This is a genomic window from Levilactobacillus huananensis, from assembly GCF_003946145.1.
GTDB lineage: Bacteria > Bacillota > Bacilli > Lactobacillales > Lactobacillaceae > Levilactobacillus > Levilactobacillus huananensis.
Genome location: NZ_RHOC01000001.1, coordinates 288,104 through 403,446 on the forward strand (window position 1 = coordinate 288,104; position 115,343 = coordinate 403,446).

General features: G+C 47.6%; 110 protein-coding genes, 1 other RNA gene and 1 riboswitch (2 of these 112 running past the window's edge). Of the genes, 42 read left to right on the plus strand and 69 right to left on the minus strand.

Annotated features, from left to right (window positions below; genetic code table 11):
* The 3 genes in view from EKM71_RS01420 to EKM71_RS01430 are tightly spaced (at most 15 nt apart) and all read left to right on the plus strand, a layout consistent with a single transcriptional unit that may run on beyond the window.
* A protein-coding gene (locus tag EKM71_RS01420; RefSeq protein WP_125572897.1) for an ABC-F family ATP-binding cassette domain-containing protein crosses the window boundary here: on the plus strand, positions 1-610 show its 3' end. 1,283 nt of this gene lie to the left of the window's left edge; the window shows 610 of its 1,893 coding nt (coding positions 1,284-1,893); its start codon lies off the left edge, out of view; its stop codon occupies positions 608-610.
* A gap of 13 nt (positions 611-623) precedes the next feature.
* On the plus strand, positions 624-1,574 hold the full coding sequence (locus tag EKM71_RS01425) for a thymidylate synthase (RefSeq protein WP_125573023.1): 951 nt from the start codon (positions 624-626) through the stop codon (positions 1,572-1,574).
* Between the two features lie 15 nt (positions 1,575-1,589).
* On the plus strand, positions 1,590-2,090 hold the full coding sequence (locus EKM71_RS01430; RefSeq protein WP_125572898.1) for a dihydrofolate reductase: 501 nt from the start codon (positions 1,590-1,592) through the stop codon (positions 2,088-2,090).
* A 67-nt stretch (positions 2,091-2,157) separates the two neighbouring features.
* Here EKM71_RS01430 and trhA read toward each other — a convergent pair whose 3' ends face one another.
* Positions 2,158-2,799, minus strand: coding sequence for a PAQR family membrane homeostasis protein TrhA (gene trhA / locus EKM71_RS01435; RefSeq protein ID WP_125572899.1), 642 nt, complete (start codon positions 2,797-2,799; stop codon positions 2,158-2,160).
* A 167-nt stretch (positions 2,800-2,966) separates the two neighbouring features.
* Here trhA and EKM71_RS01440 point away from each other — a divergent pair, with 167 nt between their 5' ends.
* The 9 genes from EKM71_RS01440 to topA all read left to right on the plus strand — a co-directional run bounded on the left by EKM71_RS01440 (position 2,967) and on the right by topA (position 13,422).
* Complete coding sequence (locus EKM71_RS01440) at positions 2,967-3,818, plus strand: DegV family protein (RefSeq protein WP_125572900.1); 852 nt, start codon at positions 2,967-2,969, stop codon at positions 3,816-3,818.
* Positions 3,819-3,883: 65 nt separating this feature from the next.
* A complete protein-coding gene (locus EKM71_RS01445; RefSeq protein ID WP_125572901.1) occupies positions 3,884-4,810 on the plus strand; it encodes an SGNH/GDSL hydrolase family protein in 927 nt (308 codons plus the stop codon).
* Positions 4,811-4,826: 16 nt separating this feature from the next.
* Entirely contained in the window at positions 4,827-5,423 is a 597-nt protein-coding gene (locus EKM71_RS01450; protein WP_125572902.1) for a YpmS family protein, read from the plus strand.
* Between the two features lie 12 nt (positions 5,424-5,435).
* Complete coding sequence (locus tag EKM71_RS01455; protein WP_057878902.1) at positions 5,436-5,657, plus strand: YozE family protein; 222 nt, start codon at positions 5,436-5,438, stop codon at positions 5,655-5,657.
* Positions 5,658-6,370: 713 nt separating this feature from the next.
* Positions 6,371-7,786, plus strand: a complete 1,416-nt coding sequence (locus tag EKM71_RS01460) for a MucBP domain-containing protein (protein WP_125572903.1) — start codon at positions 6,371-6,373, stop codon at positions 7,784-7,786.
* Between the two features lie 827 nt (positions 7,787-8,613).
* A complete protein-coding gene (gene ylqF, locus EKM71_RS01465) occupies positions 8,614-9,477 on the plus strand; it encodes a ribosome biogenesis GTPase YlqF (protein ID WP_125572904.1) in 864 nt (287 codons plus the stop codon).
* Positions 9,467-10,255, plus strand: a complete 789-nt coding sequence (locus EKM71_RS01470) for a ribonuclease HII (RefSeq protein WP_125572905.1) — start codon at positions 9,467-9,469, stop codon at positions 10,253-10,255. Before ylqF ends, EKM71_RS01470 begins: the two co-directional genes overlap by 11 nt.
* A 28-nt stretch (positions 10,256-10,283) precedes the next feature.
* The gene (gene dprA / locus EKM71_RS01475; protein ID WP_125572906.1) at positions 10,284-11,177 is read left to right on the plus strand and encodes a DNA-processing protein DprA; all 894 of its coding nucleotides are present in this window, start codon (positions 10,284-10,286) and stop codon (positions 11,175-11,177) included.
* Positions 11,178-11,310: 133 nt separating this feature from the next.
* Positions 11,311-13,422 (plus strand): type I DNA topoisomerase, encoded by a 2,112-nt coding sequence (gene topA, locus EKM71_RS01480; RefSeq protein ID WP_125572907.1) that lies wholly within the window; start codon positions 11,311-11,313, stop codon positions 13,420-13,422.
* 234 nt (positions 13,423-13,656) lie between these two features.
* Here the strand turns inward: topA and EKM71_RS01485 are convergent, their stop codons facing one another.
* On the minus strand, positions 13,657-14,328 hold the full coding sequence (locus tag EKM71_RS01485) for a chloramphenicol acetyltransferase (protein WP_125572908.1): 672 nt from the start codon (positions 14,326-14,328) through the stop codon (positions 13,657-13,659).
* A 1-nt stretch (position 14,329) separates the two neighbouring features.
* Positions 14,330-15,424, minus strand: coding sequence for a DUF2087 domain-containing protein (locus EKM71_RS01495; protein ID WP_225417968.1), 1,095 nt, complete (start codon positions 15,422-15,424; stop codon positions 14,330-14,332).
* Between the two features lie 268 nt (positions 15,425-15,692).
* Between EKM71_RS01495 and xerC the strand changes: the two genes are divergently transcribed.
* From xerC to EKM71_RS01515, 4 genes are all read left to right on the plus strand, one after another.
* Positions 15,693-16,625, plus strand: coding sequence for a tyrosine recombinase XerC (gene xerC, locus EKM71_RS01500; protein ID WP_125572909.1), 933 nt, complete (start codon positions 15,693-15,695; stop codon positions 16,623-16,625).
* Between the two features lie 15 nt (positions 16,626-16,640).
* Positions 16,641-17,183 carry an HslVU peptidase proteolytic subunit gene (hslV, locus tag EKM71_RS01505; protein WP_057732546.1) on the plus strand — a complete coding sequence of 181 codons (543 nt, stop codon included), beginning with the start codon at positions 16,641-16,643 and terminating at the stop codon, positions 17,181-17,183.
* Positions 17,184-17,197: 14 nt separating this feature from the next.
* A complete protein-coding gene (gene hslU, locus EKM71_RS01510; RefSeq protein ID WP_125572910.1) occupies positions 17,198-18,610 on the plus strand; it encodes an ATP-dependent protease ATPase subunit HslU in 1,413 nt (470 codons plus the stop codon).
* Positions 18,611-18,704: 94 nt separating this feature from the next.
* Positions 18,705-19,580: an aldose 1-epimerase family protein gene (locus EKM71_RS01515; protein WP_125572911.1), complete on the plus strand. Its 876-nt coding sequence runs from the start codon at positions 18,705-18,707 to the stop codon at positions 19,578-19,580.
* Between the two features lie 54 nt (positions 19,581-19,634).
* Here EKM71_RS01515 and plsY read toward each other — a convergent pair whose 3' ends face one another.
* Positions 19,635-20,255: a glycerol-3-phosphate 1-O-acyltransferase PlsY gene (gene plsY / locus EKM71_RS01520; protein WP_125572912.1), complete on the minus strand. Its 621-nt coding sequence runs from the start codon at positions 20,253-20,255 to the stop codon at positions 19,635-19,637.
* A 289-nt stretch (positions 20,256-20,544) separates the two neighbouring features.
* Here plsY and parE point away from each other — a divergent pair, with 289 nt between their 5' ends.
* From parE to xerS, 9 genes are all read left to right on the plus strand, one after another.
* Positions 20,545-22,509 carry a DNA topoisomerase IV subunit B gene (gene parE / locus EKM71_RS01525; protein WP_125572913.1) on the plus strand — a complete coding sequence of 655 codons (1,965 nt, stop codon included), beginning with the start codon at positions 20,545-20,547 and terminating at the stop codon, positions 22,507-22,509.
* Positions 22,510-22,540: 31 nt separating this feature from the next.
* Positions 22,541-24,991, plus strand: coding sequence for a DNA topoisomerase IV subunit A (parC, locus tag EKM71_RS01530; protein WP_125572914.1), 2,451 nt, complete (start codon positions 22,541-22,543; stop codon positions 24,989-24,991).
* A gap of 134 nt (positions 24,992-25,125) precedes the next feature.
* Complete coding sequence (locus EKM71_RS01535; RefSeq protein WP_125572915.1) at positions 25,126-26,085, plus strand: LysR family transcriptional regulator; 960 nt, start codon at positions 25,126-25,128, stop codon at positions 26,083-26,085.
* A 34-nt stretch (positions 26,086-26,119) separates the two neighbouring features.
* Positions 26,120-27,049 (plus strand): manganese-dependent inorganic pyrophosphatase, encoded by a 930-nt coding sequence (locus EKM71_RS01540; RefSeq protein WP_125572916.1) that lies wholly within the window; start codon positions 26,120-26,122, stop codon positions 27,047-27,049.
* A gap of 146 nt (positions 27,050-27,195) precedes the next feature.
* On the plus strand, positions 27,196-27,774 hold the full coding sequence (locus EKM71_RS01545) for a matrixin family metalloprotease (protein ID WP_125572917.1): 579 nt from the start codon (positions 27,196-27,198) through the stop codon (positions 27,772-27,774).
* A gap of 157 nt (positions 27,775-27,931) precedes the next feature.
* Complete coding sequence (msrB, locus tag EKM71_RS01550) at positions 27,932-28,384, plus strand: peptide-methionine (R)-S-oxide reductase MsrB (protein ID WP_125572918.1); 453 nt, start codon at positions 27,932-27,934, stop codon at positions 28,382-28,384.
* A gap of 5 nt (positions 28,385-28,389) precedes the next feature.
* On the plus strand, positions 28,390-28,917 hold the full coding sequence (gene msrA / locus EKM71_RS01555) for a peptide-methionine (S)-S-oxide reductase MsrA (protein ID WP_125572919.1): 528 nt from the start codon (positions 28,390-28,392) through the stop codon (positions 28,915-28,917).
* 80 nt (positions 28,918-28,997) lie between these two features.
* Entirely contained in the window at positions 28,998-29,441 is a 444-nt protein-coding gene (locus EKM71_RS01560; RefSeq protein ID WP_125572920.1) for an NUDIX hydrolase, read from the plus strand.
* Between the two features lie 972 nt (positions 29,442-30,413).
* Complete coding sequence (xerS, locus tag EKM71_RS01565; protein WP_125572921.1) at positions 30,414-31,478, plus strand: tyrosine recombinase XerS; 1,065 nt, start codon at positions 30,414-30,416, stop codon at positions 31,476-31,478.
* Between the two features lie 159 nt (positions 31,479-31,637).
* On the opposite strand, the gene EKM71_RS01570 is transcribed toward xerS, so the two are convergent.
* The 12 genes from EKM71_RS01570 to EKM71_RS01620 form a co-directional block, all read right to left on the minus strand.
* Positions 31,638-31,985 (minus strand): MmcQ/YjbR family DNA-binding protein, encoded by a 348-nt coding sequence (locus EKM71_RS01570; protein ID WP_125572922.1) that lies wholly within the window; start codon positions 31,983-31,985, stop codon positions 31,638-31,640.
* A 39-nt stretch (positions 31,986-32,024) separates the two neighbouring features.
* On the minus strand, positions 32,025-32,198 hold the full coding sequence (locus EKM71_RS11020; protein WP_164504693.1) for a hypothetical protein: 174 nt from the start codon (positions 32,196-32,198) through the stop codon (positions 32,025-32,027).
* A gap of 17 nt (positions 32,199-32,215) precedes the next feature.
* Positions 32,216-32,449 (minus strand): hypothetical protein, encoded by a 234-nt coding sequence (locus EKM71_RS01575; protein ID WP_125572923.1) that lies wholly within the window; start codon positions 32,447-32,449, stop codon positions 32,216-32,218.
* Positions 32,446-32,655: a helix-turn-helix transcriptional regulator gene (locus EKM71_RS01580; RefSeq protein WP_125572924.1), complete on the minus strand. Its 210-nt coding sequence runs from the start codon at positions 32,653-32,655 to the stop codon at positions 32,446-32,448. Before EKM71_RS01580 ends, EKM71_RS01575 begins: the two co-directional genes overlap by 4 nt.
* A gap of 318 nt (positions 32,656-32,973) precedes the next feature.
* A complete protein-coding gene (locus EKM71_RS01585; protein WP_125572925.1) occupies positions 32,974-34,332 on the minus strand; it encodes an MFS transporter in 1,359 nt (452 codons plus the stop codon).
* Between the two features lie 137 nt (positions 34,333-34,469).
* Complete coding sequence (locus EKM71_RS01590; protein ID WP_125572926.1) at positions 34,470-34,757, minus strand: ArsR/SmtB family transcription factor; 288 nt, start codon at positions 34,755-34,757, stop codon at positions 34,470-34,472.
* 527 nt (positions 34,758-35,284) lie between these two features.
* A complete protein-coding gene (locus EKM71_RS01595; protein ID WP_125572927.1) occupies positions 35,285-38,707 on the minus strand; it encodes a MucBP domain-containing protein in 3,423 nt (1,140 codons plus the stop codon).
* A gap of 705 nt (positions 38,708-39,412) precedes the next feature.
* Entirely contained in the window at positions 39,413-40,255 is an 843-nt protein-coding gene (locus EKM71_RS01600) for an alpha/beta hydrolase (protein WP_125572928.1), read from the minus strand.
* 148 nt (positions 40,256-40,403) lie between these two features.
* The gene (locus EKM71_RS01605) at positions 40,404-40,901 is read right to left on the minus strand and encodes a cysteine hydrolase family protein (protein ID WP_125572929.1); all 498 of its coding nucleotides are present in this window, start codon (positions 40,899-40,901) and stop codon (positions 40,404-40,406) included.
* A 93-nt stretch (positions 40,902-40,994) separates the two neighbouring features.
* Positions 40,995-41,801 (minus strand): metallophosphoesterase, encoded by an 807-nt coding sequence (locus EKM71_RS01610; protein ID WP_125572930.1) that lies wholly within the window; start codon positions 41,799-41,801, stop codon positions 40,995-40,997.
* Positions 41,802-42,017: 216 nt separating this feature from the next.
* Entirely contained in the window at positions 42,018-42,668 is a 651-nt protein-coding gene (locus tag EKM71_RS01615; protein WP_125573025.1) for an endonuclease III domain-containing protein, read from the minus strand.
* Between the two features lie 92 nt (positions 42,669-42,760).
* The gene (locus EKM71_RS01620; RefSeq protein ID WP_125572931.1) at positions 42,761-43,321 is read right to left on the minus strand and encodes a hypothetical protein; all 561 of its coding nucleotides are present in this window, start codon (positions 43,319-43,321) and stop codon (positions 42,761-42,763) included.
* 480 nt (positions 43,322-43,801) lie between these two features.
* Here EKM71_RS01620 and EKM71_RS01625 point away from each other — a divergent pair, with 480 nt between their 5' ends.
* Positions 43,802-44,341: a hypothetical protein gene (locus tag EKM71_RS01625; RefSeq protein WP_125572932.1), complete on the plus strand. Its 540-nt coding sequence runs from the start codon at positions 43,802-43,804 to the stop codon at positions 44,339-44,341.
* Positions 44,342-44,980: 639 nt separating this feature from the next.
* Here the strand turns inward: EKM71_RS01625 and EKM71_RS01630 are convergent.
* Positions 44,981-46,522: an endonuclease MutS2 gene (locus EKM71_RS01630; protein WP_125572933.1), complete on the minus strand. Its 1,542-nt coding sequence runs from the start codon at positions 46,520-46,522 to the stop codon at positions 44,981-44,983.
* A 227-nt stretch (positions 46,523-46,749) separates the two neighbouring features.
* Positions 46,750-47,079, minus strand: coding sequence for a MazG nucleotide pyrophosphohydrolase domain-containing protein (locus tag EKM71_RS01635; protein ID WP_125572934.1), 330 nt, complete (start codon positions 47,077-47,079; stop codon positions 46,750-46,752).
* 252 nt (positions 47,080-47,331) lie between these two features.
* Here EKM71_RS01635 and EKM71_RS01640 point away from each other — a divergent pair, with 252 nt between their 5' ends.
* The gene (locus EKM71_RS01640) at positions 47,332-47,844 is read left to right on the plus strand and encodes a VanZ family protein (protein WP_125572935.1); all 513 of its coding nucleotides are present in this window, start codon (positions 47,332-47,334) and stop codon (positions 47,842-47,844) included.
* 268 nt (positions 47,845-48,112) lie between these two features.
* On the opposite strand, the gene EKM71_RS01645 is transcribed toward EKM71_RS01640, so the two are convergent.
* From EKM71_RS01645 to EKM71_RS01660, 4 genes are all read right to left on the minus strand, one after another.
* A complete protein-coding gene (locus EKM71_RS01645; RefSeq protein ID WP_125572936.1) occupies positions 48,113-48,553 on the minus strand; it encodes a GtrA family protein in 441 nt (146 codons plus the stop codon).
* A 280-nt stretch (positions 48,554-48,833) separates the two neighbouring features.
* Positions 48,834-49,376 (minus strand): folate family ECF transporter S component, encoded by a 543-nt coding sequence (locus EKM71_RS01650; RefSeq protein ID WP_125572937.1) that lies wholly within the window; start codon positions 49,374-49,376, stop codon positions 48,834-48,836.
* A gap of 24 nt (positions 49,377-49,400) precedes the next feature.
* Positions 49,401-49,498: riboswitch (THF riboswitch) on the minus strand.
* A 50-nt stretch (positions 49,499-49,548) separates the two neighbouring features.
* A complete protein-coding gene (locus EKM71_RS01655; protein ID WP_125572938.1) occupies positions 49,549-50,415 on the minus strand; it encodes a DegV family protein in 867 nt (288 codons plus the stop codon).
* 285 nt (positions 50,416-50,700) lie between these two features.
* Positions 50,701-51,138 (minus strand): MarR family winged helix-turn-helix transcriptional regulator, encoded by a 438-nt coding sequence (locus EKM71_RS01660; RefSeq protein WP_125572939.1) that lies wholly within the window; start codon positions 51,136-51,138, stop codon positions 50,701-50,703.
* Positions 51,139-51,337: 199 nt separating this feature from the next.
* Here EKM71_RS01660 and EKM71_RS01665 point away from each other — a divergent pair, with 199 nt between their 5' ends.
* On the plus strand, positions 51,338-53,050 hold the full coding sequence (locus tag EKM71_RS01665; RefSeq protein ID WP_125572940.1) for an NFACT RNA binding domain-containing protein: 1,713 nt from the start codon (positions 51,338-51,340) through the stop codon (positions 53,048-53,050).
* Between the two features lie 143 nt (positions 53,051-53,193).
* Here EKM71_RS01665 and EKM71_RS01670 read toward each other — a convergent pair whose 3' ends face one another.
* The 7 genes from EKM71_RS01670 to EKM71_RS01700 form a co-directional block, all read right to left on the minus strand.
* Complete coding sequence (locus tag EKM71_RS01670; protein ID WP_125572941.1) at positions 53,194-55,767, minus strand: carbamoyl phosphate synthase preATP-grasp domain-containing protein; 2,574 nt, start codon at positions 55,765-55,767, stop codon at positions 53,194-53,196.
* Positions 55,768-55,769: 2 nt separating this feature from the next.
* The gene (locus EKM71_RS01675) at positions 55,770-56,846 is read right to left on the minus strand and encodes a carbamoyl phosphate synthase small subunit (protein ID WP_057878500.1); all 1,077 of its coding nucleotides are present in this window, start codon (positions 56,844-56,846) and stop codon (positions 55,770-55,772) included.
* Positions 56,847-56,869: 23 nt separating this feature from the next.
* A complete protein-coding gene (gene pyrR, locus EKM71_RS01680) occupies positions 56,870-57,403 on the minus strand; it encodes a bifunctional pyr operon transcriptional regulator/uracil phosphoribosyltransferase PyrR (protein WP_125572942.1) in 534 nt (177 codons plus the stop codon).
* A 136-nt stretch (positions 57,404-57,539) separates the two neighbouring features.
* A complete protein-coding gene (locus tag EKM71_RS01685) occupies positions 57,540-58,463 on the minus strand; it encodes an RluA family pseudouridine synthase (RefSeq protein WP_125572943.1) in 924 nt (307 codons plus the stop codon).
* A complete protein-coding gene (gene lspA / locus EKM71_RS01690) occupies positions 58,463-58,927 on the minus strand; it encodes a signal peptidase II (protein WP_125573026.1) in 465 nt (154 codons plus the stop codon). The genes EKM71_RS01685 and lspA overlap by 1 nt, the downstream gene beginning before the upstream one ends.
* Positions 58,928-59,182: 255 nt before the next feature.
* Positions 59,183-60,838 carry a formate--tetrahydrofolate ligase gene (locus EKM71_RS01695; RefSeq protein ID WP_125573027.1) on the minus strand — a complete coding sequence of 552 codons (1,656 nt, stop codon included), beginning with the start codon at positions 60,836-60,838 and terminating at the stop codon, positions 59,183-59,185.
* 1 nt (position 60,839) lies between these two features.
* Entirely contained in the window at positions 60,840-61,256 is a 417-nt protein-coding gene (locus tag EKM71_RS01700; protein WP_125572944.1) for an EbsA family protein, read from the minus strand.
* 38 nt (positions 61,257-61,294) lie between these two features.
* Here EKM71_RS01700 and EKM71_RS01705 point away from each other — a divergent pair, with 38 nt between their 5' ends.
* Positions 61,295-61,702, plus strand: coding sequence for a ribonuclease HI family protein (locus EKM71_RS01705; protein ID WP_125572945.1), 408 nt, complete (start codon positions 61,295-61,297; stop codon positions 61,700-61,702).
* On the opposite strand, the gene EKM71_RS01710 is transcribed toward EKM71_RS01705, so the two are convergent.
* The 3 genes from EKM71_RS01710 to EKM71_RS01720 form a co-directional block, all read right to left on the minus strand.
* Entirely contained in the window at positions 61,678-62,802 is a 1,125-nt protein-coding gene (locus EKM71_RS01710; RefSeq protein ID WP_125572946.1) for an NAD(P)/FAD-dependent oxidoreductase, read from the minus strand. The two genes, EKM71_RS01705 and EKM71_RS01710, sit on opposite strands and share 25 nt — an antisense overlap.
* A gap of 155 nt (positions 62,803-62,957) precedes the next feature.
* Positions 62,958-63,560, minus strand: a complete 603-nt coding sequence (locus EKM71_RS01715) for a nitroreductase family protein (RefSeq protein ID WP_125572947.1) — start codon at positions 63,558-63,560, stop codon at positions 62,958-62,960.
* A gap of 109 nt (positions 63,561-63,669) precedes the next feature.
* Positions 63,670-64,191, minus strand: coding sequence for a TetR/AcrR family transcriptional regulator (locus EKM71_RS01720; RefSeq protein ID WP_125572948.1), 522 nt, complete (start codon positions 64,189-64,191; stop codon positions 63,670-63,672).
* Positions 64,192-64,377: 186 nt separating this feature from the next.
* On the opposite strand from EKM71_RS01720, the gene EKM71_RS01725 reads away from it, so the two are divergent.
* Complete coding sequence (locus EKM71_RS01725; RefSeq protein ID WP_125572949.1) at positions 64,378-65,043, plus strand: CPBP family intramembrane glutamic endopeptidase; 666 nt, start codon at positions 64,378-64,380, stop codon at positions 65,041-65,043.
* A gap of 150 nt (positions 65,044-65,193) precedes the next feature.
* Here EKM71_RS01725 and EKM71_RS01730 read toward each other — a convergent pair whose 3' ends face one another.
* From EKM71_RS01730 to EKM71_RS01775, 10 genes are all read right to left on the minus strand, one after another.
* Positions 65,194-65,529 carry a hypothetical protein gene (locus EKM71_RS01730; RefSeq protein ID WP_125572950.1) on the minus strand — a complete coding sequence of 112 codons (336 nt, stop codon included), beginning with the start codon at positions 65,527-65,529 and terminating at the stop codon, positions 65,194-65,196.
* A gap of 74 nt (positions 65,530-65,603) precedes the next feature.
* Positions 65,604-66,074 (minus strand): 8-oxo-dGTP diphosphatase, encoded by a 471-nt coding sequence (locus tag EKM71_RS01735; RefSeq protein WP_125572951.1) that lies wholly within the window; start codon positions 66,072-66,074, stop codon positions 65,604-65,606.
* Positions 66,053-67,153 carry an acyltransferase family protein gene (locus EKM71_RS01740; protein WP_125572952.1) on the minus strand — a complete coding sequence of 367 codons (1,101 nt, stop codon included), beginning with the start codon at positions 67,151-67,153 and terminating at the stop codon, positions 66,053-66,055. Before EKM71_RS01740 ends, EKM71_RS01735 begins: the two co-directional genes overlap by 22 nt.
* Positions 67,154-67,248: 95 nt before the next feature.
* Positions 67,249-67,443, minus strand: coding sequence for a hypothetical protein (locus EKM71_RS01745; protein ID WP_125572953.1), 195 nt, complete (start codon positions 67,441-67,443; stop codon positions 67,249-67,251).
* A 115-nt stretch (positions 67,444-67,558) separates the two neighbouring features.
* Entirely contained in the window at positions 67,559-68,902 is a 1,344-nt protein-coding gene (locus EKM71_RS01750) for an ammonium transporter (RefSeq protein WP_125572954.1), read from the minus strand.
* A 196-nt stretch (positions 68,903-69,098) separates the two neighbouring features.
* Complete coding sequence (locus EKM71_RS01755; RefSeq protein WP_125572955.1) at positions 69,099-69,479, minus strand: HIT family protein; 381 nt, start codon at positions 69,477-69,479, stop codon at positions 69,099-69,101.
* 5 nt (positions 69,480-69,484) lie between these two features.
* On the minus strand, positions 69,485-70,630 hold the full coding sequence (locus tag EKM71_RS01760) for a THUMP domain-containing class I SAM-dependent RNA methyltransferase (protein ID WP_125572956.1): 1,146 nt from the start codon (positions 70,628-70,630) through the stop codon (positions 69,485-69,487).
* Between the two features lie 175 nt (positions 70,631-70,805).
* Positions 70,806-71,185, minus strand: an RNA gene (gene rnpB / locus EKM71_RS01765) — RNase P RNA component class B.
* Positions 71,186-71,204: 19 nt separating this feature from the next.
* On the minus strand, positions 71,205-71,558 hold the full coding sequence (gene gpsB, locus EKM71_RS01770; protein ID WP_057878778.1) for a cell division regulator GpsB: 354 nt from the start codon (positions 71,556-71,558) through the stop codon (positions 71,205-71,207).
* Between the two features lie 55 nt (positions 71,559-71,613).
* Positions 71,614-72,183, minus strand: coding sequence for a DUF1273 domain-containing protein (locus tag EKM71_RS01775; protein WP_125572957.1), 570 nt, complete (start codon positions 72,181-72,183; stop codon positions 71,614-71,616).
* 191 nt (positions 72,184-72,374) lie between these two features.
* Here EKM71_RS01775 and recU point away from each other — a divergent pair, with 191 nt between their 5' ends.
* Together recU and EKM71_RS01785 are read left to right on the plus strand one after the other, a co-directional pair.
* Positions 72,375-72,992, plus strand: coding sequence for a Holliday junction resolvase RecU (recU, locus tag EKM71_RS01780; RefSeq protein ID WP_125572958.1), 618 nt, complete (start codon positions 72,375-72,377; stop codon positions 72,990-72,992).
* An 18-nt stretch (positions 72,993-73,010) separates the two neighbouring features.
* Positions 73,011-75,287 (plus strand): transglycosylase domain-containing protein, encoded by a 2,277-nt coding sequence (locus EKM71_RS01785; protein WP_125572959.1) that lies wholly within the window; start codon positions 73,011-73,013, stop codon positions 75,285-75,287.
* Between the two features lie 235 nt (positions 75,288-75,522).
* Here the strand turns inward: EKM71_RS01785 and EKM71_RS01790 are convergent, their stop codons facing one another.
* From EKM71_RS01790 to EKM71_RS01810, 5 genes are all read right to left on the minus strand, one after another.
* Positions 75,523-76,227 (minus strand): DnaD domain-containing protein, encoded by a 705-nt coding sequence (locus EKM71_RS01790; protein ID WP_125572960.1) that lies wholly within the window; start codon positions 76,225-76,227, stop codon positions 75,523-75,525.
* A 103-nt stretch (positions 76,228-76,330) separates the two neighbouring features.
* Positions 76,331-77,626 (minus strand): asparagine--tRNA ligase, encoded by a 1,296-nt coding sequence (asnS, locus tag EKM71_RS01795; protein ID WP_164504694.1) that lies wholly within the window; start codon positions 77,624-77,626, stop codon positions 76,331-76,333.
* A gap of 29 nt (positions 77,627-77,655) precedes the next feature.
* Entirely contained in the window at positions 77,656-78,834 is a 1,179-nt protein-coding gene (locus EKM71_RS01800) for a pyridoxal phosphate-dependent aminotransferase (protein WP_125572961.1), read from the minus strand.
* Between the two features lie 14 nt (positions 78,835-78,848).
* Positions 78,849-79,352, minus strand: a complete 504-nt coding sequence (locus EKM71_RS01805) for a cell wall elongation regulator TseB-like domain-containing protein (RefSeq protein ID WP_125572962.1) — start codon at positions 79,350-79,352, stop codon at positions 78,849-78,851.
* Between the two features lie 48 nt (positions 79,353-79,400).
* Entirely contained in the window at positions 79,401-82,244 is a 2,844-nt protein-coding gene (locus EKM71_RS01810; protein ID WP_125572963.1) for a helicase C-terminal domain-containing protein, read from the minus strand.
* 225 nt (positions 82,245-82,469) lie between these two features.
* Here EKM71_RS01810 and mvk point away from each other — a divergent pair, with 225 nt between their 5' ends.
* Genes mvk through fni form a run of 4 tightly spaced genes read left to right on the plus strand, consistent with a single transcriptional unit; the run spans position 82,470 to position 86,556 of the window.
* Positions 82,470-83,417: a mevalonate kinase gene (gene mvk, locus EKM71_RS01815; protein WP_125572964.1), complete on the plus strand. Its 948-nt coding sequence runs from the start codon at positions 82,470-82,472 to the stop codon at positions 83,415-83,417.
* On the plus strand, positions 83,414-84,391 hold the full coding sequence (mvaD, locus tag EKM71_RS01820; RefSeq protein WP_191986146.1) for a diphosphomevalonate decarboxylase: 978 nt from the start codon (positions 83,414-83,416) through the stop codon (positions 84,389-84,391). The genes mvk and mvaD overlap by 4 nt, the downstream gene beginning before the upstream one ends.
* Positions 84,392-84,433: 42 nt before the next feature.
* The gene (locus tag EKM71_RS01825; protein WP_125572966.1) at positions 84,434-85,507 is read left to right on the plus strand and encodes a phosphomevalonate kinase; all 1,074 of its coding nucleotides are present in this window, start codon (positions 84,434-84,436) and stop codon (positions 85,505-85,507) included.
* An 11-nt stretch (positions 85,508-85,518) separates the two neighbouring features.
* Complete coding sequence (gene fni / locus EKM71_RS01830; RefSeq protein WP_125572967.1) at positions 85,519-86,556, plus strand: type 2 isopentenyl-diphosphate Delta-isomerase; 1,038 nt, start codon at positions 85,519-85,521, stop codon at positions 86,554-86,556.
* 73 nt (positions 86,557-86,629) lie between these two features.
* Here the strand turns inward: fni and EKM71_RS01835 are convergent, their stop codons facing one another.
* On the minus strand, positions 86,630-87,985 hold the full coding sequence (locus EKM71_RS01835) for an RsmF rRNA methyltransferase first C-terminal domain-containing protein (RefSeq protein ID WP_125572968.1): 1,356 nt from the start codon (positions 87,983-87,985) through the stop codon (positions 86,630-86,632).
* Between the two features lie 225 nt (positions 87,986-88,210).
* On the opposite strand from EKM71_RS01835, the gene EKM71_RS01840 reads away from it, so the two are divergent.
* Positions 88,211-89,023, plus strand: coding sequence for a Cof-type HAD-IIB family hydrolase (locus tag EKM71_RS01840; protein ID WP_125572969.1), 813 nt, complete (start codon positions 88,211-88,213; stop codon positions 89,021-89,023).
* A 37-nt stretch (positions 89,024-89,060) separates the two neighbouring features.
* Here the strand turns inward: EKM71_RS01840 and EKM71_RS01845 are convergent, their stop codons facing one another.
* The 4 genes from EKM71_RS01845 to EKM71_RS01860 all read right to left on the minus strand — a co-directional run bounded on the left by EKM71_RS01845 (position 89,061) and on the right by EKM71_RS01860 (position 93,378).
* Positions 89,061-90,206 (minus strand): ArgE/DapE family deacylase, encoded by a 1,146-nt coding sequence (locus EKM71_RS01845; protein ID WP_125572970.1) that lies wholly within the window; start codon positions 90,204-90,206, stop codon positions 89,061-89,063.
* A gap of 315 nt (positions 90,207-90,521) precedes the next feature.
* Entirely contained in the window at positions 90,522-92,024 is a 1,503-nt protein-coding gene (gene glpK / locus EKM71_RS01850) for a glycerol kinase GlpK (RefSeq protein ID WP_125572971.1), read from the minus strand.
* Positions 92,025-92,200: 176 nt separating this feature from the next.
* Positions 92,201-92,389, minus strand: coding sequence for a 2-hydroxymuconate tautomerase (locus tag EKM71_RS01855; protein WP_125572972.1), 189 nt, complete (start codon positions 92,387-92,389; stop codon positions 92,201-92,203).
* 71 nt (positions 92,390-92,460) lie between these two features.
* Positions 92,461-93,378, minus strand: a complete 918-nt coding sequence (locus EKM71_RS01860; protein WP_125572973.1) for a YitT family protein — start codon at positions 93,376-93,378, stop codon at positions 92,461-92,463.
* 269 nt (positions 93,379-93,647) lie between these two features.
* Here EKM71_RS01860 and EKM71_RS01865 point away from each other — a divergent pair, with 269 nt between their 5' ends.
* Entirely contained in the window at positions 93,648-95,069 is a 1,422-nt protein-coding gene (locus tag EKM71_RS01865; RefSeq protein WP_125572974.1) for a C69 family dipeptidase, read from the plus strand.
* 53 nt (positions 95,070-95,122) lie between these two features.
* Positions 95,123-96,631 carry a glutamate/gamma-aminobutyrate family transporter YjeM gene (yjeM, locus tag EKM71_RS01870; RefSeq protein WP_125572975.1) on the plus strand — a complete coding sequence of 503 codons (1,509 nt, stop codon included), beginning with the start codon at positions 95,123-95,125 and terminating at the stop codon, positions 96,629-96,631.
* 157 nt (positions 96,632-96,788) lie between these two features.
* Here yjeM and EKM71_RS01875 read toward each other — a convergent pair whose 3' ends face one another.
* The 6 genes from EKM71_RS01875 to EKM71_RS01900 form a co-directional block, all read right to left on the minus strand.
* On the minus strand, positions 96,789-98,786 hold the full coding sequence (locus tag EKM71_RS01875) for a KUP/HAK/KT family potassium transporter (RefSeq protein ID WP_125572976.1): 1,998 nt from the start codon (positions 98,784-98,786) through the stop codon (positions 96,789-96,791).
* Between the two features lie 150 nt (positions 98,787-98,936).
* Positions 98,937-99,239 carry an LlsX family protein gene (locus EKM71_RS01880; protein WP_125572977.1) on the minus strand — a complete coding sequence of 101 codons (303 nt, stop codon included), beginning with the start codon at positions 99,237-99,239 and terminating at the stop codon, positions 98,937-98,939.
* 298 nt (positions 99,240-99,537) lie between these two features.
* Positions 99,538-99,924 carry a DUF3021 family protein gene (locus EKM71_RS01885; RefSeq protein WP_125572978.1) on the minus strand — a complete coding sequence of 129 codons (387 nt, stop codon included), beginning with the start codon at positions 99,922-99,924 and terminating at the stop codon, positions 99,538-99,540.
* A 10-nt stretch (positions 99,925-99,934) separates the two neighbouring features.
* The gene (locus tag EKM71_RS01890; RefSeq protein WP_125572979.1) at positions 99,935-100,390 is read right to left on the minus strand and encodes a LytTR family DNA-binding domain-containing protein; all 456 of its coding nucleotides are present in this window, start codon (positions 100,388-100,390) and stop codon (positions 99,935-99,937) included.
* Positions 100,391-100,411: 21 nt separating this feature from the next.
* Positions 100,412-101,287 (minus strand): ABC transporter permease, encoded by an 876-nt coding sequence (locus tag EKM71_RS01895; RefSeq protein WP_125572980.1) that lies wholly within the window; start codon positions 101,285-101,287, stop codon positions 100,412-100,414.
* A 1-nt stretch (position 101,288) separates the two neighbouring features.
* On the minus strand, positions 101,289-102,149 hold the full coding sequence (locus tag EKM71_RS01900) for an ABC transporter ATP-binding protein (RefSeq protein ID WP_125572981.1): 861 nt from the start codon (positions 102,147-102,149) through the stop codon (positions 101,289-101,291).
* 408 nt (positions 102,150-102,557) lie between these two features.
* Here EKM71_RS01900 and EKM71_RS01905 point away from each other — a divergent pair, with 408 nt between their 5' ends.
* Positions 102,558-103,625, plus strand: a complete 1,068-nt coding sequence (locus EKM71_RS01905; protein WP_125572982.1) for an acyltransferase family protein — start codon at positions 102,558-102,560, stop codon at positions 103,623-103,625.
* 357 nt (positions 103,626-103,982) lie between these two features.
* Here EKM71_RS01905 and EKM71_RS11145 read toward each other — a convergent pair whose 3' ends face one another.
* On the minus strand, positions 103,983-106,106 hold the full coding sequence (locus tag EKM71_RS11145) for an MFS transporter (RefSeq protein WP_225417969.1): 2,124 nt from the start codon (positions 106,104-106,106) through the stop codon (positions 103,983-103,985).
* A gap of 29 nt (positions 106,107-106,135) precedes the next feature.
* The gene (locus EKM71_RS01915; protein ID WP_164504695.1) at positions 106,136-107,845 is read right to left on the minus strand and encodes an MFS transporter; all 1,710 of its coding nucleotides are present in this window, start codon (positions 107,843-107,845) and stop codon (positions 106,136-106,138) included.
* 92 nt (positions 107,846-107,937) lie between these two features.
* On the opposite strand from EKM71_RS01915, the gene EKM71_RS01920 reads away from it, so the two are divergent.
* Together EKM71_RS01920 and EKM71_RS01925 are read left to right on the plus strand one after the other, a co-directional pair.
* A complete protein-coding gene (locus EKM71_RS01920) occupies positions 107,938-108,477 on the plus strand; it encodes a TetR/AcrR family transcriptional regulator (RefSeq protein ID WP_125572984.1) in 540 nt (179 codons plus the stop codon).
* A gap of 240 nt (positions 108,478-108,717) precedes the next feature.
* Entirely contained in the window at positions 108,718-109,464 is a 747-nt protein-coding gene (locus tag EKM71_RS01925; protein WP_125572985.1) for an HAD hydrolase family protein, read from the plus strand.
* A gap of 389 nt (positions 109,465-109,853) precedes the next feature.
* On the opposite strand, the gene EKM71_RS01930 is transcribed toward EKM71_RS01925, so the two are convergent.
* From EKM71_RS01930 to EKM71_RS01970, 9 genes are all read right to left on the minus strand, one after another.
* Positions 109,854-110,225 (minus strand): YrdB family protein, encoded by a 372-nt coding sequence (locus EKM71_RS01930; protein WP_125572986.1) that lies wholly within the window; start codon positions 110,223-110,225, stop codon positions 109,854-109,856.
* Positions 110,226-110,743: 518 nt separating this feature from the next.
* Positions 110,744-111,100, minus strand: a complete 357-nt coding sequence (gene rplS / locus EKM71_RS01935; RefSeq protein ID WP_057879180.1) for a 50S ribosomal protein L19 — start codon at positions 111,098-111,100, stop codon at positions 110,744-110,746.
* Positions 111,101-111,212: 112 nt separating this feature from the next.
* Complete coding sequence (trmD, locus tag EKM71_RS01940; protein ID WP_125572987.1) at positions 111,213-111,983, minus strand: tRNA (guanosine(37)-N1)-methyltransferase TrmD; 771 nt, start codon at positions 111,981-111,983, stop codon at positions 111,213-111,215.
* A complete protein-coding gene (gene rimM / locus EKM71_RS01945) occupies positions 111,983-112,501 on the minus strand; it encodes a ribosome maturation factor RimM (protein WP_125572988.1) in 519 nt (172 codons plus the stop codon). The genes trmD and rimM overlap by 1 nt, the downstream gene beginning before the upstream one ends.
* Positions 112,502-112,576: 75 nt before the next feature.
* Positions 112,577-112,837, minus strand: a complete 261-nt coding sequence (locus EKM71_RS01950) for a KH domain-containing protein (RefSeq protein ID WP_125572989.1) — start codon at positions 112,835-112,837, stop codon at positions 112,577-112,579.
* A gap of 9 nt (positions 112,838-112,846) precedes the next feature.
* Positions 112,847-113,122, minus strand: coding sequence for a 30S ribosomal protein S16 (gene rpsP / locus EKM71_RS01955; RefSeq protein ID WP_125546038.1), 276 nt, complete (start codon positions 113,120-113,122; stop codon positions 112,847-112,849).
* An 87-nt stretch (positions 113,123-113,209) separates the two neighbouring features.
* Positions 113,210-113,506 (minus strand): hypothetical protein, encoded by a 297-nt coding sequence (locus EKM71_RS01960; protein WP_125572990.1) that lies wholly within the window; start codon positions 113,504-113,506, stop codon positions 113,210-113,212.
* A 2-nt stretch (positions 113,507-113,508) separates the two neighbouring features.
* A complete protein-coding gene (locus tag EKM71_RS01965) occupies positions 113,509-114,843 on the minus strand; it encodes a vWA domain-containing protein (RefSeq protein WP_125572991.1) in 1,335 nt (444 codons plus the stop codon).
* Positions 114,844-114,846: 3 nt separating this feature from the next.
* A protein-coding gene (locus EKM71_RS01970) for an ATP-binding protein (protein ID WP_125572992.1) crosses the window boundary here: on the minus strand, positions 114,847-115,343 show its final stretch. Its footprint extends 685 nt past the window's final position; only the last 497 of its 1,182 coding nucleotides appear in the window; its start codon lies beyond the right edge, outside the window; its stop codon occupies positions 114,847-114,849.

The window sequence follows — 115,343 nt, forward strand, 5'->3', positions numbered from 1 at the left end:
CCTGTTCCCACGATTTATGCACGGCACACTCATTCGCAAATTATCCGGTGGAGAGAAACGCCGGCTTTACCTGTTGAAACTCCTCATGGAACAGCCAAACGTCTTACTATTAGACGAACCAACTAACGACCTCGATATTGGGACCTTAACTGTTCTGGAAGATTATATTTCACAATTTGCTGGAACGGTTATTACGGTTTCCCATGACCGATACTTCCTGGACAAGGTTGCCGATCGCCTCTTGATCTTCAACGGCAACGCACAGATTGATCGGTACTCCGGTCGCTTCAGTACGTACCTGAATGACCGTCTGAAAGCTGATAAGGCTCAGGTCACGGAAAAGAAGGCTCCTAAGACGGTCGCCAAAAAAACACCAGAAAAGCCTAAGAAGAAGGTCAAACTGACCTATGCCGAACAAAAGGAATGGGAAGGTATCGAAGGCGTCATTGATGGCTTGGAGGACCAGAAATCACAGGTTAAGGACGCCATGAATGCCAACGGCGCCAACTATGATAAGTTGGCCGATTTGCAACAACAGCTAGACCAATTGGATCAACAGCTCGATGAAAAGATGGCTCGTTGGGAATATCTCAGCGAATACGCCGACTAAGGAGACGACCAGCATGTTAGAAGAGGCTTACCTTAACCTTGCCAAAACTGTTTTGACAGAAGGACACCAGAAAACCGATAGAACGGGAACTGGCACTATCAGTCTATTTGGTTACCAAATGCGCTTCAATCTGCAGGAGGGCTTTCCACTCTTAACCACGAAAAAGGTTCCTTTCGGCCTCATCAAATCGGAACTGCTTTGGTTTTTAAGAGGGGATACCAATATTCGTTTTCTTCTCCAGCATCATAACCACATCTGGGACGAATGGGCCTTTCAACGGTTCATCGAGAGTCCGGACTACCACGGCCCCGACATGACTGACTTTGGAAGACGTTCACTCGTCGATGCTGACTTTAATGACCAGTACCAGGCCGAAAAAAGAGCCTTTGACGACCGGATTTTAAACGATCAAGCCTTCGGGGACCACTATGGTGATCTCGGCTTGGTCTATGGGAGTCAATGGCGCGCTTGGCAGGGGCATAACGGTGAAACCATTGACCAGTTGGCCAACGTGATTCAGACGTTGCGAACTCATCCGGATTCTCGACGGATGATTGTCTCAGCTTGGAATCCCGCTGATGTGCCTTCTATGGCTTTGCCACCTTGTCACACACTTTTTCAATTCTACGTGAATGATGGAAAATTAAGCTGTCAGCTCTATCAGCGGAGTGGCGACATCTTCCTTGGCGTACCATTCAATATCGCCAGCTATGCTCTGCTAACCTCTTTGATTGCCAAGGAAGTCGGCCTCGAAGTTGGTGACTTCGTGCATACCTTAGGAGACGCTCACATTTACAGTAATCATATTGAACAGGTTAAGACACAGCTGGCTCGAACACCGAAAGCGGCCCCTAAGCTGTGGCTGAATCCGGATAAAACCAGTATCTTCGATTACGATATGCACGATATCAAGGTCGAAGGCTATGACCCTGCACCCGCAATTAAGGCCCCTGTGGCCGTCTAAGACAGGAGGGCACCTATGTTAATCTTCCTATGGGCAGAAGGTAACCAGGGCGTTATCGGCCAAAAAGGCCAGCTTCCTTGGCACCTACCAGCCGACATGCATTTCTTCAAGACAGTAACGACCGGAAACACCATCCTGGCGGGCTCACGGACCTATGCTTCGTTTGGCCGGCCGTTACCCAATCGTCAAAACATTGTCATTACTCACCAGGAACGCACTAACTTCCCGCCAGAAGTCATCGTACTGAACAGCCTCGAGGCTGTTCGACAGTATGCTGCAACTCATCGCCAAGACAAACTCTTCGTCGTGGGTGGGGCCCAGATTTTTGAGGCACTACTATCCGACGTCGACCAACTCTATCGCACTGTGATTGCCGCTGACTTCGCTGGAGATACCTGGATGCCCGCCATCAATTACGATCAATTCGAGTTGATTGCCACACAACCTGGCGTTCGAAATGAGCAGAACCCTTACGATTACCGGTTTGAACAGTATCAGCGACTCACCGGAAAATAATGGCAAAAAAATAGAGGAGGTTGCGCCGTTAGGCACAACTTCCTCTTTCCATTATTCATATTATCGCTTAGGCATAAAATAAGATCGAGAAGTACATCAAGCCAGTCCCCAGCATTACGAAGAGGTGCCAGATGACGTGACCAAATGGAATTCCCTTAAAGCTGTAGATGACGGCCCCCAGGGTAAAGGCGACGCCGCCGGCTACCAATAGGCTAAACCCGATCGGCCCGAGTCCGTGATACAAAGGTGAAATACCCATTAGGCACATCCAACCCATGACGACGTAAATAATCGTGGAGAGTCTCTGGAACTTACCTAACCAGATAGCCTTGTAAACGACTCCAGCGACTGCCATGGCCCAGATAATCCCGAACATGACCCAGCCTAAGGTTCCGCCTACGACTAATAGGCTAAACGGCGTATAGGTTCCGGCAATCAATAGGTAGATTGCACAATGATCAAATATTTGAAAGACGTGACTGGCACGGGTAAAGTACAATCCGTGGAAGAGTGTCGAAGCCAAGTAAAATAGAACCAAAATGATACCATAGACCAAGAAAGTGGTCATCCGCAGCTGTCCGCCCTTACTATGAGCTTGTAGAATCAGGATCACCAGTCCTGCGATACTCAGCGCGACACCGATGCCATGCGTCACGGCGTTAAGCACTTCATTAACGATTTGGTAAGTATGACTACGTTCTTGTGTCAAGCAAACTCCTCCTTAAATAACCAGTCTGAAAACTTTTAGCAAACTGGTCCGGCGAGTTAGCAACTACTACTGAAAAAGTTCAGTAACTCTGCTATACTATTACCGTATGTTTCATTACGCATATTGTAGCATAAACCAAATCTCTGGTCAGAAAGAGTGGGATATCCATGGCTAAATTTAAAATCGTTACGGATTCATCTGCTGGCTTAACCGATCAGCAAATCCAAGACTATAACATTACCATTATCCCGTTGACGGTCATGATCGATGACACCATTTACGTTGAACGGGAATCCATTACAAATAAAGAATTTATTGAAAAAATGAAGACGTCAAAGACATTGCCTAAGACAAGCCAACCGCCGTTAGGTAAGTTCGTTGAAACTTTCGACAAGCTGGGTGAAGATGGGAGTTCGGTTATCTTCTTCAGTATGTTGGCCGCCATCAGTGGAACGGTTCATACCGCCGAACAGGCTGCGCAATTATCGAAAACCGACGTGACTGTTGTGGATAGTCAATATACTGATCAGGCCTTGGCTTTCCAAGTCGTCGAAGCCGCTAAACTAGCTGACGCGGGAGCTGAAAAACAAGCTATCTTAGACCGAGCCGTTGCCGTCCGTGACCACACCAAACTTTTCATGGGTGTCGTGACGCTTGAAAACATTCTCAAGGGTGGTCGTCTCAGTCGGGCTGCAGGTATGTTAACCTCATTGCTAAACATTAAGATTGTCCTCCAGGTAACCGGTGGTGAGCTTAAAATTCGAGCTAAGGGCCGAGGCATGAAGACCATCGACCGTTACTTTGATAAAGTTTACGATCAAATGAAACAACTTCCTGACATTCAAGCAATCGGTATCTCACACGTCGAGGCCTTCGAGTCCGTCGACAAGATTCAAAGTCGCTTACATGACATGTTTCCGGACAAAGATGTCCTGGTCAGAGAAACGGTGCCCATCATCGCCACCCATGGGGGACCTGGTGCCTTTGCTCTGATGTACTATACGGATCCAACTAAATAACACCATCGACAAAAAAGGGGTGGCATAGCCACCGCTTTTTATTTATCCCGAGGGGGACTTTTAAAATGAAAAAAATTGGAAGACTTAGTAAGGTGATTGGGGTCGCTTTACTCCTAGTACTCATCGTGTTAGCTGCCTTGACCTACTGGCATCCCGGTGTTCGAACCACGAAGAACAGCAATGCCAATCGCCACCGTAAAATCGTTCGGGTCGTAGCCTTAGGCGATTCACTGACCGAAGGGGTCGGTGATCCGCAAAAGGACGAACAGGGCGGTTATACGGGGCGGCTTAAGACCATGATTCGCCAGAAGGACCACGTCAAAGTGGTCATGCATAATTATGGGAAGTCCGGTGATCGAAGTGACCAGATTGAAGACCGTTTGGTTAAGAGCTCTCGCATGCAACATCAATTGGGAAAGGCTCAGGCAGTGGTGATGACTGTCGGGGGTAATGATCTCTTACAGACATTGACCAAGAATGTCACCATTAATCAGAAGTCACGCCTCAATACACAACTGGACACCGCAGAAACCACCTATCAGCAGAAGCTCCACCATCTGTTGAAGACGGTTCGTCACTATAATCCGGATGCTCCTATTTATCTCTATTCAATCTACAATCCCATCTACGTCTATTTTGCTGATGTGGAGCAGATCACCAATGCCGTTGATGAGTGGAATGACGCCACGAAACAGACTGCCGGCAAGTTTAAGCAGCTCTACATGGTTGATATTAACCGGGCCCTATCCGTCGGTCAGTTTAAGTCAGTGACCCAACAGGCCAAGTTGAAACGGACCGCCCAAAAGGCTAACGATGGTAAACTCTCAGCACAAAGCTTTCAGAAACAGATTATGGCCAGCGATACAGCTGACGAGCTAAATGATTATCTGTCACCCGTGGATCATTTTCACCCCAACGCCAAGGGGTATCGCTTGATGACGGACTATGTCTTTAAGCAAATGCAGGCCCATCAACAGTGGCTAATGAAATAAGGAGGCACCAATTTTTATGAAACGACATTCAACAGCCACTCCTACCAATTGGTGGAAGTGGGGGTTCATTGGACTGGTTAGTCTGTTCATCATCATCCTCGTTGTCATGGGGATTAAAGCCACGTCAGGCGTAAAGGTTGCCTCGACGGCCAAACCCGATACCGATACTACCAACATTAATGTCACCCTGAACAAACGCCAGGTGAATGCCTTGGCAGACTACTATGTCAACAAGTCTCTTGAAGGGCAAGATGTTAAGTATCAGTTCCAGGTGACGGATCACGCGATGATCACTGGGTCAACCAAGGTTCTCGGCACAAATGTGAACTTCGTGTTACTCTTAAAGCCAACAGTACTCCCTTCCGGTGATGTTAAATTGAAAGCGCAAAAGCTTTCAGTGGGATCATTGCCCGTGCCAATTAGCTTTGTCATGAGCTACATCGCCAAGAATTACCCGTTGCCTAAGTGGGTCGCGATGGATACAAAACAAAGTACCATGACCCTGCATCTGACGGCTATTGGCAATGGCAAGAAACTCTCATATGCTGCCAAGAAGATCGACATGTCCGGAGCCGGGAAGTTCGTTTTCCAAGCACGGATTCCGAAAAAGTAAGGGGGGACTTGTATGCCTAAGACATTTTATCAATTTCTCATGACCCAACGTAACCCTGAAAGTTACGACACCATCGCTAATTTTGCCAACAATGCCTTTCTGGATAGTGCCTTCCCAAAACAGGAGACCGAGTTCGATCCCTTGTCTAAATATCTGGAAGAAAATGCACCATACTTGCCATCTATGACTATTTTTGATGATGCTTGGCAACTCTACTTGGCATCGTTGGCCTAAAACGTTATGAATTTGAATCGAGAACACCAAAGTCTATCTGCGGATAGGCTTTTTGTTTTGGGGTAACGTTGATTCCACAATTTCCGCTTCAGCCAATATCTTTATGGTACGCAATCAACACACGGGAATAATCATTTTAATTTACTTAATCTCACGGTCTGGCACAAACACCTTGGTGCACAACAGTTCAGTTCACTGGCTGCGATAGTTTCGGTGAAGTCGCATTCAAATCAAATGGATTCAAAAGGGGGATTTAAGCCTTGGCTGACACAATACGATTAAGTAAGGGGAGAGTCATTACCTAACCGTTCAACCATCAAATAACCGTACTCATTTCTTTTTGGAGCAAAAGTAACTTGACCATCAAAACAAGCCATAATCCGCTATGCTTAACAAATTTGAATCATTTTAGGATGACAACCGGCAGTTAAAAATTTCAAGATGTTTTTTGACTATTTGAATTCGCCGCTGAGTCATTAACCATTGAATACTAACCTTATGAGCACCGTTATTCTTTAAAGAAATTATTAATAGCGATTGGGTCATAATGCCACATTTGAGCAACCGCTATTTTGCAGACGATGTATAAATCGATCAGTTTAAATCGACCTATCTTGTTACTGTTAAATCAGCATTTACACGTTTTAAAATAGGAATATTTATGTTATACTACGAGTTAAATATATAAGAAAAACGTACAGGGAGTGAACCTAATGTTTAAAACAACACGAACACTCGTCACAACCAGCTTAGCTTTAGCTCTCTTGGGAGGCGTTGTTAGTCCTAGCATCGCCCATGCGGACAGCATCACCCCTTCAGATAATGTCGCGGTCACGACTAAGGCCGCTGACACGAAGGCAACATACAAGATAAGTTCTATAGAAATGCCATATACGTTGGTCAGCAGTAAGGCCGGTAACGAAAAATTACCAAGTTTTCCAAACGCGCCAGCCGTAATAACTGTCGACCAACTTAATGATCCCGAATACTTGGCTAAAATAGAGGCCGATAATCCCAACTTGACTTCTGATTTTTGGTCACAGCTTCGTGACGGCATAGCGGGCTATGAAACGCTTGATCTCGACAAATCACTTGTTGACCTCCAAATGGAAACGGGTGAGTTACCGGAGGGACTCTCTAAGGATGATATTATTAAAAGCGTCGCTGACTCATTCTATCTCCAAGCCTGGACCATTAGCCGGATTGCTCAGGAGCAGCTTGGACAAATGGACTATTCTGAGATTAATGCGGCCTATCTAAAGGAGCTGCGACCAAGACTTGAAACCATGGCTAAGGGCCAAGAGGCATTAGAAAAAATGGACGGCGTTTTTGATCATGGCGAAGAATACTATAAGATTCAGGCCCCAATTATGCTTGATGTACTCACCGGGGAAAATAAGCTATCTTTTCGTTACACCAAAGAAGAACTCACTAAACTTGATCCTGACGCCACTTATCGTCAAATGATTTCGTTGTATAATAAACCCCTGTCTTTCTTTATTCAAAAACAACCCGATGGAACCTATCAGATAAGTGGGCTTTTCCTCTCTGGAATACTGGCTTACAGTTTCTGGTTTGACGACACACCGGTGACGCCTAACCCCACTCCTAATCCGACACCAGCTACTAGTCAGCCCGTTAAGGTTCATTACGTCGATGACCACGGCAAAACGCTTAGAGCTGATAAGGTCTTAACTGGTGAATTAGGGGAAAGTTACCAAACAACACCATTAGACATCGATGGGTATACCGTTACCAACACCACTGGAGACGAGTCGGGGACCTTTGACAGTACCGCTAAATCAGTCACTTATACGTATTCTGCCGTGTTAAGCAACGGTGGTGACGGTGATCAGATCGTCACGACTAAGCCAAAGAAACCGACTAAAAAGCCTGCTGAGACAAATAAGAAAACGCAGCAAACGACTAATGGCGGCCAGGGGGCTACGGTTAATGAGTTGCCAGCATCATCGCGACAAACAAGCCCAATGGCTACATCAGCGACAAACGTCCATAACACCGCGTTACCACAGACAAATGAACAGTCAAAGACCCACTTGGCTGTGATGGGCTTGGCATTATTGAGCGCAACACTCGTTGTCTTTGGTTTAAAGAAACGGCTGTCTTAGATCTTCAGAATTGGATCCGTCAGTCAGTACCTGATTTAGGTAACTTTTGATTGATCAGCTGACGATTTGCCTACTGAAAAGGTCACCTGGTCGAAATTGAACTGATAATTTAAGGTTAAAAACCACGCTTACCATTGTTTAAAAAGTCCCGCGATTGTTAGACCGATAAGTCTAGTAATCGCAGGACTTTTCTTATATCCAAGAAAAATTTTGACTTGTCATGACAGCTTAGAATGACACACGCTAGCGTGAAAGTTGGCAGAAGTACGGTCGCGCCAAGGACTTAACCATTATGACCACCGACGCATAACCTTATTAAGATAAACTTCAACCCGTTCGAAGTCTTTCTGGACTTTAAACAGCGCCACTATCTGAGCTAGCTAAAAAATGGTAGAATAGATGAGTTAATTAGACCTTTTTGACGATGTGTTAAATTTAAAAATTCTCAGTTAGTCAAAAAAGATACTTTCGCTGAATGAATTACTGATGAGTTTAGCAAATGACGGCCAACACTCAGCATTCAAACTATCAGGTGGGCATAAATTCTGGTTAATCGCCTAATACCGATCGTTGTGACTGACGTACTGACGCAAATAAATAGGGTACCTCATCGTTTTAGATACGAGCATCTTTCAGTTTTGGTCAATGACAAAACGGTCTCATTATGAATAAGGAGATTCAGGGACGTGTTAGCCTTATTTCTGTACAACCTACGGCCTAAACCCGCATCTCCTCTTTTTCTCAATAGACATAAGAAATTTGGCAATTTTCAACTATTTTAAGAACACCGAGGGTTTAAGTCCTCGGTATCAAAGGAGTTAGACACTATGAGTACCATACAATGGTTCCCAGGCCATATGGCCAAGGCAATTCGCCAAATGGAAGAAAACGTCCACCTCGTGGATATTGTCTTCGAACTGGTCGATGCCCGGATTCCCGCCTCATCGCGTAATCCCGAGGTGGCCCGGATTGCGAAGGATAAGCCTCATTTAATTATCTTAACCAAGAAAGACTTGGCTGATCCTCAACAAACCGCTGCCTGGATGCGTTATTATCAAACCCAACGACAGCCAGCCATCTCGATTGATTCCAGAGCCAACGTGACACCCAAACAAATCACTAGGATTGCTACCAGTATTCTTGCAGACAAGCTCGCCGCCGAAAAAGCCAAAGGTTTAAGGGAACGGCCAATGCGTGCTATGACAGTTGGGGTACCTAACGTTGGCAAATCCACCTTATTAAATCACTTGGTTAGTCGTAAGGCAGCTCAAGTTGGAGATACCCCTGGTGTGACGAAGGGGCAACAATGGTTGCGTTCTAGCAAACATCTAGAACTGTTAGATACTCCCGGAATTCTTTGGCCCAAGTTCAAGGATCAGGACGTGGCGTTGAAACTTGCTTTGACCGGAGCCATTAAAGAAAAGCTCTATGCCAAAGATGATGTCGCCTTATTCGAGTTAAAATTCTTCCGTCAGTATCATCAAGCCGCACTGCAGGAACGCTACCATTTAGCCACCGAAGATTTTGAACTGTCTGATGTCGACCTTCTGTTGCGGATCACAGAAAAGCTCGGTATGCGAGACGACTACGAACGCGCCAGTGAACGACTCATCTTCGATGCCCGACGTTCTAAGATGGGCGGTTTCACCTTAGATCGTGCTCCCCAAGTGGGGAAGGATCATGACAACTAAGCCCGTAAGTTTAGCTAAATTACGCCAGCAACTTGCAAACGTGACGTCGCCCGCAGACCCTCGTCTGGTGGTGTTAGCCGCCGATCCACGTAAAGGAGCCCAGCAACTCCTTACTAAGCTTAAACGCCAGCTCGCACGTCGTGAGGCCGCTGAAGAAGCCTTCCAACAACGCTTACACTATGAGAAACCATTCTGGGCAATAGGCCAACAGGTCGCCGGCGTTGATGAGGTCGGTCGAGGCCCATTAGCTGGACCGGTCGTCACTGGGGCAGTCATTCTGCCCCGTAACTTCGACATTCCTTTAGTTAATGATTCTAAGCAACTCACACCTAAGGAACGCGAAGACTTATACCCAAAAATTCTAGCCCAGGCTACAGCCGTCAGCATTGGCATTGGAAGTCCTCAACTTATTGATCAGATTAATATTTATCAAGCGACTCGGGTAGCCATGCAACGGGCTGTTTTGGGGCTTGGGGTGGCTCCAGATCACGTGATTGTGGATGCCATGCAAATTCCGATTTCACTACCGCAAACCCGCTTGATCAAAGGTGACGCTAAGAGTGCCAGTGTCGCAGCAGCTAGTATCATCGCTAAAGTCTACCGAGACCATTTGATGGTGGCCTACGATCAGCTATACCCTGGCTATGGCTTTGCCAAAAACGCCGGTTACGGAACTGCTGAACATCTGAGTGGCCTGGCCAATCGCGGTGTCACTCCGATTCATCGTCGAACTTTTTCACCCGTTCAGAAAATAATTGCCAACGAATCACGGAGTTAGTCCTAAACAGGACAAGGAGGTTGCGATCTTGCAACTGACACTTCGTGATTTTTTCATGCGCTTACCCTTTGTAACCGATATTGGGTCCAAGACTGGTGTGGCCTGCTGGCACTGGTTAATGGATCATCCTCAAATTCAAACCATCACTGCTAGCACACTTGATCACTTAGGGGCTGAAATTCCGCTATCCGTGGAACGTTTGAAACGGCTCCATCTGGAGCTCTTCAGTCATGCCATGAACCAGAAAATAACCAAAAATCTCACACATAGCGGTTGTCTAACCATTGTTGATCAGGCTTATCCGCCACAACTTAAGGAAATCTACACACCACCGGTTGCGTTATTTTTTCAAGGTGATTTACGTAATCTCCAGGGACCGCAATTAGCGGTCGTGGGATCCCGCCATCCGACAACATACGCCTTAACGGCCATGCGTCTCCTGTTACCAACAGTGGTGGAAGCCAATGTTTGTCTTGTATCTGGTTTGGCCCAGGGCGTCGATACACTCAGTCATCAGGTCGCTTTAGCCCACCGAGGCCGCACGGTGGCCGTTATTGGAACTGGTTTGGATAAATGTTATCCCGCAGCCAATCGTGCGCTCATGGACACACTAGCACACGATCAGCTTGTACTCTCGGAATACCCTTGGGGCACCAATGGCGCACGCTTCCATTTTCCAGAACGAAATCGGATCATTGCCGGCCTCTCACAGAGTGTCCTTGTGATCGAGGCCGCCCATCATTCAGGAAGTTTGATCACGGCAAATTTTGCACTTCAAGAGAATCGAAATGTGCTGGCTGTCCCTGGGACAATTGACGGTCCAAATTCAGTTGGAACCAATGAACTAATTCTCGCCGGCGCGAAACCTATCTTGAATTCTGATCATATAATGGAAGAAGTTTTAGTTGACAAGCTACCCTGACTTGAAATATCATGTGTGGGATTATAGTGAAATGTTTAGCGAACTTTTGTTTCGCGATTAAAACAAGTCGATAGGAACGGAGATTCCCGTCAAGCGGGGCTTCGTTGCCTATTATCCGAGGGAGTAATGTGCATTGCCGACTAAAGCAAAAACAAAAACAACAGCTAAAAAACGGCGAAAGCCACAAAAAAAATTAGTGATTGTCGAATCACCCGCTAAGGCCAAGACCATTGAGAAATATTTAGGTCGTACCTACAAGGTTGTTCCCAGTTTAGGACACGTCCGAGATCTGCCTAAGAGTTCAATGGGAATCGACTTCGACAATGACTACGATCCACACTACATCTCCATTCGGGGGAAGGGCGATGTGATTAAGGGCCTGCGTTCAGAAGCTAAAAAAGCTAAAGCCGTTTATCTGGCATCTGACCCTGACCGCGAAGGGGAATCAATCGCTTGGCATTTGGCGCACGTCCTCAACTTAGATGTGACGGCTAAAAACCGAGTAACCTTTAATGAAATCACTAAAGATGCCGTTAAGGAAGCCTTTAAGACGCCTAGATCCATCGACATGGATCTAGTTAACGCCCAACAGGCCCGCCGGATCCTAGACCGGTTGGTGGGATACTCTATCTCGCCGCTGTTGTGGAAAAAAGTTAAGAAGGGGCTCAGTGCTGGTCGTGTTCAATCGATCGCGCTGTCTCTGATTATCGCCCGTGAAAACGAAATTAAAGCGTTCAAGCCTGAAGAGTATTGGACAATCGATGCTGACTTTAAAAAAGCTCGTCACACCTTTAGTGCCAGCTACTATGGTTTAGATGGTAAGAAGGCTGACTTGAAGGACAACGACGCCGTTCAAACCGTCTTGGGTAAACTGGATCGTAAAGGGAACTTCGACATTACCAATGTCGTACGCAAGGAACGGAAACGTTCTCCACAACCCCCATTTACCACCAGTTCAATGCAACAAGATGCTAACCGGAAGCTAAATTTCCGGACGCGAAAGACCATGATGGCCGCTCAACAGCTTTACGAAGGAATCAATCTGGGTAAAGAAGGGACGCAAGGGCTCATTACCTATATGCGGACCGACTCTACTCGAATCTCCAGCATCGCTAAGCACGAGGCCTCAACGTTCATTCATGAGAAGTACGGGGCAGAGTTTGCCGCGACTAAGCCAATCAAGGGCAAGTTACCAGAAGGGGCCCAGGATGCCCATGAAGCTATCCGACCAACGTCTGTTTTCCGGACGCCAGCTAGCCTGAAAGAACGATTGACTAAGGACCAATTCCGGCTCTATCAATTGATCTGGAACCGGTTCGTTGCGAGTCAAATGACCAATGCTATCATGGATACCATGGCTGTCACGCTAGATCAAAACGGAGTGACATTCAGAGCAAATGGGTCCAAGATGAAGTTTGAAGGGTTCCTGAAGATCTACAAGGGTGGTAAAGAAAAGGATAACCTCCTGCCTGATCTCGAAATTGGTGACCAAGTGAAGTTGGCTAAGACCGATCCAGCTCAGCATTTTACGCAGCCGCCTGCACGTTATTCCGAAGCCAACCTGATTAAGGCCTTGGAAGAAAATGGGGTGGGTCGTCCATCGACTTACGCCCCCACTTTGGATACCATTCAACGGCGCTACTACGTTAAATTAGTTGGTCGGCGTTTCGAGCCAACCGAACTAGGTGATATCGTTAATACCATCATCAATCAGTACTTCCCCGACATCGTGGACGTTGGTTTCACAGCCGGTCTGGAAGAACAATTGGATGGCATTGAAGAAGGTAAGCAGGATTGGGTCAAGGTTATTGACACTTTCTACAAGCCATTCTCAACCGAGGTGGCACACGCCGAAGATGCGATCGAAAAGATCCAAATCCGCGACGAACCAGCTGGCTTCGACTGTGACATCTGTGGTGCGCCAATGGTCATCAAGATGGGGCGTTACGGAAAGTTCTACGCTTGTTCTCGCTTCCCAGATTGCCGAAATACCAAGGCTATCGTTAAAGAGATCGGCGTCGTTTGTCCCGTTTGTCACAAGGGCCAAGTCATCGAACGTAAGTCCAAGAAAAACCGGATTTTCTACGGTTGTTCCCGATATCCGGACTGTGACTTCGTCTCATGGGATAAGCCCGTTGGCCGTGATTGCCCCAAGGACGGTCACTACCTGGTTGCCAAGAAGATCCGTGGCGGCTCGCAGATCGTTTGTCCTAACGGTGATTATGAAGAAGCTCCACAGAAGTAAGCTTGTTACACTTAAATCTTAAATCCGTTTCGTTGGCGTTGACCCCCAGGGGCCAACGCCTTTTTTGACTCTTCACTTATCACTAACATAAAATAATCCGTTCTTTAAAAGACCCGTTTTAATCAAACATCCCCAACAGTAAGGTTAGAACTGTGTGGGGGGACTTACTTCCAAAAAAACGACAGCCCCTCTCAGTATCGAGTTAGACTGTCGCTTTCAGAAAAAATGTTCTTTTTAATTGGCCAACCAAATTTCAGGGTGGTCAAAGGCTAACTGGAGCTGTTCCAGGAATTGACTCACGTGATAGCCATCAGCCACCGCATGATGAATCGTCAAGGAAAGCGGCATTTGCCAGCGCTTGGCTTCCTGCTTAAACTGTCCCGCTTGAATGACTGGAAAGAACGTGTTTAGCGGGGTGAAGGGCAAGGGGGTGTAACTGGTAAAGTGCGTCCAAGGAATACTACCAACCATATAAGTATTCGCACTCTGGGGAGCCTTGGGCATTGGCGTTCGTTGATCACCATATTCAGCCAAATCAGCCAGATAGTTTCGATGGAATTGGTTGAAATCGGGATCGTAGGCCGTCCATAAGCTGGAGATGCTGTGGTCATCCGCATGTATTACTGAGTAAGACGGGTGGAGAACATCGTAACGCCGGAGTTGCCCGGTATCGTCCCGACCCACACGAAATTCCGGTGTCTGTGTGATCACCTTTGAGACCAGGTAGAGATAGGCCGCATTAAATTTAAGATCACGCTCCGTGATCCATTCTTTAGTAGCCGTGACATCCAGGTCAACCGTCAGTGTGAATCCTGTCGGCATCATCTTGGTAAAGTAATAGAAATATTCTCGACGAGACCAAGTTGCCAGGTCAATCGGGGTATTTTGCGTATTTAAAGTTGTCATGTTAAGTCCTTTCAGATTGATTGTAGGCTGGCTGACACTTGTCTAGCCACTTAGCTTTGAGCTCCTTCAGCGTCTGCCGAAGATTATCGACATCGGCGGTATCTGCCTTCCAGAGAACGCTGTAGGTAAAGGCTTCTGCCCCGAGAGCATTCCAGTCCGCTTGTAACGCCGTATCGTGATAGAAGTTACCGTTGAGATTCGTTTGATAATAGCCCCAGCGATTGTGAATATTGCGTGCGACATCAATGAAGGTCTTGCCATTTTGGTTGTTTTTAATCTGGATCACACCGTAGTAGGTCGGTGCCGCTTTATAGTTTTGAATGATTTCTTTGCGATTCATTTGTAGCTCCTTATTATCGAAGTTCCGCCAATATTCACTGCCACTCGCTGTCCGCTTTAGAAAACCATAATCAACGAGATATCGACGTAGTAATGGAAAATCGGCATAAATTGGTTTTAACTTAGCCGTCAGTTCCATTTCACTCAGATGCTGAGTCATGGGTAAGGATTCACTCACACGTTTCAAGATTGCTAAGATGGCTTTTTGGTGTCTAGGCCATCGCGTCAATGTCAGCGGCGTGATGGACGTAAAGTATTTTGCGACCAGTTCATCATACTCGGCTGTTGTCATAGTAAAGCGATCATCCTTTTGGCCCGGCTGGTCAGGGAACGTGACCAAATGGTCAACCGGTGCCGGTTGATTGAAAACCTGGTCATAAATGGCTAGGTAGAGTCTTGCCTGCTTGGCCTTTTCACGAAAGGTAAACTTTTGGTGCCGAACAGTGGCCGCTGCCACACCCATTTCCTCAGCAACAGCCGCATCCTTATGGCCCTGAGCGAATGCAAGTAGAAGATCGCGTTGCTTGGTGGTCAGCGTATTGTATTTGTTGTCGATCTGAATTAAATCAGTCACGGCGTTCGGATGATTAGCCGCGAGGTGCCGTTGAATCATAGTGGCTGCCGGATAAAATTTAGTGTCTTCTGGAAAGACCTGGTCCTTAGCAAACATTGCCTTACACGTATTACAAATATAGGCTTCAGCCGTTTCATGCCAGCCCTGTTCAATTTCAGTCACTGTCAAATCAGCTAGATTCATAGCTCATTCCTCCAATAGCTTTAACTATACGAATGTTTACTAATTTTGTCAACACTTTTTAATCTTTATATATGTCCAGTAAAAAGTACTGCTTTCTACCAGTAGTGTACACAGAGTTTCTGTTGTGACGTTTATTTTTATAGTAAACACATTTTTTGATCGTCATTTTCACGACTCAACCCGCAGCCCACACCTTTTTGATGAGTTAGTTGAGTTTTTAGGACGTGTTTGCTAGCATTAACTCGTAAAGAAATAGGAGGTGAGCGCCGTGGCAACAGCGATTGAACAGTTCATGAGTTACCTAAGCGGCGAACGGCAGTATTCACCTGAGACGGTCAAAGCCTATCAGGAGGATCTGACGGAGTTCACCACGTTTCTGGAAGAAAATGGTGGAGGAAAGCCCTGGGACAAGGTCGACCAGCTTGACGTGGAGGTCTTTCTGAGTCATCTCTATGATCATCACTACGCAAGAACGACCATTGCCCGCAAACTTTCCTCGCTACGATCTTTCTATAACTTTTTGATGAGTAACGGCCAGGTTACCGACGATCCCTTTGCCTACATTCAACTCAAGCGTCATCAAAACCATCTCCCACGTTTCTTCTATGAACGAGAGATGACAGCGCTTTTCACAGCAGCGGGGGGCAACCCCAATGCGCAATTGGCAAGTCGTGATTCGGCGGTTCTGGAAGTACTCTATGGCACCGGAATTCGGGTCAGCGAATGCGTGAATCTGACGATGGGAGATATCGACTTCGATAACCGACTCATGTTGATTCACGGGAAAGGGAACAAGGAACGTTATGTCCCGTTTGGTCATTATGCTAGTGATGCGCTCAAAGCTTACTTTGATAGCGCTAGGACACCCTTGATGGCGCAATACCATCATCAGCATGACTTTGTTTTTATCAATGCTCACGGTGAACAAATCACGTCAGCCGGGATTACGTACCTCTTAAATCAAATGATCAAGCGAAGCACGTTAACCGGGGAGATTCATCCCCATATGCTACGGCATACATTTGCCACCCATCTTCTGAATCACGGTGCGGATCTTCGATCCGTGCAGGAGCTTCTGGGACACAGTAGCCTCTCAACCACTCAAATTTATACCCACGTGACGCGTGAACACCTCCAGCGGGATTATCGTCAATTCTTCCCGCGGGCCACAGCAGATCACCAGTCACCCTCAACCAAATAAGGAGATTATGAAACTATGCCAGTAAAATTTGAAGCCACCACCATCTGTGCGGTTCGGCACAATGGCCATAACGCCATGGCCGGCGATGGTCAAGTTACCATGGGAGAAAAGGTCATTATGAAAGGGACCGCCCACAAGATTCGCCGCATCTACAACAACCAAGTCGTTGTTGGTTTTGCCGGAAGCGTTGCCGACGCTTTCAATCTGGAGGAAAAATTCGAAGGTCAACTCAACGAGTATAGTGGCAACTTGCAACGTGCCGCCGTTGAACTTGCCAAACAATGGCGTTCTGACCAAGCTTTGCAGAAGCTGGAGGCCCTGCTGATCGTTATGGACAAAGACGAGATGCTGTTGGTTTCTGGTTCAGGCGAAGTGATTGCCCCTGACGATGACATCTTAGCCATTGGTTCTGGTGGTAACTTTGCCTTAGCCGCCGCTACGGCTCTGCATCATCACGCGACCGACATGAGTGCTAAGGAAATTGCCGAAAGTGCGATTCACATTGCCGGCGGAATCGATATCTTTACGAACGAAAACGTCATTTCTGAAGAATTATAAAGGGAGGCCTCATTGTGGACGCTATTAATAAAACACCAAAAGAGATCGTGGCCCTGCTTGACCAATACGTTATCGGCCAAGATGAAGCCAAGAAAGCTATTGCCATTGCCTTACGCAACCGGTACCGGCGCATGCAGCTCGATGCCACCATGCAAGAAGAGATTTCACCTAAGAACATGCTCATGATTGGACCGACTGGGGTCGGAAAAACCGAAATTGCTCGGCGACTAGCCAAGATTGTTCACGCACCATTTACTAAAGTCGAAGCCAGCAAGTTCACCGAAGTTGGTTATGTCGGCCGTGATGTTGAATCCATGGTTCGTGACCTGGTTGAAGTCTCTGTCGGCATGGAAAAACAAGATCAGTTTAAGAATGTCCGTAGCGACGCTGTTCAGGCTGCCAACAAGCGGTTAGTCAAGCTTCTGGCGCCAGCCAAGAAAAAAGCCAATAAGAACAACAATGATTTTGCGAACATGATGAACATGTTTAGCCAAATGCAAAATGGTCAAACCCCAACAGCCCCAAGTGAGCAAGAAGAGGTAAGTGATGATCTGAGAAACGAACGCTTATCTTTGGCTGAGCAACTGAATCAGGGCCTCCTCGAAAACCACCAAGTTGAAATCGAAATGGCTGACCCGCAACAGGCCAACGCCACCGACAACAACATGTTGGGGCAGATGGGGATTGACCTCAACGACACCCTAGGTGCTATCATGCCAAAGAAGCAAATTAAGCGGACGGTCACGGTAGCCGAAGCGCGTGAAATCTTGGTCAGTGAAGAATCAGAAAAACTGGTCAACAACGCTGACATCAATCACGATGCCATTCAACGGGCCCAAAATACGGGGATTATCTTCTTAGATGAAATTGATAAGATCGCTAAGGGCAGTAGCCAAAATAGTGGCGATGTTTCCCGCGAAGGGGTCCAACGTGACATCTTACCAATCGTCGAAGGGACACAGGTTAAGACCAAGTACGGCACTATCGATACCGACCACATTCTCTTCATTGCTGCCGGTGCCTTTGCCGAATCCAAGCCTAGTGATCTTATCGCTGAACTCCAAGGGCGATTCCCAATCCGAGTTGAGTTAGCTGATCTTAGTAAGGATGACTTCGTCCGAATTCTGACAGAACCTAACAATGCCCTGATTAAGCAATACATTGCCCTGATCGGTACAGACAATGTTAAGGTGACCTTCACCATCGAAGCCATCGAACGAATTGCCGAACTCGCCTTCGAGCTTAACCACGAAAACCAAAACATTGGGGCTCGTCGGTTACAGACGGTTCTGGAAAAACTCCTCGAAGATCTTCTTTACGAAGGACCAGACATGGGAACCGGTGACGTTACCATCACCGAAAACTACGTCAATGATAAGATTGGCGACATTGTACAAAACAAAGACTTATCACGCTACATTCTTTAATCACATCACGAAGGACCAGGGCAGAGCGACCTTGGTCCTTTTTGCAGAATTGCGGTATCATAAAGACAATGTTTATCACTGTGGGAGGAATTCGATGTTAACGTTAAAGAATGACTATCTAACGGTTAAAATTAACCCATTGGGAGCCGAAGTCAGCAGTGTCCGCGACAATGAAAGCGGCCTCGAATATATGTGGCAGGCTGATGCCGCGTACTGGGGACGGCATGCCCCCATTCTTTTTCCAATCGTTGGCCGGTTGAATCAGGACCAATACATGTTCCAAAGTCACAGCTATCACATGACGCAACATGGATTCGCCCGTGATCGATCATTTACGGTCCAAAACCAAACGGCAACACGCGTTGTGCTCCAGCAGACGAGTGATGCTCAGACTCGTGAAAATTATCCCTTCGACTTCACATTGACCTTAACGTTTGAACTAAAGGATCACGAGTTGCGGACTGACTTAGTCGTGACGAATCCAATGGAGGACACCTTATACTTTTCCATTGGTGCTCATCCTGGCTTCAACATCCCCTTAGGTGGGGCGTTAGCCGATTTCACCGACTACCAAGTGACCGTTTCACCAAAAAAAATCTACCAGCGTATCCCCTTAGTGGGGGCTTACAGTGACAGCCAGCATTCGGTTCCGCTGGATCTCACGCAACCCCTGACACTGAACCATGCGTTATTCAACCACGATGCCCAGATCCTGACGCTCGACAGCCATGAGACAACGGTCATGCTGAGCACGGCTACTGACGACCACGGGGTAGCTCTGACCGTCGCCGCACCTTATCTAGGTATTTGGTCACCTTACCCTAAGCAAGCGCCATTCGTTTGTCTGGAGCCATGGTGGGGACTGGCAGATGATGTTCAGGCCTCGGGGCAGTTTATAGATAAGGTTGGTCTACAACACCTCGCAGGCGGTCAAACCTTCGCAACACATTACCAAATCACTTACTTTTAGACAAAATAAAAGCTCCCAACGACTGCAACTCATCGTTGGAAGCTTTTTCGCTTCTTAATGTGCACGTTTATGGTAGCCATGACCAAAAGGAACCAGGGACTCGGTACCCGCCTTAATACGGGCAATATTAGCACGGTGACGGTAGAAGACAAACACCGTGAGCACCACAGCGATCCCCGTTAAGTACCAGTCCTGAAAGGCCAGGGAGATCACGGTGATCAACGAGAAGGCAATCATGCTGGCCAGACTCACCATGCTAGTCCAATAGATTAGGCTGACCCACAGACCAGCTGCAATGACGAACATGATCGGGTTGTAGGCCAGTAACATCCCCGCCGACGTGGCGACAGCCTTGCCACCCTTAAAGTGGTCAAAGACCGAGAAGGTATGGCCTAGGATAGCCATCAGCCCGAATAAGAGGGGTGTCGCCGTCCCAAGAATCGTGGTCACATGGCCCCAAGTTGGGAGTAACGTGGCAACGGTTCCCTTAGCGATGTCTAATACCATCACAATGGTCCCGGCATACGGGCCCAAGACCCGGTAGGTATTGGTGGTCCCAATGTTTCCCGAACCAGACTGTCGAATATCGGTGTGGAAAAATGTCTTACCCACCCAAACCCCATTGGGAATGGCCCCCAGGAGATAGGCTAAGATTAATAAACCAATTAATTTCACAGGTAATTCCTCCGCTCTTCCTCGCAACACGATTCCAATCTAAGCGGTATCGTGTTTATAAGCTGTTCACTATTTTAGCATGTTTTACCTATTACGCCAATTATCTCGGGAAACTTAACCACGCTTTGTTTTCTCGGCTAGCCAGGCTTTGTTTGCCTGTGGTATGATAATGTGGTTACTGAAACCCCGGCCGCGAGAACTCTCTCGTTCTATTGAACATATGTTCGCTTTGCGGTAAACTAGGGGCATACCTACGAAAGAAACTAGTAAAAGTAAAGGGGATTTACGCATGGCGAAAGCAAAAGCAAAATATGACGATTCCTCCATCCAGGTGTTGGAGGGATTGGAAGCTGTTCGTAAACGTCCTGGGATGTATATCGGGTCAACTGATGGCCGCGGTTTGCATCACTTGGTCTACGAAATTGTTGATAACGCCGTTGACGAGGCCTTGGCCGGTTACGGTAAGGAAATCAACGTTACTATCCACCAGGATAATAGCATCACTGTTGTTGATCACGGACGGGGCATGCCAGTCGGCATGCACGCTTCGGGGATTCCAACGCCAGAAGTTATTCTGACGGTCCTCCATGCCGGTGGTAAGTTTGGTCAAGGAGGCTACAAGACCTCCGGTGGGTTACACGGGGTCGGGGCATCCGTAGTGAACGCCTTATCCAGTGCGCTCACTGTCACTATCGTTCGTGATGGTGTCCGTTACGAAGAAAAATTTGCTAACGGTGGTCACCCACAAGGAACCTTGGTGAAGAAGGGAAATACGCGGGCTCACAATGGGACCACACTAACCTTCAAACCAGACACTAAAATTTTTACAACGACTGTTTATAATTTTAATACGCTCTCAGAACGACTGCGGGAATCCGCCTTCCTACTCAAGGGCGTCAAAATCACCCTGACTGACGAACGTGCTGGCCAGGAGCGCGCCGAGGAATACCATTACGAAGAGGGAATCAAAGAATTCGTCGGTTACTTAAACGAAGACAAGGATACTCTCGGGGATATTATGTATTTCGATGGCAAGAAAGACGGGATTGAAGTCGAAGTCGCTGCCCAGTACAACGACGGGTATACCGAAAACCTGCTGTCCTTCGTCAATAACGTCCGAACCAAGGATGGTGGGAGTCACGAAGTGGGTATGCGTAGCGGCTGGACCAAGGCCTTTAACGAATATGCCCGTAAGGTAGGCCTGCTCAAGGATCGCGATAAGAATCTTGAAGGTACCGACGTCCGTGAAGGATTGTCCGCCGTTATCTCCCTTCGAATCCCAGAAAACCTCCTGCAATTTGAAGGTCAAACTAAGGAAAAACTGGGGACACCAGAGGCGCGGACCGTTGTCGATAACGTGATCAGTGAGCAACTCGGTTATTATCTGATGGAAAATGGGGACTTCGGTCAGATGTTGATTCGTAAGTCTACCCAAGCCCGTCAAGCCAGAGAAGCCGCCAGAAAGGCGCGTGACGAGAGCCGTAGTGGTAAACGCCACAAGAAGCACGAACGCCTCTTATCTGGTAAACTGACACCCGCACAATCCAAGAACGCTTCCAAAAATGAATTATTCTTGGTCGAAGGGGATTCTGCTGGTGGGTCGGCTAAGCAAGGGCGTAATCGAAAGTTTCAGGCCATCCTGCCACTTCGAGGCAAGGTCTTGAATACTGAAAAGGCCAAGCTACCTGATATCATGAAAAATGAAGAAATCAGCACCATGATTTATACCATTGGTGCCGGTGTCGGCGCTGAATTTAACATTGCAGATGCCAACTACGATAAGATTATTATCATGACCGATGCCGATGATGATGGGGCGCATATCCAGATTCTTTTGCTAACCTTCTTCTATAAATATATGCGACCAATGATCGATGCTGGGCGGGTCTACATCGCTTTGCCACCGTTATATCGCATCAAGACGACAGGCAAAAAACCAAAGATCGAATACGCCTGGACCAACGACGAGTTGGCAGCCAAGACCAAAAAGATTGCTAATCATGGCTACAACCTCCAACGTTTCAAAGGGCTAGGGGAAATGGACGCCGGACAACTTTGGGAAACGACCATGGATCCCGAAAATCGGACGCTGATTCGCGTTCAGATCGACGATGCGGCATTGGCCGAACGCCGTGTGACCACTTTAATGGGTGACAAGGTTGAACCCCGCCGGAAGTGGATCGAAAATAACGTTCAATTCACGTTAGAGGAAGACAACACGAGTCTGTTGGAATCCTCCGATCCCGAAAAGTAAACCAATTACCGGTGAAAGGAGACATCATTTCGTGAGTGAAGGACAGAATATTCAAGAGATAACATTAGAAGAAGTGATGGGTGACCGCTTCGGCCGTTACTCAAAATCCATTATTCAGGAACGGGCTTTGCCGGATATTCGTGATGGCTTAAAACCCGTTCAACGGCGAATTCTTTTCGCAATGAACAAGGATGGCAACACGTACGATAAGGGCTTCCGCAAATCCGCCAAATCCGTTGGGAATGTCATGGGTAATTTTCACCCCCATGGTGACAGCTCGATCTATGAAGCGTTGACTCGGATGAGTCAGGACTGGAAGGTCCGCGAACCCTTAATTGAAATGCACGGAAACAATGGGTCTATGGACGGGGACCCCGCCGCAGCCATGCGGTATACCGAGGCCCGCCTGAGTAAGTTGGCGGGAGAAATGCTCCGAGACATTGACAAGGACACCGTTGAAATGGTGCTCAACTTCGATGATACGGAATACGAACCCACCGTTTTACCAGCTCGAATTCCTAACCTGCTGGTTAACGGTGCAACCGGGATCTCCGCCGGTTATGCCACGGAAATTCCACCGCACAACTTAGGGGAGGTCGTCGACGCCTTAATTTATCTGCTCAGCCACCCCAATGCTACGCTTCCCGAACTAATGAATTTCGTTCAGGGGCCTGATTTCCCAACAGGGGGGATCATCCAAGGAAAAGATGGCATTGTCAAAGCCTATGAAACGGGCCGAGGCCGTATTGTCGTGCGCTCCAAGACGGCCATTGAGCCGTTGCGTGGAAACAAAAGTCAGATTACAGTCACCGAGATTCCTTATGAGGTTAACAAAGCGCAGTTAGTTAAAAAAATCGACGAGATCCGTTTGAATAAGAAGGTTGAGGGACTCGCCGAAGTTCGTGACGAAACCGACCGCGATGGGTTACGAATCGCGATCGAATTGAAGCGCGACGCCGATGCTCAAGGGGTCCTGAACTATCTGTTCAAAAATACCGAACTGCAAATCACCTATAACTTCAACATGGTTGCCATTAACCATATGCGACCAGAACATGTTGGTTTGAAGACCATTCTAAGCGCCTACTTGGAACATCAACGCGATGTCATTACACGACGAACCAAATATGAACTGCAAAAAGCTTTGGATCGACAACACATCGTGGTCGGCTTAATCAAAGCCTTATCGATTCTGGATCAAGTCATTGCAACCATTAGGGCCAGCAAGGATCGTCGTGATGCCCGGAACAACTTGATGGTCAGTTACGACTTTTCTGAGAAACAAGCCGATGCCATCGTGGCTCTACAACTCTACCGATTGACTAATACCGATGTCACCCAGCTTGAAGCCGAGTCTGAACGGTTGTCAGCGGCTATCGAGCGTGACCACCAAATCTTAGCTGAGAAGAAGACGTTAAACGCTGTCCTCCGCAAGGAACTAAAAGAAGTCGCCAAGACTTACCGTAACCCACGGCGTACTGAGATTCAGGATAAAATTGAGGATCTCAAGATTAAGACAACCGTTACCGTGGCCGATGAAGACGTAATCGTCTTGGTCAGCCATGACGGTTATCTCAAGCGTTCCGGAGTACGATCCTACACGGCTTCTGATCCCGAGGATAATGGGTTGAAAGATGAAGATTATCCAATCTTCCTGGAGAAGTTGAGTACCCTGAACCACCTGATGATGTTCACCAGCAAAGGAAATCTCATCTACCGGCCTGTTCATGAGATCGCCGACGTTAAGTGGAAAGAAACTGGGGAACATATCTCACAAACAATCGGCTTAGCCGCAGATGAAGAGATTGTCGCCACATTTGCCTTTAAGACACTTAAAGAACCTGGTCGCTTCCTCATCGCTACCAGCGATGGGTATATTAAGCAAACAGCCTTCAGTGACCTTACACCAGGGCGAACTTACAAACGACGTGCCATGGTCTTTGAAAAGCTCAAACATGCCGATGCTAGTGTTGTTCAGGTTAAATATCTGACAAATGATGATAACCAGACCGGAATCTTGCTCTTATCACAGAATGGGTATGCTCTAAGATACCCGATTGACGAGGTTTCAATCAATGGTGCTCGAACTACCGGGGTCCGTTCCATGGATCTCCGTGATGAGGATCAAGTCGTCAATTTAGCCTTAGTTACCGATAAAGATACCATCGCCATGGTGACACAACGCGGAGCCTTCAAGCGTCTCGCAATGAAAGAGTTGTCCGTCACTAGTCGCGCTCGACGTGGGGTCTTAGTGCTACACGAACTCAAGCGTGATCCACACCGAGTGGTTGACTTTATGACAATTCCAGCCGGTAATCCACCGCTGGAAATTCTCACTAGTCGTGAACGCACTCATGACGTGATACCAACCGATCATCCACTCAGTGGCCGCTACTCTAACGGTTCGTTTGTGGTCGATACTGATGTGGAAGGGACACCTGTCTCCTTACGTCTCAAACCGACAGAATTAGTTCTGGACTAGGCTTAGACAGCGTTTCTGAGCGAAAATCGTTGCGCTTTCAAGTCAAACAGCCTATTATATACTTTAATAGTAACCATTAGGCTGAAGTAGTGTTCGCCAGACGTACGCCACGCAGTCAGAAGGAGTAAACGCGGATGAAGACGAAACAAGAGAGCATCTTTTCTTCTAAAACCCTGACGTATTTTCTACAGCTTGCCGAAACTATGAATTACACGCAAGCTGCTCAAATTCTGGGCATTACCCAGCCGGCGTTAACCCAACAGATTAAAAAGTTGGAACGCACAGTGGGGGCCCCGTTGTTCTATTCGGTTGGTAAAAAACTTCGCCTATCGGATGCTGGGTACACCATGCTTGATGCCACGCATAAGATTTATGCGATTTTGAATCAAGCCACTGATGAGATCCAGCAGTCCACCAGTGCAACGCAAGGAGAGATCAACATTGGCCTCCTGGCTTCTATGGAAGATGCTGTTTTTGAGGATTTCGCTATTCTGTCTTACCAGAAGAATCCGGATGTCAAGATTTCATTCCACATGCTGACCCGTAAAGAAATCTGGGAACGCTTGGAGAATAACAAGATTGACTTGGCGATCATGTATCTACCGGATGATTCCATCAAGAATTGGAAACCCTATGAGTCTAAGAAGATTATCTCGGATGACTTGCTGTTTATTCATCACGATGAACGACTTGCAAAGAAACGACGTATCAAATTTAAAGACACCACTGATCAGGTTTGGGCCATGTACCCTGATGGCTACTACCTGAATCAAACCATTCACGAGGCCTACAAGAACCAGCTGGCCGACTTTCCGAAAGGCGTCGCTAACTTTACAACGCCGACACAGCTCCTGCATTTTTCCATGCAGACTCAGGCATCCACGGCATTACCAAACTCGTTTATGGTCGGTCAAGAGGCCCTGCCCCAAACTTGGACAGCCCACTTTGACCCCAACATTCGGTTTGATTTGGCCTTCGTTTTCCGTAAGGGAAAGGCGGAGATCCCTCGAATCAGCCACTTCCTGGCGCAGTTCGATCAGTATTTAGAAGCTGAGGACTATATTTCACGCCTTAAACATTTGCGTAACAAGTAAACCTAAAAATCTATTTGTTAAAGGAGTTTTTTCAATGAGTAAAGCCTTAATTTTTGGTCACCAGAATCCTGATACAGACGCAATTGTTGCTGCTAAAGCATTTGCCTACTACCAAACGCAACGTGGTTATGACGTTGAAGCGGTTGCCTTAGGCGAACCTAACATGGAAACCAATTACGTCTTGAACCACTTCGACGAGCCAGCACCACGAGTCGTTAAGACGGTGTCAAATGAAGTTGACCAAGTCATGTTGGTCGACCACAACGAAGCCCAACAAAGTGTGTCAGACATTGACAAGGTTCAAGTCACTTTCGTCGTCGACCATCACCGGATCGCCAACTTCCACACTGACGCTCCTCTGTACTATCGTGCAGAACCAGTTGGTTGTGTCAGCACGATCTTAACGGAAATGTTCGATGAAGCTAAGATTGAAATCCCAGCTAAGTTGGCTGGCTTGATGCTCTCTGCAATCATCTCTGACACCTTGTTATTGCAATCGCCAACCACGACTGACAAGGATCGCGAAGCCGTTCGTGCCTTGGCTGAAATTGCCGACATTGACGTTCAAAGCTACGGAATTGCCATGCTTAAGGCCGGTACTAATCTAGCTGCTAAGAGCGACAAGGAATTGATCGATGGGGACGCTAAGTCCTTTGACATGAACGGTCACAGCGTGCGTATTGGTCAAATCAACACCGTTGATTTGGACGATGTCATTTCCCGTCAGGCCGGATTGGAAAAAGCGATGCAAGACGAAATTGCTAGCGAAGGTTACGATTTATTCATCACCTTGGCAACTAATGTCTTGAACAGCGACTCTGAACTCATCGTTGCTGGTGAACCTAAGACTGTCGTTGAAACTGCCTTTAACACAAAGTTGGCTAACAACCGTGCTAGTCTTCCTGGTGTTGTGTCACGGAAGAAGCAAGTTGTGCCACCATTAACCGAAGCCTTTAACGCTTAATATATCTCGTTAGTCTTGAGATAAAACGCTCATTGAAGAAACTATTCTTCGATGAGCGTTTTTTTTCGGTAGGAAAAGCAGACCTTGCTATAATACGGGCCGATGGTAGCCGTTAGGCACATTCCCTTAGAGGAGAGGGATTCTGCATGACAAGAAGTACATGGTACCGTAAAGCCTTAATAACAGTCGTAACAGTGGGTCTTTTTGTCAGCCAAATTGGGGGGCTTGCTGCTTCAGCCGCAACAACCACACCATTCGGGGCGCAGCGGTTCGCAAAAGACCAAGCGACCTATGTGATTTCCACCAAATCGGCTTATTTTAGGTCTATTTGGCGGTCTGCCATCGATGCCTGGAACGCAACCGGGGCATTCAAGTTTAAGCCTAGTTCTACCAGCAAAGCCCAAATTACTTTGGGGACCGCTTCTAAAAGTGAATCCCAAGCAATGGGAAACGACGTCGGTTTAACTGAATTCTGGGCCCGAGACAATTACTTTATCTCTGTCCATTCACGACTGAACGCTCGTTTAATTAAGGAATACGATTACTCACGGTCTGATGCCATTCACGTGGCCGAGCATGAATTAGGTCACGCCATGGGATTAGCCCACAATCCATCCAAGAAGAGCGTGATGTATTACCGTAACCGTGCCGTTGGCATTCAGAGAGTGGATATTAACGGTGTCAAAGGGCGTTACCAAACACCCGCTGGGCAGACGACCAACTAGGGACTTAAACAACTCTCAAAAACACCTTGCCGTTACCAATGGTGAGGTGTTTTTGTTAGTCATGATTGAATTTTAGAGGCTAATTAATTGCCTTTTATTAGAAAACCTTTAAACTGAGAGAGTAATAAGTTGTGTACAATCGATTGGAGGAATCCTAATGAATTCAAACGAATCAAAAGAAGACTTGCGACAACGATTGACCACAGAAGAGTTTGCAGTGACTCAGAATGCGGCCACAGAACCTGCCTTTACTGGAAAGTACGACCAATTTAATGAAGTTGGCATTTACGTCGACGTCGTTAGCGGTCAACCATTGTTCAGTTCGACTGACAAATACGACGCTGGATGCGGCTGGCCGTCTTTCACGAAGCCGATCGATGCTGCTAACGTTCAGGAGCACACCGACCACTCATTCGGCATGGTCCGGCAGGAGGTTACAAGTACAGATGCCCATTCCCATCTTGGACATGTTTTTAACGACGGCCCACAGGAACGTGGGGGACTTCGCTACTGTATTAATTCCGCTGCGCTGAAGTTTATTCCAGCTGATCAATTAGAGGCCAACGGATATCACGGTTTTGAAGACCTTTTTCCGACAAATAAGGAGTGACGACAATGAGTGAAACACAAACAGCAATTTTTGCCGGCGGTTGCTTTTGGTGCATGGTTCGACCATTCGATACCCAGCCTGGTATTAAGAGCGTGATTTCCGGATATACGGGCGGTCACACGGTTAATCCAACATATGCGGACGTTGCCAGTCATACGACGGGGCATACTGAAGCCGTTGAGATTACCTTTGATCCCACCATCATTAGTTATGCCGACTTAGTCGAGATCTATTGGCGGCAAACAGATCCAACTGATGCCAGTGGTCAATTCCAAGATCGTGGTGACAGCTACCGACCCGTCATCTTCGTTAATAGTCACGAACAACGCCAAGTAGCCGAGGCTTCTAAAGCCAAGCTAGCCGCGAGTGGCCAGTTTGATGCACCGATCGTAACAACTATTGAGGATGTTCAGCCATTCTATCCGGCAGAGGAAGAACACCAGGACTTCTACCACAAGAACCCATTTCGCTACCAAATTGAAGAAATGGGTGGCCGTGAGGACTTCATTAAGCAACACTGGACCCAAGAATAAACGGAATGAGTGGCCTTACTGGACTAGTAAGGCCACTTTTTGCATGTTACAATTGATTTAAAATTATTGGAGGTCTCTTAATGGGATACGTGTTAGATCTCAGACAAGTAATCGGGTCACGACCTTTAATTGTGGTCGGTGCAGCAGCAGTCGTCATTAACAAGAAACAACAATTATTGCTAGTTAAACGAACTGATAATCGGCTTTGGGGATTACCGGCCGGGTCTAAGGAACTTAATGAATCATTGGTAACCACCGCGCAGCGTGAATTACACGAAGAAACTGGAATAGACGGTCAACAGCCAAAATTACTGACGATTGTTAGTGGTACTGGTATGCAATACACATATCCGAATCAGGACCAGATTGATTCGGTGACAGCCGTCTATGAATTGACAGCAACAAGTCAGCAAGACATCACAAGCTCAGAGATTGAAACGATTGATTATTTTGCGTTGACGGCATTACCAGATAACTTAACACCGATTACGAAACGAATTTTAATTGAACTAGAAAAACTTTAATTAAAAAGGATTGCGATTTATGGTGAATATAGCTGTTTAAAGAAGTTTGAGTCTACTTTTGATAATATATATTATGTAAAGTAGAATGCTTTTCTGTATTTAATCTGAAACTGGCTATTCCCTATTGCCGTAATCCAGCTGCAAACGCTGTTCATGCTTCGTTGCTAGTCTGCCGACTTTAGCTTGGCGTTTCATCACTAATGAACTTAAAAAAATAAGCCGGATGCAACACACAAGTAACGCTTAACTTGCGTTGCAAACTGTGCTGACTAAAACAACATCGCCTCGACAACGTCAGTTACTATTTTTTCATTGTATGTGCTCACAGCTTTTAAACTCATCCAAATCACGGAACCATTAAAATCACAGGCGGATTCTGCGTTAATTTCATGGTCAGGTCTCCGTCTAATATCTGAACGTGTGCTCAGAATCAACGTTCGAATTGACTACTTTTTGGGATCAAACAAATAAACGGTATTTGGCGGACTTGCTACCGCCGCCAGGTGCATAACGTTTAAAAAAAGACCTTAAGACCCGGCCACGTGATTTGCAATATTCCTGAGAATATGATGGCTAGCCAGTCATAGACTAGCGTCGCTAAAAATATACGTCTTAACTGACCACGAGTTGTTCCGTGACCATAGTATTCTCAACGAGCCACATTTCAGCAATCGGCATTGTCCGAAAACATTGACATATCAGCATTTACAGAGAATTGGAAACCTATTTTAGGACCATGATTCATGACTGAAGTGGTTTCCATCGTAGCATGATCGTATTTTTACTACAGTCACCAGAGGTAGTCATCACCAGTTTTGGCCATGAATCGGTTAGATCAGATCAACAATTTTCATTAAAACAAATATTTTAAAGATAGTAGTACCCAAAATCACAGACGGGGGACTTGCTAATTTTTCCATTCACCGGTATCATATAGCATATGAGAACATACGTTTGGAGGCCGCTTCTATTATGGAAAAACAGCACTATTTAAAGTTAATCAACGAAGAACTGGCCATCGCACCCTGGTACGTTCAAGAATACTATCAGGCCAAGGCCACCGTCCCCTTATCACCTGCCACACTATACCAATACCTCACGGAGTATCGGCGTTTCTTCAACTGGCTCATCAGTGAAGGTTTTACCACGGCTACCCGCCCCGCCGATATTAACATTCAAGTCTTGGCAAAGTTAAAAAAAGAAACTGTCGAACTGTACAAGTCAGCCCTACTGAACCAGACAAAGCTCACAGGCGCTCCTGGAAGCCGAACCCATCCGACTATCAATCGTTCCCTAAACGCCCTCTCGTCTCTCTTTAAGTACCTCACGGAGGATACTGAAGATGAACATGGTGAGGCCTACTTTGACCGTAACGTCATGCATAAAATTGCACTAGTCAGAACTAGCGAGACTTATGCGACCCGAGCGGCCAATCTAAAGACTAAATTGATGCTGGGAAATACAGATCACGATTACCTTGACTTCATTGACAACAATTATGAAGCTAAGCTTTCCCCCGCTCAGAAACGGTATTTTCACCGTGACAAGCGGCGTGACCTCGCTATTAACGCCTTGTTACTGGGCAGTGGTCTGAGGGTATCCGAAGCGGCTAACGCAGATCTACGCCATCTTAACCTAAAGACTGGAACGATTGGTGTGGTCCGTAAAGGTGGTCAACGAGATACGGTCCCGATTGCCCCATGGACGCTGCCCTACATTCAAGACTACATCGATCAACGAATCGAGATTTATCACGCTACCAGTAGTGACCGTGCCTTATTTCTCAGCAGTTATCGGGGCCAAGCCTCACGAATGCAAGCCAACTCGATGGAAAAAATGGTCGCTAAGTATTCTTCAGCATTTAAGGTCCGGGTCACGCCACATAAATTACGGCATACGTTGGCTTCTAAACTCTATCTGGCAACTAAGAATGAACAACTAGTGGCTACACAGTTGGGACAGAATTCAACTAGTGCAACGGGGCTGTACACGCACATCATCGATGAGGAACAACGTCAAGGATTGGAAAAGATGTAGCTGGTAAAACACAATAAATAAAAAAGATCGTTATACACTATGGGATGAATTGCGTTCAGCCATAAGGTATATAACGGTCTTTTATTTTATTTCAGAGATTAAGTGGCCTCGATAAAAAGAACATGACTGAACTGATTCGTGTTTATCATGCCACTTAATTTAATCAGTCAATTGGTAACTCACATCAATAAGTTTTTCCAAGACTTCCTTTGATGGTACCTGACTAATGTCCAAAGTGATCCAGTGTTTTTTCGAGAAATGCTGTCCTGGTAAGATGTAAGGCATCATATCAACGAGCTCTTCAATACTTTCCGAGTTACATTTCAAATCGAGGTACAAGACGCCTTTCTTCACATAGGCTAGGCCAAATATTTTCTTGCTGGCCGCATGTCGTAAGGCCTCAAAAACAATCCGATTGCGGCGATCCGGGGCGTTAAACGGTTCATCAACACTAACTTTCTTGCTCTCACAGCTAAATACAATAAGGGCTCCCTTTGTCATTTCCATAACGATGCCCCTAAGTTAGGACAATGGTGCTATTAAACATTAGGCGTTATCATACTTGCGCCACAGATAATAATACTGACAATTAGTTCCCCACAGAATCAGAAGTAACAGAGACAAGATGATATTGCTAAAGACCCGAATGGTCAATTGCCAATCCATTACGATGGTAATCGCCAGCATCACTCCCAAAATGCCGTACATATAGCTCATCATGCAGGTATTGTGAACCCTTAGTGCAACTGCTTTTCACGTTCATCGTCTACGAAATACAGACCACATACTTTTTTGACACCCAACCGTTTCTGCAGATACCAGACTGTGTACCACAATGCTACGGCAGTAACCACCCCGACTACAGGTCCCAGCCAGTTTGGTGAATGTCCCCACAGTAAAATGATGATAACTCCCAAGAAATAATTATTTACCCAAAAAGTGAAGCGAACAATTTTTTGTGCATGCGTCATTTGGCATTCCCCTCCGACTGATAATCAAACAGAACGTCTACCGATGTATTCAAAATCTGTGCCAGTTTAAAGGCTAAGGTTAACGACGGATCATACTTATCATTCTCAATGGCATTAATCGTTTGACGCGTTACGGCAGCTAATTCCGCCACCTCTGCCTGAGACAACTTTAGTTTCTTACGCCGAACGGCAATACTATTTTGCAACGTTTCCGCCTTCTCATGTATAACTTATTTGACACTTTAAGTAAAACATATTTGACATTAACTATAAATACTTTTTGACACTCATTGTGTTGCTCATCAGAAAAATAGCCAAAAATTATAAGCCTAAATGCGTCACTACTTTGAGAGTACTCCGTTATCGGATTATCAGTCTGACTCTTCATATATATCATTATTGGGTACCACACGCCATGTTTCTGACGCATCTATGGCGCTCCACTCTTGTCGCACAAACGGATAAACCACCAGGCCTTGAGTGGTCTAGGGGTTGATGAAACGGTGTGAATCACTAATTTTGTCTTAATCTGACTTATTAGACTTCAGCCGCCATGACCACACGACGCCTAGTAGCGACATTATACCCGTGCCAATCATCGTTGCATGGAACCCACTAACAAAGCCTTCGTTCCCAAAATGGTAAAAAATGAGCACAGCAATGGTGGTTCCTAACGCCCCACCTAGCAAACGGAAAACATTATAGATTCCAGAGGCTTGTCCAATTGCCAAATGAGGAACAGCCCCTAGAACCGTCTTCTGCAGCGCCGGGCCAGCCATTGACAACCCAACGCCTGCCAGCATTAGTGGTAAAACTAACCACACATAACTTTTATCAAGAAACAGTGCCACTAATAAGTAGCCGATGCCTTGGAACAGCAATCCTAACGTGGCTACCCACTTTTCCCCAAATCTATCGACCGCTCGTCCAGCAAAAGGGGCCACCACAACTAAGGTCCCTGTCCACGGTAAAAGTTCTAGCCCGGCCGTTAGTGCCGTGGAGCCAGGACTCTTTTGCAGATATTGCGGAAGGAAAAATACCACGCCGTACATCGCGCCATAGAGACAGGCGGTTGCAAGATTTCCACCCGTAAAATTTCTTTCCCGAAAAAAGATCGGTGGCATCATCGGCATGTCCTCCCGAAATTGACGGTAAACAAACCAAACGCCACACCCCAGACTCACCAAACCAATTACGAGTACCAAGGCCAGCTCACCGTCGCTCTGCCCAGTCGTGGTAGACAAGGCCCAAATCAATCCAGCCATGGCAAACATAATTAAGAGGTTGTCGACAAAATTAATTGAACTATCCTGACCATGACTTTCTGGTAAATAACGTTGGGACAAGACAATTGCCAGGACACCCACCGGAACGTTAATCCAAAAGATCCATTGCCACGTTAACTGGGCCACGATAAATCCACCCAAAGATGGTCCCACAATCAGAGCTAGTCCCCCAATTCCACTCCAAATTCCCAGTGCTCGGCCCCGTTGATTCTTTGGCAGAGCATTCGTGAGGATCGCCATCGACATTGGCGTCATAACCGAAGCCCCCAGACCTTCAATAATCCTAGCCAAAATTAACCAATTGATATTGGTTGCTAAAGCACAGAGTATGGACCCGACCGTAAAGATTAAAATGCCCCAGTTGTAAATTCGCCGTCGCCCCCATCGCTCCCCTAGCGAAACACCAACCAACAGCACAGCTGCAATTGTAATATTATAGGCGTTTAGTGCCCATTGCAGGGTACTTACCGAAATATGAAAGTCTGATCGAATTGCAATTGAGGCCGTCGTTACAATCATGGCATCCATCATTGCCATGAAAAAACCTAGCGACGTTAGTAAGAGGATCCACCTTGATTTAATCTCTTTCCCTACCATTTCTCCGTCTCCTTAAAGTCACAAAATAGTTCAAATGTTTTTGAACTATTTAAACATAGCATGTCAATTTTGACCTGGCAAGAGCCAAAATAAAAAAGAAACAATCTCGATGATCGTTTCTTCATTGGTCTAGGTAACTATAAGTTTTGCCAGAAATGTGTTAGATACTGGTCGAATGTCGATCGGTCTAGTGCAACATATTTTTCTCGTGCAATCTTATGCGCCGTGATCAATCCTGCCTCCTGGAGAATTTTAAAATGATAAGAGCCTGACGTCTTACTAATTCCCATAACTTGGCCCACCTCACCACAAGAGACCTCGTGGTCTAACTGATTCAGATATCCAATGATTTTTAATCGAATCGGATCAGCTAGTGCTTTAAAGACCTTTGTACTTTCTTCAATTGTATGCATCTGTTTTGTCATAGTTCCCATCCTACTAGAAATTGAATTTTTCGCAAGAGATACTAATTTAAAAACTAAGGTATCTATGATTTGAAAATCGGTCAAGGTACTAAACACATTGAATGAATTTTCCATTTCAAATACTGTTAATAGCATATCACACCACTGAGCGACTCTGGGATCATTCCCAATTGCTTACCATCTATAACCATTAGAAAATAGATACTTTCTCTAACTAAGCACATTACATCTCGTCGCGCCAGAAACTCTATAATCATGAAAAAATCATTCTAAAATTTGTTTTTTTTAACCTAACTATCGACATAACGCAGCCCTCTGAATTGGAGGGAATCCAATTTAGAGGGCTGCGTCAAATGTTGAAAAGCTTTTAATCCACATAAACTTATCTAGTTACTACAAAGTTTAAATTTAACTCTGTCTGTTGAGGTCAACTTTCTTAAGGTGTCCGTAATATCTTACGATTTCACATCTGCTAATAGTTGGATGAACTATCATTTAATTCGTCTTCTATTCTCCTGCTCTTGTTGCTAATCACGATCCCGTCGCTTCTTCCAACCACTAAGTGTGAATACGGCGAACAATGCTCCAATCCAAGCGAGTTGTGACTTCTGCTCGCCAGTCTGTGGCAATGTACTATTACCTAGACTGGAACTACTTCCACCACCATAGCCCCCAGAATGACCATAGCTGTTACCAGCTGTATCTGTCACCCCATCTGCTGAATCGTCTTCAAATTCACTATCGTCATTAGAACCTGTGGTACTACCACTATCAGAATCGTTGTTATCAGTGCCATCACTGCCGTCAGTACCAGATCCATCGCTACCAGTATCATTACTATCATCAGAATCGGAACCAGCCGATCCATCGGAACCGTCTCCGGCGCCACCATCACCTGGTTGACCGTCGTTTCCATTATCACCGCCAGTGCCAGGACCAGTCACATTACCACCGGATCCGTCACTATCAGAATCACCTTCAGCATCTAGGTCACCATCACCGGATCCTGAGCCGTCGGAGCCATTTCCGCCGTCACCAGATCCATCGCCTGGTTGACCACCATTTCCATTACCGTCAGACCCATCGCTATCGGAATCACCATCGCCAGAGCCTGAGCCGTCGGAACCATCTCCGCCGTCTCCATCACCAGATCCATCACCTGGTTGACCACCGTTTCCATTACCGTCAGACCCATCGCTATCAGAATCGGAATCTCCATCGCCGGATCCTGACCCATCGGAGCCATCTCCGCCGTCTCCTTCACCGGATCCATCGCCTGGTTGACCACCGTTCCCATTACCATCAGACCCATCGCTATCAGAATCGGAATCACCATCGCCTGAGCCTGAGCCGTCGGAGCCATTTCCGCCGTCTCCTTCACCGGATCCATCGCCTGGTTGACCACCGTTTCCATTACCGTCAGACCCATCGCTATCAGAATCGGAATCTCCATCGCCGGATCCTGACCCATCGGAGCCATCTCCGCCGTCTCCTTCACCGGATCCATCGCCTGGTTGACCACCGTTCCCATTACCATCAGACCCATCGCTATCAGAATCGGAATCACCATCGCCGGATCCCGAGCCGTCGGAACCATCGCCGCCGTCTCCTTCACCGGATCCGTCACCTGGTTGACCACCGTTTCCATTACCGTCAGACCCATCGCTATCAGAATCGGAATCTCCATCGCCGGATCCTGACCCGTCGGAGCCATCTTCGCCGTCACCAGATCCGTCACCTGGTTGACCACCGTTTCCATTACCGTCAGACCCATCGCCATCGGAATCAGAATCACCATCACCGGATCCCGAGCCGTCGGAACCATCGCCGCCGTCTCCTTCACCGGATCCGTCACCTGGTTGACCACCGTTCCCATTACCACCGCCAGTACCAGGACCAGTCACATTACCACCAGATCCGTCACTATCGGAATCAGAATCACCATCGCCAGATCCCGAGCCGTCGGAACCATCGGAACCGTCTTCAGAGTCTGATCCGTCACTACCGGCATCAGAATCACCGTCACTATCCGAGTCGCCATCACCTGAATCTGAGCCATCGGAACCGTCTTCAGAGTCTGATCCATCACTACCGGCATCGGAATCACCGTCACTATCCGAGTCGCCATCACCTGAATCCGAACCGTCGGAACCGTCTTCAGAGTCTGATCCATCACTACCGGCATCGGAATCACCGTTACTATCCGAGTCGCCATCACCTGAATCTGAGCCGTCGGAACCGTCTTCAGAGTCTGATCCGTCACTACCGGCATCGGAATCACCGTTACTATCCGAGTCGCCATCACCTGAATCTGAACCATCGGAACCGTCTTCAGAGTCTGATCCATCACTACCGGCATCGGAATCACCGTTACTATCCGAGTCGCCATCACCTGAATCTGAGCCGTCGGAACCGTCTTCAGAGTCTGATCCGTCACTACCGGCATCGGAATCACCGTTACTATCCGAGTCGCCATCACCTGAATCTGAACCATCGGAACCGTCTTCAGAGTCTGATCCATCACTACCGGCATCGGAATCACCGTTACTATCCGAGTCGCCATCACCTGAATCTGAGCCGTCGGAACCGCTGCCTGAATCTGAACCATCCGACCCATCGGAACCATTATCGGAGTCGGAACCATCCGATCCATCACTGTTGTTGTCGGAACCATCATCACTGTCTTCATCATCTATTTTTTGAAAAATATGGACAACGCTTTGTTCCTTATCAGTAAACTTTCCTGTTAAGTTCCCTTTAGTTTCCTTGTAAGCATAACCATCAAGATCTTTTGGCTGTGCGTCATAATCTTCACCAAGGCCACCTCTTAGTAATTCATCCTCACCAATCTTATTACCTTGCGTATCAACATAGGAAACCTTCACTGGTGCCGAATCATCCTTAAGTCGATAATGAACCACAAACGTCCATAAAATCCGATTTGGATTAATGCTATCCCGAATTTCACCAATCATCGCATACCGGTCCTTGACGGCGGTCGTGTTCGTAATCTTACCATCTGTAAAGTTATCACGTGGTCTCACAGCTGCTGGATACTTCATCTTATTAAAGACTAATCCTTGATCACCATCATTTTCGCCTTCACCACCGCTGAAGTGAATCTTGTAAAATGGTGTTTTTGATAGTAGGGTACCATTTTCTTTTTGTCGCGTTTCTTCAGTATACATAGGGATTGCAAATCGATCGACCGAATCCATAGCATAACGTCGTCGATCAATCGTAAACGTTTCATTAACAATACGTCCCTCTAGTCGATTATTTGTCAGAACAACCGATTTAGAAATAAACTGATTATCACCATTAAAACTGTCTAGGTCTAAATGACTTAATACCCCAAAGTCTTCAATTTGACATCCACTTAAATCTAAGTTCTGAATAGAAGTCATACCTGCTAAAGACCGCACGTCGGACAAGCGATTGTTAGGCAATTTTAATGTTTTCAAATTTGTTAGTTCTCGTAACGGCTTCACATTGACGACATTACCACGTGGCGAAACGATGGGATGTTCGCCGTACGATGTATTCTCATGATTGTCATAGTTTGTTGCCGCACCATCTAAAATTAAAGTATGTAGCTTGGTTGCTTTCTCCAAACCTTCCAAGCTCACCGGAGTTCGACTCTGAACCCCATTACCAACAACACTGTCCTTATCAACAATAATTTCTGTAATATCATTCATATATGACGGCTTGATATCTTCGACGGTTTTTATTCGCTTCCCCATTTGCTGAAGCGTTTTCAAAACAATCTTTTGTAAGTCTGGACTAGGCATCCAATCCCCAATAGATTGCCGTTTTCGACTCACATGACTTGTCTTAATCTTATCTGAAACATCGTCATTGGCCGTGGTGACATCCATTGATAACCCCGTCCCCGCCAGTGCTACTGCCGCCGTTAACCAAAGACTCGTTCGTACGTTTTGTGCCATTACTTTCTCCTCCAAAGTTATTTAACTTGATTTTGTCTGTTGTTCTATCTCCGATGACTAACATCCTATCAGGCTGACCGGCAGAAGAAAATAAAATCAGACGTGCACAATCAAATAGAGAATTATCGCCATCAAACAATGACTCTCCGCGTAACATTAAATGTCGCGCAATTGCTTGAAAACAGCGGGATTGGTATACCTTTTAAAAAAAGTCACTTTTTGACCAGAAATACTAGATTCGCTAAAGATGATGTCCATGGTGAATCATGAATACAATTTCAATTTCAACCATCAACTTTCAGCTCAAGATATAGTATTTATCAGGTCTTATCCCCGTTTCATGACCGCGGCTAAAAACAACATCAGCAGTCGCACATTCTCCAGCTTAATTGAATTCCAGGCTCTCGCTTCAGCAGTCTTTTGTTTAAAAATAGCATTGGTATAGTCCGATGGCTATCTACCACGAATTAAATATGCTTTTTTGTTAACAATTTGTCACCCTCCCTATACTCAACCTGTCCACTCCCCATAACTGTTCGGAATGGCAATCATAAGCTTAGCTCCCGGCTAAATTTTTGACGAACTGACCTAAACTTCGATAAAACTAAATTTTTCACACCGACTAGACAAAAAAATGCAGTGAGGTTTTCTCCTCACTACATCTGTTATCTTAATCGCTTCATTTATACGCAAAACAAGCATCACTTAACTTCGCAAGAAACGAATCAACAGCTTATCGACCTTCACGTTGTCATGTAACTTGCTGTGTTGTGCCCTGGGACCAACAATCTTGCGTTCCTGATAGGATTTAGCTCGTCCTGAGACCAAATACCGCAATGATTGAGAGGAAGCATTGCTAACCGAGCCATCTGAATGCGACCCATCATCTTTATCCCCATAAATATTCAGAATTGAAACCTGTTTAGGATAGGTCTTGCGGAGGGCTAACAGTCGTTTATAATCCGCCTGCATTTTCTCGGGCTTGCCATTGGCCCGTAACTTCATTCGATTAGGCTCATCATTCATACCTAGAATTCCGTTAAAATGGCCTGCAATGGCGACCTGTTTCTGTAATTTTGGCAAGCTGCGATCGTTATGCCGCAAATAATACATAATAGCCATATTACCCATCGAATGGCCAATCACATTAAACTTTTTCGTATGGTAAGTTTGCTGCAGCTTAACTACGGTTGCTTTAGCCCATTGTCCCCACTGTTGTGCATTGGTATTATGATTGTCCTCAAAACCAACTTCAACGATCGGGCGATAATCCCCTTCACGAAAATGACCAGATAATATCACCTCTCCATCTTTTCTCACATTTGCCCGCACGATGGTGTGGGTTAGACCGGCATTGACCAGCGCATGAGCCATCTGTTCCTCAGCATGCGTACTGCTTCCCCAGACGTGGAAAAATAACGTTGGTTCGTACTTACTAGGATTGGCTAGGGAAACAGTATGGTGACGATGTGGCGTTACTCCACATGCTGCCAAACTCACTAACCCAAACAAAACAATCCCCAAAACCAGAAAACCTCTTTTTTTCATAAAATGTATCTCCCCACATTTGTTTAATAGCAAGAGTATAAACCCTAATGTGGACTCTAAGACAAGCCTGTTTTCAATAATTAATCGCCTTTGGTCCTTTACTAACTCATAAAAAAAGTTCATCGCGATCGGCGATGAACTTGAGATACTAGGCTTCTAGCATTGTGACGAAACGTTGATTCCAAATGCCCTCAAAAAAAGCAATGGTTTGCTTCGCAGTCATAAATTTATTATCCACAGTAGTCGTTAGCCCCCGTGTCATTTGTAAATCATAACCAATACCATGAGCTACCTTAGTGGTCGTATCGACACAGTACTCAACCTGTGCGCCACAAATCTCCAATGACTCTGCCGCAAAGCTCGTTAAAACACGCCGCAAATTAGTGTGGAAAAAGGCATTGGCGTGATGCTTAGAAACGATTGGATCCGTGTCACGATAATCCAGTTCAGGAATCAATTCCCAATCGTGGGTCCCTTCTACCAAATCCTCATCCGAATGTTGGATGAAAACAATTGGTTTCTTAGCCTTGCGATACGCCGTAATTCGAGCGTTAATGCCTGCAATGACTTGGGGCATGTTTGCTGCGGTTTGTTTCCCGTAACAAACACCATTTTGAAGATCAATGACCAGTAAGACGTCTGCCATGTTGATGGCCTCCTTCAGGATTCTTTCAGCTTAATTTCTATCATACGCTATTTACGGTATCCTTCAAACTATAAAAAATTGAATTAGTCTTATTTAGGGCTCGATAGTTTTGTCCCCGCTAAATAGGTGTTGCTTGACAACCCAATCCTTAGCAAGCACATCACCCGTTTCCGAAAGCGTAAGCGCAAAAATACCGCCATTTTTGGCTCCTGACCGGCTTCCAGCGTCAATCAAATACCGTGGACAGTCTTGATCATTTGCTTGCATCTTGATATAACCATAACCATTATTCGCGATCGTTTGGACCGGCGTATGACCGGTAATGATAATCCGATTGGTTTGGTTACTATGCCACGATCGCGCATGACCATAGTAGTAGTCGTCACGAATCCAGAGCAAATCATCACGAATCTGCTGATTAAGCGGATAATCCCAATTTATGCCAGCATGAACTGCCAGCATATAATCATTCGACCAAGTCAGTGGCAACTGTGCTAAGAAATGGGTGTATTGGTGTAATGGCTCTCGACGCAATGCGTCCGCAACAACGATAAAGTTGCTAGAATGGATTCCTAATTTTCGCCAGGTATGTGATCCCCCATTTACCCGCCAGTTCTGGTAACTGAAATCATCTCCGTATGCCGTTTGTAACCAAAAATCGTCATGATTGCCCAACAAAGCAATATCGTGATGCTCATTAACCCTCTCCATAATGAGATCGAGGACGGCTAATGGGTCAATGCTATCTGTTTGTTGGGTACCCATTCGAGTCGATCTGCCATCAATGTAATCGCCTAAAAATACCAACCGACTATTTTTCAACGACTCGGCTTGCAACAAAATGGCAAGATCGTCAGCGGCAGAATGAATATCGCCAATAAATGTATATTTTGACAACACGACGCGCTCCTTTCCATTTTGATGTCTCCGATTGGACTCCGCAATATAAAGTCTGAGTTTTCATTCTTATCTTATATCATACCGTCTGCTAGTACTTTATTGCATAATTCAAGCCTTAAAAGATTAGCTTTTACCTTTTGATTCCAACAAACGAAAAACAGCATCCGCCACAACTGGATAGATGCTGTCCCATAAACTATTAGTGACTTTCATAAACTAACGTACCGCTTCGTTCTCCTCATTCAAGTTATCACAATCGATAATCAATTGGCAAACTTCTTTATCTGGAGAAAGCTTCATCGAATACTTCCGACCATATTCGATCATGGTATGATGTGCACGATGTAATTCTTCAGGATTCAAAACACTAACGATCTTCTTTTCCACCTGCAGTGGGGATGCTGTTTGTCCGACAAAATGTAAACGCTTTGAGATGGCAGAGACATGTGTATCAACAGCAAAGGTCGGCTCGCCAAAGACATCACTCAGAACAACATTCGCTGTCTTTCTCCCGGCCCCTGGCAAAGCCATAATTCCCTTACGATCGGTCGGAATCACATCATTCAGTTCTTCATGAACAATTCTAGCAGTCTTGATAATGTTCTTCGCCTTGTTGTGGAATAGACCCACACTCTTGATGATCATTTCCACATCAGTAATATTAGCTAACATTAAATCACTTGGATTTGGATATTTCGCAAATAGTATGGGTGTGACCTTGTTAACCGATACGTCCGTTGCTTGTGCACTAAGGATCACCGAGATCAAATATTGAAAAGGTGTTCTAGAGTCCAACGAAGGGCCAACAGGACCAATATCCGCTTCCATTTGATGAATGGCCCAGGCAATCTGTTTATCTTTTAGCATAGGTAATGCCAACCTCTCTCGTCCTTCATGACGGTATCTTTATAAATCAATCTTACCGCAAAAAGTCAGAGAACAAACTAAATTTGCCGAATTTAGTTACGAACTGTGAATCCAGCACCATGGCCACCAAACTTATGAAAAACGCCGTTAAGCTCATGAAGACCATGAAGAACGTAGGTGGTATTTCCAACCTGCTTTACCTTTTCCTGCATGAAAGCAATGTCCCCATTGGGGAATATGTAATAGTTATGCTCAATATCCGCAGGAACCCTTTGCGCCTTCAACTTTTTTAGTTTAATGACATACTTCTTATTAAGCTTGTTGATCTTGCGAGTCAGGACTTTCGCCTGTTTTGACGTATAAACGGTTCCTCTTTCCTGAGCGACGACTTTCTTTAGACGTTTGAGTAACTTGATCTTATGTGACACGACTTCTTTCCAAGCGATCGATAGCCCCTTCTTGTTCAGCGTCGCCGCCCGAAGTGCTTTTTTATTCTTCTTGATATAATAGGACTTATCGGTTCGTAACTTTTGTTGGCTTGGTACCTTAGCCGCATCGGCCTTGGTCACGGCTGCCCCTAGACCCAGTGTCAGAATAACTCCCAGAATTGCTAACCAAATTTGAAGCTGTTTTCTCGTTTTCTCATGTCGCATATCAATTCCTCCGTTCGATTCAACTCTGCCAATATGCCTGTGTCAGATGTAGCGATCAGATCAATCCGGTCTTTAGCAGACATATATTAACGAAACGATGTTTAAGAAACTTCTTAATGGCGTAATACAGCTGAAATAGCCACCCGTTTCAGCGATGAAATCTTAGAGCCCCTAAACCTTATCATCCAACAGCTCTTCTGGCAAGCATCAAGAATGCGATGCTAGTCTTCCACTGAATTATAATTCATACTGGTCTAACCATCAGAATCCCACCATAACAGATTGAACGTCTCATTTTTTTAGACTGGCTTAAACGCAATTATGAATATCTTTGTGCTAACACTATTTGACTCAGCAGTATCCCTTTTCCATGAACTATCCTTTTTTCTCTCCCCAAATAGATAACTCTGAAATAATTACCTCTATCAAAGGTGTATACTAAAAATCTAAATTTGATTTCACAATTTAAGGAGGAAGCTCATGCAAAACTTAGACCTAACTAATCTCGTTCTGGGTGCTTGGCTACTATTTGTCGTTATTAAGCGGCAACTGGCGCCTAAAATTATTCGTTTCAAAATTGAGTTTTATATTTTAGTCGTTTTATTAGGTGCCGCTTCAATCGGGGACGCTTTTCAGAAACAACATTTACAAATCACTTTACAACAGGCGCTTATTTTCGGTGGCCTAAGTTTAGCTAGTGCTGTTATCTTCGCTGGACTACGGGCCTGGTCCTACCAGTTTTGGGTAAACGATGCAGGACTCGTCATGCGCCAAGGCAATTGGCTCACACTAGTCTGGTGGATCATCGGCATTGCCGGCCATCTAGCTGTGGACCGCATTTGGACCGGAAGTTCGGTAACCTTGCTCCTCTATTTAGGCATAACCTTGCTGGTCCAACGTGGTAGTGTCTGGTTACTGGCGTCGCGACAGTATCCCATGGAAATGCGTCATAACGCTGCTCTACAGACTGAGAATCGCCACGAGCGCCACGAAAGAAAACGTTCAAAAAGAAATAAATAGATAGCGTGTAAGTTTTCAAAAATTCATTTATTTTCTGAGAAATTTTTGCCATGTAACTCTTTAATATCCTATAATGAAAATGTATCGAAGCGGCTAGTCAATACTTCAAGCTTCCCTATCACGGCTATGTTCGAACAAGAAAAGCCATGTACGTGGGTATCTCTCAAAAGCATGAAAAAAATATAGACCCCTTCTCATAAAAAGGGAACAGTACTTCAACTTTACCGTAAAATTGAAAACGGCCATCAAGTCAAAGCTTCTTTCACACTCCAAAAAGATAGCGACTCTTCGGCACCATTATTTTATCTGACATTAGACAACTATATTCAATATTACAATAAGTCTACGATTGATCGCTATGACCCTTGTTCCACAGATATAGACGTCTTTGAAGGACTCTAGGACGATATTTACAAACCAACTGCTTCTGCTAAAGCGACAAAAACTACTGTCAAAGAAAACACGACAACTGTTCAATATCGCCCTGCGATTATAGGAAGAGTGGCTACAACAGGTATCTAAGACTCGTTGTCACACCCCCACTGAGTCATTTCATTTAAATGATTCCAAACCAAAACTGGTTCCGAAGATCATGACGATCTCCGAAACCAGTTTTATTTATCATTCAATCTAAATGACTCATCGACCAGCCTGTCCCGTCTGAGACTTCTCAGCCAATCGACGTCGTGTGTCCTCTAAAATCGGCTGGGCCAATCCTAAACGTTCCGCTAGCCAAACTGCTTCGCTAGCGCCAACCTGATGCAGTAGTAAACGATAAGTTGGCCGTAATGTCTTGGGATCAAAGGCCATGGTAGCCGTCATAAATGTTGGACAATCAACCGCATATTCTTTAATGGCACTGAAATGAGTTGTCGCAATGATTGTTGCCTGACGTTGGCGGAGGTACTCGATAATCGAAATGCTTAAGGCAGACCCCTCTTCGGGATCAGTTCCACTCCCAATTTCATCAAGTAGGACCAACGCATTGGTCTGAATATTAGCGGTCATATCGACCAAGGTTGTCATCTCCGCAGCAAAGGTACTTAACTGAGCGGTAAGACTTTGATTATCACCAATATCTACCCAGAACTGGCTAAAGACCGCCATCTCTGTACCTTTATCGGCGGGTAATTCCAAACCAAATTGAACCATCAATGCAAACAACGCAATCGTTTTAAGCACAACGGTCTTCCCACCAGAATTTGCACCGGTAATCATCAAACCTTGATGGGACGAAAGCTCGATATCCAAAGGCACAGCATCCGGTCCAAGCAAGGGATGGCGTCCAGCTATAATCTTAATATATTGGTCCGTATTCAGCTTAGGAAGACGGCTATCCGTTTCCAAACCGTACTGTCCCTTAGCCATAGTCTGATCAAAGTCACTAAGTAAGTCTTGGTCCTCTTTCAAATCGTCCCAGTGATCAAGAACGTCCCCAGTCAATGTGGCCAGTAATTGATAAATTTCATCGCTTTCAGCATTGATCAAGCTGGTCAATACAGCCGATTTCTTCGCAGCCGCTTGGGGTTCAAAAAATACCGTCGAACCTGTCCCGGACTGGTCCACAACCTGGCCCGAAAATCGATTCTTATAACTAGCCTTCAACTGCACACAAACCCGGTCATTCCGGGTGATCAGACGATTACTCTGAACCGCCTTCGAATGTTTCTGAACAAACTGGCTTAACGTCGTTTGTATTTGTTGGCGTTGCTTCTTAATCTGGCGTCGAATATCGGCAAGCTGTGGCGTGGCGTCATCCGAAACCTGCCCTCTGACAATCACGTGAGCTAGGCGGCCATGTAAGCCGCTTAGCCCCTTGGCGGAGGCCAACATGGCCGTTAACCCTGGTGCAAGTTGTTCGTGCTCACGAAGAACCGTCGCCAATCGTTGGAGGTTCGTCAAAAAGTCACTGACCATTCCCAGCTGTTCCGCCGTGAGTAAGAGTCCTTGGTCTAGTTTAGTTTGTAAAGCTGTCAGCTGATCCAGATCAAAATACGTTAACATGACATCATTGGCGAGTAAACGATGGGCTTCGGCCGTCAATCTTAACTGTTGACGGACAGTCTCAATAGCCGTCACGTTGGGGGATGTCTGTAAGGCATTCGCTGCCCGGTCACTATGGGTAAAACTAGCGATGGTGGCGAGGATCTGATCAAGCTGGGTAATCTGTTTTAAAGTCATTTTTTCTCCTTGCAGCAATCAGCATGGAGAAACATTCATTGGTTTGAATTGTCGGTCCTGCTGTTGCTAATTCATGTACTGTTTGATATCGGACATTGCACGACAATTAATCACACTCATTAACTTCACTCCTTATTAGCATAGGTTTCCACCTTAGCACACCTTGGTTTTTCGAGCAAACTGACCTAAAAGCCACCGTCAATTATGACGGTGGCTTTTAGGGCCATTCAATCTGACTGACTTTCCTTGAAACGTTCAGTCAGCTTAGTCTCGCTGGCCGCTAACAGGTCACTGGCATCAATATCATATAGACTACTGATAACTAGAACCTGGTCGAGTACGTCTGCCAGCTCTTCGCGCAGGTTGGCCTGACGATCCTCCGGGGTTGTTTGCTTCTCGCCGGGATGATCTCGACCAATTTCAACCGCACGAATGGCCCGCGACACTTCACCAACCTCTTCAGTTAGAAAGTTCAAATGGACGAAAGGAGAATACTGATACCAGTGTCGACGTTGGTAAAAATCAACCAACCATTGTTGATGCGTCGTAATTGTCAATCTGTCTGCCTCCTTTTAGTGTTCTTTCAACTGTACCAGATTCTAAGTGTGAGTCCAGGACCGACGTCTTACAAATAAATAAATATCTGCAACACCCCGAAAAAGTGTGATGATTCTTTGACCAACTCCTTATGGTTTCCCTAAAGGAACCAAGAAACCTTAAAACTCCGCTCAAAAATCACCGTACTCGCCAAAACTGTTGTAGTCTAGAAACATGTTAACAGACAAGCAAATTTTTTTGGAGGTGGTTCGATGCGTTGGGAACCCTTATTACTCATCATCTTACTGGCTGGACTAAGTGGTCTACTCATCGTCGCAACCGGCCGCAAGCACCGCTGGTTTGCCCTCTTAGTGCTAGGCTACTTAACAGGTCTAGCCGCCATTCTCTTTACACCAATTTCGTTTTCCGGAACCGCCATTTATATCATGCCAATCGGGATTGGTCGCGTCAACTTGACAAATATTGATATTTTCAACCTCGGATTTCTGGAGAACATTGTTCTAACAATTCCACTGGGATTACTAGTCAAGTGGGCGTTACCCAAACTTTCACTCCTGGATGTCGGTCTCTTTGGGCTCTTCGTAGGAAGTAGTATCGAAACGATTCAATATGTTCTCTCCCATCACTGGCTCATCAACCGGAGCAGTGATATCAACGACGTCCTCGCCAACGCCTTGGGAATTCTCATCGGGGGGATTACTGTTGCTATTCTCAATCGACTAACGGCCACCCGCAAAGCGCATGCAGAACGCGTCATTGCTTAGCTAAATATCCAGAACAAAAAATGGCATTCGCTTCGAGCAGAATACCATTTTTTTGTGCCTATTTATATTCCAACGGTGTAATTGACTGATACCCTTGGATAAGTCCCTGTCAATGATACCGGTAGTATTTCTTGAATTCCTCAGAGCGCTTATTCTCTTCAAAATTTGAACGAATGACCCTTAGCCAACTCAGCGTACCCTGCAATAATTAGGACCAAAATAAAAAGCCATCACTAGATATCTAATACCAGTAACGGCTTCTAAAAAGCTAATTCTGTTCATTGATTGATGAGGCCTTATTTTTCTTAAACACAAACCACTTACTGAAGAAGTAGTTAGCCAAGACAACCACCACTTGATCAACCAGTTTGGTCACCATCTCGTTTTGCTGGAGTAGCGTGACCCCGGCCCACATAATGGCCATATCCATAATCAATGTTGCTCCCCGGGCAAGAAAGAACGTCACAACTTCGTTAAAAAGTGCTTTAATCGTCGTAAAATGGGAGTGAAACACCCAGACCCGATTGGTCAGATAGGCAAATAATACTGACAAGAACCAGGCCCAGACATTACCAACCTGATAGTTCCAGCCCCACAGTGTTGCCGTGACATAAAAAACGACCAAATTAACGACCGTTGTGAGTCCGCCGAATATCAGGTAGGCCAGCACGTCCTGATATTTGTAGTAAAGTTGCAGTAATCGTTGCATGTTGCTAGTCCCCCCTGAATAATCCTTATCTTCTCTCGTTATAGCTGAAAACCTTTAATGACGCAAGCTGCCGCCCCTATTTAATAGAAAAAATTAAGGGTTGGAACACTGACCTGTTTTTACCCCCTAGATGTTGTCTGAACAGTGTTAGCAGGATGGATTGTGTGGCGGTAGTGGTGATATTTGTTTAATATAAGTTAAAGTAATTAATTTATTTATTTCCGGTCAAAGACCATTTAAAAACACCGTCTCGGCCTACCCGGAACGGTGTTCGTGTCATTTATTGATTTAATCTTTCTTGAATCGTTTGAATCACTCGGCTCTTTAACAAACCGTACACTAGAATAATTTGAATGGGCGTCACGATGAGTTGCTTAACCACTCGTAGAGGTAACAGACTCCAAAATGGCGTCCGGTACATCATAGTCACCCACAATGTATTGAGAAAGGTGTTCACAACCACTGCAATAATCACGGAAGCCAGTGTAATGCGTCCCCAACTCACCGGTTGTTTATAGAGAAACAACGCATAAATCAGCGAACCAAGAATCGCAGACACCGTAAATCCTGGGAAAAATGGTCCCCCAGTCATTAGTGTTCCCACAACGTCAACTACAGCCGCGGTCATCATGCCCCACCAAGGACCGAACCACTTGGCAAGTAACGCCACAATCAGAAAAGTAAAACTAAACTTGATGAAATTATTACCGATTGAGAAACGGCTGATGACTAATTGTAACGCCATCAATAATCCCATCGTCACCATACTCAGCGTGTCCAGCTTGGGTAGCTGGGTCTTTGCCATCGTCTTCAATTCAGACATCTCCTAAGGGAGTTGCCACATTTCTGCGGTCAATGCGGAAATAAGATCGCGGGACACATTCCCTTCGTCCGGTGTTCACATTGCGTTCCACCAGCACTTGACGCCTTATTTCCTACTCCGTAAATTTAATTACAGAAAACAGCATACCATACTCATTCCAGACTTGCACGCGTTATGCGCGATCAAAGTCCTTCAACCAAGCTAAAGCTAAGGCCTTTTCACCAAGGTGCGTCCCAATGACTGGACCGAAGTAAGACCGCTCTACGGGAATCTCAGGATATTGCGACGCAATTTTTTCCGCCCAAGCTTGTCCGCCATCGGGATCGTTCGCATCTAAGACCAATGCTCGTAATGGGTAATCCACCTTAGCCTGCGCTTGGACAAACAAGTCCTCAACCCGGGCTAAGGCCTTCTTACGAGACCGAACCTTTTCAAAAGCCACGATCTCGTGGGTGTCGTCATCAAACGTCAATAATGGCTTGATCCGTAACACACTACCGATGAATCCGGAAGCATTGGACAACCGACCTCCACGAACCAGGTTTTGTAAGTCATCAACAACAAAGTATTCACCGATCGTCGACCGTAGATCATCCAACCGGGCAATAATCTCGTCTGGATCAGCACCCTTAGCGGCCATCCGTGATGCTTCAATGGCTAAGTATCCCATCAATTTAACTGTGATTTGTGAATCATAAGGAATGACCTTGATCCGATCAATAGTGGGCGCTAATGCCTTTAACTGGTTAACAAACCCAGAAATAGTACTGGCCAAATGAATACTAATAACCGCATCGTAGCCCTCATCAGCCAATTGATCATATAAATTAATCATTTCGCCCAAGGGTGGTTGGGACGTACTTGGAAATGATTTGGAATTTCGTAACCGTTCGTAGAATTCACTCGTGGTAATATCAACATCTTCATCATAGGAGCGACCATCAATGATCACCGGAATTGGTACGACGTGAATATGATACCGCTCGACCTCTTCTGCGGACAAATAGCTAGTACTATCGGTGACCACAGCAATCTTCATTTCTTACACCTACTTTGTTTTTTATCATTTAGAAACTAGAATACCATAAAACGCTGGAATCGCCTAGAAATTGTACGATTGTGGAAACGCAATCACAACAAATTTAATCACTTTTAACCCCAATTTTATTTGAGAATGACCGTCAAGTGTCCTCGAACAGTCAGCCGATTTATAATTTTTGTTAAATAGGCTTCCTGCGTCTCATCTTTAAAGACACATCTGAAAACGATCCTATCTAAATTGTAACACCACAAAAACATAGAAGACAATTCGTCCTGTCGTCCATCAAGCCAACGGTTTCTTTACATGACGCTGACGATCCATGCTTTTATCTAAACGATTCAATAATATTTGTAATAAATTGCGTTCGTCAGTTGACCAGTGTTCGAAAACTTCATCTGAAAGAGCTTCAAACGCCGTGTTAATGGCCGCTGCCGTTTCAGTTCCCGCGGGAGTGATGCTATAGACCAACTGGCGTTTGTCACGACCAATGGCCTTCTTAGAAACCATCTTTTTGGTCACCAAGCCCTTTAGTTGGCGACTGAGTGTCGACGTATCCAGCCGGGTCTGTTGGGCAAGAATTTCTTGGGTGTTTTCACCGCCACCAATGTGATCCAAGAGTTGCCACTCGGATACGGTTAGGTGCTGCTGCTTGGTCATCCGTTGCAGTAACGTTTGCTGAACTTTGTTGATGGCCATAAGCGCCGCTAAACTGGATTTCATTTCCCCTCACTCCTTTGCTTGTATTGTACAACGATCTGGTTGCTAATCACAAGTCAATTTGATGACGTTTTTATCTCTTCCGCTAGGGTTTTCGAGGAAAGTTCTTTGCACTTCGTCTAACCGCCCGGTATACTTTAAGTTGTGTCGTTTTATTGAACGAATTATTCAAGACTCTCTAGATAGAAAGGTGTTGTTCTCCATGTCATTTGACGGATCCTTTACCCACGCAATGGTTCAGGAATTGAGTCAAGAACTCACGACTGGTCGTGTAAGCAAGATTAACCAACCATACGCCAACGAAGTCGTCCTCACCATTCGGGCTAACAGCCATAACTATCCAATTCTGTTATCGGCTAATCCCACCTATGCGCGGATTCAAGTCACGCAGATCCCTTACGTGAACCCACCCGTACCCACTAACTTTACCATGATCTTGCGGAAATACTTGCAAGGGGCAATCCTCAAGAACATCACTCAGGTTGCCAACGACCGCGTTGTGCACCTGCAATTTACCTCTCGTAATGAATTAGGTGATCAACAAGATCTTCTCCTTATCATCGAAATCATGGCACGTCACAGTAACGTTATTTTAGTCGACGGAACCGAGGGAAAAATCCTCGACGCCATCAAACATGTTGGTTCCGATCAAAATCGGTATCGTTTATTGTTACCAGGGGCACAGTATATCAATCCACCAAAGCAAGATCTCACCGACCCCTTTGATGGCCCCCGTTCTGACTTAGCCGAGACGCTTCGCGACTTTCCTAACCAGGAAGTCCTGGCACAAACCTTACAGCATCAATATCAGGGGCTCGGTAAGGATACGGTTGCCGCATTAGCTACTGCCCTCCACCAACCTGGGGATGTAAATCAACACTTTCGGGACTTCTTCGCGACTTTCGACGCCCCAAAACCAACGTTAACCATTTCACCTAAGGGTAAGACTAGCTTCACGGCCTTCCCTTACCCCGCAGAGGGATCAACGCGTCAAACCGCGGCCACACTCAGTGAACTCCTCGATACTTACTATCAAGACAAGGCTGAGCGAGACCGCGTTCAGCAACAAGGAAGTGTGCTGATTCGTGTCGTTCGTAATGAGCTCAAAAAGAATCGGACGAAGTTAAAGAAGCTCCAGCGGACTCTCGCCGATACTGAAAATGCTGATGACTATCGCATCAAGGGTGAAATTCTAACGACCTACTTGCATCAGGTCAAACGTGGAGAAACCTCAGTTTCACTACCAAACTTCTATGACGACAACAAACCGTTAAAGATCACCCTCTCCAACCAATTGTCACCAAATCAAAACGCACAAAAATACTTCAAACGCTATCAAAAGGCCAAAAATGCTGTTATCTACGTTAATGAACAGTTAAAGATCACGCAAGCTAACGTCGACTACTTCGACAACATTATGGCCCAGATCGAACTGGCCGCACCCAAAGATCTCGTGGACATTCGACTCGAACTTCAACAAGGTGGCTACCTACGTGATCACGATCACTTGAAGAAGTCCAAAAAACAACGTCGGCAAAAGGTCAGCAAGCCTGATCGCTTCACAGCAACCGATGGCACGAAGATTTCTGTTGGTAAAAATAATCTGCAAAACGATCAGCTTAGCCTTCACACCGCCAAGCGAACTGATATCTGGCTTCATGTGAAGGACATGCCAGGTTCGCACGTAATCATTCACGCAGACAATCCAAGTGAAGCGACAATCCTTGAAGCTGCTAATTTGGCAGCCTACTTCTCCAAGGGTCGTGAGTCGAGCAACGTTCCCGTGGATTATCTCCCCGTAAAACGACTTCATAAACCCAACGGCGCAAAACCAGGGTACGTCATTTTCACTGGTCAACGAACAGTCTATGTCACACCGGAAAGCGCTCTGGTGGAAAAGCTCGCCGACAACTAAGCTTAATTGCTATATACAACTATATTTAAACAAAAAGCGTTCAACAATCTAAATATTGACTGAACGCTTTTTGTTATCTACAACTTTAAAAAGTAAAAAAAGCGAGCTGACCTATTCCTGTCAACTCGCTCTTTTTACAAATTCTAGATGGTTCGATTGATGATTCGATCCAGTTCCTCTGTATCACTCAGATTCTGCAACGACAAAGCCTCACTGGAGCCAAATGCGATCGTCGCACCGACTTCCTGATCGGTCGTCCCTGGTCGATTCAAAACATGCAATTGACGGAATGGAAAGGCAGCATTCATCAGCGCAACCCGTGTACTATTCAGGTCAATTTTAATTTCGCTGAGTTCCTCATTATCCAAGGTGCCAATGTGCTGACGCGTCAACATTCGAACCCAATTAATCCCAGTAACTTTACTCAAGAAAGCCATTTCGGTCAACCGGGTCGGTCGAACCCCTACCACCGTAAGGGCATCGCTCTTGTCTGATTTCGGCGCGAAGAGTACTTGAACCATCCCAGCAATCTGGCGCTCACTTACAGCTTGCTTGGCCATTTCAACCAATCGAACACGATCGGCCTTAGGCAGCTCAGCGGGCATCCGAAAAGCGGTCACCTGAGCTAGATTCTGATTCATCCCTGGGGCAATCATATCCATAACCCCCGCCGCAATCTTATGTTGCTCGTGGACAAACAAGCTGACTCCAATCGTCGCACGCTTAGGCTGTGGCTCCCCAGTCTCTTGATCGGGGGGCAACACATGCAGGTTCAAATCAAGCTTACTCAGCTCTCGTGTCAAGTAATGACGGTTCCCTGGCACGATCACAATGTCGGGATGTTCCACCTGAATCACATTACGAACATCCCCTAATTGAATAGGGTCGACATACTGCTTATCGGAGAACTCCGGGGCTACTGCCACGGCATTCGGATTAGTGTTCATCAAAATGGTGTGGTAACCCGCACGTTTGAGTTGCTTCAACATTTCTGTTGTAAAGTACTCAGCAGCGGAATTAGGTCCCAACTGGTTTCCGCCTCGGCCAAGAACTAATGCCGTACGCTCACCCAATGGTTGACTCTCATTTTCAAATTCAAACGTGCTATAGTAGCCACTGGCTTCCTCGTCAAATTCACCCCCGGTGGGCTCAATCATCTTATAGGTTGGACGAACATCCGCAGAAGCGGACAAGTCACGAATGGCTGCGGTATCTGTTTGCCAGATTCGGGCAATCATCCCATCCCCAAAGCCATAGTAGCGACCACACTTCAAGGTGTCGACGTCCATCGGATGATCCATGATACGTTTTTCAATTTGTAACAAGTGCTGCAGTTTCACGAAGTAAAAATTATCAATCTTCGTTAATTCACTCAGTTCGTCGGGATCATATCCCCGGCGTAACGCTTCAATCAGAACCAAAATTCGATTTGCTAGTGGATGAATCAGCTGACTAATCATTTCACCATCCGTTAAATTGCTAACGCTTGGTAACACATCTCGTGGTGAAAATTGGGAACTTCTAACCGACTTCAGCATTGCCTCTTCTACCGATCGACCAATGCCCACCGTGGATCCCACGGCCTTCATGGCGGTATTCAGATGTTGATCGGCATCGGGTACCTCTTGAAATGGCCAAATAGGAATTCGAACGCTCACGTGATCGATGGTGGGCTCCATAATTGCCGTCTGCTTCACATAACGACTAGGAAGTTTGATATCTACCAGGCGCTGCCCCAACATCAGCGGACCCGCCACCATAGCTACCGGATACCCCGTTGTTCGCGCTGCCAGAGCAACCCCACGCGTGAAATAAGGCGCTAACTTCGTAACATAGAAATGCTGATTGTCGGGGTTTAGCGCAAAATGAATGTGCATGACCCCAACAATGCCGAGCTCCCGGGCAATGTGGAATGTCGCGTCCCGTAAATCCTGATATTCCCGGTCATTTAACGTCTGTGGCGGTGTAATAACAATCGAGTCTCCGGAATGAATTCCCAAAGGATCGACATTTTCGAGTCCGGAAATCAGAATTGTGGTGTCCGCAGAATCTCGAATAGCGACCATTTCAACTTCTTTGTAACCGACCACACTGCGCTCCAACGTACACTGATCAAATCTTGACTGTTGAAAACCTTGGTTCAAGGCCACCAACATGTCGTCGACGTTATCACAGATGGTTCGATTGGAGTCGATACGCGGCGCAACTGGCTTCACAATTAGTGGAAACCCAATCGACTCTACCAACCCGAGCGCTTCATCTTCGGTCCCAACAATTTGGGCCTCGATGACCGGTTCCTGAATTTCCTTTAATGTCGCATTCAATGCAGCTGGATTGTTAATCTGGCGAACCGTGCTGGCCGGCATCCCCAAGATAGCAATCCCGAACCGACCGATATCCCCATTTTCAATCAATTCTTGCGTAATTCGGATCGCCAGTAAGCCTCCCAGACTAGGAAGAATGGCATCTGGCTGGTCACGTTCGATGATGTGGCGGACATTAGCCGTCGTCACCGACTGAACATACATGTTTGTCGGTTGAATCTCCTCCAAAGCGACAGAGAAGGGATTGTTGTCAATAATCATGGTCTTAATCCCATGACGTTTAAAACTCGTAATAATTTGCACGGTGGCGCTATCTAGCTCAGTCTCGTGACCAATCTCCGTCGGACCACTCCCAATGATCAAAACCTTTTGTAAGTCATCCAAGTTCTGCAAGTCTATCCCTCCCGTGCTGTCATTGCTTCCATGAATTCATCGAACAAGTCCCGACTCTCGTGGGGACCGGGAGCACCATCTGCGAAGAATTGAACGGAGAACGCCGGAAAATCCCGGTGTCGCAATCCTTGGACAGTGCCGTTGATCAGGTCAACATAAGTGGTAATTAACCGATTACGATCAATCGACTTGGCCACCACTGCGTAACCCTGACCCTGAGTCGCATAAATAATATCATTCGTAATGATTCGGCGAATTGGATGGCTACTCCCATGATATTCCACCGGAAGTGCCGCCAGTGTGGCCCCATTCGCCAGTGCAAAGAGTTCATGACCCAATCCGATGGCAAAGAGCGGAATCTCTGCTTGAACCGTACGAATCATCTCCAGCACCCCTTCACCGAGATCTAAAGGTGAACCAGGGCCTGTAGAGAGCAGAACCCCATCTGGATCCAAATTCAAGACATCCTGAGCACTCGCTGTCCACGGCAATACGGTGACATTACACCGTCTCTCAGACAGTTGCCGTAAGATACCATGTTTTAACCCAAAATCAATGACCACGACGTTCTTACCGGTATCCGGGTTAGGATACGGCTTTGGTGTCGCTACCTGATCGACTTGCCGATTCGTCAGAACGGTCGCATTTAGTTGATCAAAGGCATGGGCATCGGCAACGTCGACGATACTTCCCTTGACTGGACCGTCCATCTTCCGCAGCTTGCGAATTAAGTGTCGCGTGTCAATACCACTAATTCCCGGAATATTGTGCTGCTGAAGAAACTCATCCAGGGATAGGCGGGACAGACGATTGGTCGAGATGTTCGTTACATCTCGCACCACCATCCCCTTAGCCGTGGGCAGAATTGATTCATAACTATCGTGGTTAATACCGACATTACCAATGGCGGGTTGCGAAAAGATAATAATCTGATTGTGATAAATCTGATCGGTAATCGTTTCCTGATAGCCAAGTAAATTTAAATTGGAAATGACTTCGCCGCTCGTCGTGGCGCCAGCACCAAAACCCTCACCGGCGTAAGCCGAGCCGTCTTCTAAAATTAAATAGCGTTTTGCCATGCTAAATCGGCCCCTTCGTCAGTTTATGCCTGTTGGATTTCTACGGCATCGCGGTCGTCAATCTCACTAACGGACACCTTAATCCGTTCTCGTTGCGAGCTGGGAATATTCTTCCCGACAAAGTCCGCTCTGATAGGTAATTCCCGGTGACCTCTGTCGACCAGGACGGCCAAGTTAATGGACTGGGGCCGGCCAAGTGCCATCACGGCACTCATCGCAGCTCTGATAGTTCTGCCAGTATAAAGCACGTCATCGACTAAAATAACCTTTTTCCCCGCTACAGAGAAGTCGATGCTCTCGCCACTCACCTGGGGATCTCCCTGGGCATCGTGGTCGATGTCATCGCGATAAGGGGTCACATCGAGATCACCCACCGGTACCGTGACATTTTCAAGCTGTTGCAAGCGACTGGCAATTCGCCGCGCCAAATAGACACCACGCGTTTTAATTCCGAGAATGACTAAGTCATCCACACCCTTGTTACGTTCAATTATTTCGTATGTGATTCGGGTCAGGGCCCGTTGCATTGCCATTGCGTCCACAACTACCTTTGCCATCTTTATTTCCTCCTTAAATTTCCCTGGTGTCCGCCTATGTAGAAGGCGGGCGAGTCTCTTCGGCAATACTGGTGAAGAAACCCGCCCGCCGGAACACCGGTAAACCCGCTATTCTCGTACGTTTAGCATAAAAAAACTAGATTGGTTTGTCAACTGGTAAACCAGCCTGTAACCGCAAGTGCTTAACCGCTGTGGCAAAATTTGCCGGAACTGGCGCCGTAAAGACCAGTTGTTCACCAGTGGTGGGCTGTTTGAAGCCTAACTCTCTGGCATGTAAGAATTGTCCCGCACCCTTTAGGGTCTTCTTGGGACCATATAAAGGATCACCCGCGACGGGATGCTTAATGTAAGCCAAATGAACCCGGATCTGATGCGTCCGTCCCGTTTCCAAGCGACAGGCAATCAAGGTGTAATTTCCATACCGTTCCAAGACTCTAAAGTGCGTGACGGCGGGTCGACCATCGGCAACCACCGCCTGCTTCTTGCGGTCCTTAGGCGAACGGCCTAGTGGTGCGCGAATGACCCCTTCTTCTTCTTTAAAGTTACCGTGAACAATGGCCACATATTCCCGCAAGTTGGTCTTGGCCTGAAGCTGTGCTGAAAGACTTTGATGGGCATGATCGTTCTTGGCAACCATGAGTAATCCCGAGGTATCCTTGTCAATCCGGTGAACGATTCCTGGCCGCAACGTTCCGTTAATGCTGGAGAGCGGACTATGATACAGGAGCGCGTTCACTAACGTCTTATCTGGATGCCCTGGTGCGGGATGAACCACCATCCCCTGAGGTTTGTTCACGACAATCACGTCATCATCCTCATAGACGATGTCTAAGGGAATATTTTCGGCAACGAGATCCAACGGTTGTGGATCAGGGAGACTAATGGTAACTGTGGCACCCACCGCCGGCTTGTCCTTCGGCCGGGCGTCTTGCCCGTCAACCTTGACTTGACCAGCTTCAATAGCTCCCTTGGCCTGCGATCGTGAAATCGTAGGTACCGTCTCGGCAACCAATTTGTCTAACCGAGCACTCGCTGTCACTTTAAACTCTTCATTTTGCATTACTGGGCCTCCCGGCGATCGGCAAGAAAGACGCCGACCGCGATTAGAATCACGCCAACTGTTAAGCAACTGTCGGCGAAGTTAAAGATTGGAAAATTAATAAAGGTGAGCTGGAACATGTCAACCACGTAACCATTCATCAGTCGATCGATAAAGTTCCCGATCGTCCCGGCCATCATCAAGGCCAAACCAAGTTCCTCCACCCAGGACTCCCGCTGGTTGCGGTATTGCCAGAAGAAGAAGCCCATGATACCCAAGGCGATCACGGCGATGACCGCAAAGAACCACATCTGTCCCTGCAGGATACTCCAGGCTGCCCCATCATTACGCAGATGCGTTAGGGACATGATCCCAGGGATGAAGGGCTTCTCACCACCTAACGCGATGTTTAAGACCACCGCGTGCTTGATCCACTGATCAATTCCGACCAGGACCACTATTAAAATAATATTGGCAATCAGCATAAGTTTATGAAACACCTTTCCTATAAGTCGTTGTTGAAAAGTATACCAGAAAACCGGCGAGTTCGGCGGCTTCAGACCCAGAAAAGTTCGGGAAAAGAGCCGATTGGGAAAGTCATTCGCACTGCTACCCATTTGTGGCCCTGTACACCCTCGCCAAACGCTGGTTTAATACCATTCTATACGATCAAAAAAACGAGACCCCTTTTCAGGCCTCGTCTTTCATTTCAATCACTTTGAAAGGTCGGTTAGCAAAGACTAAAACAACCCGGTAATTTTTCCATCGGCATCAATGTCCATATCGAGAGCCGCTGGGTGGCTCGGTAGGCCAGGCATTGTCAAAACGTTCCCCGTCAGTGCGACGACGAACCCTGCCCCTAGACGTGGCGCAAACTCACGTACATGAATCGTGAAATCCGTTGGTGCGCCCAACTGCTGGGCATCATCCGTCAGTGAATACTGTGTTTTGGCCATGCAGACCGGTAACTTGTCCCAGCCCCGTTTCGCAAACGTCTTCAACTGACGTTGTGCCTTGCCGGACAACTCAACTCTGGCACCCCCATAAACTTTCTGGGTAATAGCTGTCATCTGTGTCATCAGGTCAGCGCCTTCCGGTACCAACCGATGGAAATCCTTAGCTTGTTGTGTGGCCATGACGACCTTTTCCGCCAAATCAGCAGCACCTGCCCCACCATCGGCCCAAACTGTCGTGGTGGCCACGGGAATAGCCAATGCAGCCACCTCAGCAGTCAGGGCGGCTACTTCAGCATCGGTATCGCTAGTGAAGCGATTGATGGCCACAACGACTGGGACACCATACTGTTGCATGCTCTTGATATGACGTTTCAAATTGGAACTACCTTGTCTCAAGGCGGCAATATTCTCTTGTTCGAGATCGGCACGTTTGACACCCCCGTTGTACTTGAGAGCCCTGATCGTCGCGACAACCACTACGGCATCCGGTGTCTTACCTAAAACCGGCGTCTTAATGTCCATGAACTTCTCGCCACCCAGGTCAGCCCCAAAACCGGCTTCAGTCACCGCAAAATCCCCAAGTTGCAGGGCCGTCTGTGTTGCTAACACGGAATTACAGCCGTGAGCGATATTGGCAAATGGTCCCCCATGGATAATCGCAGGGTTATGTTCTAAAGTCTGCACCAGGTTGGGTTTAATCGCATCCTTTAAGAGTAAGGTGATGGCACCGCCGACCTTCAGATCGGCCACCGTGACGGGTTCACGGTCATAAGTATACCCGATGAGGATCCGATTGACCCGACGTTTCAGATCCGTCAGGTCTTCGCTGAGACACAGCACTGCCATCAATTCACTTGCTACGGTGATGTCAAACCCATCTTGACGCGGGGTACCAGAGGTTCGACCACCCAGGCCAACGACGGTCTGGCGCAACTCACGATCGTTGATATCTAAAACCCGTTTCCACACAATCTGACGGGGATCCAGGTTTAATGCATTACCATGGTGAATATGATTATCAATCAGAGCTGCCAGGGTGTCGTGGGCCTCGGTCAAGGCGTGCATATCCCCTGTAAAGTGAAGGTTAATATCTTCCATTGGCACAACCTGGGCGTACCCTCCTCCGGTAGCGCCCCCCTTCATCCCCATCACAGGCCCCATTGAGGGCTCACGCAGAGCTAGTACGGTCTGATGACCGGCACGATTCAGAGCATCCCCTAAACCAACAACCACCGTGGACTTCCCTTCACCGGCTGGTGTGGGATTGATAGACGTCACGAGCACCAATTTACCCAATTCATGTTTCTCAGGCAGTGGTAAGGTAATCTTAGCTTTAGTGTGGCCGTAAGGTTCGATATCGGCAGGATTGAGACCCACCTTAGCCGCAATCTTTTCGATCGGCTCCAACGGCGTTGCCTGTGAAATTTCAATATCCTTCAAATTAGTCATCCTCTCGTTCAACTTGCTCGGGCATAGCCGCACGAATCAGTGCAGCTAACTCGATCACAGAATTTTGTGGTAATAAGAATTGATAGATTCGTCCTTGAGCCACGATTCCTAAGCGAAACCGGGCCACGCGAACACCCTTGACATCTGCCAAAGGGATCACCAGGTGATGATGATTGAGCACCCGACTAACGGTTAACATGCCGTCGGCCATGGTGATATTACGGAAGTGAATCTCAATCCAGCTAAGTAAGGCGAAGGCCACAAAGAAGGCCAGTGTCATCCAGTTAAAATGCGTCACTTCAAGCCAGAAAATGACACCGAGTAGAAAAACAATCAGCGTCCAGCTCCAGTTAATGATGCTTCCTAGTGGATAGGGTTGATACAAAAAGCGTCGTTGTTGCGTTATCATTAGTTTCAACACCTCACGAAAAAATTGGAGTGATTCTTGTGTATTCATTGTATACGGATGCGGCAACCCAACCACAAAGTGGACTGAGTGCCGGAGGTATCCTCATTATCCACGATCATCAGCAGACACAATTGAAGGTCCCCCTATTGGCTAAGACCAACCACGCGGCCGAGTTTGAAGTCGCGCGGCTGGGATTTGAAAAACTCAGCCAACTAGTGGGACCCACAAGTGCATCGACTACCGTTTTATTTTACACCGATAGTCAGATCGTTAACGACAGTTTAACCAAACATTATGCAAAACATTACCAAAACCAGGTAGACCGCTTGTTAGCAGCTCAAGCATCCTTTCAATTGGTTCTGACCCAGTGGGTCCCCGAGAAACAAAATCAAGGGGCTCACACCTTAGCCAATCAGGCGCTTCACTCCGCAGAGGTGGCCAAGTAAGTCGTGAGCGGCTTCTCGTAGTCACTCCAGTCAGGAGTGCCACCATACAGGGCAGATCCGGCAAGCAGGCGACCGATCTGAACACCGGTTGTCAGGCCCGAGGAACCCAAACCGGATGCCACTAAAATGGCTTCGTGTTCAGGTACCGGCCCGAAGAATGGGGCAAAGTCACGGGTATAGGCTCGTGTGCCAACTCGGGTCGCCGTGACATTGTCGGCCGTCAATCCACTCATTAATCGTTGAGCACTGCCCAACAGATCGGCGGTCACTTCTGGTGTCGCCTTCAAGTCAAATTTACCTTCGTCATCATGTGTCGCCCCCACAAGGAGCTTCCCGTGACCGAATGGAATAAAGTCCCGTTCGCCCTCAGGCATCACGACTGGCATCCGTTCTTGAGACTCAAAGTCTTTGACAGCTAGTTCGATCAATTGCCCCTTCTGTGGTCGTACATCAGCAATCACACCCAGCGGGGCTAGGAGTTCCTTGACCCAGGCACCAGCGGCCACAATGACCCGGTCAAACTGTTTGCGTCCAACCGAAGTCATGACATTGCCCTGGCCATCGAGTGTGACCCGTTCTCGCCGAATCGTTAAATTCTGTGACGTGGCTTGTTTTAACAGTCCATCCACCAATGCGGCACCATCGACACGGGCACCCCCGCTAATAAAGACGCCAGGGTGACTCGTCGTTAACAGCGGCACCTTTGCTTGAACCTCGGCGGCACTGAGTGCGGTGACATCCCCCATGGTTGCGGCATCTTGCCGCCGTTTTTGAGCCAAGGCAAACAGTGCTTCGAGGTCGCTGTCATCCGATCGCGTAACGATGGTTCCCGTCTGCTGATAAACGGCTGTCCCCAGCTTGGCATCATGGATAAGTTCTGGGTAAAGGTCGGCCCCCGCTTTGGCTAAGCGGTACCATTGCTGGTTACGACGCTTAGAAAGCCATGGCGAAATGATGCCGGCTGCGGCACTGGTGGCTTGCCCCACGCCGTCGTCAAACAGCGTCACTTTCACGTTCTGCCCGCCGGGTAATTGACTAAGATAATAAGCTGCGGTGGCACCGACAATACCGCCGCCAATAATAGCAATTCGTTTTTGCATGCTGACCTTGACCTCCGATAATTAAAAGATTCTGTTCTAGCCCTCATTTTAGCATACTTATATCTAAAACACGTGACCGCCCCTCGACGATTATTCATAGAAAAGGGAGCCTGCCCAACACCAAAATAGTGCGGACAGGCTCCCTTTTTGCAGGCCTATTTAAAGATCAAGAAGCGGTCGCCATCAGACATGTAGTCTTTCGCGTCGGCCGGTGCTTCGATTGATCCGAAGTCCATCTCGGCCCGTAACCGCCAGCTAGCTGGAATGTCAAAAGTGCGACGAACATCATCATCGATCAGTGGATTGTAATGTTGCAGGTTGGCGCCAATCCCATTCTCCGCCAGCGCCGTCCAAACAGCATACTGCGCATTTCCTTGAGATTGTTCTGACCAATCCTGGAAGTTAGCCGCATAGAGTGGGAAGTCGTGTTCAAATTTTGCGACCGTCTTAGTTTCAGTAAAGAACAAGACCGTTCCATAAGCCGCTTTGAACCCATTAATCTTGGCTTCGGTTCGCTTAAAAGCGTCGGCGTCAGGTACCTCTTGCTTCAGACGATTGATCACGATGTTCCAAAGTTCTTCGTGTGAATCGCCGAATAAGATGGCAACCCGTGTTGTCTGATTGTTAAAGGATGATGGGCCCTGCTTCACACTGTTTTTAATCAGAGTAACCAGGTCGTCTTGGCTGAGCTTTACATCGCGACCCAAAGCATAAATACTCCGTCGTTTCTTGGCAAGTTCTAAAAATTTAGTCTCCATATTTAATGGCCTCATTTCAAGTCCCAGATACCGGGAGCTTAGTTTTATATTTTGTTTCAGTTTATCACTTACTTTTTGAAAGTAAAGTGTTTTCCACCGGTCGTTCCAGCTAGTCCCCCAGTAAGTATTTCAGCTGGGTGGTGATCCACTCTGCCGTCAGATCTGAGTCATGAACCAACAGAATCCCCAATAGAAACAACCAGCAGGCCTGTGCCGGGTTCTGGGGAGCCCTCGCGGCAGGATGTTGGGCTGTATAGAGAGTGACCACTGTTTGTAAGCTCTGCGGGACCTCTAATGGTTTCGTGAGGACAAAGACGATTGCTTGGGGATGTTGGGTGGCATAGGCCAACAAATTGGCCACCATCCGGGTCAACATAATCGTGGCATCCGCCGAATCCAGGACGCCTTCACGTAAAGTCGCTGTCAATTCATCGGTGATCGTTTCTCTGAGTTGAGCCAATAGGCTTGCTTTATCCGGATAATGCCGATAGACGGCGGCCGGCGTCACATCCAAAAACCGCGCGATTTGTCGTAGAGAGAGTTGTTCCGCCCCGTTGGTCTCCAACTGCATTCGTGCCTGTTGTGCAATCGCTGCCGCTAAATTTTCTCGATGATAGGGTCGTTCTGCCATCTAAGTCGTCCTCCTTTAAAATCCCGTAAAAACGCTGTTCACACCTCATGTTAACACCGATTACTTCAAATGTATACACTGATAACATTGTCTGTAATTGATGATCCTTACTCAAATTTTACAATCAATTCGATCGAAGTGTTCTACAATATGTGTAAACCTTTATTTTAGAAAAGAGTGTCGTCCATGTCACATTCAATCACTACTCGACGATTGGCCCTCAATCTCATTGGCTTTTGGCTAGTTTGGTTAATCGTTCAGATCGCCCTCAATGTTCCCATTGAAAATCATCTTGCCGGCTGGCCGCAGGAACTTGTCTTAGATGCCATCAAACTTATTGTTTGGTTAGGCGCGGGTGCTTGGTTCCTGCATCAGACAGCGCCCAGTGACCTGTATTTAGTCAACCGTGATCAATGGCAACCCAGCTGGCGATTCATCCCTGGTTACTTGGTCTTAGCCTTGGTCATCATCTACCTCATTGGCCAATTTATGTTGACCCATCATGGGCTGCGCATCAGTCACAGCTTTCGTCCCGAATTCTGGGGCCGCTACTTCCTAGTGGTTGGCATCAGTGAAGAGTTTGTCTTCCGAGGCTACTTCCTAAACGTTTTGTTGACCCGCTATTCCTTAGCCACGGCCAATACCATTCAGGCTTTGGCCTTCGCCAGTCTACATATCCCCCGTTACCTCACGACGATTCCAGCAATGAGTCCAATGGCCTGGATCAGCAACCTTGTTTCTGTTGCCGCCCTCGGGGCTCTCTTCGGTTGGCTTTACGCCCGCAGCAAGTCCCTCTGGCCCGGAATTGTTGTTCATATGACCTGGGATATTCTGGTAACCCTCTTCTCCTGATTTGGGTCACACCGGTCAGTAATTTTCATCAATTCCAGTCAATTAAAAGGCGTCGAACACTTATTCTTGAGGATAAGTGTTCGACGCCTTTGTTTATAAATTAAAATTATGGTCCGTGATCAACACCGATTAACGCCTAACTTGCGACGCTTAGATCAAGCGACGCAGGTAACCCAGCAGTACTACTAAAAACGTCAGTGGCAATAAGAATTCCAGGAAGGTCAGGAACAACGCCGGCGTCATGAGGGCCACGACCAAGTCTAAGAGAACCAGTCCGCCACCTACAACGACCAGTGCCAGCCACCACCCCCGAGCCAACCGGGATTGATAACTAATCCCATAAGTCAGCAGGGTTACAGCGGTCGTCAGAATTAACGCACGCTCCACTAAGGATAATGGTAGTAGTCCCGCCAAGAGCAGGGCAAGAACGCTCAAACCAATGAAGAAGTAGCCATACCACCGTTGGGTCCGTCTCGTTGTTTTCATCATCATCGCTTCCTTTATCTCAATTATACACGTTTTCAATAATTGAGAGGTTCAGGGCGCCTGAAATTTTCGCCCTAAACTTGCCACCCGGCATCCGCTGACAATTCACCATTCCACTCGTTACTGACGATCGCTGGAAGCTCATGGTTAAAGACGCGTAACAACGTCATCAGACTAGAGGCACTGTTTGCCGCCGTCAATTCCGACAAAGGCAACCACGAATTGGGACCCTCATCACTGTCACGCAACTCACCCGTGAAATCGTTGCTGCGGTACAGCAGACCCAATTTACGCTTTTCCCGAGTTGGGTCAAACCATTCACAAGTGCCACAAAAGCTCAAACTATGTAAGTGTAGACCCGTCTCCTCGGCCACCTCCCGCATTGCCGCCGTCGCACAACTCTCGCCGACCTCCACGTGACCGCCGGGAAAACTATGACCAGCTTTCCAAGGGACATTTAATTTATCCTCCACCAAGACGTGCTTAGTAACAGGGTTTGTTACAAGAATCATTGTCACAAGTTCTACCGGTTGTGTTCTGTCCATGGTTGTCTCCTCCTTTTGACTATATCAATACACCGAGCGATCAGGGCACTAAAGCTAAACGATACAATCCAAGTCAATCCGTAACATACGAGAATTCCCAGACCCAGGTGGGCTTGCGTCAGCACAGCACCACCACCCCGCCAAATGAGCTGTAGCCAAAATACATTGGCGAGATACGAGGGATAGGCTAACTGTGCGAGACCATGAACCAGCCCCAGTGACCGAGATCTCCGTCGTATCTGGTTACCGGCTAACGCCAGAACCAATCCGATGACACTTAAATCAAAAATAACAGTTGCCGGCAGGTAGTAACTCGTCTGGGCAAAGTCGACCGTCGACCCCCACTGCCGCAACACCCAGTTCTGGCCCCCCCACGTCGCACAAGCCACCAGGACCAAGAGTCCCCAAATACGTGACAACCAGTGTTGCCAGGCGGCCCAATATTGCCAGCACAGAACGCCCAATACCGCATACAGAAGAAAGCCCAAGAAGATCCGATCCAAGAGGTACCAGCGGACAAAGTAACGGGTTGGATAGACCAATAAGGTAAACCCGATCATCGCCAAAACAGAGAGACTCCCGATACCCCATCCCCAGTGTTTAGCCGCTTGTAATCGAGTCGTCCGATCACGCAACCACCAAAAGACGGGCATCAACAGAATAAATTGGAGCATCATGGTGTTATACCACAGATGAGGGGCCGCATTACCACTCACAGCCTGCCAAAAGAATGATCTCCAGCTGTGACCCGCGCCATGCTGCTGAACATCGGGCATCACCCATAGATAGAGCCCTGTCCAGATCACGGTCGGCAAAAAAAGCGTCGGTATCTGCTGCTTCAAGTAAGTGCCATAGCCACTAATCGATTGGGTCGTTCGACTGGTCGTGAAGAGAATCCCCCAGATAAAGGCGGGCGCCGTAAACTTCACTGCTAAATAAAGACCAGCCATCACTGCCTGATCTCTTAGCGCCGGTTGCACCGTTAAGGCAAGGCTCAACACCGATTGTCCCATAACTGCCGTGCAGGCGGCCACCTTCAGAAAATCACCAGCATCCGCTTCGTCTCCTTGCCAATTCACATCGCGTCATCGTCCTTTACTCGTTCATTTTACCAAGTCACTCGGATAACGTAAACCACGAAAAAAGAGGCTCACTGGCCTCTTTATTTTTACGATTAAGCTTTGCGCTCACTGCGCTGTTGTTTTTTATTTTCGATGATTCCCTCTACGCCGTAACATACGGCACCCAGAGCGGCAAACGCCAGTGGGAATGCCAACCATAGTGGTGACTTCATTAAAACGAGCACCAGGCTTAAGAACATGACCGCAAAGACGACCAATGTCGTTAAGACAATCCGATCTTTTTTCATTTTAAACTCCCCCTTAGCTTAATTAAATTCGCGTGGCCCCTAACCACAAAGCTAGCTTATCAGTTTCCATTCAAAATAACCACTACTTCGGCTAACCTTAAGAAAGTCACTAACTTTAGCGACCGTGCAAACCAGATCGAGAGGAATCGTGGGAAGTCAGATGTTGAAGTTGCCCCCGAAATTCGGGTTCGAAACGTTCCTGTTCCGGACGAAAAGCCGCCAATTGTGCCTGGCGAGCCACCGTCGAGTCCACCCGTTCCCCGTGCTCACCAAGATCAAGTCCCGTCTCTTCTTCGGCAACGCTAACACGCATCGAGCAAACCTGGCGAAGACTCCAAACTAAGAGACTGACACCGGCAGCTACTAACACAATCGTAACCACCGTCGCGCCAACCTGAATCCCCAGCAAGCGACCGCCACCACCATACAGGAGTCCATTGGTCGTGACCACCGGATTGACAGACTTCGTGGCAAAGACACCCACTAGTACGCTACCAACAATGCCGCTCACCCCGTGACAACCGAAGGCATCCAGCGCATCGTCAATTCCCAAATGTGGCTTGATCCAGGTCACAAAGGCGTAGCTGGTCAAGGTGGCAATGGCTCCGATAGCCACAGCTCCCATGATCGTCACGTATCCAGCTCCGGGCGTAATCCCCACCAGCCCACACAGGGTCCCGGTACAGACACCCACCAACGTTGGCTTCCCATGACGCCAGATGTCGAGTCCCATCCAGACCACCATTGCGGTGGCCGTGGCTACGGTACTGGTCAACGCAGCCTGTAAGGCAATATCATTGACTGCCAGCGCACTCCCAGCATTGAAACCATACCAACCAATCCACAGAATTGCGGTCCCCAGTAGCACCCAGGGTAAATTATAGTGAGGATTGCCGGTGTTGCTCTTCAGCCGAGGTCCCAGCCAAACTGACAATACCAAGGCGGTGACCCCGGCATTAATGTGGACCACCGTCCCACCGGCAAAATCCAAAACACCCCAACGTGCTAGCCAACCAGCTGGACTCCACACTAAGTGAACTAATGGGTAGTACAGGAGTAGTGACCAGCCGACCAGAAAGAGTAAAAGAAATTTAAATCGAATTCGACCAACCACGGCCCCAACGAATAAGGCCGGGGTAATAATGGCAAACATCATTTGAAATAAGGCGTACGCCCCTACGGGAATCTGGCCCGTCGTCAACGTTGACACCCGTACGCCATGAAAGAAGGCTTCTCGCAGATTCCCAATAATCCCGGCAAAGTCACCCGAGAAACTTAACGAATACCCCACAAATACCCAGAGGAGAATGGCCATTCCCGTCATGATAAACACCGACAGCAGAGTATTAACCACGTTTTTCTCCGAAACCAATCCCCCGTAAAAGAATGCCAAACCAGGAGTCATGAATAAAACCAAGATACTTGCCACTAACACAAATGCTGTGTTGGCTAAATTCATTTGCGTCGCCCTCTTCATCTTTTAATGTTATAAATCCTAACACTAAGCACTAAATATGTCGATGGCTGATTAGTATATTCGTAAATTGACCTTTTGGAGCCCGTATTCTTACTGTTGATCACTTTTGGCGTTATATTTTCTGACATTTTGATCATAAAAAAAGAGTTTCGGCAACGTTACCGAAACTCTCATGTCTTTATTTTAGAAATCGTTTTACGGCTGCGGGAATGAGTTTCCGAACCCCACCACGGGGATCGGGCACATCACCCGTATACCGTGGAATCAAATGAACATGGGCATGCATCACCGTTTGACCAGCCGCCGCCCCAACATTAATCCCAATGTTATAACCAGCTGGCTGATAGGTTTGGTCCAATAAGACCTTTCCCTCAGCCAATAGGGCATCCATGGCCTGCTTGGTTGGCCCAGGAATATCAAAATAGGTGGCATAATGTTGCTTAGGAACGATCAATAGATGTCCCTTGCGCACCGGATGAAGGTCCCAAAAGGCCTTCGCCAGATCATTTTCCAGAACAATCTCGTTCTTCTGACAGAAAATGCAATCCGCCTTAATCACGTTACCTACTCCTTTGACCGTCGTGGTTGCCGTTGTGCCCAGAACTGGAAGTAATCCGTCCGGAGGGCCCCGTTATAGAGTTTCCGCGTCTTCGTGGCTTTCTTACCATAGAAGTGTTCGAATTCCAGATCGGCTGTCAGCACATAGGTTGACCAGTCCGTCATTGGCCGGAAAACCTCACCCATTTGCTTGTAAAGCTCCCGTACGCTGGCCTGATCACTCAACCGTTCCCCGTAAGGTGGGTTGGCAACGATAACCCCGTGTTTGAGTTCGGTTTCAAAGTCTTGAACCGCTAATTGACGGAAAGTGATGTCTTGTGACAGCCCAGCCTCTTGCGCGTTCTTTTTAGCGATAGCGACCATATTCTCATCAATATCACTTCCAAAAATCTGTAAGGGGGTGTCATAGTCGGCCTTGGCATCGGCCTCGTCACGAACTTGGTCACTCAGTTCTTGCGGCACCCAGTCCCAACTCTCACAGGTGAAATCCCGATTGAAACCAGGAGCCAAGTTACGGCCGATCAGCGCTGCCTCAATTGGAATGGTTCCGGACCCACAGACAGGATCCCAGAATGGCATATCCTTATGCCAGCTAGTCAAAGCAATCAATGCCGCCGCCATATTTTCCTTGATAGGCGCGCCACCTTTGCCAACCCGATAGCCTCGTTTAAAGAGACTCGGACCTGTTGTATCAAGGGTTAGCATCACGTGATCCTTATCAATCATCACTTCCAAAGGATACGTCGCACCCGTTTCAGGCATTCGCGTCCGCCGGTGATAGACAGCGGCTAGCTTGGTCGCCACGGCCTTCTTCACAATTGCTTGCGCGTCAGGCACACTATGTAGCTGAGACTTCTTGGAGCGGCCTTCAACGGGGAAAGCTGCATCCATGGGCAGCAATTCATCCCAAGCGACGGCCTTGGTGGCTTCGAATAACTCGTCAAATGTCACGGCATCGAATTCAGCCACGATGATCCGAACACGGTCAGCCGTTCTGAGCCAGAGATTCGTTCGTAAGATATCTTCGATCGTTCCATCAAAGCGAACCCGACCATTTTCGACTTGGGTCTCATAACCCATATCTCGTAATTCCCGTCCAGCGATGGCTTCGATACCACTCGCAGTGGCGGCATATAAATGAAATTTTTTCATAACATCCTCCTTGTTTCTGACGCAACGGTACAACGCTTTAAATTAGCGAACGCTGTCGATCGCTACCGCGACAAATCGACTTTACCCTCAGTGTACCACCGAAGACCTTTCGCCCCATAAATTAGCTATAAAAAAAGGTGGGAGCAAGCTCCCACCGACCTGACATGGTGTAAATCCCTGTAAGCCATGTTTTGTACCACCCAACCGTTTCAGGCAAACGATTGACTGGCAGTAATCATCTATCTCGAGAGTTTCCTCTCCCCCCACATTTCGTTCATTTCCATATGTGAAGCGCCCCTACCAAAAGTTTGGGTTGCCCGCTCGAGGGGTTTACCGCGTTCCACCGCCTAGGTTTCCCTGGACGTATCGTCACTGTGGCACTTTTCAGGGATACTCAAGCATAGCCGAAGCCTTAGCCATTTTTTCCCGCCGTAACGTTATTGCTAACGTTCCCCGGCTTATTTTTTCACCGAGCACGAACACTACAGACATCTCAGTCTGTGCGAGCATGGACTTTCCTCAGCCGACATAAGCCGACCGCGATTACTCAGGATTTACACCAGTCTTTATAATTCTACAAACGATGTGACTCGTTTGGATCATTATCTAATTGTGAACCGAAAACGTGACGTTCCAAATTGGATAAACGTTTGAGAATATCCATATTAGTCACACTGGACGTCGGTTGGCTGGTTGTCGAAGCTTGTGGTTGACTAACGCCAACTTGCACTTGCTTCGTTAATTCATCAACCTTCGCTAACAACCGTTCGTTTTCATCTTGCAGGCGTTGATTTTCCTTAACAAAGGTGTCGTAGTCCTTGATCACGTTGTCTAAGAAAGTATCAACGTCATCTGGATCATAGCCACGCATCTTTTGTCGAAATTGCTTTTGCAAAATTTCTTTTGGAGTGAACTTAATGTTTTCCATCGATTATTTACACCTCGTTGTCATATCAAACCGGCAATATTAATAATACCAGTTTTCATTCAAATTGGGAACCATTATTTAAATTTTCTTGATATTCGTTGGCACTTTCTTGTAGCCATTCCATATCAACCATCGTCAGGGGATAAGTATGTTGCTCCTGGAACTGTTCAATCGCTCGGTAATCATACTTAGGTTTGCCTTCAACCTCTAAATCATAAACCATCACGGCTTCATCTGTATGGGTCAACATAAATTCTTGATAGTTTCTTAACTGTTGGGGGCTATGATAAGGTTGCGCACTGACTGGTTCATGGAAGTCCGTTCGACTCATGAGACTAGCTAGTTGGGCCTGATTGGCCTCGTTCCAGTTGTTGCCGAACTCCGCAAACGGCGTCATCATCGCAATTTTGAGTTCCGGATAGTCCTCTTTCAGGGTCAGAGCCACCTCGATGACCCACTGTTCTACCCCGAGTTGACCACCGGTAATCAACCAGTCGGTGCCATTTTCAATTTTACTAATAAGAACCTTCTTTAAGGCATCCTTTAAGACCAGAAGTTTCTTGTCCTCGGTACCAAAGACGCCGAGTTCATAGCTTCGATAACCCGTCACCCACAGTCGACTCACCAAAATTCCCCCTTTGTTCTTCCTATAGTTTAGCGAAGATTTTCGGTGGGAGCAATGAAAAGACGTTAAATTATTGGAAAAGTCTGACGTCCAATCTGCTTGGGAGTTTTTATTTCTGCCCTACCTTGGTATAATGTCAATAACTGGGCCACAAATGCGAGCCAGCTTTCGACAAGGAGTGTGAGGAGTCGATGACTATTCGGTATCCCAATGGGAATGCCTATCAAACACCAGTGACACCGTCGGGGCCCAAGTTTCCCAGTTCCTATACTAACTATGGGAAACGGGGCATGACGCTAGAAGAAGAGCTCAACCAGAGTAACACGTATTATGAGACCCGTGGTTTGGCGGTGGTTCACAAGAAACCTACCCCAATTCAAATCGTCAAGGTCGATTATCCGAAACGCAGTGCAGCAGTCATTAGGGAAGCCTATTTCAGTACCGCGTCCACGACCGATTACAACGGGGTCTATCGGGGCCACTACCTCGACTTCGACGCGAAGGAAACCAAGAATAAGTCCTCCTTCCCGTTGAAAAACTTTCATCAACACCAGATCGATCACATGCGGGCTTGTACGGCCCAGGGTGGCATTTGTTTTGCTATTATTAAGTTTGTCAGTCGCCATGAAACCTACCTGTACCGTGCTGAAGACCTCTTCACCTTCTGGGATCAACAAATTCAAGGCGGCCGTAAGTCCGTCCCCTATACGGACATCGCCGCCAAGGGAATCCTTTTACCTGCGCAATTGCAGTTGCCGGTTCCCTATCTCAAAGCCGTGGATCAGCTGCTTAGCAGCGAACACGTTTAAAACGCAAAGGAGATTAACATGTCTAGTAACAATTCTACCGGTGGTACGCGGATGAGTCGCCATAGCGCAACCACCCCCGGCCCCAAGCGACCACACAACGGTTGGCGTACCTTCCGCCGAGTGCTGTTCATTATCGTGGCAATCGGTGTTCTAGGAATCTTGGCTGGTGCCGGGCTTTTCTTCTTCTACGCCCAGAGCGCCCCGAAGATTACCCAATCCGCCCTTTCCAGTGACACCTCGACGCGAGTCTATGACGCTAACGGTAAGGTCATCTCACGATTGGGTGCCCAGAACCGAAACTATGTCAGGAATAATGGCATTCCCGAAACCTTAAAGCAAGCCGTAGTTTCCACTGAAGATCGGCGTTTCTACAAGAACAACGGGGTTGATCCCATCCGGATCGTCGGTGCTGCATTTGCCAACGTCACCGGATCGTCTCTGGGGATGCAAGGTGGGAGTACCTTAACCCAACAACTGGTTAAGCTGTCCGTCTTCTCGACAGCTGCTGCCGATCGAACCTTGAAGCGTAAGGCCCAAGAAGCCTGGCTGGCCCTCAAGGTCGATCACAACTACTCCAAGGATCAAATTCTAGAATACTACATTAACAAGGTTTACATGGGTAACGGGGTCTATGGGATGCAAACGGCCGCTGAATACTATTATGGTAAAGATCTGAAAGACCTGGAATTACCACAGTTGGCCCTCCTTGCCGGGATGCCTCAAGCGCCGAACGACTATGACCCAACCACCTACCCACAGTATGCTGAAAAACGGCGTAATCTGGTGTTAGGCGCCATGGCCAAGAACAATGCCATTACGTCCGCCCAAGCTGCGCAGGCCAAGGCGACCAACATTAAGACCGGTTTGGTTAAGACACACCATTCAACTACCACTGATGCCAAGACCACTAAGGTCATCGACGCTTACTTAAAGCAAGTCTACGCCGAGCTCAAGGCTAAGGGTTACAACACCACTACTGGAGGTCTGAAGGTCTACACCAACCTCGACATGGGCGCCCAGAAGACACTTTACAATATCGTCAACTCAGGGAACTATGTCAACTTCCCTTCCAGTAAGTTCCAAGTAGGGTCCACCATTGTGAACCCCAATAATGGTCAAGTGGTTGCCATGATCGGTGGTCGAAAGACCGGAAACGTCACCTTCGGGTTAAACCGTGCCGTCCAAACGGACCGCTCCAGTGCTTCAACGGCCAAGCCTCTGATGGATTACGGGCCAGCCATTGAGCACCTCTATTATCCAACTTACGAACCCGTTAAGGATACAGCATTTACGTACCCAGGGACCGACAAGAGCCTCTATGATTGGGATAAACAATATCAGGGAACCATTACCATGCGTAAAGCCCTCTATGAATCTCGGAATATTCCAGCGGTTCGAACCTTACAAAATGTCGGCATTTCTAAAGCCACTAAGTTCCTCGAAGGTTTAGGAATGACATTTGATAAGACATTGACCTTACAAAATGGGATTGGGTTGTACATTTCCTCCGAACAGGAAGCAGCTGCCTATGCGGCCTTCGCCAACGGCGGAACCTACTACAAACCTTATCTGGTCTCCAAGGTAGTTACTCAGGATGGTAAAAAACACAACTATGCTTCTACCGGTAAACGTGCAATGAGCGCTGCTACGGCCTTCATGTTGACTGATATGATGAAGGATGTCATGACCAACGAGAATGGTTCTGGACGTTCAGCTGCCATCTCTGGGCTTTACCAAGCCGGTAAGACTGGGACCGACTCCTACCCTGACGATTATGCCGACAAGGTGCCCGATGGCGCCACGATGGACTCCTGGTTCACGGGTTACACCAAGAACTACGCTGTTTCCGTCTGGACGGGTTACGATAAACAATTCCAGACCGGTCACTATGTCAGCGAGTCACAAACCACAATTGCTCAAGAAATTTACAAATACGAAATGAGCTATCTTGCCGGTAAGAGCACCAATACCGATTGGACGGCCCCAAGTACCGTCACGCGCACCACGCAAAACGGGAAAACAGAATACTACGTCACCGGCCATCCTGGTACTGTCACGGATACTACGGCAACCAGCCAATATGGGTCGACAAACAATACGAATTCCTCGGCCTACAGCAGTAACAACCAGGCGACGACCAGCTCCAGCACTTCCAAGACGGAATCTTCAACGACGGAATCCAGTACTAGTAAGGAATCCTCGAGCACGGAACAAAAACCAAGTGGTAATGGCAATGACGATGAAAACAGTACCCAAACGTCATCCACAACTAACACCGACGACAACAAAAAGTAACCCGGTCATCTAAAACCACCCCACCGCAACCATAAACGATTGCGGTGGGGTGGTTTTTCTAATTTAGTCAAACTGCCAGGGACTCTCTAAACTTTAACTTGATTAAGCCCGGTAGCTTATCGTATATAGTTCTGTCAGGATTACCCCATTGACTTGTATGAAATGGCCTCACGGCCAAAGAATCCCCACCAATCGTCAATTTGCAACGATTGGTGGGGATTCTTTCTTTGTTTATCTAATTATCTGTCAGCTTAAAGATTGGGACGTCAGGTACCTCACCACCAGGCGTCGTCAGTTTAGCACTTCGTCGTGGTTGTTGCCGTTCCTTGTCACGTTGGACTTGGATCGCCGTTGTGAGGTTTTTCTTTTCCCAATTTAATAAGATTCGGTCCATATACTTGAGGTTATAGACTTGGTTGAGGACAGCTTCTTTCAAGGCGAGTTGGATTAACTCAGGCTTGTAGTGGTCGTCATCTAACCAGTGGTTGATACTTTCCATTTCCAAGGGTGAAAGTGGTCGACCAAATTCAGTTTCGATCTGACCAAACACGGTAGCACGATCGGTGGTTTCAGCCTGTTTAGTGGCCTTGGCCACCACCGTTTTCTCCTGAACTGATAGTTGGCTGAGCTTCTCCACCAACAGGCGAAAATCATAGGCATCCTGACTCTGCCCCTGGGATGTCGTGACACTCTCAATCGTCATCAGCTTATTTTCAATCATCTCATGTAACACCTGATAGACACGTTGCTGGTTCCAACCCAGCTTCTTGGCAAGTTCATCGGCATCGGGCATCAGCACCCCTTGATCCATCTTTCGTCGTAACTGGATGTAAACCAACAACTGATCCGTGGTCATTCCCACCGCCCGAAAATTGTCGAGGAGGTAGTTGGCCACACTGGTCTGACCATCTTGAATATAGCGGTGCATAAAATCATCCATTTTTCATGACCCCCTGTCACTGACGCATTGCGACTCGCAAGTCGCCATATAAATGAAACGACCGAACGCCCAAAGGCAGTCCGGTCGTATGATCCGTTAATTTCTATGGGTAAATACGGTTCAACAACCGTGGGAATGGAATTGCCTCACGGACGTGTTCCTCACCCGTAATCCAAGTCAGGAAGCGTTCGAGACCCATCCCGAAACCTGAGTGCGGCACAGATCCGTACTTCCGCAAGTCAAGGTACCAACTGTATTCCTCTGGATCGAGGCCAGCCTTCTTAACTTGCTCGAGTAACTTATCGTAGTCCACTTCACGTTCAGACCCACCGATGATTTCCCCGTAGCCTTCTGGGGCTAAGAGGTCAGCACAGATGTAAACGTCATCACGAGTTGGGTGTGGCTTCATGTAGAATGGCTTGATAGCCTTAGGATAGTTCAACACGAAGACCGGCTTGTCAAAGTGATCCGCCAAGAAAGTTTCTTCCGGTGACCCGAAGTCAACACCCCAGTCCACGTCAAACCCGTTAGCTTTCAACAGCTCAATGGCTTCATCATAGCTGATACGTGGGTAAGGCAAGTGTGTATACTTCTTTAGAACTTCAACGTCACGATCCAAGGTTTTTAAGTCAGCGGCACAGTTGTCGATAACGTTTTGAACCAAGAAAGCCACGTATTGTTCTTGAACCTCAAGGCTTTGTTCTTGGTGCATGAAGGCCATTTCGGGTTCAATCATCCAGAATTCGATCAAATGACGCCGCGTTTTGGACTTTTCAGCCCGGAACGTTGGGCCAAAGGTGAAGACCTTGTTGAAGGCCATGGCCCCGGCCTCGGCGTAGAGTTGACCAGATTGTGACAGGTAGGCATCACGATCGAAGTATTCCGTGTGGAACAGGTCGGTCGTTCCTTCAGGCGCACTCCCAGTCAAGATTGGGGAATCGATCTTGGTGAAACCTTCCTTATTATAGAATTCGTAAGTGGCTCGGATGACCTCGTTACGAATCCGCATCAAAGCATGTGGCTTGGATGAACGCAACCAAAGGTGACGATGGTCCATTAAAAAGTCAACCCCGTGTTCCTTAGGGGTAATTGGATAGTCTTCACTCTCACCAATAACTTCAATTGTTTCAACTTCGATTTCATAACCAAAGTGTGAACGGTCATCCTGGTGAATGATCCCTGTGACCCACATACTGGTTTCTTGACGGATTTCCTTCGCTAATTCAAAGGTTGCTTCGTCAACGGCTTTTTTGAGAACGACCCCTTGGAAAAAGGCGGTTCCGTCTCGTAATTGTAGGAAAGCAATCTTCCCACTGGAACGCTTATTGGTGAGCCAGACACCAATTTTTACTTTTTCATCGACGTGCTTGCTGGCATCAATAATGTTGATCTGTTCCACAATCATTCCTCCATCTCACAATAAATTTTTTAATCTTGCATAAACTGTTTTAATCGATCCATCGCCGTCAAAAGCACAGGCAGACTAGATGCGTAACTGAGGCGAATGTAGCCAGGCATGCCGAAGGCCTCTCCCGCAACAACCGCCACGTGAGCCTCTTCCAACACCTTAGCGACAAATTCACTAGATGTGGTCACTTGTTTGATAGCCATGGCTGCCGTGACATCTGGAAAGAAGTAGAAGGCCCCCTGGGGCTTAGTGGCTAAATGAAAGCCGGGTAAGGCCGTCAAAAGTGGGTAAATCGCATCACGTCGCCGTTTAAAATCAGCGCGCATGCTAGCTACCGAAGCTTGATCCATGGTCAGCGCCGCCTGGGCAGCCACCTGGCTCACAGCTGCCGCGTTCCCCGTCATATGAGATAACACGGTCTTCATCGCCTGAATCAAAGCAGGCTGGCCAATGGCATAACCAATTCGCCAACCGGTCATCGCGTAAGTCTTGGAGACCCCACCGATTAACACGGTCTGCGCTGTAATAGCCGGCGTAATCCCCACGATCGATGGTGCCACTGCCGAACCATCGTAGACGAGTTCGCCATAAATGTCATCAGCAATGATCAGCACATCTCTGGCAACCGCCCATTGACCAATTGCCTGTAGTTCCTCACGAGTGTAAACGACACCGCTTGGATTTTGAGGCGAGTTGAGGATCAGTGCCCGGGTTCGTGGCGTATAGGCTTGCGCCAATTGGACCGGTGTTACCTTCAGATTAGCATTAGAATCGACCGTCACTGGTCGACCACCCGCTAACCCCACCTGTTCAGCATAACTGACCCAGTAGGGTTTTGGCAAGAGGACTTCGTCACCGGGATCCAACAAAACTTGGCAGAGCGCGTACAATGCTAATTTTGCCCCCGTTGTCACGACTACCTGATCGGCGGACACGTCGACCCCGTGTAGTCGCTGAACTTGTTGACTGACAGCCTCACGAAGCGGCAAAATCCCCGCCGTATCTGTGTAACCATCAACCCTTCCAGCGTTAATGGCCGACACTGCCTGTGCCTTGATTGGTGCTGGCGTCGGGAAGTCCGGCTGACCGACACTCAGGTTGATCACATCGACCCCCGCCGCTTGAAGTTCCCTAGCCCGTTGACCGGTTGCCAGCGTTGCTGAGGGCCGTACCGCTTGTGCTCGCTTAGAAAGTCGCATCGTTATCCTCCTTGCTAAATGTTGGCGATCTGCTGGAGAACCTTTCCATTACTATATTGGAAGGTCACGTAGCAGAGCTTCCCACTCTGATTGAGGTAACCCACCTGCCAGGCTGGCTTGCCGTTAAAGATCCGCAAAGCTGCCGACAGAACCTTCTTGGGATTACGCTTCCAGACCTGCTGGAGTGCCGTATTTCGCGACATTCCCGCGCTTTGTTTCAACACGGTAACCTCTTTGCCGGACTTGGAAATAACCGCATAAACATCTTGTTTCTGCTTGTTTTTACCAGCTACTGTGTAGTAAGTGGAATTTAAATTCGTCCAGTAAAAATCACTGGTACTCGTCAGATGTCCCGATTTTTTGGCGATTCGTTCCGCCCGAACCTGGTCCTGACTGAGCGGCTTAGTGGCCCGGCGAATCACTATGCCCGCGCTGATTAACAGCACCAGGACAACGACCAGTATGCTCAGGAGCACCCAGTGACGTGGCCGACGACGCCGTTGATATTGTTGTCTCATCAATTCTCTTCGTACTCCCTTATCAGAATTCAATCTTTTCCAATTATATCAAACTTCCGGGGGCGTCACCGGATTGTTCGGCTTTTTTTCAAAAAATTTAACCAAGCCTTGCGAAATGGTGGTAATGTCGCCATCCGTGCGGCTGAGATCGGCGGGTAAGGCCCGAAGAATACTCTTGCCATACTGCCGTTCAAGGAGCCGTTGATCTAGAATCACGATAGCCCCGCGATCGGTCGGTGTCCGAATAAGACGACCTACCCCTTGACGCAGGCGTAAGGTGGCCGCAGGAAGCGCCGCATTGTAGAACGGATTCTTCCCTGCAGCTTCCAAACGGGCATAATTGGCCTTTACGAAGACGCGGTCAGGCGAATCGAATGGCAGCCGTGTCACAATCAGAAGTTCCAGTTGTTCCGCGGGCAGGTCAATGCCTTCCCAGAAACTAGCTGCACCTAACAAGATGGCGCCATGACTAGTTGCAAATCGTTTGGCAATTCGCTCACGACTCCCACTAATCCCTTGCGCAAAGATCTCTCGATTGGCAAATTCTGGTTGTTTGATCAACTGCTGGTAGACCTGTTCGATCACGCTCAACGAGTTGAAAAGTACCAGCGTTTGCTTATTCACAGCCCCCGCCAGTTGGGTTATTGCAGTTGACAAATAGACAATATAGTCACGTGTCGACACCTTGCTGAGGTCTGGACCATCATCTGCCACGAATAATTCGGCCTGTTCGCCGTAATCAAAGCTCGATCGCATGCGATGTGTGGTTGTTTCATCCCGCTCAAGATCGAATTGGTCGAGAATATATTGCGAACGTCCCGAGGAGAATAGTGTCGCCCCGGTTAACAGAACTGGCTGAAAATGCGTGTAAATCTGACGCCGCAAGAAGCCTTCCGTGGCTAATAGCCCACTGGCTAGTTGCAGACTATTTCGATCTCCAACGTGATTAATCGTCAACCAGAACAAGCTGGCCGGCCCCTGCTGGGTCACCTGATCGAAAATATCCACCAGCTGGGCCACGTTCTCATCAATCACATGAACCCGAGTGTCGACTTGTTCGAAGATGTAACGTTCCGAAGGTGCAAAACGGTCGCGATGTTGTTCAAATTGCTGACGTAGCCGGCCCAACTGGATCAGTAAGGTGGTATTATCCTTCTGTACCGTATCCAAAAGGGGCTGGGTCTGTTGACTCATCGCCTCTAATTTGGCTGTCGGAATAAGCTGTTCAATGACTTGGTTCTGAGTATTTCCACGTTGCCCAGCCAAGAACGTTAAGAAGAGTTGGTTCACCAACTGGTGAAGGGTCTTCTCCAGGTTTTGACTAGTGACCAACAGACTATTGAGATTCCGGACTGCGGCAGCATTCCCACTGAACAATCGTAGCAGACTTGTCCCCATCTCACGACTGATCTCGCGTTGAATGTGGTGGAGTTCATTGATAATGTTGGCAAATTTTACCTGAGTCCGTCGTTGACGTAGCGTACTGTCAGCCAGATGCTGAGCCTCATCGATGACCAGATAAGGCTGCGAAAGCTGCTGACCTAAATCACTGGCATGTTCGCTCAGATAAGCATGGTTAACAATAATAATCTGAGCCTGTGCGACGCGCTGATCCCGACGACGTACAAAATCATCCTCGTAGAATGGATTATTGCTAGCCACGGCCCCTTCGTGAACAATCTCTTGGAAGTATGGGGCACGATACGTGGCCAAATGCAACTCATCGAGGTCACCTGTGGTCGTCATAGTCAGCCAGACCAACAATCTTAACTTTAGAAGTTGCGTCTGCTTGGAGCTTTCGGCAACTTTGAGGGTCGTGGCGAAGCGTTGTAAATCCAAGTAATGCCGCCCCCCCTTGACCAGAACAGCATTCATGGTAAAGGGCACAATCTGGTTAAGCAGTGGCACTGTTTGCGTTAACAGCTGTTCCTGTAGGAGCGTCGTGGCCGTACTAATCACGACTGGTCGATTACCCTGCGTCAGGTAAGCCATTGGTAAGAGATACCCGAGACTCTTCCCAATCCCCGTTGGGGCCTCCACAATCATCTGTTTAACCGGGTGAAGGTCGCTGTGGGCATAATTGTTATAGATGTAATTCATCATTTTGGCTTGTTCCGGACGCCATTCCAGATTATCCGGCATCAGTCGTTGCTTTTGTTTCTTTGTTTTCGGATACGTGCTGGGTTCGGCTAACGTCGCTGTTGGTAACGGCTGCGTCTGACGTAAAGCCAACCCATTCTTTACATAAAGGTAGTCCGGCAGTTTACGTGGTGTCGCTGTATTCAAGCGTAAGGCCACGTCAAAAAGAGCCGCCGTTTGGAGCGGTAGTTCCGGTTGTAAATCAATCATTTGCTGAAGGGTCACCAGTGGCAAGCCACGTAACCGACGGAAGAGGAAGATAAACAATTCGGCCGTCGCTCCAGCATCGCTATCCGCCGAATGTGGATTGTCGTGTTCGATGTTGAAGTAGCTACTCAGATCCCGTAACCGAAAGCTCGGTGCCGTCGGTAAGAGAATCTGGCTGAGAGAAACGGTATCCACTGCCGCAATGTCTAATTCTGGATAACCTACCCGAGCGAACTCTGAATTAATGAAAGGTAAATCAAAATTAACATTGTGGGCCACAAACACCGTATCCGTCAACAAGCTATACAGGGTCCCGGCCACATCGTCGAAGAGTGGCGCGTGACGGACCCGCTTGTTGGTGATTCCCGTTAGCCTTGAGATAGCTGCGGGGATCTCTCGAAGTGGATTCACATCCGTTTCAAAGTGATTGATCACCTGATTATGCTGGACGAAGACGCACCCAATTTGGATAATGCGGTCGCCATCTTTCACACTGGTCCCGGTAGTTTCAATATCCACCACCGCATAAACCGTGTCTTTATCCATAATATGCTCACCAATTTCTGCACAATTGCGATTATAACTGGCACTATGATACACCACTTAGCCAGGCAACGCTATCGTCGCGTTACCCCGATCGCTCGGTAATTCTATAGAAAGGGTTAATTTTTGACAGATTGGTAGTTTTTCAGGGGCAAAGCTAGCGCAATAGTTATCAGTAGAGTATGATGTTCTGGTAGATAATTTCATGAAGAAAGCGAGCGAGTAGACGTGGCTAGAACCGTTACCGGGCAAAGTAGTGCCAAAATTATTCTTATTGGTGATCACAGCGTTGTTTATGGACAACCGGCCATCGCCTTACCCCTTCCCTCGGTCCAAACCAATGTGACAATGCGTGCTACCACCAGCGGTCAACTGATCTCGAGTCGCTACTTTGACGGCCCGATCGACGAGCTGGGACAAAACTTAGCCGGTGTCGCGAAGCTAATTCACACCCTTTTAGACCGATTTAACGGCCAGAAGACGCCATTTTCCATGCGAATTGAGAGTGACTTGCCTGCCGAACGTGGCATGGGGTCCTCGGCCGCCGTGGCCGTGGCGATCACACGCGCGATGACTGCTTTTTTTGATCGAACCATGACTCGTGATCAGCTATTGGACACCGCTGCCATTGCCGAAAAGATTACCCATGGTAATCCGAGTGGGATCGACGCGGCAACGGTCAGTTCGGCCGTGCCAATTTGGTTCGTGCCTCATCAAGCTATTACCCAAATCCCTTTCGCCTTAAACGGTACTCTGGTCATTGCTGACAGTGGAATCAAGGGGCAAACGGGTAAAGCCGTGGCCGCCGTGGCACAGCGCAAAACCTTGTTCCCACAAGAGACTAATCAGCAGATCACCACGTTAGGTCAACTCGCTCAAAAAGCCAGAGTAACCTTGGCTAAGCCAGACCTTCCCGAACTCGGACGTATCATGAGTGCCGCTCAGGATCAGCTCACTGGCCTAGGTGTCAGTTCACCGGAACTGAACCAGTTAACGGCCGTTGCCACTGCTAATGGCGCCCTAGGGGCCAAACTAACCGGTGGTGGCATGGGAGGCTGTCTGATTGCTCTGTGTGCCGACCTACCAACTGCTAAACACGTGCAACAAGCGCTAACAACCGCCGGAGCCACTCAAACCTGGCTGGAAAGCTTTAATTTAGAGGAGGAACACGAATGATGCCCGCTGTTACAGCTCGTGCTCACACCAACATCGCTCTCGTTAAATATTGGGGGAAAGCCGATACCGAGTTCATCTTGCCTCAGACTAGCAGTCTTTCCCTAACCCTCGATCAGTTTTACACCGACACAACCGTCGAGTTTGACGATCGTCTATCTGCCGATGACGTTATCCTAAACGACCAACGGCTCTCGCCACAGGCCAGTCAAAAAGTTCATACGTTTCTTAACCTGGTGCGCCAAATGACTGCGGGCACCTCTTTTGCGCGAGTAACCTCAACGAACCACGTCCCCACTTCGGCTGGCCTTGCATCTTCGGCCTCAGCTTTTGCAGCCTTGGCTGGTGCGGCTAGTAAGGCTGCTGGCCTCAATTTGGATAAACCCGCCTTGTCACGCCTTGCGCGTCGCGGCTCTGGATCGGCAACTCGGTCCATCTATGGCGGCTTCGTTGAATGGCAAGCGGGTCACAATGACACCGATTCCTACGCTGTGCCAATTGCTGAACATGTCGATTGGCCCATAGCGGTCGTGGCCCTCGTCTTAGATCCCCACCATAAGAAAGTAAGCTCACGACAAGGAATGCAGAGTAGTGTGGCCACATCGCCCTACTACGCAACCTGGCGCGACGTTGTGGCTCAGGACCTGGCGGCCATCAAGCCAGCCATCCGCGACCATGACTTCCAAACACTCGGTGAAATTCTCGAGAGCAATGCCATGCGGATGCATGCCTTAACCCTGAGCGCTCAGCCTCCCTATACTTATTTTAACGGGGATACACTGAAAGCCATGGACGCCGTCCGGAAGCTTCGCGACCAAGGAATCCCTTGTTATTACACCCTGGACGCCGGTCCCAACCTCAAAATTTTCTGTGAGGAGCCAGCTGTCCCCACCATCAAGCAGTCTTTCGGTAAACTCTTCGGCGCCACCAATGTTATCGTCGCCCACCCGGGCCCCGGTCTGAAATTCTTAGTCTAAACCAACAAATTTATTGAATAGTAACAGAAGGGACCTGATCTTTTGATTTCCGCGCAAGCACCCGGAAAACTTTATATTGCTGGCGAATACGCCGTTGTTGAACCCGGTTATCCGGCAATTATTGTCGCACTTAACCAGTTCGTTACGGTAACTATCACGCCTAGCCACGACTACGGGCGAATTGCCTCCAAGCAGTACCAAGAAAACTCACTCTATTGGCAACGCCAAGGAAACGAGTTAGTCTTCGACAACCGGGACAATCCCTTTCACTACATCTTATCGGCCATCCGACTTACAGAACAGTACGCCCAATCTCTGGGTAAGCCCCTGGCCATCTATCATTTAAACGTCAACAGTGACCTCGACAGTGCCGATGGCAAGAAGTACGGTCTAGGTTCTTCAGCCGCCGTTACCGTTGCCACGATCAAGGCACTATGCCAATTCTATGGCCTTGAGATGAGTAAGGACCGACTTTTTAAGTTAGCCGCCATCGCCCACCTCGACGTCCAAGGAAACGGATCACTGGGTGACATTGCCGCCTCCGTTTACGGCGGTTGGATCGCCTACCAGGCCTTTGACCGCGATTGGTTGGCCTCCGCCCGGCGTGAACTCAGCCTAACGGACCTCTTAAATACTGACTGGCCAGGTCTCCAGATTGAACTGTTGACCCCGCCAGAATCCCTACGCCTGATGATTGGATGGACCGGAACACCCGCCTCCACCTCACATCTCGTCGACAAGGTGGCCCTCTTCAAAGCTACCCAACGACACGAATATCATACCTTCCTTCGGGAAAGCAAGGCCTGTCTGCAACGCATGATTGATGGCTTCCACGATCAAGATCTTCAGGCCATCCAACGTGAAATTGCGGTTAACCGTAACCTGCTGGATCACCTGGCTACCCTGAGTCATGTCACCATTGAAACCCAATTACTCAAGACGATGTGTGACATTGCCGTGGGTATCGGTGGTGCCGCCAAGTCCTCTGGTGCCGGCGGTGGTGACTGCGGAATTGTCATCATTAATGCCGCCCAAGAACTCGCCAACCTACTTCACGAGTGGGAAAAGCGCGGGATTGAACCGTTGAAATTAAACGTCCATCACGTGATCGAATAAGGAGTTTTATCATGGAAATTTCACGCCACGCCCACCGCAAGGACGAACACCTGTCGCTGGCGGAAAAATTTTATGCACCGGTGGCCACTAGCCAATTTGACGCGCTGCGTTTCATTCACCAAAGTCTGCCAGAAATGGCCGTGGCGGATGTCGACCTCACGACACACCTTGGCCCCTTGTCTCTGCCGGTACCCCTGCTGATTGAAGCCATGACCGGTGGATCACCACGAACGGGCAAGGTCAACGCGAGCCTGGGACGAATTGCCGCTCGGACCGGCATGGCCGTGGCTAGTGGTTCCCAAAGTATTGCGCTCAAGGATTCGCAAGCCATCGCCACCTTCACGCCTTTGCGGGAGAACAATCCTGACGGCCTGGTCTTCGCCAATATCGGAGCCGGCCATGGATCGCAGGATGCCCGGACCGTGGTGGATATGCTGGCAGCCGACGCCCTAGAGATTCATATCAATACGGCGCAGGAACTGGTTATGCCTGAGGGCGACCGAACCTTTCACTGGCTAGACAACATCGGTGAAACCGTCGCCCGTCTCGACGTGCCAGTCATCGTTAAGGAAGTCGGGTTTGGTATGGCCCATGAGACCCTCCAACAATTAGCGGCGATTGGTGTGACCTTGGTCGACTTAGGGGGGCGTGGTGGCACCAACTTTGCGCAAATTGAAAACTTCCGGCGCCCCGGCAAGGATCTTGATTACCTGGCCGGCTGGGGCCAGACAACCGTGGAGTCACTCCTAGAGGCTCGGCAACAATCTGAATTACAAGTCATTGCAACGGGTGGTATTCGCCAACCCTTAGACATTGCCAAGGCATTAGCACTCGGAGCTAACGTAGTCGGAAGTGCGGGACAAATTCTCCACCACCTGATCAAGACAGATGAGGGCGCCACGACCCAGTTTCTTTTGGACTGGCAAACTGGTCTCAAAACCATCATGACGTTGTTGGGTACCGCATCCATCGACACGCTTCAGCAACAACATCTCCTGCTATCCCCGGAACTTCGGGACTATTGTGAGCAGCGTCAACTGACTTATTAATCTAAATTAATCGCCATTATAACTAAAAAAGCGTGAACACAGTTGTTGTGTTCACGCTTTTTGGTAATCCCAACTAATCATCATAAACCATGAATCGTAAGCCTTTAGGGAAGAAATTCTTGACAGTACTCCCCACGACTTTGCCGAAACCCACGGGTTGTTCCTGACAGGTCAGGAGGTACCACCCCTTAACCGGCGCCGTCTCAAGCGTAAAGGTATCACCATGAACCCACTTGCGCCACTGCTGATCATTAATGGACAGTGTGTGAGCTGTGGTCCGTGGATCACTAGCCAGAGCTAAAGCATAGGCCGGTTCGAAGCGATTTTTCTTGAAGGTTCCGAGGTGCAGACCTGGTCGAAAAACGTGACACCGTTTGAGATCGGGAAGATCAGTCGGCACCGCAAAGAGTTGGTCCTTGACCGTGACGAGGTCGGTAAAGTCAACGGTTCCCAAGACCTCCTGGGCAAAGTCGGCCCACAAATGACGTTGATCAGCCGTGAGTGGCGTGCCTAACTTGGCCTTGCCACGGGGACGTCGACTCTCACCGGCATCACGCTCAAGTTTTGCGACGAAGTGTCCTTCACCCTTCATCAAGTGAGGAAATAGGCGTGCTGCCTTCTTTAATTCGGTATTGCCATCAGCCCATTCAGGAATCGCGTCAATCACGCCGGCAGTCTTGTCAATGGGAACGAGATGAAAGTCTGGGTAGTTACGCAGCACCCAGGCCATGGTTTGCTCGTCCTCTTCGGGCGCAAATGTACAAGTTGAGTAGATCAACTGACCACCCGGCTTAACCATCTTTAACGCCTCCGCTAGGATTTGATGCTGACGATCTGCACACTCCTGAACATAATCCAATGACCAATAGCCCATGGCGTCCGGATCCTTACGGAACATTCCTTCACCGGAACATGGAGCATCAACCAAGACCTTATCGAAAAAGTCTGGAAAGACGGGACTGAGTTGTTCGGGTGCATCGTTTAAAATCAACGCGTTCTTAACCCCGAATCGTTCCACATTTTCAGCCAAGATGCTGACCCGTTTACGGTTAATTTCATTGGTCACCAATAAACCGGTTCCTTCCAGGTAGCTTGCCAGATGTGTGGTCTTGCCGCCGGGAGCGGCACACAGGTCAAGGACCCGCTCGCCACGCTGAGGGGCGGCAGTCGCCCCAACAAACATGGCGCTGGGTTCCTGACTGTAGACGGCACCGCTCTGGTGAGCGAGAGTCCGGCCGCTAACCGGACCATAGTAACCGAACTTGGCATATGGCACGGCTGGAGCCGAGGTTAATTCCGATAGCTCGGCACGTGACGGATTAACACGATAGCCCCCCTCACTGGCTTCATCGAAACTCGCAAAAAAAGCCGGGGCATCTGGTCCCAAGAGACGCTGATATTTCGTAATAAAATCTTTTGGCAAATCCACCGTTATTCCTCCATTTTGTAGCTTACAAATTATTATTTTTAGGATTCAAATTGTCTGTCTTTTCAAACTTCTCCAATCATTATACGCGTTTCACCGACGATCGACTACCCCCTGGTAAAGAGGTGTCCCGGTCGCTTCTTTTCGTCGAATATGGTACATTGAGAGGGCTAGCTTAATTACCGATTAACAACCCCCAAAAATCAATTTACTGTGAGGTGTCCTTTGATGGAACGAAAATTAATTGCGATCGATCTCGATGGTACGACGCTCAATGCGGCCGCTCAGGTCTCGGCCAAAACCAAAGCCGTCCTGACTCAGGCCCGTGAAGCCGGCCATATCGTCAGTATTGTGACGGGACGGCCCAACCGGATCTCCGCTGACATTTATGACGAACTCAACCTTGACGGCCCCATGATTAACTTTAATGGAAGTCTCGGCCACATTCCCCACCACCAATGGGCAGACGAATACCAGTATACCTTTAACCGTGAGGTCGCCTTCGACCTATTGGCCCACCGCGAAGAGCTGGGTATCAACATGTTGGCAGCGGAAGGTAAGAATCTGTTCTTAGCCGTCCGCGACCACTCCGTTGAACTGGGCTTCTTCCCTTCAATTCTACAGACGAACCAGATTCTCAATCAAAAAACATTAACGGAAAACCCCACCAGCTTAACGGTCGCCGTCGATCGGTCGCATCAAGAACACCTACTGAGCTATATCCGACACCAATTCAGTGACGAGATCGATGCGGCGCCTTGGGGCGGTCCCAACGCCGTGGTTGAACTCGGCGTCAAGGGTGTGCAGAAGGCTACCGGTGTCGAAGTCCTCGCCCACCACTACAATATCAAACGAGAAAATATCATTGCCTTTGGAGACGAACACAACGACACCGCCATGATTGACTACGCCGGCTGGGGAGTCGCTATGCAAAATGCCACGCCTCAGATCAAGGCACTGGCTAGTGACGTGACCCCGCTAGATAACGATCATGATGGTCTCGCTACCTATCTCAAGGATTACCTAAAATTAGCTGAATAAACGAAAACGCCGATCATTAGGATCGACGTTTTTTCTTTTACTGAAGATAGGCTTCAAGTAACTGTTCATAAAGAATTGTAAAGTTCAAATACATCTGGCGGTCAACGCATTCATCGATCTGGTGCGCCGTTTCATTACCTGGCCCAAAGACGATAAACGGAAAATGATTGCCCTTTTTCTTTAAGAGATTCGAGGCATCCGTCACCGCTGGCAAGGCTAAACGTGGAATTGCCTGCCCGGAGAAAGCTTCGCCGACCCGAGCCGCAACACGACTTAGTGGATTGTCACGCGGCTCAACAACGGGTGACTGGGACATGTAGATGTCCATCACCACGTGACCCCCTTGATCATTTTGCTGGGTCACCAATTGTTGCAACGTCTGAATGACTAATTGATTGTTAAATTCAGGAATCGTACGGACATTAATCTCGGCCACGGCCTGCCCCGGAATTGAGTTGACCTGATCCCCGGCATTGAAGACCGTCGTGTTAAAGGTTAGATCACCCAGGAGGTCATTGTGATGTTCGGTATCTCTAAACGCAATGTTGGCCTGATTCAATAACGCCAATAGAGGATCAATCGCATTCGCGCCCAATTCTGGCATAGAACTATGTGCGGTCTTTCCCGTCGAGGTCAACTTGATATCCATCGACCCCTTGTGGGCAGAGAATATCCGGTAACCGGTTGGTTCCCCAATCAGTAACGCATCAACATCATCCATGTCACCTGCTTCGAAGTAGGCCTCGGAACCCAGTTCTCCAACCTCTTCGCCGACGGTGGCCAGCAATCGAATGGTGCCGTGAGCCGGTTTGCCAATCGCATGAAGCTCAATCATGGCGACCACCAATGCGGCCAAACCAGCCTTCATGTCGGTGACACCACGACCATACAGGCGACCTTCACGCTCAGTTAGCCTAAATGGGTCGCTATGCCACGTTGACACATCTCCCGGAGCCACGACATCCATGTGCCCTGAAATTCCCAAAACAGGACTTCCATGGCCAATTTCCGCGATGAGGTTCGAACGAGTAGCGCTTAACGGAATTAACCGTGCCGCAATCCCATGTTCACCCAAGACCCGTTGTAAATATTGGGCGACATCCAACTCGTGATCGTTTACCGATTGAATGGCGACCAGATCTGACAATAACTGTACTTTTTGTTCATCTGTAAACACTGCCATCGTTGATTCCTCCTTCTAAAATAATTGTACCGCTTTTACGAAGAAAGCTCATTTATTGCGTTTGACTTGGCAAGCAATTATCTAGGCTTTGTTAGCATTGCTGCTATATACAATAAGTTGCCGATAAAGAGTTTATAGCAGAGCGGAATTCATAACAATTTATTCTGTAAGTGCTTAACATCTCGTCATGCGCATCATCCCAGACTCCTGTACGTGATTATAGCGCGAACACGGATATTTTGTATTATACAAAAACTACTTTAACAGTAAAAATCGCATCTCAAAATTACTCGAGATGCGACCCTTTTAAGTGATTTATTCAGCTTGAAAAGCTTGCGTTGCCTTAATGGCGGCTTGCCAACCGGCGTAACATTTCTCCCGACGATCCGCTGCCATTTGTGGCGTGAATTCATCGCGTAAGGCGTGCATCTTCCGAATAGCATCCATGTCAGGCCAGAAACCAACGGCTAGTCCAGCAAGATAAGCCGCACCAAGCGCCGTGGTTTCATTGATGGCAGCCCGCTTGATCGGTGTATTCAAAATATCCGCCTGGAACTGCATGAGGAAGTTGTTGTTTGCAGCCCCGCCATCGACACTGAGTGACTGGATGTCTAGGCCCGTTTCGTTAGTCATGGTGTCCACGACGTCACGCGTTTGGTAGGCAATGGCTTCGACAGTAGCCCGTACGAACTGTTCTCGCGTCGTCCCACGTGTCAGACCAAAGACCGCCCCCCGCGTCTCTTGATTCCAGTAAGGTGCACCGAGTCCCGTAAATGCAGGGACGACGTAGACATTTCCGGTCGTCTTGGCATCAACAGCCATCTTTTCAGATTCACTAGCGTGTTCGAAGAAACGCATTCCGTCACGCAACCATTGAACGGCAGACCCGGCAACGAAGATGGACCCTTCGAGCGCATAGGTTACCTTGCCGTTTAACCCATAGGCAATAGTGGTCAATAACCCATTGTGAGACAGTGTGGGTTCTTCACCGGTGTTCATCACGATGAACGCCCCGGTACCATACGTATTCTTAACCATCCCTTTATCAAAGGCCGTTTGCCCGAACAAGGCCGCCTGTTGGTCCCCGGCAATTCCGGCGATTGGCACCTGAACTCCGGAGAACGTGTAACCAGCGGTGTAACCGTAAATTTCAGATGATGAGCGAACATCTGGTAACATTGCGGCTGGGATGTTTAACCAACTCAGAATATCGTCGTCCCACTTCAAATCATGAATGTTGTACAGCATGGTCCGACTGGCATTGGTGTAGTCAGTGGCGTGTACCCGGCCACCTGTGAGCTTCCAGAGAATCCAGGTATCGATAGTCCCAAAAAGAAGTTCACCGCGTTCAGCGCGTTCCTGGGCCCCATCGACGTGGTCTAAGATCCAACGAATCTTAGTCGCGGAGAAATAGGAGTCGATGACTAACCCCGTCTTGTCGTGAATGTCGTCGGTGTATCCGTCAGCTTTCAACCGATCCGCAATTTCACTGGTTTGCTTAGATTGCCAAACAATCGCGTGATAGATAGGTTCTCCCGTCTTCTTATCCCAAATAATGGCGGTTTCACGTTGGTTGGTGATCCCAATTCCGCGAACCTTGTAAGGTTGAACATCGGAATCAATCAGCGCATCGGAGATAACCGATTGGACCGCATTCCAGATCTCGTCTGCGTCATGTTCGACCCAGCCTGGTTGGGGGAAGTATTGATGAAATTCTCGCTGTGCCTGCCCCGCAATTTGGCCGTGCCGGTCGAATAAAATAGCCCGGGTACTCGTCGTCCCTTCGTCAATTGCCATCATGTATTGTTGATCATTCATTGTCATAGACTCTCCATTCATTCGTTGTTAGCAACGGCCTAAAAACACCGTGATGTTGCACATGGGTCTAGTATACCGAAAAGTGTGCCCCACGCCAAACCTTTTTACAAATGAAACCGCCACCAAACCCGACTTGACGAGAATGGTGGCGGTTTATAAGATTTTGGAAATGTTTTTTACTTTTCGTCGCTCTTTAAGACACCCGCAACCCCATAACGGTCAGGTTGCATTTCACGTAAGATGACGTGCACGTGTTCGGCTGGGGCTCCGGTATTCTTAGTAACAGCAGCAGTCACATCCTGTACTAAGGCTTTGAGTTGGTCCTGTGAACGGCCGGCGATTAAATCGATGTTAACGATTGGCATGGTTGGTCCATTCCCTTCTGTTTTTGGATAGAGCTATTATACCGATAACGCTCTGGTAGAACAAGCCTATCCTATTCTTGCTTGTCATTCGTAGCTTTCAACGAGGTTGCCTGCTTCAACTTCAGCTGTTCCGTCTCATTATAGAAGTTCCCCTCAATATCCACCGTATTCACTAAATTCACGAAGGCCTGGGGATCGACATCCTTGACAGCATGCTCTAATGCATAAAGTTCATACCGCGAAATAACGGTCATCAAGACCGTGCTCGCCTTCCCTGTATAGGCCCCGAAGGATGGGATCGCCGTAATTCCTCGAATCAAAGTCCGGTTAAGTTCAGAGATAACCTCGTCTTGACGGGCAGTCACGATAAAGGCGGTCAGCTTCTGGTGTCGCGTATGGATGCTGTCAACGACGCGTGACATTGCATAAATTGAAATAATCGTGTATAAAGCACTTTCCCAGCCAAAAAGAAAACCGGCAACTAACACGATGCCGAAATTAATCATCAGCATCAAGGTCCCAATGGTTCGGCCCGTCGTCTTCTCCAAGACAACGGCGATGATATCCATCCCCCCAGTAGAGAACCCATTCTTCAACGGATAGGCCACACCAACCCCGGTCAAGATACCCCCAAATAAGGCAGCCAGCAATGGGTTATTGGCAATATTATGAACCGGAATCACGATTGCCAAAACGGAGGTCAGAATTGCCACCAGGATGGAATACAGGGTGAACCCGCGGCCGACCTTAAACCACCCCAATAGCCCGATTGGCACGTTGAAAAGCAGAATAAACCAACCCGTACTGAGGTTAATTCCCACACCCTGCAGTAGCATAGCAATAATCTGGGAGATCCCATTGATCCCCGCACTAAATATCTTCCCTGGAACTAAAAATTCATTCAGGGCAATGGCACTAATAACGGCGGATCCCATCATGATTAAAAGGTGCGTCACCACCTCACGGCGATTCTCTAACAGGCTTCTCATCTTGGTACCCCTTTTCTGACCAATTTCTTTCATTATTTAACCACATCTAGCCGCCATTAGCTAGCCCTAAATGGCCGTTAAACCGCGCCTAGTGTCGCGGAGCATGACAGGTTCACTGATAGGCCGCTATACAGTAAAATGTATAAATATTTATTTTTATGAGAATTATCGAGAAAATAATTAAAGTTGCCCGGAAAGACAACCGGTTCGATTATAAAAATGATAAAATAAGATCGTTAATTTATTCAACTTGCGAAAGGAGCGCTCCCATGAATTATTCTGCATGTACCAGTATTTTAATTGGGCCGCGGGCCACCATGGATGGCTCAGTCATCATCGGTCGAAACGAAGATTCCAAGGCCGCTTGGCCGAAACACTTCATCGTCCACCCAGCCACCACGGCAACTACCCCGCAGACCTTTGTCAGCAAGGATAAAGATAATGGTTTCACCATGCCTCTACCCCTGCATGCGGCAAAATACACCGCCACACCCGAATGGACCGATGAATACGGCCTGTTTGAAGAGGATGGCTTTAATGAATATGGTGTCGCCATGAGTGCCACCGAAAGTACCTACTCCAACGAACGCGTCCTAGGCGCCGATCCATTGGTTAAGAACGGTATCGGTGAGGAAGCCATGGTCACTGTGGTCTTACCTTACGTCAAGACCGCTCGAGAAGGTGTCGCTCTTCTGGGTCAAATCGTTGAGCGTTATGGAACCAGTGAGTCCAGTGGGATTCTCTTCGCCGACCAGAAAGAAGCCTGGTATCTCGAAACAGGTGCCGGTCATAACTGGGTTGCCCAACGCATCCCCGACAATGGTTATGCCGTTATCGCGAACCAAATGGCTATTCAGACCATTGACTTCAACGATCCCGACAACTTTATGTTTGCACGAAACTTGCAATCATTTGTTGCGGACAACCACTTGAACCCACATTCCGATCGATTTAACTGGCGTGAAATTTTCGGGACTCAAGATCAATCCGACTTGTACTACAACACCCCTCGGGTCTGGTACGGTCAGAAACAATTCACACCAGCCGTCGAAGCGCAACCGCAATCATTTGAGTTACCCTTTATTCAGTACGCGGATCGGCTTTTATCTGTAGATGACGCCCAGGATTACCTGAGCAGTCACTACCAAGAAACCCCTTATGATCCTGTCGGTTCTGGTACCGAAGAACAACGCACCATGTTCCGACCAATCAGCTTGGCCAAGACACAAGAATCTCACGTCTTACAGATTCGGCCTGACATGGATCCAGCCTTAGCTGGCATTCAGTGGCTTGCCATGGGCGTGGCTGCTGAGAGTGTCTACGTGCCATTCTACGCTGGCATTGAGAGCACACCAGAGGCTTATCATTCTGGTCAGGTCACCTATGATAGTGAATCAGCCTACTGGGTTTACAAGCACGTCGGTGTCCTTCTCGATGCCCACTACCACGACGCCTTGCCTGCCGTATCAGCTGTGCAAAAGGAATTACGGATCGCCTTCAAGCAGTCCGTTAAGCATACCGATGCCGTTGGGCGGCAATTGTCCGGCCCCGAATTGAACCATTTCTTAACGCAACAAGCCAACGAGAACGCCGCATTGGGAATTCGGCGCTACCGTGAGCTAGCGGCGACCTTGATTACGCAGGCCACCGACCTAGGTCCTCTGAACTACCATCAGGATCTTAATTTATAACACGGTCGGGACTGGTCTGTGACTAGCCCTCACCACTAATGGGAGATTAAATAATGGAAACTCAAAAAAAGATTAAATTATCAAATTTAATCTTGATGATCTTTACGGCCATTTACGGCTTCGCCAACACGACGGTTGCCTATGACCAAATGGGATACGCAAGTATTATTTGGTACGTTTTAGCTGCTTTACTGTTCTTCTTACCGAGTGCCTTAATGTTGGCCGAATACGGGTCAACATTCAAGGAAGCTAGAGGGGGAATCTACTCCTGGTTGGCCGGTTCCATCGGTGAAAAGTGGGCCTTCATTGGGACCTTCATCTGGTTATCATCCTGGATCATCTGGATGGTTTCCACGTCGACGAAGGTTTGGATTCCACTTTCAACGTTGCTATCCGGTGGCGACAAGACACAGACTTGGAGCTTCTTAGGCCTGTCTTCCACCCAAACGGTGGGTCTCTTGGGGATTTTCTGGATCCTTGCCGTGACCTTCTTCGCTACTCGAGGGATGAATTCCATCGCCAAGATTTCTTCATTGGGAGGAATCTTCGTGATGTTTCTGACTGGCCTGTTCCTGGTTGCCAGTGTCATTATCTTTTTCTTAAACGGTGGTCAACTCGCCGAACCAATCAACGGCGCCCACAGTTTCATTGCCTCACCAAATCCTGAGTTCTCATCACCAATGGCCCTACTGTCCTTCATCACGTATGCGGTCTTCGCGTACGCGGGGATGGAGTCCATGGGTGGGATTACTGATAGTATGGACAAGCCTGAGAAGACCTTCCCTAAGGGATTAATCATCTCAACCATTGCCATCACCATCATGTACTCCCTGTCCATCTTCCTATGGGGGATCAGTGCAAATTGGCACAGCGTCCTGGGTAAGAGCCAAGTCAACTTGGGGAACATTACCTATGTCTTGATGAACAATCTCGGGGTTGTCTTAGGCCACGGGATGAACTTATCAACGGCCTCTTCAATTGGTTTAGGTCACCTGCTAGCCCGGTTAACTGGACTGAGCATGTTCATGGCTTACTTGGGGTCCTTCTTTGTTCTGGTTTACTCCCCACTGAAATCCTTCATCTTGGGATCGTCACCAAAACTGTGGCCCAAGAAGATGACGCGGCTCAACAAGGTCGGCATGCCTGCCTACTCGATGTGGATTCAAGCCATCGTCGTAGCTGTCTTCATCTTTCTGGTGGCTTTCGGAGGCTCCGCAGCCAACGAATTTTACTTAATCTTAACCGATATGGGGAACGTCTCCACGTCCTTCCCTTACCTGTTTCTGATTGGGGCCTTCCCATTCTTCAAACGTCGCCAAGACCTGGAACGGCCCTTCGTTATCTTTAAGAGCCGTCTCTGGACCAACGTCATCGTTGGCTTGGTTCTGGTTATCTTAGTCGGTGGGATTGGCTTTACCTGTCTCCAACCAATCTTAGATCACGATTACATGACGGCCTTCTGGACCATCATCGGCCCAATCTTCTTCGGGGCTGTAGCCTGGATCTTCTACTACAACGGCCAAAAACGTACTGTTGCAGAGACCAGCACCAACGAAAATTAAGCGATTCTAATCAAAAAGGTGGTTTACCGAGACCTGGTAAACCGCCTTTTTTTCGTTGATATTTTCCCAAATTTCTCCGACAAAACTTCTTGCCAAAACATGCACAAAAAAAGCGATTAGTCAGCGCCACAAACACTCACTGACTGACCGCCCTTTGTCATACTCTTCGTTTCAACGTCCGGTCAGGTGCTTGACCAATAAACAATGGCACCCGTTCCTCGACGACGTCACTAAAGCCCAGTCCATACCACCGCTGTGGCGATAGACTGATACGTTGTAACAGAAGCCGCCCACCAATCAGGATCAGATCGTCAATTGGGATGTTCTCTTGAGCACCCAGATCCTGGAATTGTTGATTCAACATGATGAATTTGAAATTCCCAACCTGTCGATTTGGCATACTGGAATACCGTGGCGTCTGATCCGTCAAGATCCCTTCCTCCAGGAGGTCATTAACGATCTGACGCAGGTAGACGTTCAAACGCTGAGGCTTCTTGAAGCCCAGATAGAGTTGTACGTCCATGACGTTGTGTGTACCTAACGTATTGACCGAATAAGAACACTCGTAGGGCGTATCGGTCTCATTAACCGTCACGAACCAGTAGACCGCGGCCCGCTTAGGCTGTTGGTCCAAAATGGAGTAAATGATCGCGCGTTTGATCTGATAATCCGGCGTAACCTTACTAATAAACACCAAATTCGTCGCAAACGATGGAATCTGATCATCATGACTGAGCGCCGTTAACTGTGGCAAAAAGTCCAAGAGTGACACGTCTTCCGTGTTTTCCAAATAAGCGTCTCGTCGTAAATTCCCGTAATACCAGAAGACCATGACCGTCAGAATCACAACGGTGATCAAAAGTGTGACGTAGCCACCGTGAACAAACTTGGCAAGACTGGCCAATAGGAACAGACTTTCTAATAAACCGAAACTAACGACATAGATCTTAGCTAATACTGGATGATGTTTCTGGACAAGAAAGGCGTGAAGGAGCAATGTCGTCATCAACATCGTCATGGTGATCGCTAACCCGTAGGCCGCCTCCATGTGACTGGACGTCCTGAAGTACCAAACGACGCTCAAAGTGACGGCACACAAGAGCCAATTTACGGCGCCGACGTACAGCTGACTCTTAACCTTGCCAGGAAACTTAATCCGCAACCGAGGGAGAAGTTTGAGGCCAATGGCTTCGTGAACCAGCGTGTACGAACCCGTGATCAACGCTTGAGAGGCAATGATAGCGGCCACCGTCGCGATGACAATCGCAAAGAGCCGCCACGCCGTTGGGACCATAGCATAGAAGGGATTAATCCCTTCCGTCGCCAAAACTTGTTCCGCATGGCGAATGACCCAGGCCCCTTGACCCAGATAACTCAACATCAGTGTCACGTAGACGAATGGCCAGGTGCCATAGATGTTCTGCTTACCAACCTGACCCATGTCCGAGTACAGCGCCTCGGCCCCAGTCGTTGCCAGGAAGACACTTCCCAAAATAAAGATCCCCTGTTTATTCAGTGGACTCATCAGAAAGGTGATGGCATAAGTCGGTGACAGCGCCTTTAAGATGGCTGGATAGGTCCAAAGGTTGTGAAGGCCCACCAATCCAATGAAACTAAACCAGATGAACATCATGGGTCCAAAAGACCAGCCGATTCGTTCCGTCCCGAACCGCTGAACGAGAAAGAGTCCCAGCAAAATTCCTGTAACCACCAGAAGTACCCAGCCCTGCCCGGCACTAAAGTGCAATGGGCCTAACGTCTGACCCTTTAATCCTTCAATGGCCGAAGTCACAGTCACAGCCGGGGTCAAGGTCCCATCAGCCAATAAGGCTGCTCCACCGATCAAAGCCGGCACAATCAGCCATTTGGCCTGTGGTCGAACCAGCGCATACAGCGCAAAGATTCCGCCCTCATGCCGGTTATCAGCACGCATCGCCAATAAAATATATTTAATCGTCGTAATCAACATCAGCGTCCAAAAAATCAAGGAGATACTACCCAACATAATCGGCGCCGTCGCCGCTAGCGAATGCTTCCCGGACTGAACCAAAATGGCATTCATAACATACAACGGTGACGTTCCGATGTCTCCATACACGATCCCCAACGTGATGAGCATCCCCACCGTGGACAATGTCCGTGTCGATTTTTTCATGATTGACCCCCCTCATCTGACGCTACCCCCATCATAGCGGGTCACCCAGAGAACCCCAAGTAAGCGGGCGCAATTGGTGCGGTGACTAACCTAAGTTGGGCCAAAATGAAAAAGGTGGCTAATCGTTTAGGTCACCAAACTAGTTTACGGCTACGTTGCTCGGTGATGTCGGTCATGTGCACGGTGACTCTCGATGATGACCCCCGTAATCAGGATAATGGTCCCCAACCAGGTAATTCCCATCCCGGGATTCAAGGCTTGACCAGTGACACCGGTGGCAACCTTGTTAATTCGGTAGAAAACCAGATGTCCCAGTCCCAAGGTTAATTCACCGCGACCCGTGGCATAGAAAGTCGCGTATCCCAAGAATATCACTACGGATAACCCCACCGTCGCGAGTAACAAACTCTCTAAGATCCAAGTGACCCATTGCAGTCTTGCGGTCTTGCGCATTGCGCCCACCTCCTAGTCACAGGGTACACGCCGATGCAAGGCCCCATAAAGTACCGCGACTTCTCAGCTGCGGTGAACAAACGAACGCAAAAAAAGCCGCCCCCATTCCTGCGAATGGGCGAGCGGCTTTTCAAATCTAAGAAACTCCGGCTTGCTAATCAATCTCTCTGAATTACTTTATTAGCATCTCTTAAACTCTATTAAATAACTATACAGGATAAAGTAACAATCGTCAAGGATTATTTTTGATTTATTTTCAGTGGTCAATCTGCAAGGGCTCATCCTACCTTGTGTCTAATTACTTATTTCGTTTCTGCAACGCCCGATTAATCTTGACCACGCGAAAATGCTGATCGACGGTCACTGCCAACCAAACCATTGCGTATAGCGGCACGAAGATCGCCCAGAAGGACCAATCGATCGACCAAACATTAACTGCCATATAACCCATCGTCAAAAGAGCAGTCCCAACTAAATGAATCCCCAGTGCTAGCGGTAGCGGTAGTCCTTCGTAGCCATCATCAAAGATCAGGCTCAGCAGACCAATGGCGGCACTTAACACGAGTAAGCTCACGGCATTAACGACTGAGACGTGCGCGGGAGTCACACCGATGGCGATTAGGATCAGGTAGACCACGGCCCCATAACCCATGCCATTCATCGCATAGCGGAAAATCTTAGTCATGTTCACCCTCCTATAGGCCTAATTGGCCCATTAACTGTTTGACATACTTACGGCTAACCGCCGTCTTGACCTGATCTGTGAGGATGGCGGTCATGTTCCCTGAAAAGCTATCCTCTAAGGATTGGAGGTGATCCAGATTCAAGACACCATGCTTAGAAACTTGAACGAAAGTTGGATCTCCCAATCGCTGGACCAGGTGACGTAACGTCTCATGCGTCGCGACTGTTCCCGTCGTGGTATATAACAGGAGTGTCTCACGTTGCACGTCGGCAAGAATAATTGTCGCCGTCTTCACCATCACTAAGCGATCTGGGGTCTTCACCGGGACAATTCCCGGATGTAGTGCCTGATAGTTCTCAAGATAAGCTGAAATGGCTGCGGTTGCGGGACTTTCGGTGGCTGCTTGGATCACCACCAGCGGATCCATGGGATCGATCGCTGCATTCTCCTCAAATTTATGTCGCACCTTGATCCCCCCATTTTTAACTTACCGTTCACGGATTACTCGCCGCCGATGCCGGATTTGAATCCATTCCGGTCCCAACGCCAAAATGACCGCACCGATTAACATTAATCCCATTATGTGATAAGTCGCTTGTGGGGTCAATAAGTTAGTCCACTTTAACCGGATACCCATCAATTGATCAAAACTAGCCAAAGCCGTCGAATCCCCTCCAAAAGCCGCGGTCAATTTGGACCCCATCAAAAACTCCCGATAGAGTGCGGCCACATAACTTCCCGGAATAAATTTAACCAGATTCTGAGCAAAACCGGGCAGAAGTCCAATGGGGATATACGTTCCGACTAAGAATCCCGCAGCGGTCCCAATAATTGTCTCCAGCTTATTCAGACTGTTCACTGAGTGAATCGCGCGAATGAAGCTGGCATTGACAGCCGTTGCCAAAATTGAACTAACAACCATAAGTCCCAAGGTATTTCGGATTTCAGTTAATGACAACGTCAATCCGTCTGTAACATAGAAGCCCCCCCACATAATGCCAAACATCGCGAGTTGCATCAGAAACCCAATCACTGCCGCACTACAGAGATAGCTGCCAAACAGGCGCAGTGGTCCCGCATCAGTTAGCCCGAGATCTTCAGCGATGTGGTCTACCTTATCGGTCACCATGAGCGATAGACTGGTCAGGGTCGTGGTCATTCCCGTGATGGCTAACGTGCCGCCTATCAACCAGCTATCCAGTAATAACCGGGCATTAGGGACTTGATGCCAGCTTGTCAGCATATTTTGCTTCAAGAATACCAGATAAAGGATAAAAGAAATGAGGGCACCTAACAGAGAGAAAAATACGCCACTTCGATCCCGAAAGTATAAGAGTAGGTTACGTTTGATCATCGCTATCATCCTAACGCATCTCCTTTCCCGTCAACGCCAGAAAGGCATCGTCCATGGTACCCGGCCGAAATTCAAAATTACTAATTAACTCACGATTGGCCGTCAAAATGGCCAAGGCCGACTGCACATCCGGCAGTCTGAAGGTCAACTGAGTGTCTGTCACTCGCGTTGGACGCTGGACAATATTGGCCGCCAGCTGTGGGACATTGGGGGAGGTCATCGTTAGTGAATCCGTCGCATAGCGCTCCTTGATTTCAGCTGCTGTGCCGTGAACCAGCACCCGCCCATGGTCAATAATGATGACGTTATCTGCAGCGTCAGCTTCGTCCAGATAATGGGTCGTCAGGATCACCGTCATTTTTTGTTTGCGCTGAAGGTGCTGGACCAGATCCCAGATCGCATGTCGCGTCTGAATGTCGAGCCCGGTCGTGGGCTCATCTAGAAATAAAATGCCTGGACTGTTGAGTAAGGCCCGGGCAATGTCGACTCGTCGCCGTTGCCCACCGGATAAGGTGCCATACCGTTGCGTCATGAAATCAGTCAGTCCCAGTTGTTGGCTGAGGATCTTAACTCTGTCAGCCGAAACGTGGCGATACTGGTCCGCTCGAATCTGCAGATTTTCTTGGACCGTTAACATAGCATCAAGAACACTTCCTTGGAAAACGACTCCTATCCGCGGCTTCTGGTCATAAACCACACTCCCAGCGGTCGGTTGACTCAACCCAATCAATAGATTCATGGTCGTCGACTTGCCTGCGCCATTAGGTCCCAATAAGGCCGTAAAGCTCCCCTTTTCAATTTGGAGGTCTACCGCATTAACGGCGATTCGGTCACCAAATGTCTTGGTTAAATGCTTCGCTTCTAATAACATCTGCCTCATCTCCTATGTCAGGAGATTACACCTGAGATGCCCCTACTGTCTCTACGATCAGGACAAGTGGTCACGTTGCTGGGTTAAGTGGCCAGAATATCCAGGTGAAAGTTCGACCTTAAAGACCGATTGGCTATCATCCAGGCCCAGTCACTTCTTTAAAAAGTCTTCAGTTGAAGCACCACGATGTCCCCATTGTAATCCTGGTCGTTTCTAACTATAATAGTACCTATGCAAAATTAAGAATAGCGTGAGCTAGTTAATCGCTGGGTATTGCTTCGTTGACCAGTGTGATACCTTTGAGACTAGTTTAAAGTACTTAGAACCCTGCAGTAGCATGTCCATTATTGCAGCGAACTTTCAGGGGATACATTTTTTTAGGCTTAATGAGGAGAGGTTTTCAACCAAATGGATTTAATTTTGTTCATCATCATTGTCAGTTTTGCGGCATCACTGCGGTATCGGTCGAGTGGCCCGGATGCTGAGGACTTGAATCGTCAAACGACCACAACGATTAATGGGTTGTTTTTACTGCTCGTGGTTTTCAGCCATTTCATGACTTATATTCCGATGCCCCACGACTTGGCCAAGTTCACCCACATCTGGATGCTGGTCAAGGGCCAATTAATCGTCACCACATTTCTCTTTTTCTCCGGTTATGGCCTCTATGTTCAATTTAGAAAACGGGGACGGCAATACCTGAAGACCTTTCCCAAACATCGCCTATTATTTTTATGGCTAAAGTTTGCGGTTGCCGTGACAATTTATTTGATCATCGGCCTGCTCGCACAACGTCCCATGACCCTACCACACGTTCTATTGAGTTACTTGGGACTAGCGACCATTGGCAACAGCGCCTGGTACATCTTTATTATCTTATTTCTCTACCTGCTGACTTACATGGCGTGGGAACTCTTCCCCACCAATAACCGCCGAGCCATCACCTTTATCATCGTTGGCAGTGGGGTCTACATGTTAATCGCCGGCTGGTTACTGCCAGAATACTACGCCAATACGGTCTTTTGCTACGTTGCCGGAATGCTCTATGCACACTACAAACCCGCGATCGAACAGGCAGTTTGTCGTCATTGGCTCCGTTATCTGGTCGTCGGATTAGGCGCACTTATCGTCTTTGCCGCCAGTTATCTCGTCTGTGCCAAGACTTCTGGCTTGGTTCGCCTCGCGAGTTACCAAGTTGCAGGGATTATGTTTGCCTTTTGTTTTGTCTGGTTGGCCATGCGCTTTAAGATTCATAACCCGGTCCTCGCCTATATTGGCGGACCCGGCATGTTTTCGATTTATATCTTACAACGAATTCCCATGATGCTTTTAAAGCAAACTGGACTGGCTAATCACCCCGTGCTTTACTTCATCAGTGTCTTAGCAACCACGCTGCTATTAGGTTGGCTGTTTGATAAAGCTTATGGTGCCGTCTGGTCGTATGGGATTGGTCAGCGTAAGACCAGAACCGCCTAACCCATTTATGCCCCAAAACTATTTAAATTTAAAAAAGGCATGATTCCGAATCAATATCGGAATCATGCCTTTTTGTCCTGTGATAACACAACCCTTTCAAATTTTCCACCATTTTCATAAGAGATGGCTAGAGAAGGCTGAGGCTCCTTTGCGTTGGATTATTCCTAACAGAAATATCTCAGTTATTTGGCGCCCCTACTTAAATAATCATTTCGCTTTCTAAACAGAAAAACCGTCAATAACATCACTCCTGTAAATGGCATTGCCATGCGATACGGTCGGATAAAGACATGCTTGACTTGCTCGTTGCTAAACCATCCGTTTAACCAAGTGAGCTTTAAATTCCAATATCGCAAACTATTCTTTTGCGTCTTCATGGAATTCACCTTCTCTATCAGTGTACATACCCGTGATGACAAACAGTAAAACGAAAACTGCTGCGACTAAAAATGTATCTGTAAATGCCGTTGTTAAATGAGTGTTTTTGGAATTTCTGAGGAACTTTGTATAGCTTGTTACCCTTCGTTCTAGATCAGTATTATAAAGACCCGTTTTTATTTGATCTAAGCCCATCAAAAGTTTATCACTCTTTTTCAGCCCAGTTAATAAGGCCACCTGACCGTCTAACAATTGTTGCTGACCGACTAACAATGACTTGGTATTAGGAGAAAGTAACTCAATTTGTGACTTAAATTGTGATTCGGTTTGAACTGCGGGACTTAATCCAATTTTATATACGGCAATTAGCATCGTTAGTAACTGTTCTTTCTTCATATTAGCCGGTGCTTCTGATTGCTGAGACAAAAGCTTTAAATCATTTTCATAAGTGAATAACTGTTTTGTTCCATTCGAGTTGCCTTTTATTAATTCAAACAACAACTGATACTGCGTGTCTTGCGTAGCAGCGATTGCCGTACTCATTTTTTTCTGGCCTAAAATCAATTGTTCCATAGAATTCTTATATTGTTTATTGGCACGGCCATAAGAATCTTTGATTGTCTGCGTGCCGTTATACAACTTCTTTAAATTACTATTCTGCGGTTGAACAATAGAATACGGTCTGTTTTGATCCTTTTTTAAATTCGCCTTTAGTGTCACTTGCAAGTTATTATCTGTCTCAGAATTCAGGGCATGATTCAAATCTGTTTTCATTGTTGTTGAAAATGGTTTTGGTATTGCCAAGCGTGTAATCTCATTATTAGAATCTTTTCTAATGTTGTCTTTAGCCAAGTTGGTTGCGTGAGTCATGGTTCCTACCAGTAAAGCAATGCCAAGACACGTGCCTAACTGTCTGCTTGCATTAACAATTCCAGAGGCCATCCCCGCCTTATCTTGAGAGACAAATTGAACGGCTGAAACAATGGATAGACACCCTAATCCAAACCCCAATCCTAAAATAATCATCATAGAAACCATTGCGATCCAAGATGTGGACTGATTTAGCCGAGTGAGCATCAGTAAGCTAATTCCCATCAAGACAATGCCAGAAGTGATGAGTGGCTTGTATCCTATCTTTTTTTGTAATTTGGTTCCTAAAGGCATTGCGATCATTACCGTAATGGACATAAACATAATAATGTAGGAGGCTTTTAGGGCGGTATATTCACGCACGGTTTCCAAATAAAAGTTAAAAATCAGGGACGAACAAATAATCGCAAAGCCACAGACAAAATAGACTAAACTTGATGCAGTAAACGTGACTTCTCTGAACAATCCAAACTCCACGAATGGTTCTTTAGTATGCCGCTCCCATTGAATAAATAGGCCTATGCAAAGCGCAGATCCAATTATTAGGCCGATACTCCATTTGGAGGCCCATCCCATGTCATAGCCCTTAATTAAAACGTAGGTTAATTGCGCAATCCCAGCTAAGAATAACACTAAGCCCAATTCATCGACTTTTTTAGAAACAGTCGTGTCATAGGATTCATCAAAACAAGTTGTGATCAGAATAAAAGTCAAAATTACGATTGGTAAGTTAATAAAGAAGATATATTTCCATGTAAAATACTGTAAGACAAGACCACCAATTGGCGGTCCTGCAGCAGCTGCTACAGCTGTCACTGCACCAATTGTGCCAACTGCATCAGTGGCTTTTTTCCGGCCAAACAAACTAACAGACAGCGGTATCATAATTGGTGTCACAATCGCGCCACCAATGCCTTGCATGAATCTAACGGCAATAAGGAAAATTAGGTTCTCAGATAAGCCGCATAATAGCGAACCAATACCGAATAGGCCTAAGCCTAACAGCATTATCTTTTTGCGACCAAATTGATCTCCAAATTTTGCGGCTGGGATAATAAATACAGACATGGCTAAAACATATATTGTGCTTATCCAGTTTGTATTCGTTACGCTGGCGTTAAAATATTTTGTAATGTCTGGCAATGCAATATTGGTTATCGTTGTATCCAACGTGACAATAAACATAATCAGACAAAGGGCAATTAACCCTAACCGTCCACGTAAGCTTTTCATCAGAATCGCCTCAATTCAAGATTAATTGCTTATTTTTCTTCTTTACGTAGATAATCAGACCGCTTTCTAAACAGGAAGACCGTCAGTAACATCACACCCGTAAATGGCATAGCCATCTGATATGGTCGGATAAAGGCATGGGTCAGCTGGCGCTTGGTTTCATGTCTAATGGCCGCCACTTCAGTTGTTAAAAGTCGATTGTCACGGGTAACTTGTTGCGTAACGGATTGGCTGACCCGTTGATAGATTGCTCGCTTGACCGTGACCGGTGCCGCTGTCAGTTGGTGTTGCCGCAATGTCCGCTGATAGTTTGACCGAATCAGTCTCCGTGTTTTAGCTTTGCCAATAAAAGTAGTTTGTTTATGCTTAGGCGTTTGTTCCGTCGCTAATTGGGACTTGACCTGCGTCAGCGTATCACTTTTCACTTTGGCAGTGACAGGTAGTGCTTCAACCCCATCTTGAGAGTACAACCAAATGTTGGTTTTCGCCGTCACGAGGTTGGCAGATAGCGCGGATACAAAGATCGCCACCGCTAAAGACGTCCCAATCTGCCGAAAGACACCGATCACGCTTTGAGATGCGGTTAATAGATTGCCCGTAAAATCACCAGCGGCTAACACGGTGATGGGGCCAATCACGACGCCGTAACCAGTCCCGACTAAGAGCGCGGCTACACAGACCTGCCAATAGATATTGGGATTCATCCAGCTCAACGCCACGTAACCCCCAATCATTGACAGACTGCCCGTTAAAATAACCAACCGTGGACCAACTTTACCTAAAAGCCAGCCACTGATCGGTGACCAAATAAAAATCATCAAGGAAGCTGGGGTGATCATCAGAGCGGCTAACAATTCTCCTTTACTTTGAACTTTGGTAAAGAAGCTGGGCATCAACACCAGCAGCGCTACTAAGAAGATCCCCGACATGATCGTGACAATGGCCGAGCCCACGAATTGCTTATCCTTAAATAGTGCTAATGGTACCATCGGCTGTTGTACATGACTTTCAACGGCAATAAACCCAATTAGTGACAGCACACTCAGTAAGATCAATCCCAGACATTGGTAACTCGTCCAGCCCCAGTCATTCCCCTTGACTAAGAACAAGGTTAAACTAAACAACATCGTCATGGACAGAATCGTGCCACCCATATCTAGCTGTTCTTTTTGTTGCTTACGCTCGTGCAAGTCAAAGAGCCGCCAGCAAAGTCCCAATGCCAATAGGGTAAATGGCACATTAACCAAGAAAATACCTCGCCAGCTAAAGAGCTGCGTCACAACACCACCAATCGTCGGTCCCATTGCGGCGGCCAGCCCCTGCGTCACCCCTAACGTTGCGATGGCACTCGTTCTTTTAGCCATTGGCACACTTTGAATGCCAATGGTCATACTTGCTGGGAAAACAATTGCCGCCCCCAGGCTTTGAATTCCCCGTCCGACGATCAGCCAAGCCACACTGCCGGCTAATCCAGAAAAAAGTGATCCTAGTAAGAATAAGCCGAGCCCTAACAGATAGAAGCGCTGGCGCCCATAAATATCTGCCAACCGTCCCAGTGGAATCGTTAACGTTGCAAATAGAATGGTGTAAAGATTCAGTGCCCAAGATAGTTGCTCTAGACTGGTCGATAAGCCACTTTGAATGGCTGGTAATGCGATATTCATCACCGTCGTATCCAGAATGCAGAGAAAGATGCCGATGGCCATTGTGCCAACTAACGCTGTGGTCTTTTTCATCATAAACTCCCCCTCTTCAAGTGTTATCGTTAGTTTATGCGCGCCGAACACGATAAACTAGCTTTGGGTTACAGAAAAGGGGGATGTTGTCACCAATGAGTCCACATGATCGCAAACAGCAAAATCTGGAAATCATCTATCGTGCCTTGTTGGAGCTAATGATGTCAAAACCATTAGCCACGATTTCAATTACCGAGCTTTGTCAACGCGCTCATGTCTCACGTACCTACTTTTACCGTCACTATCAAAACTTCGATCAAATCATTGCCGCTTATCAAACACAAAATATGTTGCGTTACTTGCGGCGACTGCCCAGAACCGACCAGGTCACGCTTGCTGAACTGATGACCCACTATTTTGAGCACACCAAAATGGAGGCTGAAACCTATCAGCTTCTGATTAAAAACAGTAAGCTGGACGTTTTAGTTCAAACCTTTCAAACTGTTTTTAAGCTGTTAGTTACGCAAGACCGCATTGGTGGACACGGCCCTAACGTAACCAACCCTTACTATCAGTTATTCTTCTCGGGGGGCGTGATCAATATTGCTGCTAACTGGGTTAACGCCGGCTGTATCGAATCCCCCCATTATTTGGGGCAAATGGTAGCCCGTTTGGCATTAAGTCCTTCAAACTAGCAGGTAAGACAGATGATGGCGATCACACAGAATGGTCGCCTTCATTTTTTTATTTATAAAATTCGTATGTAGCCGCGCCACCTTTGATATGACGGACAGTGTACGTTTCCTCATTCCGTGTGCTTCAGTGCAGACTATGATATGCTATCTCCAACCTATTTTCACCGCTTACCAAGAATAAAGTAATTTATAAAGCGGCCACGTTTATTTTAATTCTACGATGAGGAGTCGGAATCTAATATGAATTATGTCTTTGATGTTGACGGTACGCTAAGCTTTAACGGTACAAGCATCTCAGCCGAGATTACAGCAGGTCTAAAAGTCTTAGAAAAACACGGTCATCACTTAATCTTTGCTTCCGCTCGTCCGATAAGGGATTTACTCCCCATTGTTCCTGAATTTCGGCACAATCTGCTAATTGGTGGGAATGGCGCTATCATCTCACAGGCTGATACGATTAAGGTTATGACCCCAATTACTACGCTAGACAGAGATTATCTGAAAACCTTAATCATCCACTATAATTTAGATTATATGGTCGATGGCGATTGGAATTATGCCGCGCACGTCTCACCAGATAATTTGATCACAAAACAACTCGATCCAGACCATCTCGCACATAACGTTCCCTTGGAACAGATCACGACAGCCATTAAAGTAATCCTCTTAGGGATATCTGATCAACAGTTGGAAAGAATTACGCGACTGGTTACTGACCATACGAACCTAGAAATTGTGCAGCACGTCGGTGAAGGTAACCTAGATTTGACTACACAGAATATTAACAAGGCTAATACGCTAGCCTTATTAGGAATTCATGATTATATTGCCTTTGGTAATGATATGAATGACGTCAAGATGCTCTCACAGGCCGCTACTAGTTTTTGGGTGAACAGCAAATCGGAGCTACTCGAGCAAGCTGGATCTTTTGCTCATACGATCGTGGCTCCTGATCAAGTTGCGGCGGTAATTCGTCAATTGGGCTAGTCAGCACAAGTCGCCTTGGGTCATGTCATGCTTAATGGGCATTATCCGATGATTCTGCTGATTTTATCTGCTAGGTTTGTTGTTGCAATCTTTCTTCTTGAATTTCCAGTAACCTTAGCCGCTCAGTAATCATTGCGCTCCCCTGTGATCAGAGCTCAGAATAACTCCTCATCTCACGGATGGGCATCCCCGTTCGCTTGAGCCGTTTAAGAAAATCTACCTACTTCAAATCATGCTCATCATAAACGTAGTGATTTCCTAGGGCTCGTTGGGGTTTCAAAAATCCTGCTGTCTCTTGACTGCCACCATAGCCTAGGCATCTGGGATTTAACTCAAAATCTGCTTTTTCAGAACGACGCACAGGTTCTGAAAAAGCAGATTTTTTGTCATTATATGCCACTCTCTTGCAAGATAAACTTAGATGTCACTGCTACCCCAATATGGGCCACAATCGCATTCAAACTAACTAGAACACCGTACACTAGTCCGGCATGACCAGAAATTCTAGTTGTGAGCATACTAGCACATAAGCCAAAAATGACCACTTCAATTGTTATTCTTCCCCATAGTCTTGCCCGGTGCGGCGATAAAGGTGCCATGTAAATAGACCAGATTACATAAATGATAACCGGAACTAGAATTCCAATCATCAGATTGAAAGGAAATTGATATTTTGCAAGGCCTAAAAAAATTAGAAGAATCAAGGTCAACATTTCTATCAGAAAACGCAGTAGCGCATTAATCTGAAAAAGAGTCGTCATTCAACGCCACCTCCATGGCACAATAATCTGCATCAAAAGAGACCAACTACCTAATTGCTACTACCTTAGCATGGAGGTGTACACCCAACTCAGGCACGTTTCTCGCTAATCGTTTGGCTAGTCGTTTAACTAACCAAACACATAAGCGGACTACAAATGAAATGGACAAGGAATTACCAACAGCCAGTAAATGACAAGCTGACTAAAAAACGAGTTTGAACAAAACTAAAGATTGCAAGTTTGAAAGCTAATGTGAAGTCCTAAGTGGCAAGAGATTGGGAATTAAAATTAGGCTTGACTTGGCCACCTGCGGCTGTCAGGGATTCTGATTGTGGGGACGCTTCAGCCTGAAAGTCCACCAGGCTTCTCACTCGCTTTGAAGCCACGCAGGACCCGTGTCTTAAAAGTCGCCTGTGCTGTAAGCTGGCTAAAAAAGGACGAATTTACAATTGAAAGGCAACACTAAATTGAATATAAAAAAACACCAATCGCCTAAACGATTGGTGTTTTTCCTAAAACTACTTGCGACGGCGTTCGGTAATCCGAGCAGCCTTACCATTACGGTCACGTAAGTAGTAGAGCTTAGCACGACGTACCCGACCTTGACGGATAACATCGATTTGAGCAACACGTGGTGAGTGAAGTGGGAAGATACGTTCAACCCCAACACCGTTACTGATCTTACGTACAGTGTAGGTAGCTTGGATACCGGCACCCTTACGCTTGATGACGACACCTTCGAACAATTGGATACGTTCGCGGGTACCTTCGACGATCCGGGCGTGAACCCGAACAGTGTCTCCGGCACGGAAGTTAGGAACATCGTCCCGCAATTGTTCGTTGTTGATCTTTGCAATTAAAGTATTTTGGCGCATATTTTATTCTTTCCTTTCGCCAACATTCATTCTCAGTCTCGACAGCGGAATGTTGTTTCTGTGGCTAAACAGCCAAAAGTAAGTGTACCATAATCGAAAATGCCTGTAAAGGTTATTTTCTTGACTCGTTATGGCGTTCCTCTTCCTCGATCCGCACGTCGGCCAACAGATGCTTCTGTTCTTTGGTCAACTTGCTATGGTCGATGAGGTCGGGCCGTCTGAGGTAGGTTCGACGCAGAGCCTCTTTCTGGCGCCATTCGTCGATCTTACCGTGATTCCCGCTAATCAGGACATCTGGTACGGACATCCCCCGGAAGTCGGCTGGCCGCGTGTACTGCGGGTATTCCAGCAAGCCCGAGGAGAAGGAATCACCCGGTGCTGATTCAGCATTGCCGAGCACCCCTGGTAACAGGCGCACCGTGGCATCAATCATGACCATGGCGGCGAGCTCGCCGCCTGTCAAAACAAAATCTCCTAGGGAGACCTCATCAGTAACTAGACTACGAATTCGTTCGTCATAACCCTCGTAGTGGCCACACAAGAAGGTTAAATGGTCCTCATGGGCAAATTCTTCAGCCACGTGCTGGTTGAAGGTCACACCGGCTGGATCCATCAGAATCACACGACCCTTGCCAAGACCTTCCTCAGCGGCTTGCTTCTCAGTAGCAGCCACGGCATCAAAGATTGGTTGGGGCTGCAGAAGCATTCCCGCCCCACCACCAAATGGGTAGTCATCGACGTTACCATGTTTGTTTGTCGAATAGTCTCGAAAATTAGTTACGGGCATGGTCAAGTGGCCATTCTCAATGGCCTTGCCGACGATTGAGTCGTGCATGGGACCCGTAAACATATCTGGAAATAAGCTGAGTACATCGATCCGCATTACTCGAGTCCCTCCATTAATTCCACCGTGACCTGGTGCTGATCAAGGTCGACACCCTTGATCACCTGTTTAATCTTAGGTAACAGCAGATCAGGTTTGTCAGGCCGAGCCACAACCCAAACGTCGTTAGCCCCAGTCTGCATAATATCTTTAATGGTCCCTAGTTTCTCGCCATCTTCTGTGACAGCATCTAGCCCGATGATTTGGTGGTAATAGTATTCGCCAGGCTTCAGATCGTCGTCTTCCAACTGATCGGCTGAGATCTTTAAGGTACTCTGCTTGAGATACTCCACGTCGTTAATAGATGGTTTACCCTTAAAGCTCAGCAGAATAAAGTTTTTGTGTTGACGCACGGAGGCAATCTCAAAAGCCTCTGGCGTTGGTTGCCCCTTTCGAAAGGCATAGACCTTGTGCCCCACCACAAATCGTTTCTCGGGGAAATCCGTGGTGGCAATCACCCGAACCTCGCCCTTAATGCCATGGGTATTCACAATCGTTCCAACCGTATAGTAGGTCATCTGACCCGCCTCCATTCATTTTTAATTATTTTAGTTATTTATGAGAACAAAAAAACTCGAGGAAACGTTGCCGCCTCACTCGAGAGTCTTTGTCGGGCGGTCATCAATGATGAGTCGAACCCGTTTATTGCCTTGAACGCGAACGCTGTAGACGATTGTTCGAATCGCCTGCGCTACGCGGCCTTGTTTACCGATTATCCGGCCGATATCGTCCGGATGCACGGTTAACCGATATTCGTAGAAACGATCCGTCTCCTGAGGTGTTACCACCAGAGCTTCTGGATGTTCCACAAGTGGGCTAACAATTGCTAGAATTAATGCCTTAAAATCGGTCATGGCTAATCACTACTTTTTAGTGTATTTAGCTTCGTGGTATTGCTTCATGATCCCGGCGTTAGAAAGCAAGTTCTTAACCGTATCTGAAGGTTGAGCACCATTGTTCAACCAGTTCAAGATAGATTCTTCTTCTAACGTGATTTGGGCAGGTTGGGTAACTGGATTGTAAGTACCAACTTGTTCGATGAAACGACCATCACGAGGGCTCCGTGAATCGGCAACCACAATTCGGTAGAATGGGCGCTTCTTTGAACCCATCCGCTTTAAACGAATCTTTACTGACATGTAGACACCTCCTGTATTTCTTTCAACGTGTAATAATATACCAGTTTCTCAATGTGATGTAAAGGGTTTTTTCTTTACACCTGCAATTTATTCAAATGGGCGTTGCAACCAGGCTCGATCATCCGGCGTTAAATAGGACCGATTGTCCGCGATCCAGCGCTGAACGGCACCGTAGTCGCTAAAGTCCAGTCGACTCTTGAATAGCCCGGCCTGACTCAAGTCGCGGGCAAATTGTAAGTCGGCTACCGTAACTGGTGCCTGAAAGAGTGGATTTTCTGGTGCCCGAGAGCCCCACTCATCGGCGAGGATGGCCCGAGCATTCTTAAACCATGCCGTTTGGTTAATCAAAGCACGTAATTCCTTACCTGATAATTGCGTTGTCATGACTAGGACCTCCTTAAGGCTTGCCACTGTGGATCAGCACTCAAGCTAATCACTGTGCCTGGTGGGTCTTTGACCGAGAAATGATACGCAGGACTCGTGAGTAACCAAATGATCGGAACTGGAAGTGTGGGACGCAAACGTGGCTCACCGTAACCATCCGTGAGGATCAGGACCAGCTGGCCACTGGTCGTTGTCAGTAAACGTGGCAAACAATCTAAGACAGCTTGAAAGGTCGTTCCCCCGCCGCCCGTTCGTACAAGGCGTTGTGGACGTCTCTCAAGCGTAAAGTGCTGATCAAGATGGACGATGGCATCAAAAGGGTAGACGGTCACCTGTGCCGGATAAACGGCCAATAACGCCGCTAATTGGCCCAGGAGATACGCGACTTCCCGATCGCCCATTGATCCCGATTCATCAATAAAGACCGATAGCTGTTGCCAAGTCGCCACAATTTGCCCCGGTAATTCCATGCGGGCTGGTTGCCGACGATTGAATCGGCCGTACGCTGACTGACGTCCCACAGGAACCTGTCCCAGGCCCCGTTTAAGCAGGGTCCGCCAATCCAGCGGGTGAGTCACCATAATCGGCGTCAACGCTGCCTGTACAGCCCCAGGTAACGTCCCACGTTGCTTGGCCGTCAGGCTCTCGGCTGTCTGGGCCAACACCTGTTGGCGCCATTGTTCTCTGACGGCTCGAGTCGTGACCGATCCCAACTGCCAGGCCTCATGACCATCCAAGGCTGTGACCATCAACTCACGTGTCGTCACCTGGTGGCCAATCTGTTGCGGGCCACCGTTTCCACGGAGATGATCTGCCGGGGACTGTTGGGCCTGCCACTCTCTGAGTTGTTTAAAATACACGGCCGAATCCTGTCGAGCCGCAACGGGTTGCCCCAACAAGTGCGCCAAGTCGCGACTAGTGATCGCGCCAGCCGGTAATTTCGTCAAATAATCGTTAACGGCGGCATCGGTCGCCCAGCGTGCTAGTCCGGCCTGAGCCGGCGTCTTAAGTGCCACGGCATAGCGATCGGGATGCTGCCATAACAGATGAAGCACCGTATGGCGTAACATCGTCAACCACTCCGCGCCGGTCCAGTCACATTTAACAAGTGCAGTTGGATTAATTTGAAGTTGCCAGTCACGATCCGTGGGCAGCAAGGCCAGCGGTGCGTGCCCAGTTCCCACTTGCATCGTAAGTTGGCTTAACACCCGACCATAGAAAGGATCATCACGTAACAGGAACATCACAGCCTCGCGATAGAGTTGTTTGGTCGCTTGATTTTGACCATCGGGAGCTACTGCTGCTAATTGTTTCAACTCATGCGTTAAACTCGTCATGCGCTACACCTCAATCTGGCTCCCGCGTTGGCCAATCGTCGTTAAGGTCTGATAAAGGTCGGCCACGCCGGGGGCAGCCACCGTCTGATCGGCTAGACTCTCAAAGAGATCGTCGATCCCTGCCATATCCCGAGCCACCGCGTACTGCGCATCGGCCGGACAGAGATCAAGCAACGTCTCGAATCGATGGGCATTGGCACCTTTCGTCAAGGGCCAGAGTTCCAAAGCATCGAGACACTGGCGCAGAATCTGTTGTTGTTGGGCTGGCGTCAATTTGGCAAAGATCGCGGGCGCATCGTCAATCGTATAAGCTTCTTCTACCGTTAAACCCGGTCGCCGTTTCTGTACATAACTGGCAAAGGTGGTGCCGACCGTCGTTCCCAGATTTCCCTGTAGGATGGCGGTCAGAATGGCCGTTTGGCCCATTAAGTGCTGACGATCTAACTCACGTAAGGCATCTGAAACCCGTTCCCAGGCCCGGGGCGTTGGTTGCAGGTCTT

What these genes read in the sequence shown, in the direction of transcription:
- EKM71_RS01655 (WP_125572938.1), bottom strand. Translation starts at nt 50,415, where the DNA reads ATGAAGATTGCTGTGGTCACCGATAGTACTAGCTATTTGTCCGCAGAA.
- EKM71_RS01720 (WP_125572948.1), bottom strand. Translation starts at nt 64,191, where the DNA reads ATGGCAGAACGACCCTATCATCGAGAAAATTTAGCGGCAGCGATTGCA.
- EKM71_RS01925 (WP_125572985.1), top strand. Translation starts at nt 108,718, where the DNA reads ATGAATTATGTCTTTGATGTTGACGGTACGCTAAGCTTTAACGGTACA.
- EKM71_RS01535 (WP_125572915.1), top strand. Translation starts at nt 25,126, where the DNA reads ATGAAGACGAAACAAGAGAGCATCTTTTCTTCTAAAACCCTGACGTAT.
- EKM71_RS01595 (WP_125572927.1), bottom strand. Translation starts at nt 38,707, where the DNA reads ATGGCACAAAACGTACGAACGAGTCTTTGGTTAACGGCGGCAGTAGCA.
- rplS (WP_057879180.1), bottom strand. Translation starts at nt 111,100, where the DNA reads ATGCGCCAAAATACTTTAATTGCAAAGATCAACAACGAACAATTGCGG.
- msrB (WP_125572918.1), top strand. Translation starts at nt 27,932, where the DNA reads ATGAATTCAAACGAATCAAAAGAAGACTTGCGACAACGATTGACCACA.
- EKM71_RS01810 (WP_125572963.1), bottom strand. Translation starts at nt 82,244, where the DNA reads ATGGATAAAGACACGGTTTATGCGGTGGTGGATATTGAAACTACCGGG.
- EKM71_RS01735 (WP_125572951.1), bottom strand. Translation starts at nt 66,074, where the DNA reads ATGGACAGAACACAACCGGTAGAACTTGTGACAATGATTCTTGTAACA.
- EKM71_RS01625 (WP_125572932.1), top strand. Translation starts at nt 43,802, where the DNA reads ATGCAAAACTTAGACCTAACTAATCTCGTTCTGGGTGCTTGGCTACTA.
- EKM71_RS01800 (WP_125572961.1), bottom strand. Translation starts at nt 78,834, where the DNA reads ATGCGACTTTCTAAGCGAGCACAAGCGGTACGGCCCTCAGCAACGCTG.
- EKM71_RS01725 (WP_125572949.1), top strand. Translation starts at nt 64,378, where the DNA reads ATGTCACATTCAATCACTACTCGACGATTGGCCCTCAATCTCATTGGC.
- trmD (WP_125572987.1), bottom strand. Translation starts at nt 111,983, where the DNA reads ATGCGGATCGATGTACTCAGCTTATTTCCAGATATGTTTACGGGTCCC.
- EKM71_RS01840 (WP_125572969.1), top strand. Translation starts at nt 88,211, where the DNA reads ATGGAACGAAAATTAATTGCGATCGATCTCGATGGTACGACGCTCAAT.
- EKM71_RS01650 (WP_125572937.1), bottom strand. Translation starts at nt 49,376, where the DNA reads ATGTCTGAATTGAAGACGATGGCAAAGACCCAGCTACCCAAGCTGGAC.
- EKM71_RS01920 (WP_125572984.1), top strand. Translation starts at nt 107,938, where the DNA reads ATGAGTCCACATGATCGCAAACAGCAAAATCTGGAAATCATCTATCGT.
- EKM71_RS01460 (WP_125572903.1), top strand. Translation starts at nt 6,371, where the DNA reads ATGTTTAAAACAACACGAACACTCGTCACAACCAGCTTAGCTTTAGCT.
- EKM71_RS01730 (WP_125572950.1), bottom strand. Translation starts at nt 65,529, where the DNA reads ATGAAAACAACGAGACGGACCCAACGGTGGTATGGCTACTTCTTCATT.
- EKM71_RS01515 (WP_125572911.1), top strand. Translation starts at nt 18,705, where the DNA reads ATGTTAACGTTAAAGAATGACTATCTAACGGTTAAAATTAACCCATTG.
- EKM71_RS01495 (WP_225417968.1), bottom strand. Translation starts at nt 15,424, where the DNA reads ATGAATCTAGCTGATTTGACAGTGACTGAAATTGAACAGGGCTGGCAT.
- yjeM (WP_125572975.1), top strand. Translation starts at nt 95,123, where the DNA reads ATGGAAACTCAAAAAAAGATTAAATTATCAAATTTAATCTTGATGATC.
- EKM71_RS01665 (WP_125572940.1), top strand. Translation starts at nt 51,338, where the DNA reads ATGTCATTTGACGGATCCTTTACCCACGCAATGGTTCAGGAATTGAGT.
- EKM71_RS01545 (WP_125572917.1), top strand. Translation starts at nt 27,196, where the DNA reads ATGACAAGAAGTACATGGTACCGTAAAGCCTTAATAACAGTCGTAACA.
- xerS (WP_125572921.1), top strand. Translation starts at nt 30,414, where the DNA reads ATGGAAAAACAGCACTATTTAAAGTTAATCAACGAAGAACTGGCCATC.
- msrA (WP_125572919.1), top strand. Translation starts at nt 28,390, where the DNA reads ATGAGTGAAACACAAACAGCAATTTTTGCCGGCGGTTGCTTTTGGTGC.
- EKM71_RS01425 (WP_125573023.1), top strand. Translation starts at nt 624, where the DNA reads ATGTTAGAAGAGGCTTACCTTAACCTTGCCAAAACTGTTTTGACAGAA.
- glpK (WP_125572971.1), bottom strand. Translation starts at nt 92,024, where the DNA reads ATGAATGATCAACAATACATGATGGCAATTGACGAAGGGACGACGAGT.
- EKM71_RS01710 (WP_125572946.1), bottom strand. Translation starts at nt 62,802, where the DNA reads ATGCAAAAACGAATTGCTATTATTGGCGGCGGTATTGTCGGTGCCACC.
- EKM71_RS01605 (WP_125572929.1), bottom strand. Translation starts at nt 40,901, where the DNA reads ATGGCAGACGTCTTACTGGTCATTGATCTTCAAAATGGTGTTTGTTAC.
- EKM71_RS01865 (WP_125572974.1), top strand. Translation starts at nt 93,648, where the DNA reads ATGAATTATTCTGCATGTACCAGTATTTTAATTGGGCCGCGGGCCACC.
- EKM71_RS01895 (WP_125572980.1), bottom strand. Translation starts at nt 101,287, where the DNA reads ATGATAGCGATGATCAAACGTAACCTACTCTTATACTTTCGGGATCGA.
- lspA (WP_125573026.1), bottom strand. Translation starts at nt 58,927, where the DNA reads ATGCTGATTGCCAATATTATTTTAATAGTGGTCCTGGTCGGAATTGAT.
- EKM71_RS01585 (WP_125572925.1), bottom strand. Translation starts at nt 34,332, where the DNA reads ATGGTAGGGAAAGAGATTAAATCAAGGTGGATCCTCTTACTAACGTCG.
- EKM71_RS01965 (WP_125572991.1), bottom strand. Translation starts at nt 114,843, where the DNA reads ATGACGAGTTTAACGCATGAGTTGAAACAATTAGCAGCAGTAGCTCCC.
- EKM71_RS01760 (WP_125572956.1), bottom strand. Translation starts at nt 70,630, where the DNA reads ATGAAAAAATTTCATTTATATGCCGCCACTGCGAGTGGTATCGAAGCC.
- EKM71_RS01960 (WP_125572990.1), bottom strand. Translation starts at nt 113,506, where the DNA reads ATGACAACGCAATTATCAGGTAAGGAATTACGTGCTTTGATTAACCAA.
- EKM71_RS01675 (WP_057878500.1), bottom strand. Translation starts at nt 56,846, where the DNA reads ATGGCAAAACGCTATTTAATTTTAGAAGACGGCTCGGCTTACGCCGGT.
- EKM71_RS01745 (WP_125572953.1), bottom strand. Translation starts at nt 67,443, where the DNA reads ATGAAAAAAGATCGGATTGTCTTAACGACATTGGTCGTCTTTGCGGTC.
- EKM71_RS01615 (WP_125573025.1), bottom strand. Translation starts at nt 42,668, where the DNA reads ATGCTAAAAGATAAACAGATTGCCTGGGCCATTCATCAAATGGAAGCG.
- EKM71_RS01600 (WP_125572928.1), bottom strand. Translation starts at nt 40,255, where the DNA reads ATGAAAAAAAGAGGTTTTCTGGTTTTGGGGATTGTTTTGTTTGGGTTA.
- EKM71_RS01640 (WP_125572935.1), top strand. Translation starts at nt 47,332, where the DNA reads ATGCGTTGGGAACCCTTATTACTCATCATCTTACTGGCTGGACTAAGT.
- EKM71_RS01575 (WP_125572923.1), bottom strand. Translation starts at nt 32,449, where the DNA reads ATGACGCATGCACAAAAAATTGTTCGCTTCACTTTTTGGGTAAATAAT.
- EKM71_RS01685 (WP_125572943.1), bottom strand. Translation starts at nt 58,463, where the DNA reads ATGCAAAATGAAGAGTTTAAAGTGACAGCGAGTGCTCGGTTAGACAAA.
- mvaD (WP_191986146.1), top strand. Translation starts at nt 83,414, where the DNA reads ATGATGCCCGCTGTTACAGCTCGTGCTCACACCAACATCGCTCTCGTT.
- EKM71_RS01560 (WP_125572920.1), top strand. Translation starts at nt 28,998, where the DNA reads ATGGGATACGTGTTAGATCTCAGACAAGTAATCGGGTCACGACCTTTA.
- parE (WP_125572913.1), top strand. Translation starts at nt 20,545, where the DNA reads ATGGCGAAAGCAAAAGCAAAATATGACGATTCCTCCATCCAGGTGTTG.
- EKM71_RS01700 (WP_125572944.1), bottom strand. Translation starts at nt 61,256, where the DNA reads ATGATAACGCAACAACGACGCTTTTTGTATCAACCCTATCCACTAGGA.
- EKM71_RS01880 (WP_125572977.1), bottom strand. Translation starts at nt 99,239, where the DNA reads ATGCGCAAGACCGCAAGACTGCAATGGGTCACTTGGATCTTAGAGAGT.
- fni (WP_125572967.1), top strand. Translation starts at nt 85,519, where the DNA reads ATGGAAATTTCACGCCACGCCCACCGCAAGGACGAACACCTGTCGCTG.
- EKM71_RS01485 (WP_125572908.1), bottom strand. Translation starts at nt 14,328, where the DNA reads ATGACAACTTTAAATACGCAAAATACCCCGATTGACCTGGCAACTTGG.
- EKM71_RS01790 (WP_125572960.1), bottom strand. Translation starts at nt 76,227, where the DNA reads ATGGATGATTTTATGCACCGCTATATTCAAGATGGTCAGACCAGTGTG.
- EKM71_RS01875 (WP_125572976.1), bottom strand. Translation starts at nt 98,786, where the DNA reads ATGAAAAAATCGACACGGACATTGTCCACGGTGGGGATGCTCATCACG.
- EKM71_RS01905 (WP_125572982.1), top strand. Translation starts at nt 102,558, where the DNA reads ATGGATTTAATTTTGTTCATCATCATTGTCAGTTTTGCGGCATCACTG.
- EKM71_RS01805 (WP_125572962.1), bottom strand. Translation starts at nt 79,352, where the DNA reads ATGAGACAACAATATCAACGGCGTCGTCGGCCACGTCACTGGGTGCTC.
- EKM71_RS11020 (WP_164504693.1), bottom strand. Translation starts at nt 32,198, where the DNA reads ATGATGAGCTATATGTACGGCATTTTGGGAGTGATGCTGGCGATTACC.
- EKM71_RS01915 (WP_164504695.1), bottom strand. Translation starts at nt 107,845, where the DNA reads ATGATGAAAAAGACCACAGCGTTAGTTGGCACAATGGCCATCGGCATC.
- hslV (WP_057732546.1), top strand. Translation starts at nt 16,641, where the DNA reads ATGCCAGTAAAATTTGAAGCCACCACCATCTGTGCGGTTCGGCACAAT.
- EKM71_RS01645 (WP_125572936.1), bottom strand. Translation starts at nt 48,553, where the DNA reads ATGCAACGATTACTGCAACTTTACTACAAATATCAGGACGTGCTGGCC.
- EKM71_RS01440 (WP_125572900.1), top strand. Translation starts at nt 2,967, where the DNA reads ATGGCTAAATTTAAAATCGTTACGGATTCATCTGCTGGCTTAACCGAT.
- EKM71_RS01620 (WP_125572931.1), bottom strand. Translation starts at nt 43,321, where the DNA reads ATGCGACATGAGAAAACGAGAAAACAGCTTCAAATTTGGTTAGCAATT.
- EKM71_RS01450 (WP_125572902.1), top strand. Translation starts at nt 4,827, where the DNA reads ATGAAACGACATTCAACAGCCACTCCTACCAATTGGTGGAAGTGGGGG.
- EKM71_RS01570 (WP_125572922.1), bottom strand. Translation starts at nt 31,985, where the DNA reads ATGGAAATGACAAAGGGAGCCCTTATTGTATTTAGCTGTGAGAGCAAG.
- ylqF (WP_125572904.1), top strand. Translation starts at nt 8,614, where the DNA reads ATGAGTACCATACAATGGTTCCCAGGCCATATGGCCAAGGCAATTCGC.
- EKM71_RS01885 (WP_125572978.1), bottom strand. Translation starts at nt 99,924, where the DNA reads ATGACTAAGATTTTCCGCTATGCGATGAATGGCATGGGTTATGGGGCC.
- EKM71_RS01855 (WP_125572972.1), bottom strand. Translation starts at nt 92,389, where the DNA reads ATGCCAATCGTTAACATCGATTTAATCGCCGGCCGTTCACAGGACCAA.
- EKM71_RS01845 (WP_125572970.1), bottom strand. Translation starts at nt 90,206, where the DNA reads ATGGCAGTGTTTACAGATGAACAAAAAGTACAGTTATTGTCAGATCTG.
- EKM71_RS01430 (WP_125572898.1), top strand. Translation starts at nt 1,590, where the DNA reads ATGTTAATCTTCCTATGGGCAGAAGGTAACCAGGGCGTTATCGGCCAA.
- pyrR (WP_125572942.1), bottom strand. Translation starts at nt 57,403, where the DNA reads ATGGCAAAGGTAGTTGTGGACGCAATGGCAATGCAACGGGCCCTGACC.
- EKM71_RS11145 (WP_225417969.1), bottom strand. Translation starts at nt 106,106, where the DNA reads ATGAAAAGCTTACGTGGACGGTTAGGGTTAATTGCCCTTTGTCTGATT.
- EKM71_RS01590 (WP_125572926.1), bottom strand. Translation starts at nt 34,757, where the DNA reads ATGACAAAACAGATGCATACAATTGAAGAAAGTACAAAGGTCTTTAAA.
- recU (WP_125572958.1), top strand. Translation starts at nt 72,375, where the DNA reads ATGACTATTCGGTATCCCAATGGGAATGCCTATCAAACACCAGTGACA.
- EKM71_RS01715 (WP_125572947.1), bottom strand. Translation starts at nt 63,560, where the DNA reads ATGGAGACTAAATTTTTAGAACTTGCCAAGAAACGACGGAGTATTTAT.
- rimM (WP_125572988.1), bottom strand. Translation starts at nt 112,501, where the DNA reads ATGACCTACTATACGGTTGGAACGATTGTGAATACCCATGGCATTAAG.
- EKM71_RS01900 (WP_125572981.1), bottom strand. Translation starts at nt 102,149, where the DNA reads ATGTTATTAGAAGCGAAGCATTTAACCAAGACATTTGGTGACCGAATC.
- EKM71_RS01930 (WP_125572986.1), bottom strand. Translation starts at nt 110,225, where the DNA reads ATGACGACTCTTTTTCAGATTAATGCGCTACTGCGTTTTCTGATAGAA.
- rpsP (WP_125546038.1), bottom strand. Translation starts at nt 113,122, where the DNA reads ATGTCAGTAAAGATTCGTTTAAAGCGGATGGGTTCAAAGAAGCGCCCA.
- EKM71_RS01785 (WP_125572959.1), top strand. Translation starts at nt 73,011, where the DNA reads ATGTCTAGTAACAATTCTACCGGTGGTACGCGGATGAGTCGCCATAGC.
- EKM71_RS01950 (WP_125572989.1), bottom strand. Translation starts at nt 112,837, where the DNA reads ATGACCGATTTTAAGGCATTAATTCTAGCAATTGTTAGCCCACTTGTG.
- EKM71_RS01860 (WP_125572973.1), bottom strand. Translation starts at nt 93,378, where the DNA reads ATGAGAAGCCTGTTAGAGAATCGCCGTGAGGTGGTGACGCACCTTTTA.
- EKM71_RS01470 (WP_125572905.1), top strand. Translation starts at nt 9,467, where the DNA reads ATGACAACTAAGCCCGTAAGTTTAGCTAAATTACGCCAGCAACTTGCA.
- EKM71_RS01750 (WP_125572954.1), bottom strand. Translation starts at nt 68,902, where the DNA reads ATGAATTTAGCCAACACAGCATTTGTGTTAGTGGCAAGTATCTTGGTT.
- EKM71_RS01630 (WP_125572933.1), bottom strand. Translation starts at nt 46,522, where the DNA reads ATGACTTTAAAACAGATTACCCAGCTTGATCAGATCCTCGCCACCATC.
- EKM71_RS01455 (WP_057878902.1), top strand. Translation starts at nt 5,436, where the DNA reads ATGCCTAAGACATTTTATCAATTTCTCATGACCCAACGTAACCCTGAA.
- EKM71_RS01540 (WP_125572916.1), top strand. Translation starts at nt 26,120, where the DNA reads ATGAGTAAAGCCTTAATTTTTGGTCACCAGAATCCTGATACAGACGCA.
- EKM71_RS01660 (WP_125572939.1), bottom strand. Translation starts at nt 51,138, where the DNA reads ATGAAATCCAGTTTAGCGGCGCTTATGGCCATCAACAAAGTTCAGCAA.
- gpsB (WP_057878778.1), bottom strand. Translation starts at nt 71,558, where the DNA reads ATGGAAAACATTAAGTTCACTCCAAAAGAAATTTTGCAAAAGCAATTT.
- EKM71_RS01445 (WP_125572901.1), top strand. Translation starts at nt 3,884, where the DNA reads ATGAAAAAAATTGGAAGACTTAGTAAGGTGATTGGGGTCGCTTTACTC.